We start from the raw sequence: 112,358 nt of genomic DNA on the forward strand, positions 1-112,358 counted from the left end.
GGTTTTACGGAAGTTCTAACGAGATGCATCAGCAATCTGACTGGGTGCCAGGAGGCAGCTATGAATACAACCGAGCAGGAATGCATCCTCGTCGTCGATGCCAACCCGCTATTTCTGGAAAGACTCGCCCGGGAACTCCGGGCCAGAAACTTTGATGTCGTGGCGACAGAGTCCGGCACGCAGGCCTTCCACCTCCTAAGGGACTGGCGCCGTCCCATCGACTGGCTCTTCAGCCGGGCAATTCTGCCGGGCCTGATCGATGGCTGGATTTTGGCCGATGAGTATCACGACAGTCATCCCCATCGGGCGGTCGTGATCGCCGCGTCGCAGGCGAAGGTCTCGGCCCAAGGGCATATCATCCTCAAGGATCCGTCACCGACGGCCGTGCTCGCCACCATGCGGGGCATCATGGCCCAGAGCCAGTCGTCGGAGATCTCGAACCACACCCTACGCGACAAGGAGCAGCTTGCCGCGTAACGGGTCACAGCAGGATCCCACTGCCGGAGATAGAAACGATGTCAATCAGAGCTCCACTCCATCGGAAGGCCGAGTGCTGATCGGGCATGCGGCACAGGGCCAGAGGCTGTTGAGGCATGGCAGTTATACCCGACACTAAGCCGAAATTCGCCTTGAGGCTGTTATGGACTGCGATGTCGTTTACCGCCGGCCGGAGCATAATACAGACCCGAGCGACGACATGCAGGTCGGCGAGTGTTTCAGGATCTCCCGTTTCTGGCGCAGGATCTCGTTCTCGCGCCGCAGCCGCTTGAGCTCGGCTGCCATGGCCTCCTGGCACTCCGCGGGCGGATCGTCAATCTCAGGCTTGCGGCGGCGGTCGATCCAGTGGCACCGGGTTGACAGGCCGATGCCGAGATCCACAGCGATCTCACATCAGCTGCGGCCGCTGGTCAGGGCGAGTCGCACAGCCTCATCCCGAAACTCTTTCGTAAAGCGCGTGTGGGGCACGGAGATCCTCGTGCAGGCCCTCCATTTTTCGAAGTAGCCATTCCAGCTGTGTTCCGCTTCGCAATTGGACGCGCGTTGCGGCGGATGGAAGCCAGCGGGATCAACCTCGTCTCAAAAGTAGCGGTGGTTGATAATGCCGCCGTGCGATTAGGCATAGATCTTACGCTGATCCCAGCGCGCGTGGAGAGTGGCCGCGTCTGGAGCGTCACGTCTGCTGGCGCGACGCCGGCAAGCCCGCCCACGGTCCTGCGGCGCGGTGAGGGCAGGGGGCAAGGCGCATCGCTGCCCGTAGCGCTCCAGGGTTACAGCCCTCCCATGCAGAGGTACTTCATCTCGAGATAATCCTCCAAACCATGACGCGATCCCTCGCGACCGATCCCTGACTGCTTGATGCCGCCGAAGGGCGCGGCTTCGGACGACATGCGCCCGGTGTTGATGCCGACCATGCCATATTCGAGGGCTTCAGCGACGTGCCAGACCCGCTTGAGGTTTGATGCATAGAAGTAGGCGGCAAGACCGTAAATGGTGTCGTTCGCCTCGCGGACGACCTGACCGGGATCGTCGAAGCGGATGATCGGGGCCAACGGTCCGAAGGTTTCCTCCTGGGCCAACTGCATCGTGCCCACCACGTCCGTAATCACAGTGGGCTCGAAGAATGTTCCCGCAGTGCCGATCCGGCGGCCCCCGCACCGGACCTTTCCGCCTTTGTGCACAGCATCGGCCACATGGCCCTCAATCTTCGCCAGTGCCCGGGCATCAATCAGCGGACCGATCGCGACATCCGGCTGGAACCCATCGCCGACCACGAACGCGCGCACCCGTCGCGTGAATTTCTCGGCAAACTCATCATGCACGCTGGCCTGCACGTAAATCCGGTTGGCGGATACGCAGGTCTGGCCGGCGTTGCGGAACTTCGCCTGGAGCGCGCCATCGACGGCGGCGTCGATATCGGCATCGTCGAACACGATGAAAGGAGCGTTGCCGCCAAGTTCGAAACTAATCCGCTTGATCTGGTCTGAACACTGTCGCATGAGCAGCCGTCCGACCTCGGTCGATCCGGTAAAGCTGATCTTGCGCACCTTGGGATTGCCGCAGAGCTCGCGGCCAACCGCATCGCCGTCCGACGCGTAAATGAGATTGAGAACGCCCGCAGGCAACCCTGCCATACCCGCGAGCCTGACCATGGCGCCGGCCACAAGAGGCGTTTGCTCCGCAGGCTTCAGCACGACGGTGCAGCCGGCGGCGAGCGCCGGTGCAATCTTGCGCGCGACCATCGAGGCGGGAAAATTCCACGGCGTGATCGCCCCGACGACGCCGACGGGCTGTTTGATCACCAGCATCCGCCTGTCGTTGGCCGGCGCCGCAATCGTCTCGCCATAGATGCGATTGGCCTCCTCGGCGTACCATTGGATATAGGCCGCCGCATGGGTGATTTCTGATTGCGCTTCCGCGACGGGTTTACCCATTTCCGCCGTCAGGATGGCCGCAAGATCCCCGCGGTATTCAAGGATCAGCCGGTGCCATTCCCACAGGATGTCAGAGCGCTCGCGGGCCGTCAGTCCGGCCCAATGTCCCTGCACAGCATGAGCCTTGTTGATGGCCCTCGAGACATCCTCGACATCCATGTCCGGCAGTTCGGCCAGCCGTTCACCGGTGGAGGGGTTGGACACCGAAAACCGGTTCACCGGTTCCACCCCGTTCATATCGGGTACGGCGGCCAGATCGACAAACAGTTCGGGATTTTTGAGGTGCTTGGCCAACGCCTGCGTCACGGTCATCCCGATCCCTCCCTTGCAGCTTTGAAGTTCGAGCGGTGCAGTGAATAACGGATCAGCGCATCAAACGACAGTGCCGGAGTGGGCAAAAGCCATCACTCCGGCCTTTGTTTGCCCGATACCGCTCTCAGGCGATTAGTCGAGCGGACGATTAGTCGAGAGCGATGACAGCCTCGATTTCGACCTTCGCGCCCTTCGGCAGCGCCTTCACCTCATAGCAGGCACGGGCGGGATAAGGGGGCGTGAAGAACCCGGCATAGACGCGATTGACTTCCGCGAAATCGGCAAGGTCGGTCAGGAGCACCGTCGTCTTCACGGTTCTGGACAACTCGGTGCCGGCAGCCCTGGCGATCGCGGCGAGGTTCTTCAGGCATTGTTCGGTCTGCTCCACAGCGTTGGCCGCGTTGAACTCGCCTGTGGCGGGATCAAGCGGCAGCTGTCCGGACACGAACAACAGGGTGCCGACCTTGATGGCCTGCGAGTAAGGGCCGACAGCGCCGGGGGCGTCAGCGGTAGAAACTTCAGCGATCATGGACAATCCTCCGTGAATGAGACTGGGATGAGGTGCGGTCAGGCGTAACGGGCCATCGCCAGGTCGGTCGCATCGATCTCCGGCTGGCGGCCCGAAACGAGATCGGCGATCACACGGGCCGAGCCGGAGCTCATCGTCCAGCCGAGCGTGCCATGGCCGGTGTTGAGGAACAGGCCGGCGATTGTCGTCGGGCCGATCACCGGCGTGCCGTCCGGCGTCATCGGCCTTAAGCCCGACCAGAACGAAGCCTGGCTGACATCGCCGCCGGGGAAGAGATCCATGACGGAATGCTCCAGCGTGCGGCGGCGCGCCGGGCCGAGATCGTTGGTATAGCCGGAAATCTCCGCCATGCCGCCGACGCGGATGCGGTCGCCGAGCCGGGTGATGGCGATCTTGTAGGTCTCGTCCATCACGGTCGATTCCGGCGCGCGTGCGGCATCGGTGATGGGAATGGTCAACGAATATCCCTTCACCGGATAGACAGGCAAACGAATGCCAAGCGGCTTCAGCATGAGCGGCGAATAGCTGCCGAGCGCGACGACGACGGCATCGGCGGAGAGGTTGTCGCGGCGTGTGACGACGCCGCGCACGCGACCGCCTTCGACCCCCAGCCCCTTGATCTCGGTGCCCCAGAAGAAGCGCACGCCGAGCTCTTCCGCCTTCGCCGCCAGCGCATTGGTGAACTTGAAACAGTCACCGGTCTCGTCGTTGGGCGTCAGAAGGCCGCCAACGATTTTCTCCCGCACATGGCTCAGGGCCGGCTCGACGCGCATGCAGCCATCGCGGTCGAGAACCTCGTACGGAATGCCGTCGGCGGCGAGCGCCTTGACGTCCTTGGCCGAGGCATCGAGCTGCGCCTGGGTGCGGAACAATTGCAGGGTGCCCTGCATGCGCTCGTCATAGGTGATGCCGGTTTCCGCGCGCAACGCGGCAAGCGAGAGGCGACTATAGTCGGCGAGCCGCAGCATGCGGCTCTTGTTGATGGCATAACGCTCGGCGGTGCAGTTGGCGAGCATCCTCACCAGCCAGGACAGCATGGCGGCATCGACCTTCGGGCGCAGGATCAGCGGCGCGTGTTGCATGAACAGCCACTTCACCGCCTTCATCGGAATGCCGGGTGCGGCCCAGGGCGAGCAATAGCCGAAGGAAACTTCGCCGGCATTGGCAAAGCTCGTTTCCAGCGCCGGGCCCGGCTGGCGGTCGATGACCGTCACTTCATGCCCGGCCTTGGCCAGCTGATAGGCGGTGGTCACGCCAATGATACCGGCGCCGAGAACGATGACTTTCATGATGTCCTCACGGGAAAGAAAGGGTCAGCGGTAGCGGCGCTGATAGCGGGACCCGAGACGGGTCAGGATTTCGTAGGCGATGGTGCCGGCGTCCCGTGCCAGGTCCTCCAGGGTCTGGTGCGGGCCCAGGACTTCGACAAAGCTGCCCAACGTCAGAGTGCCCTCCGGTAGGGCGGACACATCGACGGTGATGCTGTCCATCGATACGCGGCCGACGATCGGCAGGCGCACGCCCTCATGGTAGACGGCGCCGCGATCGCCCAGGCTGCGGGGAAGGCCGTCGGCATAGCCTGCGGCAATCGTCGCCAGACGCGCTGCTCCCTGTGTGACATGAGCACCGCCATAGCCGACCTTTGTGCCGGCCGGCACGGTGCGGACCTGCACGACAGCGACAGCGAGGCTGACGACCGGCTCCATCGGGTTCGGTACCCCGGCCGTCGGCGCGCCGCCGTAGAGCGCGATGCCGGGACGGGCGAGGGCGCCCTGATAGGCATCGCCGAGAAACACGCCGCCCGAATTGGCGAAGGACATGTCGAAATCAGGAAACTCGACGGCAATGCGTCTCATTGCGGCCAGCTGCTCGCCGTTCTGGTCACTGTCCGGCTCGTCCGCCGACGCCAGGTGGCTCATGATGAACAGGACCTCGACAGTCCCGTCCGATCTGAGGGCTTCCGCCAGGGCCGGGCGTTCGTCCGGCGGAAAGCCGAGGCGCGACATCCCCGTATCGAACTGCAGCACAGCCGACAGGGTACGGTTCAGGGCGCGGGCCGTCGTCGACCATCGCCGCCACTGCTCCATCGCGTTGAGAACCGGAATGATGCCGCCCTCAGTGCAAGCAATCTCTTGGCCGGGCTGCAGCCCGTTGAGCACAAAGATCTGCGCGTCGCGCGGGAGCACGGGCCGCAGCGCCATGGCCTCATTGAGGTGGGCGACGAAGAACTGCCGGCAGCCTTTGCGGGAGAGGATCGTGGCGACCCGCTCGGCGCCCAAGCCGTAGGCATCGGCCTTGACCACAGCAGCCACGCGGCTCGGCGCGACGATCGACGCCAGCCTGTCGTAATTGCGGCCAAGGGCGGAAAGGTCAATCGTCAAAAAGCCGGTGGCTCCCTGGACCTCGGCGCCCGTGCTCACATCGGAAACTGAAAGCATGCTGCCCATCTTCGCCCTCTTGATCGAGGGGCACTGTATGAAATAAGGAGCGAAATTGTCCGCCTATCTGTGCTTGATTGTTGCAAAATGTGGCGCCAACGCCGCATAGTGTTCTAAATTTTGGAATTTTCTATCATGACGGGTCTCGACACGATCGACCGCAACATCCTGAGGCTCCTGCGTCTCGATGCCCGCATGAGCAACGCCAAGCTGGCCGGTGAGGTCGGCCTGTCGCCATCGGCCTGTCTCCGGCGCATCAAGATCATGGAACAGGCCGGCGTGATCCGCGGCTACACCGCCCTGGTCGACACCGCGACGGGCGAGGCGACGATCGCCGTGATCATCAACATCACCCTGGAGCGGCAGACCGAAGATTACCTGGATCGGTTTGAGGCGGCCGTCCGCAAGCATCCGGAGATTCGGGAATGTTATCTGATGACCGGCGGCTCGGATTACCTGCTGCGTGTGGAAGTGGGCAATGCTGGCGAATTCGAGCGGATTCACAAAGAGGTGCTGTCGACGCTTCCCGGCGTGTCGCGGATCCATTCCAGTTTTTCGATCCGCAATGTCCTGGCGGTGCGGCGGGAGACCAGGCCGTAGCCGGTTCCGATCAGTTGCGGGGAGGGAGGGATATCAGAAGACGTCGTCTTTCAAGCACGCGAAGGTTCAAGCGTTCGGCCAATCGAAAGCAGGCAGGGGCAGGAGATGAACGATTTTGGTCCTGTTTGTCCGGGCGCAATTGTGGCTCGGTTCGCTGGGGATTTCGTTTGGCCTGAGAGCAAGAGGAACTCCTGACATTTGTTGAGCCAATTTTTGAACAACAAAGGTTCGGCCAAATCTAGAGACACTCGGGCAGCAGTCGTGAGGAGTTGTCGGAAGCCGAAACCGACCGGGTGCTCAGTACCGTTGTCGACCTGCAAGCGCATCTGATGAGCGATGAATGGAAAGCCTTCATCTCTCTCGGCCCATGACTCTGTCCATCATCCGGCTCGCGAGGATGCGCGTGGCCCGGTTCACGTCAGTTCAGCGGCGGGCTTCAATGACCGGGTCCGCCGCACCGTCTCAGGTGCGTTCCACCACATCCATTCGCATCGGGCAGATCTCTCCTTCAATGAGATCGGCTTTCGCTGGTCACAGCGGGTCGTCACACGCCAGACACCGCGACGTACGCGCAGGGCCCTAAGGTCACCAAGATCCGATCGGTCCAAGTTCCCTCAGCATTGCAATTCTCAGCCGTGCTCCGCTCAGCCGTTGGGCGGGACATCCGCCCGACCCAAGCGGGTGGGATCGACCCTCTCTCGAATGCCGCTGTCTATGATTGGCGATGCCTCCGCGCCCTAAAGGACGAGGCTTCCTGGTCCCTTCAGACCAAGCGTCTCGCACCCGAGACGGGCAATGGTCAGCGCAGCAGTCCGATCGCGGTCGTGAGCCGACCCGCACTCGCTGCATACCCCTAGCCTGACCGCAAGACCTTCTCGGCCGTGTGGGCCGCTGCGTGCATCGCACCCAGAACAGGCTTGCGTTGTGTAGGACTCATCCACCTCTGCAAAAGCAACTCCTGCGTGATCGCACTTGTACTTCAGGAAGTTGCGCAGCATCGACCAGCTCACATCGTGCGTCGCCTTTGCGGCGCCCGATGCGATCTGCCAAGTGGATGAGATGTTGCCGACAAACACGGCGCCAGATCGGTTCACCACCGCCCGGGAGAACTTGTGGAGCGTGTCCTTTCTCCGGTTGGCAATCTTGGCATGAATCGCCTGGACCTGCCGCTTGCGACCAGCACGCTGCGCCTCGGCCAGCTTGTCCTCCAGGTCGCGGTAGAACCGCGCCTGAAGCAACTCCTGTCCGTCGGAGCACTTCGCTGCTGTCTTATGTCCAAGATCGATGCCGACAATGTGCGTCCGGTTGATGGTCTGGCGCTCAACCTCGCAGACGATGTTGCAATACCAGCGGCCCCGTGCGTCCTGCGAGAAGTTGCCAGACTTGAACCGGCCCTGGATGTCCCGGTGCTTCCACAACCGGATCTTGCGGCCGCGGAAGAAGGCGATCGAACCGTTGATTTTGACGTCCTGATGGGTGAACGGGATCCAGCCCAGCGATCGGCGGGGGCCTCGGCTGACCCGCCATCGAAGCTTTGGCCGGTGGGCCTGCTTCCGCTTGGCGATAAACGCGTCGATGATCTCCTGGATCATCTGGGAGGGCAGACCGAGTTCTTTGCTCGCCCCCTTGGTCAGATCGCGCAGCTGCTTTGTCGTCGCCCATTGCGGGCCCCGGCGCGCCGACCGCTCGCTGATCTCGTTGACGTCGTTCCAGACCGTGTTGGTGGCAGTGCCGAGCGAAACCAGCGGCTTGCCGCTCGTCGCGTCCTTGACGCGAAAGCTGAACGTCAGGTAAGCGCGTTCTCAGTCTGTTGCGGCCATGGCTTCCGATATGTGGTCGCCATGACCAAGGTTCAAGACAATCCTTCATGCGGCTGGCGCCGCATGCGCCTGTCCATCCTCTCCCTGAAGCAAGCGGGCTTTCGGCGCACTTTTGCTAAGATCGCTTTCTTCAAGGATCTGCAGTTTGCGTTCTGTCGTCCAGCGCCGCCCGACAGGGCCAACATCAGTTCGATCTGCCGAGACTTGTGAACCTTCCTGCCGATGCGGATGCCTGGTCGAAGCGGGGCGGCTCACCAAGACGAATTATTGCAATTTAGCTATTAAATTGGCCCGTTTCCTGCACGACAATGCGAAAGTTGGATGATTTTCACCCCACCGGCGGTGTTAATTTGAAGGTTAAGGATGGTTCGGCCTCGGTGGAAAGCGGGATCAAAACCGACATGCGAAGCCATCCTGAGTTTGGTTGAGCAGCCCGCCGTGCTGTGTGTCGCCGCCTGTGTCGGAACGACCCGCCTGATCGACAACCTGGTCCTTGATGTCGCTTGTGACAGCGGAACAGATCTCGTCCTGGCGCAGCATCGCGATATTTTTTGAAGGAATTTGCGCATGCCTCTGTTCTATTTCGATGTCCAATTGGGACCGAGTTGCTTGCCGGATCACACCGGCCTTGACCTGGAGACCGTGGCGGCGGCCGATCACGAAGCCACCCGGAGTGCGTTAGAGATCGCTCGTCATCAGTTGCTCAAAGCCGAGGTGCCTCATGTCAGGGTCACGGTCAGGAACGAGCGCCGACAGCACATGTTAACAGCCTCGGTTTCGATGCGTGTTGACCGAGAGGTCTCTCACCCCGAACTCCGCCCAAGGCGCGGGTCCTCGACAATCCTCGATCCGGTGAGTGGAACCAGGGTCAGCATGGACCTGGCCTGAAGCGAGGGTCCGAATAACAGCAACGCGTGCAATCAAGGTGGGCTATGGGCAACCTGCATCAGCGCAACTGGGTCTCACGACAGAGGCAGACACCCGCCGTCGGAGCATCACGCTCAACGCTAGCCGGGTGTCAGCTAGATGGCATCTCTGACCGAACCAGCACCGGCGCAGGGCATCGCCTTGCCGCTTGCCCCCGGCCTCTCGCGGATGGTTGCGAAGGGGCGGCAGGACCCGGCTGCCGCGAAAGGACCGCGACCGTCCTGACGGCACGATCCCACACTGATGCTCTCGTCCAGGACCTGAGCACCCGCCTGATCGCCGGGGCGACGGCCGCCGAAACCCTCCTGGCGTGGTGCGACGAGCATGGCCTCGCGCAGGGACCGATCAGCGTCACGTGCCATCAGCGGCACGCGCTGTCAGCCGCGCCGGACGACGTGAGAGCCGCTGTAGCCCCCGCCGCTTCTGTAAGCGTCGATTTCCGGCAGGTTCACATCCTGCGGGGCGCACTGGCGCTCGCGGTGGCTCAGAATTGGTTCGTGCCGCAACGCCTGGTGGCGGGCATGGAGAATGTTCTGCAAACGACCGATCTGCCCTTTGGCGCCGTCATTGCTCGGCTCCGTCCGTCCCGCCGCACGCTCGCTGCGCATATTCAACCCCTCACGGCTGATCCGTCTGAGGATCCATCGCAGCTCAGCGCCCCAACGCGCCACGCCCAACCGGCTATCATTCTGGAGCATACCACCGTGATCCTCAGTGAGGCCGGGACGGCACTCGCGCTCGTGACGGAACCGTTTTTCTCCGACCTCGTCTCAATTGCGGCCACGCAGCTCTCATCGAGCCGAGGCCTCGATGAGAGATCGCAAGCAGGACCAGCGATGCAGCCTGTGAGGCTTGAGCGATGACAATCCAGCCTGACCTGACGTCTCAAGCCTTCCATGCTTGCAAGAGCGTGCACGAGAGATAAAGCAGCATTCAAGTCGAGCGCGGGCTAGCACTTGACCGCTGAACTGCAGATGACACTGGGAGAACATCCGATGAATCCTTACCGTTCAAGAGATGTCATGGTGAACCGCATCGTGAACGATTGGCCACGAATGGTCATTGATCTTTGTCTGATGGCCTCTGCCACTTCATCCGCGTTCACTGTCGTCTACTTGTGTGTGCAACTGCCATAGGGTGAGCTGCAGCATGCCAGCCTCGCATGGCAGACAGAAGGATGACCGGGAGTGGAGCCGCAGCGCTGCCACCATCAACCAGAGGGGCGGCACCGGCATGACCCTGATCGACCTCGCCGACGGCGTCACCGTCGACGAGATCAAGGCCGGAGCCCACGCCGAGTTCAAGGTCGAACTCAATGGCAAACCATCGGACGCGGCTTTATGGAGACTTCAATGACGCAGACCCGACTATCCTCTCGCGCGCGCTCTGATGCGATGGTCCCCGATCCTGACTCGCTCGAACCCAGCATTCTTCGCGCTTATGTTCAGCTCGCCGCGATGCCGGACCAGGCCAGCGGCGTGAAAACCGCCACGTTGGCAAGATTTGGATCGGTCGAGGTGCGCCTGACAGAGTTGACCCAGCCGGAAAACAAGTCGCGGGATATCCCGCCCTTTTGGCTGGAGGTTTACTGCCATGCCACCGGCACCACCCTCGATAGTTGCGGCTGCTTCGATTTCGATGAGCCCGAACTGGCTGCCGCTGTCGACCTCGTTGATGACGCCAGACGGAAAGCCGCCTGAGCGGACGGCCTGATGCGGATCACGATGCTCCTGAAAGGCGAGGGTGCATCATCCGATGAGAGGGGCTTGCTTGGTGTCTGAGTTTGTTGCGTTCCCTGTTTCCGTGCCGCTCAGACGCAGCGAAACGCGTGAGGTATCAAGATGACTGGTCCCATCAAAACGGTTGGCGTGATCGGCGCAGGGCAGATGGGCAGCGGCATCGCCCATGTCTGCTCGCTGGCGGGATTCAACGTCCAGCTCCACGATCTCTCGGAGGATCGGATCAACGCCGGGCTCGCGACCATCAACGAGAACATCACCCGTCAGGTTGCGAAGGGGGTGATCTCCGACGCCGAGCACCAGGCCGCCCTCGAGCGCATCCGCCCCACTCTGGCCTATGACGATCTGTCTGCCTGCGACCTCGTCATCGAAGCCGCGACCGAGAACGAGGAAGTGAAGCGCAAGATCTTCACCAATCTCTGTCCCTCGCTCCACCCGGATGCGCTGCTCGCCACCAATACCTCGTCGATCTCGATCATGCGTCTTGCTGCCGCCACCGACCGGCCGGAGCGCTTCATCGGCATTCACTTCATGAATCCGGTGCCGGTGATGCAGCTCGTCGAGCTGATCCGTGGCATCGCAACGGACGACGCGACCTACGAATCCGCCCAGGAGTTCATCGCCAAGCTCGGCAAGACCTCAACGGTGTCGGAAGACTTCCCGGCCTTCATCGTCAACCGCATTCTGCTGCCGATGATCAACGAGGCGATCTACACCCTCTACGAGGGCGTCGGCTCGGTGGAAGGCATTGACACGGCCATGCGGCTCGGTGCCAACCATCCCATGGGCCCGCTCCAGCTGGCCGATTTCATCGGCCTCGATACCTGCCTGTCGATCATGCAGGGCATTCACGAGGGCTTGGCCGATTCCAAGTACCGTCCCTGCCCGCTCCTCGTGAAATATGTCGAAGCCGGCTGGCTCGGACGCAAGACCAAGCGCGGCTTCTACGATTATCGCGGCGAGCAGCCGGTTCCGACGCGCTAGGGATCGACAATGGTCATGCTCCACGCTCAAGTGCCGGAATAAGAGAACAGTGCCTTGACACGCGGCATGTGCGACGTCCGCTTCAATCAGAAACGTCGGATCTTCTGGTTCTGAACGGACGAGTGCTATTGCCTCCCGCCGCGCGTGTAATGACCGGGCAGGACCTCGTTCGCGGCCCGGTCGGACACCTCTTCCTTCCAGCGCACCGATCCGAACGGGCGCTCCAGCATGCGGCGGACGCGCACGGGCTCAGGGCCGATGTGGAACGCCGTCGCCTGCTGATCCAGTGCGCGCTCCGATGGCGTCGCGCGGTTGCGCTGGCGCAAATAATCGAGCCACGTCGGGCAGCGATAACGCTCAGTCCACAGTTCAGGATCGGCGATGTCGCGCGCCAGCGACCAGCCATAGGCGCCGTTGCGCTGACGGAACAGCTGGACGTCCTGCATCAGCGTGTGGAAGACTCGCGCCTTCTCCGACGCGACGCGATATTCGATCTCCACCACCAGCGGCCCGCTGCGCCCAGTCAGCGGTAGCCGCACCTCGGGATCAGCCAGCCCCTCGGCCTCGTCGCCGCGCGCGCTGATGCGCGGCATGGGCAGCCAGGACCCAAGCAGCGGCGAGAGCAGCATGAGCGCGGCCGACACCAGCAGTGCGGTCTCGACGCCAGCGGCATCGGTAAGCCGGCCCCAGCCCCAGCTGCCGAGGGCAATGCCGCCGGAGATCGCAGCCTGGTAGGCCGCCAGCGCGCGGCCCGCGACCCAGCGCGGCGCCGAAAGCTGGACCCCAATATTGAACAGCGCAACTGCCATCATCCACATCGCGCCCGCCACGACCAGCGCCGCCGCGGTCACGACGAGCTCGTGGCTCAGCGCCACTGCCGCCATCGCGCCGCCCATCGCCAGCGTGCAGGCGCGCACCGCGGCCTCGCCACTCATGCGCTTGCGCATCTCGCCCATGCCGAGCGCCCCGATAACAGCACCAAGGCCAAAGGCGCCGAGGATGATGCCGTACGTCTGCGCACCGCCCTGCAAGAGATCGCGCGCCACCAGCGGCATCAGCGCCGAGAGCGAGCCCCCGATCATGCCCGTGGCCACGGTGCGGGTCAGCACGATCTTGATCGACGGTGAATGGGTGATGTAGCGCACGCCGGACACGATGGCGCGGCGCAGCTGTTCGCGGGGCAGCCGCGAGGGCGCGGCGACGCGTTTCCAGAGGACAAGCGCGAGCATCAGCGGCAGATAGAGCAGCGCATTCAATGCAAAGGCCGCGACGGCGCCCGCGGTCGCCACCACAACGCCGCCGATCGCCGGCCCAAAGCTGCGCGCGATGTTGTAGCTGATCCCGTTGAGCGCGATGGCTGCTGGCAGCGTGTCTGCCGGGACCTGCTCGCTCACAGAGGCTTGCCAGGCCGGGCCCATCAACGCCATGCCGCTGCCAACCACAAAGCACAGGCCCAGCAACAGATCCGGCGTGGTGAGCCCCAGCCACTCGAGTCCGGTCAGCGCGGTTGCGCCGCAAATCTCAATCGCCAGCGCCACCAGCGCCACGATGCGGCGGTCATGCATGTCGGCAATGGCGCCGGCGGGGAGCGCAATCAGCATCACCGGCAGCAGCAAGGCCGTCTGCACCAGCGCGACCTTGTCGGCCGACGATGTGAGCTGCGTCATCGCCCACGCCGCACCGACGCCCTGAATCAGGATGCCGAGATTGGACAACAGGCTCGCCAGCCAGATGCGCCGAAAGGCGGGATAGCGCAGCGGCGCGGTGACGCCGTCGGGGCTGATCGTCTGGGGCTTGAGCGGATCGGTCAATTCGGCTCCTGCCTTGCCGGCGATGGCTTGATTCTGGACCAGATCAGGGATAGTCCGGGATACTTGGCCGTTAGCCAGGGGGCAAGCGCTTTTTCCACCCTCGTCGACTTTCCGCCCTTTGCGTTCGAAGCCTCATGAGGCCCGCTCACGTCCCGAGGCCTGCATGGGACGGCTGAGTTGCTCGAGGATCTTGCCATGGAGCAGAGGCTGGCGCCGTTCATCACGATCGAACGTCGGGTCAACACGGGGGCAGATCTGTGTTTGGGGCGACACGCCAGTGGTCAAGCCAAATCGGCGCGACGGTGAGCCTCTCGGAGCGCCGTTTTGTGCCGCAGGGCTCATCTGAAAACCATCTCTTTGTTGCGCGTTCGGTCTGACCCGCCGGCATCACGCGGATGAACGGTGAGGGACACACGCCAACGGGGGCCGACGGCAGTGCCGCGCGGTGACCGAAGGCATGCCGCGCTTACCTCAATCCATGATCGAGCATATTGGGCAGATTCTGCGGAAGCGCTCTCGCCGAGAGCTCTCGTGCCCGGGCCAAACGCGATGCTCAAGATGTTGGAGAGAGCCGATAAAACCAATGCTGAGGCGATGTTGAAATGGAAACGATGAGTACAGGTGAAAGCCTGGTGGGGAGCCCGGGAAGGCACTCCATCCGTGCTTGGCCCACGGCCGTCCATCGCAGCATCCGGCGGAGCGACAGCTTGACTCCCTGGCAAACCGGATCATGCTCGGACATTCCGGCCCCACAGGTCATGCTCAGTAGGCCCAGCTCCTCGCCTTCATGACCAGAAAGTCGCGGAACACCTGCAGGCGCGCCACCGAGCGCATTTCCTCCGGATACACGAGATAGGTGTCTAAATGGGGCCAATCGAGATCGCGAAGGATCCGCACGATCCCCGGTGCTCCCTGCATCGCGTACGCCGACGCCATGCCAACGCCGGCCCCGGTCTGGAGGGCGTGCTTCAATGCCATGCTGTCATTGACCACCAGATGTGGCTCACGGGGGTTATTGGAGTCACGCCCTAATGAGATGAGTTGATGCATCTCCAGGATGTAATCCGGTTGATGACCGCCCAGGCAAACGATCCGGTGACGGTCGAGATCCTCGATGCCCTTTGGTTCTCCCACCTGCTCGAGATAGGAGCGTGCGGCGTAGGGATAGTATTGAACCGTGAAGAGCCGCCGCTGGATCAGATCGGCCTGGATCGGCTGCCGGAGCCGGATGGCGATGTCGGCTTCCCGCATGGCAAGGTCAAGTTCATCATTGGTCAGGATGAGCTCGATCTGAATCTCGGGATAGAGATCCAGAAACTCGGAGATCCGTCGGGCAAGCCAGGTCCCACCCAGGCCTACCGTCGCTGTCACCTTGAGATACCCGCTTGGCCTCTCTTTGGTGTCCGTCAGGTGCGCGTGTGTTGCCTCCAGGCGCTGCCAGACGTCACGGGCGCTGCGAAACAGAACGTCCCCGTGCTCGGTCAGGATCAGGCCGCGGGCGTGACGATGAAACAGCTTCACCTTCAGATCGCGTTCGAGGGCCGCTATCATCCGGCTGATCGAGGATTGGTTCAATCCGAGTTTCGCGCCGGCACGGGTAAAGTTGCCAGCCTGAGCCACCTCATAGAACAGCCGAACTTTCTCCCAATCCACAGCCAATCCCCCTCGGCACTCTCCTAGCGTCTAGCCGAGGCGGCGCCAAGCTGTCATTCCGATGCTGAGCGCCAGATCGAAGTGGGCCATCCCCAGATCCATCTTGATGTGGGAAGCACAGGGGCGGGTCCTCGCGCGGACTTGGATTCTAACAGCCGGAGTTCGCATTCGTATGACAGACTTCACCGACATTCTGGGCGCTGCTGCAGTGACAGCGCGGAATGCACACTGGTGTTGCGGCGACAGCTCATGCTGCCATCTGTCCCACTGACCTTCAGGCCCTTTCGCCCACAGGTGCCGTCCGCAAGGGCTTGGGCATAGCGGCCGTGCTCAGCCTAAGCGAGCCAGCTGATGGCGAAGGTCACCGCGGTGAGTGGCTGCCGCGCCGTGGCGCTTCCCGCACCCCAAACGGTCGCGGCCTTCTTGAGGGAGCGGACCAGAACGCCAAAGTATAGCTCGCCCACCGCTGGCCTTTTTCAAGGTAAGGCGCTGAACGACCGAATGACCCGAAGTCCACTCCCCTCAGCTCCGTCAGGGGCCTGCCCCTCGAAGGTGTCATGCGGCTTCAGATGGCTCATGTCGAAACCCGTCACCCGTTCAATTCGCTGCAAGGAGGCGAGATATTCATCGACTTCCGGGGCGACTTCCTTGTTCTCCCGCAACGTGGTGCGCCGGCGCTTGAGGAGCCTCTCATGACTGGCAAGAAACCCGGTCACGCGGGGCTCGCCGTCAATCACCCGAATGATGACCTTCCAGAATGTCCGCGGAACGAAAACGCCCTGGTCATCGAGATCGTCATAGCCTGGATCGTCCTGGCCGAACACCGGACCCTGGAGGACCGTCATGCGCGATCGGTCCATGGTGGCGCCAAACTCAAGATAGTGGCGTTCAATCCCCTGCCAGAACTTGAGGGATTGGTTGAACAGCCAGTGCTGAGGCGTACAATTGGTTCGGTGAAACGTGTCCGCGTTGGCGCGAACCGCCTTGGCCGGGGTCCCCCAAGTCGGATCGGTCCGGCGGGTCAGATGACCCCGGTCAAAATAGGTGCTGTTCGCCGAGTAAAAGCTTTGCCCGACATAATAGGACGGGTCCATGCGTGGATCGTCGTACCAGGTCTCTCCCTCCGCTCCGATCTCGCTCGGCAGTCCGGTTTCGCGATCAATGTCGATGTAAGTGGACCCGTCGATGTTGGTTGCCGTGAGGAAGGCAAATCGGCGATCGGCGTTCATGATGACGCTGAAATGTTGATATTTCAGTTCACCGGCCTCGTGGTTTGGCTCATCCGGCTTGAGTGGCGCAATGGAGCCTTGGACGGGCGCGACGATGGAGCTGAGAGGGAATTTGTAACCCGGCAGAAATCCTGGATCGTAACCACGCCGGTTAGGATAATTCCGATCAAGGACAACCTTCTCGGGGCCTCTCGCGGTGTCGACCCGTACTGAGGAGGCCGCGCTGGACACATGGTCTGGAGGTGGCAGAGGGGGCGTCTCGGAGCGCAAGACAGGAGCGAGCGCAGGAGAGTCAACGGCATATCCTGGTAGCCGGATGGAGACCTCGAGCGGGATCATTAGGGTAGCCTCGGATGCAGACGCCTTCGTCTTTGAGTTCTCCATTGTGCGCTCTCCTCCAGAACCAATGCTCGTTTCTCCCTCCGGTGAACGGATCTCTTGCGGATGCGACGGCGGCGTAACGTCTAGGGCTTCCCGAAGGAGATGACGTTTGTCACCATCGGCCATCTCTGGCAGAGAGGCTCGCAGGTGTTCGACAATCCTGCTAATCCGCACGCCTTCGTTGACTGTGATCGGGATCTCTTGCCCATCGACACTGCGCGTGTCCAGGAACGGCTTGCCCCAGTGATGCAGAGCGACAACTTCCCATGCATCGTTAAAGACCGGCGATCCTGACGATCCGCCTTCTGTATCGGCCTCATAGTGAAGGACGCGGTCGAGCCGACCCATGATTCGGTTTTCGCGCAGCACGATTTTCTTGTGCCAACCATTGGGGTGCTGGACGATGTTAACGGCCGCACCCTTAGCGTGCTTATCGGGCCGATCGCTGAGAGGACAGAAGCCCTGGTCGGCGAGACTCCCACGACCATGCACGCGATCGCCCACAGCGACCACCGTGAAATCGAGATCCTTCCAGCCGACCGTGTAGAAGAAGAGGTCAGGTCGCAATTTGAATACAGACGGTTCGACGGCTGCCAGTCGCTCGCCGCGCTCAAAGTTGAACATGATCCATGCCGTCGCAGCCGTTTCCTCATCAAGCAGCACGTGATTGTTGGTGATGAACAGGCTGGGACTGATCATGAACCCGGAGCCCAGCGAGGTACGACCCTCGTCGCCGACGATGTGGGCCACGGAACGGGCCGCCCGGGCTCCCAACGTGAGGAACACAGCGTCGACGAAATCAGCGGTGTCACCCTGGGTGGTCTCCGCACCTTCGGGCACTGGCTGGTCCCGCGCCGCCATTCGGCGGGCGAAGCCTTCACGACGGGCATCGTCCTCTTCCGCATAGCGCGCCTGTCCTTTGGCGATCAGGCGCCGCGATCGACTCCGTTGCTCCTGGGTTCTCGCAATGCGTTCGGCCACGAGTTGATCCAGCTCTGCTCGGTTCATCCCACCCCCCTGCCGCTAAAGCCAAAACTACCTCTTGATCTGATAATTGATAGGATTCGTGCTTGCTGGACAAGTTGAAGTGGCGTATCTGCCCGGCGACGAGGACAGATCACAGCCACAAAATGCTTTCGGCTTCATTCGCCCCAGCCCTCCGGATCAATGCGATTGAATCCGTCAATACTTGTCATTTCGTCCTTAATCTGAAAATAAGTATGGTCGAAAAGATCAACCATGCAAAGATCGATGGGTTTAACGTCCGATGCGTTGAGGGGAGGGGTTGCTTTGCTCGCCTCCACCCCCGCGGCAACAGGCTCAGAGCAGAAGAATCGCTCAAAGTCCGCTCTGGTTTTCGAGAGTGAGCCTGTCGTTTTGCCCGTGCCAGCCATCCGCATTGCCTCAGCGCCATGGCGATCGGGAGAACCGTGGCGGGCGTCGCCGCTTGATCCGTAAGGTAATGGGAGTTGCCTCAATGCGCCCAACGCCAGGGAACACGACACCGCCGCCGACCCGATCACTGCGACGCGCTATGGCATGCCCTGGGATGTATCCTGTCGGCTGGTGCGAAATGCTCTGAGCACGCATGTCTTCGAACACGTCTTGGGCTGGACGAATGTTATGAGTTGGCTGATGCCCTGCGTCCATGATGCCGCGATGAAACCTGTCGGGGGACGAGCGCCTCAGCTGGCAGCCCATGAGGCCGGCGAGAGGCAACCGCCTCGCATTCGATTTGGGGCCTGTTCGTCGACGGCTCCTGGCTCGTGCGCCAGGAGCCTATCAGGGTGATCGCTGTGGCGGCCCTTAGGCTACACGGCTGAAGCGCTGGGCCGTTTGCTCGGCTCGCATGGTGACAGTCCGGGTCGCCTCATCGGCCACTTGGATCGTCAGTTCCGCCATGCGGCGGCTGGTCTCGAGGGTCTGTTCCAGGTTGTCGCGGATGAGGGAGCTTTGGGTCGCAATCAGATCGGTGACGGACCGGCAGCGCGCGAGTTGGTCAAAGCCATCGAGATTCCGCTGCAGGCGCTTCGCGCTGCGTTCGAGCCATTCGTGGGAGATACCCTGGACCCCGCGGGCCAGGGCGGTCCCGGATTGGGCCACCGCGCGGAGGTTCTCCGAGGTCTGCCCGGTCAGGTCATGCGCATCCCCATTCGGAAGACCGAAAAGCCGCAAGGTTTGGTTGGTCGAGCGGCGTGCCACCTCCGAAACGGTGCCAAAGCTGTTCTCCACCACCTCCTGCATGGTGCGGACCAGGGTCTGGGCTCCTTCGATACCAGCCCTCATGGTCTCTGCCACGTCGTCCGTCACCTGCCGGACAGCTTCACCCTGCTCGCGCGAACTCCGAGCCTCGGCTCGCTTGGTCTCGTCACTGCCTGCCATGTCATCCTCCACTTGTTCAACGACCGCCTTAGCTTCCTCGTCACTCAAGACCTTGAGCACGGCGGGAAGCAGTTCCTTCTTGTCATCCCGGATATGCTGTTGGAACACTCTTTTCAGCTCGGCAAGGTGGCCGAGGAATTCGCTGCTGTTCTTGGGCATGCGCTCCAAGTCTGCCAGGAGCGCACTCGTTTCGGCGTTGTCACTGGTGGCGTCGCGCAGGAGGTCATCCATCCCATGCCGTCTCAAGACTGGAAAGAGATGCTGCTCATGCAGAATGGCCAGAAGCTCCAACTCCTCCTTCAGATCTCCGAATAGCCGCTCCCGGGTTTTGACCGCGTTATCGGACGTGGCGAGCAGCTTGTCGAAGAACTCGTTCACCTTGTCCGGTGGTGTCTGACTGAAGCGTCCGCTGGTTGCCATCATCCCTCGCAAATTGTCAAAGGGTTGCCTTGCGCTTGGCGCCTGGGTCGTGGGACTTGGAAACTGGTGCCGTCGAATACGGGCTTATCAGGCATTTCTGAGATGTGTTCGCAACAGCAGTATGACAAGGATGTCGGATTTCTTTGTAGGGATGTGCCGCCATGTCATCAGATCGAGGCGGGGCTGGGGGAACGGATATGGTCTCCTCGGCCGGTGCGATGGCATTTGCAGCTGTCGCCAACATTCGCCATTGGCTTGTGCGGTCGAGATCACAACGGAACGCTGCTGAAAAGGGCGGACCTGAGACGAATGAACCAAGGCCTGCAGGGCACCTCGACACACTCTAATTTCGGCGGCTGCGGCGATGTTACCTTGCACAGGCAACGGGGAAGACCGTCGTACCTGCCATTGGCGGTCACCAAGAATACCTCATGCTGGAGGACCGTTCTGTCCCAGCTCCCGAGACAGGAAGGACCAGGTGCTCATTTCAGTGCCGCCGCATAGAAATAGCCCCTCGCGCACACGTCATGGGAGGGACCAAGTGAACACAATCGGAGTGTGTGAGCGGTCCGAGCCGCATAGGCGAGATACTTACGCTTGGTGACGGCAGTAAGGCTAAGAAGAAGCAACGGCGTGACAGCGGCTCAGGCCCCCTGCCTTCAGACATGGGGAGGACGTCAGATATGGGAAGCATCTTCAGAACCATTTTAGGACGCCGCCTCCACCCACTCGGTCCCCCGTCCGATAATTTTCGGGAACGGAGATTCAGATTGAAAAGAGACGAGCCCATGCACGTGTTCGGAACCTTTGAGTTGGAGATCAGGCCGGGGACCCCGGACAATCCAGCCTCCGTCAGGATTGCCGTCCTGTGCTACGCCAGGGGCGCAGCGCCTGTTGATGACTCCGGAATGTGCCTCCCGCGAGAAAGTAAAAGGGCAGATCAATTCCCTGCAAGACGAACTGGACGAAATCTGGGAACGAGCTGGCCGAGCCTTCCAGGCCGCCTAATTGTTTGCTTTGCGCCTGACTTGCCCAACCCGGTTCAACAATCCGCAGTGGATGCTGTCATCGATCACCACAACTTCCCCAGTGGTGTCGCGCCTAGGAACGCTACTCAGCGATGCCGTTACTCAACAGGCGGTTGACGGCTTGGACGACCCGCTCGTGCTCCTCCTCCGAGAAGGGGCTGAGATCGTGCATCACCAGGCTGTTCAGGCCCTCAATGGCCAGCCAGCCCACCAGCGCCGCGTCCAGATCATCCGACGTGGCTTTCAGGTTCTCCAGGGTTGCCTTGATGACCGCGCGCACGGGATCAAGCAGGCGCGAGTTCTCGGCCGAGGCGGCCAGCAGGCCATTGGCGACCTCCTTCGTCCTCCCCTTGCGCAGCTTGAGCAGCGCCGCCGTGCACAGGCGCGCTTCCAGGTTGCGCCCGCGCTCGGCCTGAGCGCGGAGCGCCTCCCGCTCCGCCGAGACCTCATCGACGAGACGCTGGATCATGGCCTGAAGCAGCGCTTCCTTGGTGGGAAAGTTGTAGAGAAGCCCGCCCTTGCTGAGACCTGCCCTTTCGGCAACGGCGTCCAGCGTCAGACGTCCCGAACCGATCCCGCTCACAAGCTCCGCAGCCGCGTCGAGAATCCTCTCGCGGGAGCTCTTTCGGCCTCGAACATGTCCCGTCATCGCTACCCTTGCGCCAAACCGCCCGACCGAAATACCCCCGCCATATCAGCGCCCAGCCTTTCAGCGTCAAGACGAGAGCGTTCCCCACAGCTGAGAGTCTCGGCGCGGTCCTGTCATGGAGCCGAGGACTGGCTGAGGCACCTGGCGGAACGCACTCTCATGGGCACGGGTGACCGTGTTGGCCTTTCTCGAGAGCATAAAGAACCGTGGGGCAAGAATGTCGCCTGCGGTCTTGGCTCGACTTTCAGTGCCGTCGAGTGGGCTGAATCGCAGCCTTCCGGAGAGGACCTCTCGATGGCTGCCCCACACAATCTCATGCTTCCCAGGAACATGCGATCACGGGCGCCGATTTGGGCGAAGATCGGCGAAGGCCACACCGGCTACCCCATTGCAAGGCGCGAGCTCGGCAAAGCCCTGCATGGAGGCTCGCTGTAGCTGTTGTCGAGCCTTGCCCCGTCCTTGTAGGGTTTCAGTCGCAAGAGGCATCGCATCGAGACCGGCCGCGATAGTTGTGAGATGCAACTATACCAACTCGGAATTGCGCAGAACCGCCCCTGCACTGGCTGCCGGCGCCAATCCTCCACTCCGTGCGCTCATTGTATTGATAGGAAACGCGCAAAGACCTTCGCGCCGTGCGACCAGAACCACAGCCGACCAGAGAGTAGGATGATGTCCTCGTTGTCCTCGATGGCAATGCTCGTCAGAAGATCTGGCTGGCTGCATGGCCGCTCCAGGAAGTCTCGTGGAGCAGCGCGGGAGTCCCGGAAGGCTGCGAGGCTCGAGAAGGTCCCAGGACTGACTGGCCGAGAGCGTGGAAAACTGAAGGACAGGGGTCGCACGGACATCTCGCGCGCAGCATCCAGCATCGACTTATTGTCTGTTTCCAGACAGTACGTCTGTCTGGAAACAGACAATAAGTAAGAACTATGTAAAAAATCCAATTCCGTAATCGATTACATTGCCGGCAAGGGATTTTAAATATGAATCCGTGATGGTAATCGACGTGCGCGGCTCTCCCATGTCCCAGACGCGCGCGACGTCGTCCTCCCTCCGAGGAGAGTCGTTTCTCTCAAACTTTGGCTGCTGATAGGGGCAGCCTTTTTTACCTGACTGGAGCGTGCTGATGGCAGGAAAACTGTAACTCAAGCCGGACTCCGTCAGGCCGTGGATCACCAAGACGTCGTGACTAAGGAGCACGTGGCACCCCGCGTTGATCAACGCCTTCAGACAATTGGTACCGTACTTAGTGGTGCATCCGGCAGGTAGAGGGGTATAATGGCAGTCCCTTCTGACCTGCTGGCGGAGGCGATCCATGGCACCGGTCTGCTTACGGGACTTAACCGCTGAAGAACTCGCGACCGTCAAGCGCCTGGCTCACTCCCACACGGCTCCGGCCCACCGCGTGCAGCGTGCGCAAATCATCTGGCGCGCCAGTCACGGTGAGAGCGCCTCGGCGATTGCAGCCCGGGCTGGCCTGGATGGAGAGACCGTGCGCAAGCGCATTCGCCGCTTCAACGCGGAAGGCTTGGAAGCGCTCAAGGACCGGCACCGTTCGGGCCGCCGGCCGACCTACACGCCCGAGCAGACGGCCACCGTGATTGCCACCGCGTTGACCAAGCCTCAGACGCTCGGGCTGCCGTTTGCTGCCTGGACGCTCGACCGATTGGCGGCCTACCTGCACGAGCACAAAGGTATCGCCATGCAACGCAGCCGCATCGACGAGATCCTGCTCCACGAGGGCTTGCGCTGGCGCAAGCACGAGACCTGGTTCGGGGAGCGGGTTGATCCAGCCTTCGCCGAAAAAAGGGGAAGATCGAAACGCTCTACACCAAGCCACCTGCGGGCAGTTGTGTAGTCTGTCTGGACGAGATGGGACCGGTGAGCGCCAAGAGTTATGCCGGGCGGGCGCTGGTGCAGACAAAGACGCGACCAGCCGAGCGCGCGAGACAGGAGATTGACTATGGCCGCCGCGCCAAAGGCTACATCTTCGGTGCATTCTGTCCCGCAACGGGTGAAGCCTTCACGCATCCCTATCCTGGACGCGGCAGTGCGCCTTGGGTCGACTTCCTGGACCAGGTTGAGACCTGGATCCCGAGCTCGACCAAGCGGGTGTACGCCATCATGGATAATCTGAGCTCGCATCGCACAACCGACGTGCTGCTGTTTGTGCTGGCGCATCCGCGTTGGGAGATGGTGTTCCAGCCCAAATACGCGGCTTATCTCAATCTAATCGAGCCCTGGTGGAAGATCCTGCGTTCACTGGCGTTAGCGGGCCGGCGCTTCGAGAATTGGGACGAGATCGCCGATGCGATCCACCGCTCGACAGTCTACTGGAATGCGCACCGCCATCCGTTTGTCTGGGGCGGACGCCGTCGGCATCGCCCACGCCGCTCACCCGGCATTGCACTCCTGCCGAGAGCGGCGTGACTTCCCGGATGCACCACTAAGTAGGTCGCCATAAGACTTGCAACGCGGGCGCTGCGGGTGTTCCCTGGGGAGCATGCAACACCATGATCACTCTCCCGAGGCGTGGCTTGACGAGGCGGATCGCAAGCGGCTTGCCGCAGCGCTTGCTGGCGCCCCGGGAGGCCCGTGTGTATCGCCGCCTCGAAGCGCTGCTGCTGGTGGCCGAGGGGCATTCTGTGGCCGAGGCGGCCCGCCGCTGCCGCGTCAACCGCTCCAGCGTGCATCGCTGGCTCGTCCAGTATCGGGCCGAGCATGAGGCCACGGCCCTGATCGACCGGCCGCGCAGCGGGCGTCCCCGCCGTCAGCCGAGGCTCACGCCGCAGCGGCTGGCGGCGGCCCTGGCGCGCGACCCGCGCCGCTGCGGCTATCAGGCCACAAGCTGGACGGTGCCACTGCTGGCGCACGACCTGGCCACAAAAGGCCTCGCCGTCAGCCCGCGGACCCTGCGGCGGCGGCTGCACGAGGCCGGCTATCGCTGGAAGCGGCCGCGCTACGTCTATGTCGCGCGCGCGGCTCACCTGCCGCAGAAAAAAGGGGCTTGATCCGGCGGCTGAAGGCCGGCTGGCACGGGGGCGATCGGCTGCTGTGCCTCGACTGGACGCTGCTGCGGCTGTTTCCACCGCTGCGCGCGACCTGGGCGCTCAAGGGCACCCAGGCCCTCGTGCCGATCACCGGGCGCAACGCCAAGCGGGTGCTGTTTGGGGCGATTGATCTGCGCAGCGCGCGCCGGGTGGTGCTGATCCGGACCCGTGCCGGTCAGGCCGACGCGCAGGCGTTCCTGCGCACGCTGCGGCGCCGCTACCGCCGCGCCGGCTGGCTCTGGCTGCTCACCGACCGGGCGAGCGCCCACACCGCCCCACAGACCCTGGCGCTGGCCACCCGGCTGCGCATCCGCTTCGTGTGGTTGCCCCGGCAGGCGCCCGAACTGAGCCCGATGGATCAGCTCTGGCGCGAGCTCAAGAGGCTGGTCGCGGCCAACCGGCAGGCCGCGTCCATCGAGGTTCTGGCCGCCGATGCTGCTGATTGGGTTCTGACGCTGACGCCGCAGCAGGCGCGTCGCAAGGCCGGCATGGCATCCAAACGCTTCTGGCTCAGGAAGCTGTTGCAGAACTTTTGGCGACCTACTTAGGAGACTGTGAGAACGTTAAGCTCTATTCCTTCAGTGCCGCCACTGAACGCAGCAACGGTCGGCCACACGCCTCATCGACAAGATCGTTCTTGATGCCGCACCGGATGGGCCATTGAAGACGCGGGTGATGGTGTTCAAAGACCCCGTGTGACTTTGGGTGTGAGTGTGGCTGCGGCGCAAACGATAGTGGTCTCCTGTACCAGGGATAACAAGCCATGAAACTGCAACACATTGAAGCCGTCGCGCGCGCTTTCTATGAGAGCCAAGACGATGCGGGTCGATGGGATTTCGAGCCGGAGCTGATTAAGGCCCGATTTCTCGCCTACGCCGAAGAGGCTCTTGTAATGCTTCAAGAGTATGATCGGATGGTGCAGTTGGCGGGCCTGGAGCACGACCTTGTCAGATCGGACATAGCGACGTCTTGCAGGGTGAACCCTCGAGCGAAGCAACACGGTCGAGAAGGTGCAAAAACTGAGTCCGCCGCGGAGGTTGATGAACATCAACTGAATTAGCCATGTCGGCAAGTTGAAGCTTCCTCCTATGTTTCGGCCAGTTTTCGATCAGTCATTGCAGGCGTATCGAGCCGGACGTTGGGAGGAATTGTTGTTAAGAGTTGAACTGTCGCCGTCAACAGCAACGTATGGTGATCGTATGGCTGAGAACAATGAGCAGGATTCTCCTCGTTTCCTAAACAGCCTCAGGCCTGATCAACAGCAGGTGGCCCTCCTCATTGGGCATTCGCTTGTGGACCTTTACAGCGATGTGCTCAATGCCCCCCTCCCACCGCATCTTCTGGCCTTGGTCGGGCAACTTGCACGAGTCGGTCCGCGCGATCGGCACCCGCCGCGCGAGGAGAACGGGGTTCGGCCTTGCTCGAATGGCCGTGACCGCTACTACTTTGACGTCCAGTGCGACGATGAGATGTCCTGCACCGACGCAGAAGGAATCGATCTTCGTGCTCACGAGGACGTGCGCCACAAAGCTTTGCAGGTGGCTGGGGAGCTCACCAAGGAGCGGATCCACACGCACAAGCGGATCACCGTCCGGGTGAGAGATGCCGGTCCCGAGCCAGTCTTGGTCGTGGAAGTTTCCGTGGCCGAGTTCAGTCGTCTTTAGAACGAGCGATCGCTGTCACGTGCAGTCTGGCGGGTGCGAGCAGCTGCCTGCTTAAGGGGGTCAGACAAATACCAATGATTGCGCGAAAGGCCCCGCTGTTCATGGCGGGGATGGACAGCGCAGGCGCCGCGAGGCGCCTTGCTTTCGTTCCCGGTCCGTTCTACAGCTAAGCCATGCAACGGCTCCAGGCCTACACGTTCGCACTGCTGAACCCGACGGGTGCCGATGAGCGGGCCATGCGCCGCTCCTGCGGCTCGCGCCGGTTCGTGTTCAACAAGGGCCTGGCGTTGCAGAAGGAGAGGCACGCCGCGGGGCTGAAGCACCTCTACTACGCTGACCTGTGCAAGCACCTCACGGCCTGGAAGGCCGATCCGGCCACGACCTGGCTGATGGTGGCCGACTCGCAGGTGCTGCAACAGTCCCTCAAGGACCTGTGCCGCGCCTACGACAACTTCTTCAAGGGACGCGCGGAGGTCCCGCGGTTCAAGAGGAAGGGCCACCATGAATCATTCCGCTACCCGCAGCGCTTCAAGCTCGACCAGGCGAACGGCAGGATCTACCTGCCCAAGATCGGCTGGCTGCGCTACCGCGCCTCGCGCCCTGTGGAGGGGGACATCTCGCAGGTCACCGTCTCGCACAGGGTCGACAGGTGGTTTGTCGCGATCCAGACTGAGCGAGCGGCGGAACGGCCCGCCCATCCATCGACCTCCATGGTCGCGATCGACCTGGGCGTGGCCCGCTTCGTCACGCTCTCGGACGGGTCGTTCGTGGAACCCGTGAACGCGTTCCGCAGGTCCGAGGCGCAGCTCGCCAAGGCGCAGAGGCGGATGAGCCGCAAGATCAAGCACAGCAGCAACTGGAAGAAGGCCAAGGTGAAGGTCCAGTCCATTCAGGCCCGCATCGCCCGCATCCGGCAGGATTTCCTGCACCAGACCTCGACGCAGATCAGCAAGAGCCACGCGATCGTGTGCGTCGAGAACCTGAAGGTCAGGAACATGACGGCATCGGCGGCGGGGACCGTGGAGCATCCGGGGACCAACGTGCGGGCCAAGGCGGGGCTGGACAAGGCGATCCTCGATCAGGGCTGGGGCATGTTCGTGCGCCAGCTCGCGTACAAGCTGGAATGGCGCGGCGGGATGCTGGTCGAGGTCGACCCGCGCAACACCAGCCACCGCTGCCCCGAGTGCGACCACGTGGACGCGGAGAACCGCCGGAGCCAGGCGCGCTTTGCCTGCGTGTCGTGCGGGCACGAAGCGCACGCCGACCATGTCGGCGCGATCAACGTTCTAACGGCGGGACACGCCCGGCTAGCCTGCGGAGAGACTTCGCCCGATGGGGCGTCGGCCCAGGAACCCACTGAGGCGAGGTCGCGCCTCGCGGCGTGACACGCGGCAGGAATCCCCTCCGTTCACGGAGGGGAGGATGTCAACAATTGAACCGATATCTTGCACGCTGTTGACATGTCACTGAACTAGGATCAAGCAGGGTCGCACCGTCGGCCAGGGTACCGCCCACGGTCTGGATTGCTGATACGGTGAATCGATCGATAGTGGGGCTGAACTTCATCTTCGGTGGCTCTCAATCTCATGCGCAAGACGGTCCTTTTTGGCGGTGTCAACCGCGAACATCTCGTGTCGGTCGCGAGCGCCCAAGCCTTGGCTGACGCATTGCCGGAAGCAGACTTGTGGTTCTGGAGTCGGGATGGGCTCGTTTATGCCTGCGACCGCTGTGTTCTCATCAGCCACACCCGGCCGTTCGAGGTGGACTTGCCGGTGCAAGGAGAACCGATCGGCAGAATTGAGGCTGCCCTTGATCATGCAAGCAAGGAGCACAGGTTACTGGTCCTCGGGTTACACGGCGGGATGGCGGAGAGCGGGAAGCTGGCCGCTTTATGTGAGGATCGCGGCATCCGATTTACCGGATCCGGATCGGCAGCCAGCCAACTGGCCTTTGATAAGGTCGCTGCCCCTTTGATAAGGTCGCTGCCAAAATGGCTGTCGCGGAGACGGGCGTTGCCACGCCGCCCTCTCTCTCGCTTGCGTCCGCTGCGACCGCTCTCGCCACCTATGGCAAACTTGTCGCCAAGCCTGTCGCTGACGGCTCGAGTTATGGTCTGTTTTTTGTTGAGAGGGAGGAGGATCTGAGCGCCCTGAGCGACGCGGTTCACAACGAAGCCTATCTCATCGAGCCATTCATCGCGGGCATCGAAGCGACGTGTGGGGTCGTGGAGCACAACGGGGCATCGATTGCTCTGCCGCCTGTCGAGATCCGCCCGGCTGAAGGTGTGTTTGACTACGCGGCGAAGTACCTATCGCCCGCCACGAGCGAGATCTGCCCGGCCAGTTTCGGAGAGCAAGTAAATGCAACATTACAAGCGGCAGCGCTCAAGGCTCATTCAGCCATCGGGGCAAGCGGGTACTCAAGGAGCGACTTCATCGTGACTGAAGATCGCGTGGTCTTCCTCGAGATCAACACCTTGCCGGGCCTGACGAAGGCCTCACTCTTTCCAAAAGAGTTGGCGGCTCAAGGGATCGGATTTGCTGGGTTTCTCCACGGCCAAATCGAGCTCGCGGCGGCCCATTCTGGCTAACCAGCATCTCTGATGATTGTGCCCAACACTTGGCTGGGCTTCGTATCTGGCGAAGTGCCTCCAGCCTCAAGGCTCACATGGTCGATGACGGAGAGATCCTCCATCAAATATGACGACCATCCTTAGCCTTTTTAGGCGGCTGCGCGTCTCGAGCAACGCCGTGACGGCGGCCTGATGCCGGCTGCATCATTCTTCCGCTTCGCCGAGAGCCTTATCGTAGCGCCGCTCAAGGACCGTCTTCTCTTTACGAAGCTCCGTCAGTTCCTGTGCGAGGCGCTTGATCGTGTTGCGAAGGGCCAGCTCGATCATAGCCACCTGGCCGGCGGAGCGGCAGGGACGGTTTCGGCTTCCACCTCCACGGCCTGATGCTGCTCGTTCGTGCGGAGCTGCTCGATCGTATCCTTAAAGTGGGTGTAGAGGTATTGGTGGCTCACCCCCGCCTGCTCGGCCACCGTCTTGACGGAGAGCATGAGGAAATGCGGGGCAACAATGGCGCCCGTCGTCTCGGCTCGACTTGCACTGCCGTCGAGTGGGCTGAATCGCGGCCGTCCGCAGGGGACCTCTTAAGGGCTGCCCCACAGAATCGCTTGCTCTCGAGAAAGGCTATCTGCAAAGCCGGGAGAGCTTGATGGAGAGGGCAGCGCAGAGGAAGGAGAAGGAGTGAAAGTGATGATGTTGATTTCAACCGTTGTGGGCGGGCTCTTCCTCTACGTGATTTTCGAGCGGTTCCTGAAGAAGGCTCTTCACCGAAAGCAAGACCAACGCAAAGCCATCGAGATTGGCACGCTGATCGCCGCAATGATTGCTGTGGGGCTTGCGGTTGCCAGTCTGGCCTACACGCTCAGTGTGATCGATGCTCTTGAGGGGCGGATCACAGCACTCGAAAAGGCGGGGCGGAGTTAAAGTCTTGAACCGGGAACGAGCCATCATGGACGACTGGTATCCGGTCAGGCTGGCTCCGCGCGACGGAACGCCCGTGATCCTCTGGATTGAGGACGAGGAGGCGCCGCCGCCCGTTCCAGTGACGGTCGGGATCTGGGAAACCGACGATATCACCGGGCTGAGCCACTGGCGCGTCTTCGGGGGTCACTACGGGCCATCCGAGCGACACACCCGGATTAACGCTCTGAAGCAGTAAGATCGGAGGTGGTGGTGTTGCCGGCAATGTGCGTCCTGTGTCTTCCTAATCACAGGGTTTAGAAGTTTCTGCGACACGAAATTGCGTAAACGATTACATTGCCGACACAGGGTTTCAAGGCCGAAGCCGCCACGGTAAAGGGCTTTGGCGACGGCGCCTGCTTGCGCGTCCCGGCGCGTCAATTCCCAGGACAGTCGCTCCTCCTCAACTCAGGTAATCATATGCGATGCTTCTTTCACTTGGCGAGTACGCACGACCAGATCTTGGACAACTGCGGGCTCGAGGTCGCAGACCTGGACGCATTACATCATCAAGTAGCGCGGACGATCCATGAAGTCCGCCAGGACGATGCTCATTGTGAGGAGAATTGGCGCGACTGGCAGCTCAATGTGGTCGATGAGGCGGGGAGCCTTCTCATCTCAGTCCCGCTTGGCATCCCGCCAGCCTGAGACGGATCTACGCGCGGCGGGACGGCGATTGTCCATCGCTCGGGGGCGTGGAGGAATCGGGATTCAGCCGCGCCAGGATAGCCTTCATATAAGCGGAGACCTGTGCAGCCTGCGTGGTCTGCTGTGAGGATTGGGCGCTCGTTCCACCAGTATTCTTCGTGTCGTCGGTCATTGCCGATTTTCCCTGCATATTGGCGGTAAACAACGTTTGGTACATCCTTGCCCCACTTAAACGAACGTAGTTTGACCCAGAGGTTTCCTCGCTGTCGCTATGCATGGAAATTATGGGTGGTGTGGCAGATGAGCTACAGACAACAAAACAGGTAGCAGTGCTACCTGTTTGAAGTTGCCTTTCACTCAAGCAAAAATTATTTTTGCAGTGCGATACGGCGATTGGCGTCGTCCTATCGCAGCCCTTCTTGGGCGTTTCCTCCCTAAACTTCGGGCCGCTGGCAACAGTGGCCTTTTTTCTTGGCAGGGAGATTATTCATGCTTCGAAAGGCGGGCAACAGGAAAGATGTTGCTCTCACATAGCACAAAAGTAGCACAACCATCCTAGCGGCTGTCGTGCTTCTAGGTCTGCTCAGGCGTTGCGTACAGCGGCGCCGGCTTCCGACCGTTGTTCATGTCTGTCTAGAACCATCATGCGCTCCTGCTACTCGGGCAGGTGAGAGAGCGCTGTCAGAGTATGATGCCTGCATTGAGACAGAGGTAAGCAACGATCACAGTGCCGAAGATGATGAGAAAGGCAGTGACAGCCAGAGTGACCCAGCCGATTCGGGTTTCACGAGCCAAGCGCTCTGCCACCGCGTGTCGCTTCTTATCGAGCGCCATATCCGTCTCGTTGTGTCCGTAAACTATTGCTGCCCCGTTGCGGATGAGGCATCTCCGGCAAGGTCGGACAGGTGCGCTCTTGTTCCTATTGTAGGACAGCTTGGATAGAACAGCCAGTCCCTAAGCGGGTAGGGAACTGCGGCAGGACGTCATGCCGAGGGTATGGCATGACGGGGTGAAGAGAGGGTTGAGCCAGCCCAATTTAAGCCATTCGCCTCTTACAGTTGCAGCTTGACCGAAAGATGATATGTGATTCCATCCAGTCGGTCTGGGCTGGGTTGGGCGATGATAATCGATAAGAAGTCACGTTATTTTCAGAAATATGAACTTGTACTTAGTCGGCCCTGAATAACCCACAACTTGTTGGGGCAGAAGGATTCTTCGTCGTCACGAAGCATTGTAAAATGCCAGCATCTGGGGATGGACCCGCTTAAACCTGGTGTTTTGCCATGGGACCCAAGCCGACGCTGCCGAGTTCCGGCGATCTCTACCGCAGCCGCCTCGACCAGATCCTCGATCCCCGCCACGCGTTGTTCCGCCTGGCTGCTTTGATCGACTGGCACCGCTTCGATGAGGAGTTCGGCGGCTTCTATCGGCCCCTGGGGCGGCCCGCGAAGCCGACGCGCCTGATGGTCGGGCTGTCCTATCTCCAGCATACCTTCAACCTGTCCGATGAGGCGGTGGTGCAGCGCTGGATCGAGAACCCGTATTACCAATGGTTCTGTGGCTGTGAGTACTTCCAGCATGAGTTGCCCTGCGATCCGAGCTCATTGACGCGCTGGCGCAAACGGCTCGGACCCGACGGACTGGAGACACTGCTGGCTGAGACGATCCAGGCCGGGCTGGAGAGCGGCGCCGTGCGCTCGTCGAGCCTGGAGCGGATCAGCGTCGACACCACCGTGCAGCCCAAGGCGATCACCCATCCGACCGACGCCAAGCTCTATCTCAAGGCGTTGCAGGCTCTGGTGCGACAGGCCAAGCGGCACGGCCTCGCGCTGCGGCAGGCCCACACGCGCCTGGCCAAACGCGTGGCCGTGCAGGTCGGTCGCTATGCCCATGCCCGGCAGATGCGGCGCATGCGCCGCGAACTGAAGCGGCTGAAGACCTATTTGGGCCGGGTCTATCGCGATGTCGCCCGCAAAGTCACAGGCGATGAGGTTCTCTTACGCCGGTTTGCTCCTCTGCTCGGCCTCGTAGAACGTCTTCTGTCCCAGGAGCGCACGAGCAAGAACAAGCTCTACAGCCTGCACGCGCCCGAGGTGGTGTGCATCGCCAAAGGCAAGGCGCATCGGCCGTATGAGTTCGGCAGCAAGGTCGCGCTCGCGGTGACCAACCGCGAAGGGTTCGTGCTCGCCTCCAAGGCGCTGGAGGGCAATCCGTATGACGGCCATACGCTCGGCACGACGATCGATCAGGTCGTGGCCATGACAGGCATCGAGCCGGAGCGGACTTATGTCGACCAGGGCTATCGTGGGCATGACTACGCCAAGACAGATCGGGTGTTCATCACCCGGCAGCGGCGGGGTCTGACGCCGACGATCAAGCGCGAGCTGCGACGCCGGTCCGCGATCGAGCCGACGATCGGGCACATGAAGGCGGACGGGCGGCTGGGACGCAATCACCTGCTCGGCGCAGCCGGCGACGCGATCAATGCCTTGCTCGTGGCCGCCGGGCACAACCTGCGGCTGATCCTGAACTGGCTCAGGCTTTTTGTTGCCTGGATCATTGCAGCTCTGATGGATTCATTTGCGCAACCGGATACTTCTCAAGCCGCCTGAAATCCAGCGCTAGCCCCGTGCCGACGCATTATTCAGGGCCGACTAAGTAGAAGAGCCTGAAAAACTGGGCAGCTGACCACGATTGGAATGAGATACGGGTTCAGCTCCGCATGCCCAATGACCGAACTCGTCTAGTAACAATGTCGCGAGAGGACGACGCGGCCGCTATATTATTTGTAGCGGCTGAACAGGTTTCCGTGGCTGAGGACCTTGCCGTTTGCACCGAAAAAGTTAATGATACACTCACACAAGAAGCACTGAAGATGTTCAAGCTTGACTGGGGCGAGGCAGCGAAAGGCTAACAATGTGGAAGCTTTTCTATCCGCTTCGATATTTTCGTCTAAAGAACGATGAGAAGCGTTGGTTAGACTGGATCCCAACCCTCGTCCTGACGCTGATCGTTTGGGCGCCGTTCGCGTTTGTCCCGGGCGCGTCTTTCTTTCGTCCAGATGGCTTCCTCGATAAATTTCTAGGACTTGCAGGTGCCCTGACAGGCTTCTATGTGGCCGCACTTGTTGCAGCGGCGACCTTTGCGCATCCGGACCTCGATAAAACAATCAGATCAGGACCGATTGCTCTGATAGAAAAGGATTCTGACGGTCGGCCGGTTGCGCAAGCACTGACGCGACGGGAATTCGCTTGCACAGTATTCGGGTACCTAGCTTTCGCGGCATTCGCAGTGTCTTTGTTCTCTGCAATAGCAGTGGGAGTTAGCGAGGCGCCTTGGGCAAAGATCTTAGGCGCGACGGTGGCTTATTACGTGAGGGCCATAGTGGCGCTTTGCTTCAGTCTGGGCATTGCCCATATGACAGTCGCTACCTGTTTAGGCCTCTATTACATGATGGATCGCCTCTATCGTAGCGATAGGCAGATCATTTCAAGGAAAATCTCCGCATAGAGAAGCGGCTAAGGATTCTGCCCCCTTTCTACTCCCCTCCCTGTCCGGGAGAGTGGAGTAGGGTTTAAATTTGGCGCGGTATGCCTGAGCGCAGATCTAGGGATTCCACAGTCTCTGTCCGAATAGCTGCCGGATTGACGTCAGCCACTCTCCAGTTGGCAGGCAACCCCTCCAGGACTGCATCGATTGCTGCAGCTTCGGAGGTCGTCCGGATGAGGTAGAAAATGCTCTCCGGCCCACCGACCTCATTGGGAATCTCAACCCTGACCGAGTAACAGAGCACTCTGTTATCCTGCATCGTCGCCCCCATCCTCAATGGACGGGTTCAGTATCACCCCTTGTCCTCCTCCGGAAGATCGCCTGGAGGAGGGATTCAAAAGCATGAGGGCCGAGTTGAGTGAAACCCGCGAGACCCTCATGAAGACCATCAGTGAGGCGGGCAGGGGGCGCTCGTAAGCCCCTTCTCAGCCATTCATTGAACCCAGCATCGGCAGTTCGCGCACAACTAATCCACGGCCACAGGGGAGCTGCGGGATTGGTCGGGTGGGTGTAAACTCGCCTGCTCGGAAGGGAGGGCTGCTCCCATGCTCAAACGCTACCTTGTCGACCTGACCCGCCGCGAGCGTACCGAACTCCTGAGCCTGCTCAACAAAGGCATCACCCCGGCTCGCACACTCACCCGCGCCCGCATCCTGCTCGCCGCCGACGAGCACAAGACCGACGTGCAGATTGCCGAAGCTCTGCATGTCCATCCCGCCACGGTGGAGCGCACCCGCCGTCGCTTTGTCGAAGGCCGATCCGCCCGCGCCCTGCATGAGAAGCCCCGGCCCGGTGGCCGGCCCAAGCTCGATCGCAAGCAGGAGACGTTCCTGGTGGCGCTGGCCTGCAGCAACGCGCCCTCAGGTCGCGGGCACTGGACGATGCAGCTGCTGGCCAACCGTCTGGTCGAACTCGGGGTGGTGGACACCATCAGCGACGAGACGGTGCGCCGCGCGCTCAAAAAACGCATTGAAGCCGTGGCAGCGCAAGCAGTGGTGCATCGCGTCGGTGGGAGCGGACTTTGTCTGGCGCATGGAGGACGTGCTGGATCTGTATGCTAAGCCCTACAGCACGGACCGGCCCGTCGTCTGCTTCGACGAGGTGCCATTTCAGCTGCTCGCCGACACACGCGCGCCCCAACCGGCGGCTCCCGGACGGGCGGCCCGGGTGGACTACGAGTACCGGCGGCAGGGCACGGCCAACCTGTTCGTGTGCTTTGAACCGCTGGCCGGCTGGCGCCACGTGGAGGTGACGTCCCGGCGCACGAACAAAGACTTTGCCGAGCAGATGCGGACGCTCGCGGATGATCATTATCCTGACGCCCCGGTCATTGCGGTGGTGCTGGACAATCTGAGCACCCACTCGCCGGCGGCTCTGTACCAGACCTTCCCACCCGCGGAGGCGCGCCGCCTTGTGAAGCGGCCGGAGTTTCACTACACGCCCAAACACGGCAGCTGGCCGAACTGGAGTTTGCGATCCTCAGCCGCCAATGCTTGGGTCGGCGCCTTCCGGATCGAACGGTGCTCCAACGCGAGATCGCCGCGTGGGAGGCTGAGCGCAACAGGGCCAGAGCCACAGCCCATTGGCGCTTCACGACCGCCCAGGCCCGCACCAAACTGCAGCGCCTCTATCCCGCATGATCCCTGTGGCCAAGGACTAATGCGGGGAGAGGGCATCAAGCGGAATAATATGTACCGTTTGACCTAAGGCATCGACAATCTCGACCCGCCATCCCAGCCACTGACCCAAGTTCGGGGGACTTTGGGCGCGAAGCTCCTCGACGGCTTCCATAGCGGAGACCACGGCGGCTCGGATGCTAGACGCCTCAATGCCATTCTCGTCCTGAATGAACGCGTCCCCATTGGTGAGGTTGAAGTAGTAGCGCGTGGTCATGAGTGGGCTCGACGGGATCTTGGAGAAGAACTCGCCGGCGGGCTGACCTAAATCGCTTCTGAGAGCGACGCAAGGAACGCGCGGCTTGTGGTTCCCTAATCGCGCGGGATGGGAAGCTCAACAGTAAAATATTTCGTAATCGATTACATTGACGAATTTTGATTTCAGTTCACAGAATACAACGGCAATTTTCTTGCGAGGGCCCAAGTTTTTCTCGGCTCTTGTACCGGCCCGAGCCTGATGGTTCCCTCGAATGAGCTCGGATAAGGTTGAACAAATGGCTCCGCCGAGAGTCTTTAGTGGGCGGCTCCGCGCCGCCGTTGCTGATTATCGTTGAGTCAAATGCCCAAAGCGCCATCGAAGATCTCAAAGGACCCTTTCAAGGGGCTGCTTCTACCCGCGGCTGCATGGAGAGCTTTGGAAAAGGCCAATATCACAAGCTTAGCACAGCTTAAGGCCCTGGCCCCTCAGATACACCAGCGCAGAGGCATCGACCCAGAAACCGTCGCCCTGATCAAGGATCGGCTCGAGCGAAGAGCCGCAAAGAGAATTGTCCGGGTGAGATTAGTATTTCCCAAACTGCCTCTCCGCAAAGTCAGTAAGCCAGGCACCAAGAGCCGCGGTGATGTGGTGTCACGGGAGTAGGTCATGCTGAGGGCACGGCACGAAGGGGAAAAGAGATTGCTGGCGGGATCGGACTCCCATTCTCGTCGTGAGCTCGGAAGGGGCGCTGTCAGCGAACGACGCCCGCATTGAGGAAGAGGGAAACAACTATTACGGCGCCGACGACAAGGATAACGGCAGTGGTAATCATAGTTGGCCAGCCAATTCGAGCTTCCCGAGCCAAGCGCTCTGCCACGTCGTGACGCTTCTGATTGAGCGCCGCATTCGTCTCATTGTGTTCGTAAACCATTGCTGCCCCACCGGGATGAGGCATCTCCAGCGAGGTTCGCCAGGTGCGCTCCTATATCTCCAGTCTACGGCAGGCTCAGACCAAGGAAGCAGCCCCTAGGACTTAAGACCTGGGCTTTAGAGAGGTACGTCATGCGGCTGACCTTGGGGCCGCATGGTTGTTGGGCGCCTCAGGCCGTTGAATGCCGGCAAGAATGCGCCGGAAGACTGCGTTGATGGGCGGAAGTACGTCATGCCGAGGGTATGGCGTGAGGGGTGAAGACTCTGCCGCCTTTTACACCCACATGCACTCAGACGGATCAATGTATATGAGCTAACTTCGTGATAAAACGACGTTGTTCGGGCGGCTCAGCATCAGCGTCGAGGCACGTTGCTCTAGAAGAATAATTCGACCTCGCTTGCGCGGCAGCGCTTACCTTGGCAAGGCGAGCGCTGCCATTATCGGACAGCGAAGATCAGAGGATGAAATCGGCCTTGGCGAGGATTCCGACATCCCTGACCAGGACCTCGAAGTCGCTCCTGCCGTCGCCATCGACATCACCTTGAACGATCACATGGTTGCCCAGATCGCGGATGCGAAGCTCGCCGGCCCTGTCCGAGAAAGCATTGGTTCCGATGAACTTGAACCGATTGTTCCCGCTCCGGTCGGTGTTAGCATCGATGGTGCGCAGATCGATGTCGTCCTGTCCCCGATGGAAGTCGAGGACCCGATCCCGCGAGGCGTTTGACCGGCCCGTCTCGTTCACGGCATTGAAATCGAACAGATCGCGACCCGAGTCGCCGGACAGGAAATCGCGCCCCAGGCCGCCGGTGAGAACATCGCGGCCTTCGCCTCCCGCGAGATTATCGGAGCCAGCGCCGCCATCGAGACGGTCGTCGCCGGCATTGCCAAAGAGGAAATCATTGTCGTCGCCGCCAGTCAGAATGTCGTTGCCGAAGCCGCCGCTGATGATGTCGAGACCCGCGCTGCCATTGAGGAGATCGTCACCGGCGCCGCCATCAATGGAGTCGTCCCCGGCGCCACCATCGACGGTGTCATTGCCGTCATTGCCATACAGAGTGTCATTGCCGTCGCCGCCGCTGAGACTGTCAACGCCTGCGCCGCCATCAAGGGAGTCATTGCCAGTGCCACCATCGGCGGTGTCATTGCCGAAGCCGCTGAGCAGACTGTCGTTGCCGTCCCCGCCGGTGAGACTGTCATTGCCGTCCCCGCTCTCGAGGAAGTCGTCTCCGGCGCCGCCACTGGCGGTGTCGTCGCCGAAGCCGCCGAGGAGCCTGTCGTTGCCGTTGCCACCGTCCAGGCTGTCGTTGCCGTTCCCGCCATCAAGGACGTCGTTGCCGTCGCCGCCGAAGAGGCCGGCGACTTGGACTTGACCGCTAAAGCCGGCCACGGCGCCCGACTCATTGCCGCCGCCGCCAGAGAGCACGTCGTCACCGTCCGCGCCGTAAATCGCGTCGGCGCCCCCACCGCCTTCGATAGAATCGTTGCCTGACGGGCCGAACGACGTGAGCACGAACGGATCGATGAGGGTGCCTGCGCCCGAGAAGGTCAGAAAGCCACTGCCGTTCAGAACGTCGTTGCCCTCGCCGCCATAGAGCGCGTTGGCGGTGGCATCGCCTTGGAGAAAATCATTGCCGTCGCCGCCGTAGTAGTTAACGAAACCGCCTGTTTGACTGTTGTCCGCATCGTTGCCGTAGAAGTTCGCCATGATCTCTCTCCGCGCGAATGGAGTGGGTCTGCCCCCCAGGATTCAGGTCAAAGCCGCCATTGAGGCGTGCCGCACGAGTATTATCCTAATGAACCTTTTTTCCTACTGAATTTTTACCATTGTGGGGAGATCATTCCCGGTATGCAGCCATTCGGAATGAGCCGCGACAATCAAGGCGGTACTCCTGCTCAGGCGTCGCATACAATGGCGCCGGCTTCTGACCGTTGTTCATGTCGACCCAGAACCGGGCAAGCCCTGAGGTCTCAACCTCTCTCATCCTTGGGCTTGGTCGGGTTCTGGTTTTTGGCCCGGCGGACCCGTCGCAAGATCGACTTGATATGCTCCTTCACCGCAATCTCGTCGATACCCGGCCTATCGGGAATGCCGCCGTTCTGCTTTCCTGCCAGGATGGAGAGAAGAACCTGTGCTTTTGACGGCAGCAACGTGGACGGGGCGGTGGCCGGCGTGTCAGGCGAGAGGGCATCGCAGATCCGCAGCTTGGCACGCTCACCTTGATTTGGATTGGCGGCGCATATCGGTGCCGCGGCATCGGGAGACCCGATGACTGCCTTACCCTTTGCCATTGCTCCCCCGAGCCCTGTCAATCCAGGATCAATACCTAAGCGCAGGCATCCTCTCCTAGAACAGCCTCGAGTGCTATTGCGATTCAGAGGTCGCGATACCGATTCAGAGGTAACAATGGCTTGGCTGCGTTTCTAGGAATTCGCGGTCCCTTTTTATGGTAAGCGGCCGCGCAACTTAGAGTCCCGGGCTGGCCGTGGCAGAAAATTTTCTTGGGTTCCACAAGAAGTTGTATTTTCACCGGAATTAACATCTGCTCGGTGAGGCCCGCTGGCCCCAAGGCTGGCGAGGCCTTTGCCTATTCGAGGCTGATCCCGAGGCGCTCCTTGATCTCGGCCCGGACATATTCCTTCGCCAAGCCCCACAGCAGATCCACTCCGACACTACCGACCTTGGAAGCTCCCGCTTTGGTCTTGCGCCAGATCTCCGGATCGCGAACGGTGTCTAAGAACTCGTGACCTTGCCAAGTCATTCGGATGCTCGATCCTGCTTGCTGGATCGCACGACCGCTCACCACAGAACCTGGGGTGATGGTAACCTCCGGCCTGCGAACAAATCCTGCATCCTCAAGAATGGCCAAGTGATATGAGACTTCATACCCGGATCGGCCTGCTACTTTGAGCTTGGCGGGATAGATATGTCCGCTGTGGCGTTCCTCGAGGGCAAGCAGCAGATCGCGCACGAGGTCCAGATCCCGTTTCATCTCTGCCCCTGAATAAAACCTGTCCCGGGCATCCAATCCTCAGCAGCGGGTGAGTTTTCGCCCCTCTGTGTGCTCGGCTTCTTGGGGTTAGGGTCCGTCTCGTCCGATATGGAGTTGACCAACTCCCCAAAGGCAACAAGATTCATCCCGACTGCCTCGAGCATCTTGGCCAGGGTCTCCGTGGAGGGCCAACGCTCCCGACCAGCAGCGCTCATGCGCTTTGATTTGTTGAAGGTGGTCGGATCCAAGGCTGCCTTTCTTGCGAGGCCTGAGATGGACAGCACGGATTGCTCTGCCACGAGATCAATGGCTTGCCAAAGCTTCTTATGCGTGAGCATTGCCCTCGTCCAAACGCAGCGACCTATGAATAGCGAAAATGGCCAATGGCAGAGTTCAGGAATCTGTTCAAGGCCGAGGCAGGGCTTGTGTCACAACTGTTCGGGTATTGCCTCGACCGTCACTCCACCGCACGGCTATGGGAAGGAATGACGAACCGACGCTGACGAACGAAGGCCGCAACGAAGGTGGCAGCCATGAGCAGGACGATCGTCGGGGCGGGGGCGCTGTCGATGAAGAAGCTGACATAGACACCGGTGAAGGATGCCACAACGGCAATCAAAACCGACACGATCAGCATCGTCCCGAACCGCTTCGTCAGAAGAAACGCCACCGCGCCCGGCGTGATCAGCAGGGCAATGGTCAGAATGATGCCGGTCGCGGTCAGGGCGCCTACGATTGTCAGGGAGAGCAGGGAAAGGAAGCCGTAGTGCAGAAGCCGCACCGGCAGGCCCATGGCCTGCGCCTGCTGCGGATCGAAGGCATGCAGCAGCAGATCCCGCCACTTCATAGCAATGGTGGCCAGCACAACCGCGGCAATGATCCCGCTCTGCAACAGGTCCGGCCAATCCACGCCGAGCATGTCGCCGAAGAGGATGTGGTCGAGATGCAACTCCGTCTCGACCTTGGTGTAGAGGACGATGCCAAGGCCGAACATGCCGGAGAACACGATGCCCATGACTGTGTCCTCCTTGATGCGGCTGTTCTCCTTCAGATAGCCGGTGGCGAGGGCGCAGACCATGCCCGACCCGAAGGCTCCCACCGCCAGCGGCAGGCCCGCAATGTAGGACAGAACAACGCCAGGCAGCACCGCATGCGAGATCGCGTCTCCCATCAGCGACCAGCCCTTGAGCACCAGGAAGCACGACAGCAGGGCCGCCGGCACCGCGACCAGCATGGCGATCACGAGGGCTTCCCGCATGAAAGAGAAGACGAAGGGCCGAGCAAGCGTGTCGAACAGGCCAATCACGGGCTCGCCTCCGGTGCGGCTCGCATGCGGCGACGGGCGGTGAGCAGCCCATGCTTGGGCGCCAGGACGAAGGCGGTCAGGAAGACCAGCGTCTGCAGGACGATGATGATGCCGCCGGTCGCGCCATCGAGAAAGTAGCTGAGATAGGCTCCGAGGCCGCTTGAAAGCGCGCCGACCGCCACGCTGATCAGGACCAGCCGCGGGAAGCGGTCGGTCAGAAGGTAGGCCGTGGCGCCGGGCGTCACCACCATGGCGATCACCAGGAACGCCCCGACCGTCTGCAGCGCCGCGACCGTGCAGGCGCTGAGCAGAGTGAAGAACAGGATTTTCATAGCAGAGGGATTGATACCGACCGAGCGGGCGTGGTTCTCGTCGAAAAAGGTGACGAGGAGGTCCTTCCACTTCACCAGCAGAATGGCGAGAGACACGCCTGCGATGATGACGAGTTGCAGTGTATCCTCGGGTGTGACCGCCAGAATGTTGCCGAGGACGATGGTCTGGATGTTCACCGAGGTAGGCGACAGCGACACCATGAACAGCCCGAGGCCGAAGAAGGAGGTGAAGATCAGCCCGATGATGGCGTCCTCCTTGAGCTTCGTGCGCTGGTTCAGGAACAGCATGGCGCCGGCCGCCAGTCCGCCCGAGAGGAACGCTCCGACGGAGAAGGGCAGGCCGAGCATGTAGGCGCCAGCCACACCTGGGACGATGGCGTGTGAGAGCGCATCGCCGATCAGCGACCAACCTTTGAGCATCAGATAGGCGGAGAGGAAGGCGCAGACCGCCCCGACGAGGGCGCTCACCCACATGGCGTTGACCATGTAGTCGTAGGAAAACGGCTCAAGGAGCTGGGCCATCAGGTGCGCTCGCTTCCTGCGGCCGGTGGGTTAGCCGTGCTATCCTTGGTCGCATCCGAAGCTTTGTCTGCATAGATGACCAGCGGCCGCTCGTCGTCGGAGATGACATCGACCGAAGCGGCGCCCGCGTGACGGCTGGCGTCGAACACGAAGTGCCGAAGCACGCCGCCAAAAGCCTTTTCCAGGTTGGCCCGCGTGAATACTTCTTCCGTCAGCCCGGCAGCGAGCACGGTCCGGTTCAGCAGCACGGCGCGATCACAGAACTCGGGAACGCTACCGAGATTGTGGGTCGAAACCAGGATCACGCGGCCTTCGTCGCGAAGCCCACGCAGGAGCACGATGATGGCCTCCTCCGTCGTCACATCGACGCCGGTGAAGGGCTCATCCAGGAGAATGACACGGGCATGCTGCGCCAGGGCCCGCGCCAGGAAGACCCGCTTCTTCTGGCCACCCGAGAGCTCGCCGATCTGGCGCTTCCGGAAGGTTGCCATGCCGACGCGCTCCAGCGCCGCGTCCACCGCCTCACGATCCTGGCGCCGGGGCAGGCGCAGCAGGTTCATATGGCCATAGCGGCCCATCATCACCACATCGTCGACCAGAACGGGGAAGTTCCAATCGACATCCTCACTCTGGGGCACATAGGCGACGATATTGCTCTTGAGCGCTTGGGCCACGGAGCCCCCGAGGATCGCGATCGATCCAGTCGTGACGGGGACAAAGCCCATGATAGCCTTGAACAGGGTCGACTTGCCGCTGCCGTTGACTCCCACCAGAGCTGTGATGGTGCCGCGCGGGATCGCAAAGCTCACGTCACGAACAGCTGCATGCCCATTGCGATAGGTGACCGTTGCATCGCTCACGGCAAGACCGGTGCCCAAGGCGCCTGAACGAGGATCTACTCTTTGCATGCAAGCATTCATTCGGTGAGCCCTTTGGCGATGGTCTCCGAGGTAACGCGCAGGAGATCGAGATAAGTCGGCACCGGGCCAGTGGCGTCGCTCAGGGAGTCGACGTAGAGGACACCGCCGTACTTGGCGCCGGTTTCGCGGGCGACCTGCTTGGCCGGATCAGGCGAGATCGTGCTCTCGGAAAACACAACCAGGATGGTGTTGGCACGAACGGCATCGATGACCTTGCGCACCTGCCGTGGCGTGCCCTGCTGATCGGCGTTGATCGGCCAGAGATAGAGCTCTTTCAGGCCGAAGTCGCGGGCGAGATAGCTAAACGCACCCTCGCTTGTCACGAGCCAGCGCCGCGGCTCCGGGATCGTCGCCAGGGTCGACCGGATGGGCGCGACGGTGGCCTGGATTCTGGCCTTGTAGGCCTCCGCATTGGCCCGGTAGGTCTCAGCATTCTTGGGGTCGTGCTGGACGAGCGCATCACGAATGTTGTCGACATAAATCACAGCATCGCTGGGCGACATCCAGGCGTGGGGGTTGGGCTTGCCGGTGTAGGGACCCTCCTGGATTCCCATCGGCTTCACGCCCTCGGACACGACGACACTGGGGACTTCCCTCAGATTGCGGAGGAATTTCTCGAACCAGAGTTCGAGGTTGAGGCCGTTCCACAGGATGAGCTTGGCATCCTGTGCTCTTAGGATGTCGCCTGGCGTTGGCTGGTAGTTGTGGATCTCCGCTCCAGGCTTGGTGATCGACTCCACGATGGCGGCATCGCCGGCCACATTCTGCGCCATGTCGGCGATAACTGTGAATGTCGTGACGACCTTGAACTTGCCCTCTGCTCCTTGAGGGGACGATGGAACGAAGAACACTGTTGCGAGGGCCAGCAGCAAGGAAGCAAGCTTCATTATTGTCTCCATGGTTGGCCCGACGAATAATGCAATTGCAAATTATTTGCAATAAGGCGGCTGAAGCGACCCGCCAACGGGCGGGCAAGAGGATCTTGTTCCGACACGAGACGCCGGCAAACGTTCGAAGCCGCAGAGCAAAAATAAAGCCTGGCAATTGATCGAGAACGCCATCGGCCGGCGGAAACGGACCGAACCAAAGGACACGTTATGCCGGTGACCCAGACGCCTGAAAGGAGTCACTGACATGAGCCACCTCACAGCGCTGATCGGCTTCCTGATCCTGGGCGGTGTTTCGGTTGGCGCTGCGTCAGACGAAGGGGCTGATTGGCTCGCTCCTCCACCTCCGCGGTATGGTTTCCGCACCGACGATGCGGGACGCTGTGATTCTGCAGCACGCCAGTGACGTTTTCATCTCTGCCACAGCAGCTGCCAGCGTACGGCCGTCATATGGATTGCCGTGCTTCGCGTGCGGCCTTCCGACCGCACATGACCCAGAGCCAATGCGGATCGCTACTCGTCCATTGCGATGGACTTGCACCATCTACTCCTTGCCGGTCTCCCGGCGCACTCTTGCGCCGACCCCATTGATGTCTGCGCCAGTGAGCTGAGCCTTCATGCTGCGGGATCATTGCTGCGGTCGACAGTGACCGTGTCATGGCGAGCCTGCAGAGGATAAACTCATGCAGGGCGACTCACTCGCGAGCCGCAGTCTTCTTTGCAGAAGGAGCACGCTGTGCCTTTATCAGCCAGCGCACCAGTCCCAAGGCGGCGAGGGCTCCGAGAACCTGCGCGACGATGAACATCGGCACGTTGCTGGGCGCGATCCCGGCAAAGGTATTCGTCAGGGCACGGGCGATCGTCACGGCCGGATTGGCGAAGGAGATTGAGGCGGTGAACCAATAAGCGGCCGTGATGTAGAGCCCGACCGCATAGGGGATCGCCTCGATCCGGAAGCGGACGACGGTGAGGATCGTCATGAGCAATCCGAAGGTGGCGACGGCTTCGGCGAACCACTGTGCCGGGCCGGTCCGGGCCTTCGCGGCGAGTTGGAGCAGCGGCAGGTCGAACATGCCATGGGCCACCAGCGTGCCGAGGCAGCCACCGACGATCTGGGCCACGGTATAGGAGCCGACCTCGGGCCAGGGCAGGGCGCGGGTGAGGCACATGACGAGCGAAACAGCGGGGTTGAAGTGGGCGCCGGAGATCGGCCCGAGGCCAAGGATCAGCACGACCAGGATCGCTCCGGTCGGGATCGTGTTGCCGAGCAGCGCCAGGGCCATGTTCCCGCCGGCGAGCCTGTCGGCCATGATCCCGGAGCCGACGACGGTGGCGACCAGCAGGCCGGTCCCGAGCGCCTCGGCGGCGAGGCGCTGCGTGGGCGGAAAGGTGGCGGTCATGCGCTCGCCACCCGCCGCCCGTGCTCGTCGACCACGCGCTCGCCATCCTCCTTGACGAACTCGGCCTGCTGCGGCGACAGGAGGTCTAGGACCTCTTCGGACGGGCGGCACAGGCGCACGCCCTTCGGCGTGACGACGATCGGGCGGTTGATCAGGATCGGGTGCGCCGTCATGGCGTCGAGGAGCTGGTCGTCCGTCAGGGACGGATCGTCGAGGCCGAGGTCCTTGTAAGGGGTGCCCTTCTCGCGGATGACGTCACGGACCGGGACGCCCATCCGGTCGATGAGCTGGCGCAGCAGGAGCCGGGTCGGCGGGGTCTTCAGGTACTCGATGACGTGCGGCTCGATGCCGGCATTGCGGATCATGGCCAGCGTGTTGCGGGACGTGCCGCAGTCCGGGTTGTGGTAGATGATGACGTCCATGAAAAAGCCTCAGGCCTGGCGGCGGTCGAAGGGGAGGACGGAAGCGGGAGTTGCGCCCTCGAGGCGGCCGATGTCGCGCAGGTGATGGGTGAGGGCGATCTGGTCGAGGCTGGCCATCGGCAGGGCCAGGAACACGGAGAGCCGGTTCTTCAGGAACTTGAAGGCCTGGACGAAGGCGCGCTCCTTCTCGATGTCGGGACCTTCGACGGCGGCGGGATCCTCGATGCCCCAGTGGGCAGAGGCCGGGTGGCCGGACCAGACCGGACAGGCCGCGCCCGCGGCGTTGTCGCAGACGGTGAACACCAAATCCATGGCGGGGCGTCCGGCTTCACGAACTCCTCCCAGCTCTTCGATCGGTAGCCCTGCGAGGGGTAGTCGAAGCTGTCGACGACCTTGAGCACGAACGGGTTGACCCGGCCCTTGGGCGTGCTTCCCGCCGAGAAGGCGTTGAAGCGTCCGGCGCCGTCCTTGCGCAGGATGCCCTCGGCCATGATCGAGCGGGCGGTGTTGCCCGTGCACAGGAACAGCACGTTGTAGGGGCGATGGTCAGCCATCGGCTTTCTCCTTCGGAGGGCAGCAGGGGGTCAGCGCGTCGACGAGCGGGGCGCACACATCCGGGTGCCGCCGCAGCAGTCCCGGAGCAGGAAGGTCACGACCTCCCGCAGGCGGTCGAGGTCGGCCCGGTAGATGATCGAGCGGCTGCGGCGCTCCGAGCGGACGAGCCCCGCCCGGGAGAGGATCCCAAGATGGGAAGACATCGTGTTGTGCGGGACCGTCAGCTCCCGGGCAATGTCGCCGGCCGGAAGCCCATCCGGCTCATCCTTCACCAGCAGCCGAAACACGTCCAGGCGGGTCGGTTGGGCGAGGGCTGCGAGGGCGAGGATTACGAACCCCGATTCCATGCGTCGAGACCTATAGACGTATTTTCGCCCAGTCAAGAGGCGCGATGTCCCAGAACCCGGATCATCGCCCCTGCTTGAAGCCAAGCTCTTGAAGGGGAATTCCCAAGGCAGCCAACCTGATGCTGGCCCAGCGGACGAGGATTCGACCGCGGGCGTTTACCGACCAATCCTGCTATGCACCGCAGGCGTCGCCTGGACCACGGGGTGAATGAAGTCTGTGCCGCGGCGCAACTGCTTTGGGCCAACCGTCGATGATATGCTAGGTTATATTCCTGTCATGCGAGTGGCGTACACGATCCCGCATCCCCAGCGGTGGAGAAAGCCGTGGAAGGCCTCACCGAACCAAACCTGAGCGAATTGCTCAGAGAGCCCATCGTGCGGCAGCTGATGGCCCGCGACGGAACGTCCGAGCGTCAGGTGCGGGCCATCGCCCTTCGTGCTCGACGCCGCTTGGAGCACCAGCGCAGACAGGTTGCGGCCGATTGCTCTCTAGCACTCTCGCAAATGCCGGCCACGCTCAAGAATCGAGAATGTCAGATTTGACGGTGTCGCCAGTCTGGGACTCACCCAAAATCGCTCCCCCGGATTCACCCTTCCGGTGTCCCACGACGATCGCAGTCGCAGAGGGTTGCAGGAACTGTGCCTCAGGAGCAGTTCACCCAATGGAAGCTGGGCTGCTCCCTTGGCCTTTCGTTTGGCGGCGGCGTCTCTTCGTCACGAGCCCTGCGGATTAAGGGAGGCGAGAAAGGTCTCGACCGCCGGCAGCCCGCCGGGCGCCAGCAGCGTGGTATGGCCTGCACCCTCGACTCTGACGAAGCGTTTCGGCGTGGGGGCTGCCTGGTAGAGCGCTTCACCATATCGGATCGGGATATCCTGGTCCTCGCTGCCATGCAGCACGAGGAGCGGCACCTTGATCCGGCCGACGAGGTCGATCGAACGGGTACCGGTCCGCGGCAATCGCAGCCGCCGTCGTGTAGGGGGCATCGAGGATGAGACCGGCGGCCCGGATCTCGGTCGCCAGCCGCACCGCGACCCCGCTGCCGAGGGACACACCGAAGAGCACGACGCGGGCGGGCGGAATTCGGCTCGTGAGCCAAGCATAGGCCGTGCGGGCATCCGTGTGCAGGCCCGCCTCATGGGGCCGGCCGGTCGAGCCCCAGAAGCCCCGGTACGCCACCATCAGGATCCCGTGCCCTGTCGCGCCCAGGCGCTTTGCCCGCTCGCGACGGGTGTTGGCGGGATCGTCGTTGCCAGGAAGGTAGAGGATTGCCATCTTGCCCGCTTCGGGCGCCTTCCACCAGACGACCAGGCGCTCCCCGTCCGGAGTGTCGAGGCGCAGCGTCTCGAAGCCAGTCACATCCGCCGTGATGCTCGCGACCGGCCGGCCGGCCGCGGGATAGAGCAGCCGGTCCTGCGCGAGGTAGAGGGTGCCGACGAGACCGGCATAGAGCGCCGCCAGCGCGAGAGCGCCCCGGACAAGGCCCCGGCCAGGCCGCATCGCGCCTAGCGGGCGGGCTCAGGCGTGCGCAGGTCGGCGAGCCTGACGCTCGTGCGCCGCACCACCTCGCCGGCCTCGTTGCGCAGCGACAGCGCCACCTCGCCCTCCCACCAATCGACATCCACGGTGCCGAAGTTCGCCGCGCCGTAGACGGCGCCGAGGCGGTTCGGGCCTGCCTCGCGGTTGCCGGGGAAGACCTGGTTGAGACCGCTCGCGGTGATCTCGACGAGCGGGTAGGGGGTGCTGTTCGTCTCGCGGTAGAGGCCGCCGACATGCCGGTCGCCCGAGATGAACACCACGCCGTTCGCGCCGGTCTCACGCACGAGATCGTAGAGGTGCTGGCGCTCGCGCGGGAAGTTGCCCCAGCGCTCCCAGCCGTGGCCCTCCGCCACAACCTGAACCGAGGACACGATGAGGCGCAACTCCGCGGGCTCCCGCAGGCGATCGGCGAGCCATTGCCACTGCTCGGCGCCGAGCATGGTCTTGGTGGGATCGTCATCCGGCAGGTAGCGCTCCTTGCCGGGCGCGTTGCGCGCGTCGGTAGGCTTCAGAGGCGAGCGGAAGAAGCGGGTGTCGAGCAGGATCACCTGCACCCGCTGCCCCTCCGGGCCGAAGGTCTGGGCATGATAGACGCCATCGCGGGTGTGGCGCGGATCCGACCGGGGCACATCCCAGAACTGGAGGAAGAGCCGTTGCGCCGCGTGCCGGCCGGCGAAATCCGCGCCTGCGTCGTTTTTGCCGTAGTCGTGATCGTCCCAGGTCGCCAGAGTGGGGATGGTCGTCCGCAGGCGCATGAGGCCGGGTAGCTTCGAGGCTTGGAGGTAGGACTCCTGCAGGCTGGCGATGAGGTCTTCGTCCGGCACATTCCGGCCATTGCGCACATCGCCGTACACGTTGTCGCCGGCAAACAGAAACAGCTCTGGCCGATAGGCCATGACCGCGTCCCAGATCGGTTGCGGCTTCTCCTCATCGGCACAGGAGCCAAAGGCAATCCGGGTCAAGGGAGCTGGCGCGCCCTGCGCCCAGAGTTGCCCCGGCAGCAGCCATGCCAGCAGGATTGTCAGGAGGAGACGGGGCATCAAAGCTCTCTCATGTTCGGATGCGCGCGTCCCAATCTACCCATCAGCTGTGACAACCAGAAGAATGATCTGCGGGCTAGGAGCTCTTCAGAGGCAGCCTGTCACAAGCTGCCGCAGGATCCCGCGAAGGCGATCGAAGCTGATCCTCAGTCGGGTGTCCCAGCCTCGGGTATAGGCGCCAGTCGGAAGAGCTGCCGTGACCAGCAGAGCGGAGGCACTCAGAAGCAAGATCCCAATGCTCATGGCGGGTGTCCGATGATGGAGCCGCAACAAGCCTTGGCTGACCCAGCTGGACTTTAGCAGATTTTGCGCCGAAAGCCCTCTCCGTTGAGGGAGAGGATGTAGAGGCGCACGCGGCGTCAGCCGCGTCCCTGGTTTTCGATGTATGCCTTGAGGACTTCCAGAGGTGCTCCACCGACCGATCCGGCGAAGTAGCTCGGCGACCACAGCACGCCCCGGCTCTTCCGGACGGACCAGAAGGCATTGATATCAGGGCACTCCTGCTTCAGCCTGCGGCTCGACACGCCCTTGAGGCTGTTGACCAGCTCCGACAGCCGGACCTTCGGCGGGTAGACGACCAGCAGGTGCACATGGCCCGCCTCGCCGTTGAATTCCCGCAGTTCTACCTCGAAGTCCGCACACACCGACGCAAAGATCTCACGCAGGCGCACGAGATGTTCCGCCAGCAGCACCTTGCCGCGCCGCTTGGTCGTGAAGACCAGGTGCGCATGGAGTGCCGCAACCACGTGGCGGCCAGTCCTGATGTCCATAGACCGACGGTATGCCCGACATCCCTTACGAGCAAAGGTGCATGTGCACCGAAGACCAACCCTGCTACAAGACCTTCAGCTTCCGCGTCAAGGACGCGAAGGGCCTGGTCGTGCTCGGCAACGGCGTCAACACGGTCTGGAACTACGCCAACGAGGTCTCCGGCAAGTCAGCCCAGCGCGGCAGGCGCTGGGTCACCAAGAAGCAGCTCCGCGACCTGACCAAGGGCTCCAGCAAGGAGTTGGGCCTCCCTTCGCAGGTCATCCAAGAGGTCATCGACGAGTTCATCGACAAGCGCGCCCAAGCCGGGAAACCCCGCCTGCGCTGGCGGGCGAGTCGCGGCCCGCGGCGCGCCCTTGGCTGGATTCCCTTCACCAACCAGGACATCGAGATCGAAGGTTCCGTCGTGTCCCTGCGCGGCAGGAAGTTCAGGCTGTGGAAGCACCGCCAGATCGACGGTAGGATCAAGTCCGGGAACTTCTCGCAGGACGCCCGCGGCCGCTGGTACTGCAACATCGTTTGCGAGGTCGCGCGGAGCACCACGAACCGCACGGCCGTGGTCGGTTTCGACCTCGGCCACAAAACCCTGGCCAAGGGGTCCGACGGGACCGAGCTGGAGCAGGCGCGGTTCTACCGCGACATGGAGAAGAAGCTCGCCGATGCCGAACGGCGCGGCAAGACGCGGCTGGTCAAGACGATCAACGCCAAGGTCAAGAACAGACGAAAGGACACCTTCCACAAGTTCACACGTGAAGTCGTCGACCGCTCAGGCGCGGTCTTCGTGGGCAACATCTCATCCGCATGGCAGGTCGCTTCCGGCAACGGAAAGGCGACGCATGACGCGAGCTGGTCCATGCTGCGAAGCTTCTTCGGTTACAAATGCGATCACGCAGGAGTGGCCTTCGCCGAGGTGAACGAGGCCTACACCACCCAGACCTGCTCGTGCTGCAAGGCCCTGACCAGGCCGAAGGGCGAGCAGGACCTGGACATCAGGCAATGGACCTGTTGCGAGTGCGGCGCGGAACACGACCGCGACCGGAACGCCGCGACCAACATTGCCCGCCTCGGGTGCGAGGCGCTGGGCCTGCAATGGCCCAGAAGCCCCAGCGTTCACGCTGGGGAGGCATCACGTTCGGTGCCAGGACATCCACATGACACTGCTGCGAAGTGCATTAGGCGGTACTGACCCGGATTGATCAACCTGGATGCCCGCTCGGTGTTAGATAGTAGGGCTTGAGCCCCTTGCGTCCGGTGCTCCACCCTCCCGGCTCTAGTCACATTTCCCGAGCGCTTTGGGACTGGAGGTCTTGAGGGATTTGCCACGGCCCGACAGACTTGGGTTCGTCATGAAATACTTGTGAGCGTTGAATGGTTCCTCACCCTTGGCCGGCACGACCCGGTGGCTCGTGCCGTCGGGAAGGACATTCCAGCTCTGCTCGTTGTCGAGCAGGTTGGCGAGCATGATCTGGTCCAGCACCTGCTGGTGCACCGTGGTATTGACGATCGGCATCAGCGCCTCGACGCGCCGGTCGAGATTGCGCGACATGAGATCGGCCGACGAGATGTAGACATGCGCCTTCGGATTGGGCAGTGCCTGCCCGTTACCGAAGGCATAAATGCGCGTGTGCTCCAGGAAGCGTCCGACGATGGACTTGACCCGGATGTTCTCCGACAGCCCCTTGATGCCAGGCCTGAGGCAGCAGATGCCGCGCACGATCAGATCGACCTGCACCCCCGCCGCACTCGCATCGTAGAGCGCATCGATGATCTCAGGGTCGGTGAGAGAGTTGCACTTGCCCCAGATCGCTGCCGGACGTCCAGCCTTAACATGGGCTACCTCCTCGTCGATGTGCTCGAGCAGGCGCTGCTTGAGGGTCAGGGGCGAAACCGCCATGCGCTCCAGCTCCGCCGGTTCGGCGTAGCTTGTCACGAAGTTGAAGATGCGCGATACGTCCCGGCCGATCACGGGATCGGCGGTGAAGTAGGACAGGTCGGTATAGATGCGCGCGGTGATCGGGTGGTAGTTGCCCGTGCCCACATGGCAATAGGTGATGAGCTGGCTGCCTTCGCGGCGCACGACCATCGACAGTTTCGCGTGTGTCTTCAGCTCGATGAAGCCGAAGACCACCTGCGCGCCGGCGCGCTCGAGATCGCGCGCCCAGCGGATATTGGCCTCCTCGTCGAAGCGCGCCTTCAGCTCCACGAGGGCCGTGACGGACTTGCCCGCTTCGGCCGCTTCCGCGAGGGCCGCGACGATGGGGGAATCGGATGAGGTGCGGTAGAGCGTCTGCTTGATCGCCACGACGTTCGGATCACGCGCTGCCTGACGCAGGAACTGCACCACCGCGTCGAAGGATTCGTAGGGGTGATGGACGATGATGTCCTTCTCGCGGATCGCCGCGAAGCAATCGCCGCTATGCTCGCGGATACGCTCGGGGAAGCGCGGATTGTAGGGCTTGAACTTGAGGTCCGGACGATCCAGCGCGACGAGTTGACTCAGCTCGTTCAGGGCAAGCAAGCCCTCCACGGCGAACACCTCATGATTAGAGATTTCGAGCTCCTCGGCCACGAAGAGACGCAGGTCCTCGGGCATCGCCGCTTCGACCTCCAGACGGATCACGCTGCCGCGACGGCGCTGCTTGAGCGCGGTCTCGAACAGCCGCACCAAATCCTCGGCCTCTTCCTCCACTTCGATATCGGAATCGCGGATCACGCGGAACGCGCCCTGCCCCTGCACCTCGTAGCCCGGGAACAGGCGGCTCGTGTAAAGCACGATCATCTGTTCCAGCGCGATGAAGCGGGTGGCGCCCGTTTCCGCGAAATCCGGCAGGCGGATGAAGCGCTCCACTTTGCCGGGCAGGCGAACGAGCCCATTGCGGAGTTTGCCATCACTTTGCCGGCTGAGCTGGAGCGCAATCGACAGGCCGAGATTGGGAATGAACGGGAACGGGTGGGCTGGATCAACAGCGAGCGGCGTCAGCACTGGGAAGACGTGGTTGAGGAAGTAATCCTCGAGCCAGGAGGCCTCCGCTTTCGTGAGCCCCGTCCCCTCGGTGAGGACGATGCCCTCTTCAAGCAAGGCATCCCGGAGTTCCTGCCAGCGCCGATGCTGCTCAGAGGCAAGCTTTGACACCTCGGTGCCAATCCGGATGAGTTGCTCCCGGGGCGAAAGACCATCCCGGGACAGCAGGGTCACGCCGGAGCGCACTTGACCGACCAGGCCCGCGACGCGGACCATGAAGAACTCGTCAAGATTATTGGCGGAGATGGACAGAAAGCGCAGCTGCTCGAGGAGCGGGTGGCTCCCATTCGATGCCTCCTCCAGAACCCGGCGGTTGAACTGGAGCCAGGAGATCTCCCGGTTGATGAAGCGCTCAGGAGAGTGACGTAGGGCGATCCCGTTAGGACGCGGTCTGATGGAGATCGAAGCCGCCGGGCTTTGCGCCTCAGGCTCGACCACCTTTATGACGGCGCGTTCTGGGCTGTCTGGCGTGCTGCCGGCTCCACCCAACGCAGCTTCTGTGCGTGCGGAGCGACGCCGTTGCGTGGTTTCGGTGGCAGGCTGATCGCGGCTGGGTGATAGCGGCTTCACAACGAAATCCTCGGTCTCGCCAGAATTGAACACACGATACCACGCCCATAGGACGGTTGCGTGAAACGCCTACTGAAATCCCGCATGCCGCTGCAATGCACCGCTTGCTCAGGTCCCTGCCGAGGTTCAACGACAGCGTGGAACGCGCTCCGCCGAACCCAGTCCTTGGGCTTAGAGGAGGCACAGGTCGAGGAGCGTGGAATCGAACTGTCATACAACCGTCACATCTTCGTTGGGGCATCGTTCTAGTCCTTCGGGCTGACATGGAACGCTACTACTTCAATCTGAGCGATGGACGTCGCTGGTACCGTGATTGCACGGGTGTCGCGTTGGATTGCCCGGCTGCGGCGCGGCAGCATGCGCTTCAGGATGCACGGGCCCTGCTGCAGAGTTGGATGGCTTGGAGCGGGCTCCATTGGCGCCTGGTGGTGCATGACAGCGGTGGGACGGTCGTGTGCAGCCTGAGCCTGGCGGAAGCTGCCGTTCTGGAAATTCAGGCACCCTGTCAGGGCAAGATCGAGCCGACTGGAGCTGCTGAGAGGCCCCGTCGACGCACCTCGCAGATTTTCCAATCTGGCCGCAAGCAATCAGCAGTTCGCCGCCAGGATCAGACAGAATGTGGTCCACTCTGCACTGTTTCGGGTGTCACAGGACTGCGACACGAGCCGCATAATGATGGCTGATCCAATGGCGAGTGACCCACATGGCCGGCGATCACACATCGATATCGTACTCTTGTCATCTCCGACTTGCATCTCGGGACAAAGGGCTGCCAGAGCGAGACCCTTCTTGATCTCCTCCGTCAGGTCGACGTGGGCACGATCTAGCTCGTCGGCGACATCGTTGACGGCTGGCGACTGAAATCGAGTTGGTATTGGCCCCAGGAACACAATGACGTCGTTCAGAAACTCCTCCGCAAGGTGCACAGGGGAGGTCGTCTTGTGTACATCCCAGGCAACCACGACGAGTTTCTGCGCGATTTTCTCAATACTCATCGCGGCGGTATCGAGATCGCCGAGAGTGCGATTCATCAGACCGCCGATGGCCGGCGCTTCTCGAAAACCGATGACGCCCTGACCGGATTTCAAGGACGGCATGCCGCCCCGTCCATGCTCGTCATTACCAAGCAGGGTGGCGACAGGATCGCTTAGCAGACAACTTTGTTGAGTTTGCAAAAGGTGGCAAACTCGCCGCCTTTTCTTGGTGAATCCTTCAGGGTGGGCGCGCCCTGACCCGTAGATCCTGGCGCTGTCCCGGCCCTTGCCATGATCCTCCAAGGCCGACTGCTATTCACGCCGCGTGTCGTTCGGCAGTGGATCCGAAATGGTCGATGTACCGCTTGTTGATCGCTGACACGGGCAAGACGACCAGCACATCAGTGGTGCCGAACTGCCGATCGATCACCGCGCCGTCTCCGAAGGCCGCCCCGACCCGGAGATACCCCTTGATCAGCGGCGGGAGGGCATGAAGGGCAAGCCTCGGGTCGACCACTTCTTTTGCGAGAATATCCATGGCGGTGTCGCGCTCGGGAAGAGCGCGGGCTCTCCAAGGTGCAGGTGCCCGCGCGTAGTGGTGCAGAAAGCTCAAGGGCAGGGCAAGCTTCTGCGGGTCCGTACCCTCGAGGCTGGCGCAGCCGATCATCGCATCGATGCGATGGTGCAGCACATAAGCCCAGATCCCATGCCACAGCAACTCAACGGTACGCCTGCTGCGATAGGGCTTGAGCACGCAGGACCGACCGAGTTCCAGAAAACGCAGACGGGGATGAGCCTGCAGCAGGGGAGCGATGTCGTACTCGTCCTTGGTGTAGAACCCACCATGGCGCTCGGCGATCTCCTGGCGGAGCAGGCGATAGGTGCCCACCACCTTCGGCTTGGCGGGCTGGAGAGGTCCACGTTTCACGTCATGGTCAAGGACGAGAAGGTGGTCACAGACCGCATCGTACTCGTCCATGTCCCGACCTGTGAACCGGGACATTCTGCCCGGGACAGCCGACATCTCCTTGTAGAAGACCTCGAACCGCAATCGCTGGGCAGACCGGATCTCCTCCGCGGTCGTGGCGAGCCGGACTTCAAGCGAGCCCATGCGCCCGAGTACGGGAGGACGGGCCTCATCGTTTGGAACGATCTTGCCGGGCTTGGGCTGGAGCGTGGCATGAGCCCCATCCTCGGATCTCGGAGCCAAGTGCAACGCGTACGCCAACCCGGCGTGCTTCGGGCCGACAGCCATGACTTTACTCAGCATATGAGAGAGCAGCATTGAAACTCCGCTTCGCGGCTCAGATTCCTGCACCAACCGCATGTCCGGCTAGCTCAACCACAGGCCTTCAACGGTTCTGTGACAGATCCTGCCCGTGTTGGGGAAAGAGACAGGCGGGAGCATGAGATTCCGTGGGGCAGCCCTTGCGAGGGTCCCCTCTGGAGGGCTGCGATTCAGCCCAGTCGACGGCAGTGCAAGTCGCGCCGAGACCACAGGCGGCATTGTTGCCCCACAGATCCTCACGCTCTCGTCTCGTGGCGCGATGCCCGAACGGCGTTCCCCCGGTCTCGACCTCTGCCGCGCCGGCAAAACTGCAGGCCCGTTTCGATAAAACTGCAGGCCCGGTTCGATCTTGCTATATGCCGGCAATGCCCGAACAGGAAACGCTGCCCGGTCCGGGCTGACAGCCATGACGGGCAGATCGCCCGCTTTCAGTACACGCCACCACGGGCCGAAAATCAGAAGCGCCGCCTTCTCGAGAGCAGCGATGCATTCCGCGCAACCTATCGTTGGCGCGCCGGAATCGAGGCGACGATGTCACGGCTGAAGCATCAGATAAACCTTGCGCACCTGCGCATTCGTGGCATGCCCGCCATGCGCTACACAGTAAATCTGCGCGCTCTTGGCCTGAATATCCGCAGATGTGCCGCAGTTCAGGCATGTAGCCAGGCCACTTGCCGTGAACTCCGGAGCTGGAGCAAGGTGAAACATCGTTTCCGCAGCGTCTGGGAATCAGCACAATCAACGCTCGGCAATCTACTTTTTACCGCCCCGTCTAAATTCCGTCATAGCTTGCCCTGAGAAGATGGCTTCCTCAGATCCCTTCACATGCCGATGGGTTGACGATGTTGTTACTGCCAAAGCTCCTCAAGCGCGGCCCATAAGGCTGTCGCCGTTGACGATGCGCCGCCCTCAGTGTCGGCGTGATGGGTCGTTTGAGGTCCGCATCGGGGCGCTGTGTTCAACCTCAGTCAACTGAAGACAATACTCTACGTCGATTTAGCCGCAAGGACGCGCAATCGGCCACATCGTGGACTGAAGGCTCGATCCGGCGATACAGGGTCGAGTTGTATGGTTGCCGCTCAATGCGGTCTTGTTTTGGTGCATTCTCGGCATCCCTCCTCCGGTCATCGGCCAGGATGCCCGGAACTCCCAACGAGAATGGTCAGGCGGCAAAGGATTGACGGTGCTGTTGCCGCCGAAGCGTCTCCAGGAGGTCGACGTACGGCTGGCGCCTCTGCTGATGGGCGGTTCTGATCTTATCTTTGATGGATTCTCTCAGGTCCGGGTCGCGGACGCTCTCCTCGACCTTTTCCAGTTCAACCTCGTTTGCAAAGGCAATGTCGCCAAGGGTATGGAGCACCTCGCGCATCATGGCGTCGAGGCTCGGCGAGTACATGCGATAGGGCGGATGAGATTGCTTGGGCACGATTTCCTCTCATTGTTCTTGCTTCTTGGCGCCAGAGATGGGGCATTGCCATAGGTTGGCAAGGGCAAAGCGGCGCGTAGGATGACGATCTATCTCCATCGACGCCCTCCGCGTGACTCGACAGCCGCTGCCGTACTGGAGCATCGTCATCCCCATCGGGGCGGCCAGAGAACGGCATCCGCTCAGGTCTTCATTCAGTCGCGCAATACAGCCAAGTTTGCTGCGGTTGGCTCGATAACCATGACAACACGTCGATCCCCTTGATGGCTTGTGTCGGCTTCCGGACAGACAGCGGTCCATCTCCCTCCGAGCTTTCGTTACCATTCGTTCAGAAGCAAGGGGCGGCAATGACCGCACCTCTGAGTGATCTCGCCACCGCGATCCGGCCCGTGCCTCGCGGTCCGGGAGGGATTAGCAAAAAATGCGCCGAAAGCCCTCTCTGTTCACGGAGAGGATGGAAAGGCGCTGCGACGGATGCGGCATTCAATTCTCTTGAACCTTGGCCATTGTGACCGTATATCGGGAGCACTGGCTGGAACAGACCAAGAACCTGCATACAAGACGTTCAGCTTTCGCGTGAAGGACGCGACGAGCCGAAAGCATCTGGCCGCTTACGGTAAGGCCACCAACACGGTCTGGAACTACATCAATGAGATCAGCGAGCGTTCGGCTCGCCGTGGTGCGAAATGGGCCACGAAGAAGCAGCTGCGCGATCTCACCAAAGGCGCGAGCAAGGAACTCGGCCTGCCGTCCCAGGTGATTCAGGAAATCATCGACGAATTCCTGACCAAGCGCAGGAAAGTCGGACGGCCGAAACTCCGCTGGCGCGTGAGCCGTGGACCTCGACGCTCCCTTGGCTGGATTCCGTTCACGAATCAGGATGTGGAGATCATCGGCTCGCTTGCGATGTTTCGGGGCCGTAAGATCCGGCTGTGGAAGCACCGGGAGGTCCAAGGCCGGTTCAAGTCCGGCAATTTCTCGCAGGATGCACGGGGCCGCTGGTATTGCAACATCGTCTGCGAGGTTGAGCGCCAGACCACCAACCGGACACACATTGTCGGCATCGATCTTGGACATAAGACAGCCACGAAGTGCTCCGACGGACAGGAGTTGCTTCAGGCGCGGTTCTACCGCGACCTGGAGGACAAGCTGGCCGAGGCGCAGCGTGCTGGTCGCAAGCGGCAGGTCCAGGCGATTCATGCCAAGATTGCCAACCGGAGAAAGGACACGCTCCACAAGTTCTCCCGGGCGGTGGTGAACCGATCTGGCGCCGTGTTTGTCGGCAACATCTCATCCACTTGGCAGATCGCATCGGGCGCCGCAAAGGCGACGCACGATGTGAGCTGGTCGATGCTGCGCAACTTCCTGAAGTACAAATGCGATCACGCAGGAGTTGCTTTTGCCGAGGTGGATGAGTCCTACACAACGCAAGCCTGTTCTGGGTGCGATGCACGCAGCGGCCCACAAGGTCGAGAAGGTCTTGCGGTCAGGCTAGGGGTATGCAGCGAGTGCGGGTCGGCTCACGACCGCGATCGGACTGCTGCGCTGACCATTGCCCGTCTCGGGTGCGAGACGCTTGGTCTGAAGGGACCAGGAAGCCTCGTCCTTTAGGGCGCGGAGGCATCACCCTTGACCTCCCGTTATGCAAGCCGTCACGCAAGTAGCGTGCCAAGGGCTGTGAACACGATCACCACGAGCATTGCGTCAGGTGAGAGAGTTCGTGTGGCTCAGTGGCCTGGCATACGATGAGGTTATCGGCCGGAAGCAGTCACACGGAACAGCGCTCCAGGACATGAGCCTTTTGCATGATCCCGATAGTGCTATCATGCCCGCTCCCCTGTGAAGGAGGATCGCCTCATGCCACGTAGTTCTGCCGCGCCACGACCGCTTGCGCCTTCAACACAGGCTCCTTGGTATCCTGACGATCTTCTGGCGGAATTTCAGACCACGCTTGCGGCTCTCGCCGATCTCGAGGTTCGGTCCGCGACTGACCGGGAGTGGCTGGCGGCATGGGACGGTCCTGAACCCATCAAGAAGAAGTTTGCAGCTCAGCTTGAGGAGCGTCATCAGCGGGATCGGGAGCCGTATGTAGAGCAGCTGGCTGATCTCCATTGTGCGATGATGAGGATCATGACCTTGGATATCTGCTCCAATCCGTGAGGCTCTTGGCGACCAGTTCAGGTGTCCCATCGAGCAGATGAGTGCTGCTCCATGCTGGAGATCGGAGCTTGGACCTCTCTGGACTTTCGGGCGATGCGCGTTGGCGATCTCCGGGAACTGAGCGGTCTGTCTGCCGCATGTCTTGCCATAAACGCCTTGATGCGCGGGGCGATCTCCTGCCGAAAGCGCGAACCGTTGAAGACGCCATAGTGCCCCACACCGGCGTGGAGATGAGCCTCTTTTTTGTCCGCCGATAGGTTGGGCGTGAGGTTGAGAGCGGCAAAGGTCTGGCCGCGTCCGGTGATGTCGTCCTTCTCACCCTCGATAGTCATGAGAGCGCAACGGTGAATCGCCTTCAGGTCCACGGGCCTGCCCCGGTGCTGCATCAGCCCTCTGGGCAGCAGATGGTCGATGAACACCGTCTCCAGCGTCTGGAGGTAATACTCGGCACTAAGATCCATGACGGCCAGATACTCGTCATAGAACGTGCGGTGTTTCTCCGCCGAGTCGCCATCTCCTTCGACGAGGTGATTGAACATCTTCCAATGGGCTGAGACGTGGCGATCCGGGTTCATGGCCATGAACCCACCCAACTGCATAAAGCCTGGATAGACCATGCGCCCCCGGCCTTGATACCGTTCCGGCACGGGATGGATGCAGTGGTGCTCGAACCAGCGGATGCCTCGTGCCTGAGCGAAGCTGTTGACGGCGGTCGGAGCCTGGCGGGTGTCAATAGGTCCGCCCAGGAGTGTCACGGAACAGGGCACCTGCGGATGCTCGTCAGCCTCCATGAGGGCAATCGCCGCCAGCACCGGAACGGCCGGCTGGCACACTGCCATCACGTGTAGATCTGGTCCCAGGGCCTCGACCATGGCGATGCAGTCATCCACGTAATCGGAGAGATCGAACTGGCCCTCCAACAAGGGCACTTCTTTGGCATCGGCCCAGTCGGTGATGAACACCTGATGGCTATCCAAGAACGCTGCCACTGTGCCCCGCAGCAGCGTGGCGTAGTGGCCCGACATCGGGGCAACAATCAACAGCTTGGGCTTGTTCGAGGGTGGTCCGAAGGCGATCATCCGGCAGAAGGGCCGCTGCCACACAACTCGTTCTGAAGCAGGAAGGTTGAAGATTGGTTTCGCGTAAGAGCGTGTGGTGCGCTCGAACAACTCGCAGGAGGCCACCAGAGCACGCCCGGTCGGACTATAGGGGAGCGGGCTAAGGGGGCTCTCGGAGACCAGTTTCGTGATGCCTGCCGCCACTCGGGCGGGGGTGAGCATAACCTGTGACGCTTCATGCAACAGGTACCACATGCGAGGGCTCCTTGCGGTCCGTCTGCGCCCCCTGCTATTTTGAGCCGCCGATTACGACTCTGGCACTGACGTGAATGCACAATTGTTCGGCTTAGTCTCCAGCCAATATACCCAAACCACGGTTAAAAATTCGGACCCAAAAGTGGAATGCTCCTTTGGGACACCTCATAGGGCAATGTCCTGCTTCTCAAGCGACTTGCTGGCGCGGCTCTCTGACCCATCGTAGTCACCTGAGTTTGTTGACCGGATTGACGGCCCGGTCGTGCCAATCCGTTGCGTCTGTTTCATCGCGGCGAGGTTTGGAACGGGGAACGCGTTGGCAGGGACGGGATGGAATGATCGGGGCGATGGCAGCCCCGGTGCTCAGGGCGAGCTGCCCGTGGCTGGGGTGCGAGAGCCCTCGCAAGCCGACGGACGAGATCCGCTTCCGGGCAGCACGAGGTTTGGTCGGCGGCGAGTTGGGTCTTGTGGAATTTGATGCAGAACCCATGGAATGGATGACGGCCACCATTGTTGCAGAATGAGAGGTCGTTCAACCAACCACGAATTCTGAGGCTCCGATGTTTAAGACCGAACGCGCGGCAACCGCCATCCACACCAACCTTGCCGCAATCTTCGTCTCCATGGAACTCTTATGTTCAAATGCAAGCGGCATGGCCACGACTGTTCATCCCGCCAGTCATGGCTGGTCCGGCATAGGGTAGCTCATGCGCAATGTCGGAGACAGGACCTCAAGACGACGGTTTGCAAACTCTTATACGCGGGTTGGATTCCGCATTTCCGTGTGTACGCCCGGGGCTGCTTCGATCTCAGCACAGGCGTCGACATCGTCGGCCACTCAGTTCCATCGACGATTCCCCGACCGGGGCCCTGCCTCCAAGATTGAGCATCAGCAGATGATCGATCTTGCCTCCTCTTTCGAATGCGCGCGATCTGCGCTGATCGGCTAAGCGTGGTGAGCGGGTTGCACTTCCTGACCGATAGCCCACAGGAAGGCCGCCATTTCTCGCGCGATCGCGGTGATCGCGATGGCCTTGTGCGTCCCCGCGCGGATCATTGTTCGATAGCGCGAGCAGAGCCGGAGCTGACCTTTCCACGCTATTTCGCGAACGGTTCTCGGGAGGCCTTCCAACTGCGCTTGCTTGGTGCGACTGACCCGCGCAGGGAAGCGGTAAGCCCATGCGACTTCGATCAACATGCGACGGGCCCGAGAATTCCCGGCCTTAGTGATCCCGCCCCGTTTGACATGTTCACCTGTCGAGCTTTCTGACGGAACGAGGCCAAGAAAGGCCATCAGCTGGCGGGGGTTTTCGAAGCGGCGGATGTCGCCAATTTCGGCAACAAAGACGACGGCGGCCATCAACGACACGCCTCGTAACGCCTGATAGGCTTCGACAACAGGAGCCATTGCACGGCCATATGAAGATATTATGACAATGCCAGCGAAATTACTTTCCTGTTGTGTCGGATTGCAGACAGACATGTTCTTTTCGTTGGTGTGAGGTTAGCTGCCCCAAGGTAAGACGAGATCAGGAAGGCTCATGACCTCACGAGACTCTGCGACCCGCACGACGAGACGCTTCATTACCTTGCAGGCGTTTCCCTGTTCCCCCATCACCTAGCCGCATCCGTTCGTCCTGTGTCAGACCCATCATCGGTGGCGTCGCTACTCGGCAGGCGTTGCTTCGATGTGGCATGGACGTCTACCTACTGATCAGGCCCGGGAAACAGCGTTGTCGTCCGCTCATGCTCGCAGTGACGCGGTGACCCGGCATAATCCACCTCGCATCAGGGCAATAACGACTTGCGTTGGATCCGGGCAACATCAGGAGGCTGCCTTTGACCACTGACAGACAATCTGGGGCTGTGGTGAATTCAGGATTTGCGATGACGGATCCCTATCGCTTTGCTGGGAACATGGCTCGGTTGGTCGCCGAGGCCGGCAAGGCCGCAACAGCCTACATCCAGCCGCAGATCGGCACCTTGGGGCCGCTGGCTCAAGTCGACGATATCACGCCAGCTCTGAACACCTTTGCACAGGTGCAGCAGGCCTTGGCGACTCAGCCGGGTACCCTCATCGAATCTCAATCCAAACTCTGGCAGGCCTATGTCGATCTCTGGAATTCGTCCGTGTACCAGATGCTGGGCATAGGCGGTGATGATGTCGCTCCCTCCAGCACCAAGGATGCCCGCTTCAAGGATCCCGCCTGGACCGAGCACCAGTTCTTCGATGCCGTGCGACAGTCCTATCTCATCACGTCGCATTGGGCCGATCGGCTGGTCGAGGGCACAGAGGGCCTTGATCCAGAGGTACAGCATAAGGCCAGCTTTTACACCAAACAGTTGATCAACGCGCTGGCGCCCTCGAACTGGGTGTTCACCAATCCCGAACTCCTGCGCGAGACCTTCGCCTCCGACGGGGCGAACCTCGTGCGCGGCATGCAGCTGTTGGCCGAAGATATCGAGCGCGGGGGAGGGCAGCTCAAGATCCGCCAGACCGATCCGACGCAGTTCGAGGTCGGCACGAACATCGCCGTTACCCCGGGCAAGGTGATCTACCAGAATGCCCTGATGCAGCTGATCCAGTATGCGCCCACGACCGAGAAGGTGCTCAAGCGGCCGCTGCTGATCGTGCCGCCCTGGATCAACAAGTTCTACATCCTCGATCTCAATCCTGAGAAGTCCTTCATCCGCTGGGCTGTCGACCAGGGACACACCGTCTTCATCATCTCTTGGGTCAACCCGGACGAGAGCCTCGCCGCCAAGTCCTTCGAGGACTACATGCGCGAGGGCATCTTCGAGGCTCTGGAGGCTATCGAGAAGGCCACAGGCGAGAGAGCCGTGAACGCCGTCGGCTACTGCGTCGGCGGAACGTTACTGTCCGCAACACTCGCCTACATGGCAGCAACGGGCGATACCCGGATCAAGAGCGCGACGTTCTTCACCACGCAGGTGGACTTCCAGCAGGCTGGCGATCTGAAGGTCTTCTCGGACGAGGACCAGATCCGGGCAATCGAGCGCGACATGGCCCAGCGCGGCTATCTCGACAGCAGCAAGATGGCGACCATCTTCAATCTGCTACGCTCCAACGATCTGATCTGGCCTTACATCGTCAATGTCTACCAGAAAGGGCAGGAGCCGTTGCCCTTCGACCTGCTGTACTGGAACTCGGATTCGACCCGGATGCCGGCTGCCAACCACAGCTTCTATCTGCGGCGCTGCTATCTGCAGAACGATCTGGCGGAAGGCCGGATGGAGTTCAGCGGCACCCGGCTCGACCTCTCAGCGATCTCAATCCCGGTCTTCCACCTCGCGGCTCGCGACGACCATATTGCCCCACCGCATTCGGTATTCGCCGGGGCAGGGCGCCTGGGCGGCCCTGTGACCTTCGTGCTGGCTGGCTCCGGGCACATCGCCGGCGTCATCAACCCGCCATCGCGCGGGCGCTATCAGTACTGGACCGGGGGAGCGCCGGAGGGAGCCCTTGAGGCGTGGCTTGAACAGGCAGAAGAGCATCTCGGATCCTGGTGGCCGCATTGGCAGGCCTGGGTCGAGACCCAGGACAGCAAGCGTGTCAAGGCACGGGTGATCAGCGCGGGCAAGCTCACGCCGATTGAGGATGCACCGGGCAGCTATGTCCGGGCACCGTAGAACACACCATTAGGTTAACACGGAGAAGAAACAGCATGGCGCGCGTTGCATTGGTCACCGGTGGCACCCGCGGCATCGGTGCCGCGATCTCGAAAGGCTTGAAAGACGCAGGCTACACGGTTGCCGCGAATTACGGCGGCAATGACGAAGCCGCCAACCAGTTCAAAGCTGAGACCGGCATTCCGGTCTTCAAGTTCGACGTCTCCGACGCCGCCTCCTGCGAGAGCGGGATCAAGGCGGTGGCAGCCGAACTCGGACCGGTCGACATTCTGGTCAACAACGCCGGCATCACCCGCGACGGCATGTTCCACAAGATGACCTTCGATCAGTGGTCCGCCGTCATCCGCACCAATCTCGATTCCATGTTCACCTGCACGCGCCCGGTGATCGAGGGCATGCGCGAGCGCGGATTTGGGCGCGTCATCATCATCTCATCCATCAACGGCCAGAAGGGCCAGATGGGACAGGCGAACTACTCCGCCGCCAAGGCCGGCGTGATCGGCTTCGCCAAGGCACTGGCGCAGGAGAATGCCAACAAGGGCGTCACCGTCAACGTGATCGCGCCGGGCTACATCGCCACCGAGATGGTGAAGGCGGTGCCCGAAGAGGTGCTCAAGTCGAAGATCCTGCCGCTCATTCCCGTCGGCCGCCTCGGCGAGGCGGAGGAGATCGCCCGCTCCGTGCTGTTCCTGGCCTCCGACGAGGCCGGCTTCGTCACCGGCTCGACCCTGTCCATCAATGGCGGCCAGTACATGGCCTGAGCCGCACGAGCCGGATTGTCTGGTGACAGGTCCTCATGGGCAGATCACTCGGGCGAGGGCGAAGGCCTACCACAAAGCAGAACGCCCAACCTCACGGCTGGGCGTTCAGAGGAGGCTGTCGAACTCTGTCGTTACTTCGCGCGGGTCGCGGGCTTCGCGGCGGCGAAGGTCGCCTGCGCGGCAGAGTAGAGGGCGCCAAACGGCGCAAAGCTGTCCTGCGCCAACTTGGCATAGAGCTCGCGGGTCTTCGCCGACTGGGCAACAAACCCTTCATAGGCGCTCTTCACATAGTCGGTCTGAACCTCGATCACCTTGTCGAGCGACTTGACGCCGACGAGCTTCTCAAAGGTGGACGCGCTCTGCTGAAACGACTTCTTGGCATAGTCGGTGGTTTCAACAACGATGGCGTTGGTGCCGGTGGACGCAACTTCAAACGCCTTCACGGTGGCATCAAAACTGTCTTTGCCGAGCTTCTGAACGGCTTCGAACTGCTGGTTCATAGAGATCTCCAAAGTGGGCGTGGGCCCTCAGACAAGTCTAGCCGCGTCATACATCGGCTACCCGGTTATTGTGCATTGCACAATCAATGTCAACAGAAAATTGTGCGACGCACAATTAGACATTATTCTTACAAACCCTTTAATTTAAGGCTGTTGAAGCTTGGGTGGTTGCCGCGCCATGCTGCATTGCGATATGGCTTGTGAAGCTTCGTGATCACAGCCCATCTCTTTGCTGCCCAGTCTCACGAAGTCTGCCTGCCGAGTCCCGTGTCCCTGTCCAGCGTTCTTTCACCTGCGGAGAAATCCGGTTGTGTCCCAGCTGCCGGATGCCCTCCGCCACTTTTGCGAGGAATGATGACGATTAACCGAAGCATTGGTCAAACCCCGCCCGATAAGGCCAACGAGATCTTCACTCAGCTGCTTGCCACGTCCAATGATGCCGCAGAGACTCGCGAGCAGCTGCTCACGAGCCTGGCCCAGGAACTGGATCTGCTTGCCAACCTGCAGGAGCAGCACCTCTTTCCTGTCTTGGAAAACCACCCGGAGACTGCGGAGCTCGTCCGCGGCGCGCGCGATGACAACCGGCAGACCAGGGCCCTCCTGGACGAACTCGCCGCCGCGCCAAAAGACAGCGATGAATTCCAGGTCAAGGTGGCGGAGCTGAGACGGGTGTTTCAGCAGCATATTCGCAACGACAGGAACGAGCTGCTGCCGGTGGTGCTGAAGGTCCTGAACCAGGATGAGGTCGAAGCTGTCGTCGAGAAGGTCGAGGAGGAGATCGCCGAGGCAGAGGCCATGCGTACTGCCAGCGAACCGCGGCGGACGAGGCGCGGGCGCAAGCAAGCCACAGCGGTGCCTGATGACGATGAGACCTTGCTGACGGTGATTGAGGAGGCACCCGAAACGGCACAAGACGTGGGGCAGGAGGTCCAAGAGACAGTTCAGGCCAATCTGCATGCAGCCTCTCAGGTCGTCGACAGTGCCACTGCGATGTCGAAAGATCAGAATCGAGGGGCCCGGACTTGGCTCGATCAGGCCTCGCAGTACGTTCAAGCCGTTGCCCAGTCCAACCGGATTCTGGCGCGTGGCGCCGGGACCATCACACTGGAATGGTTTGGCCTCCGGCAGGAGCGCCTGCTGAAGAACATTGAGGACGGGATTGATCTTCTGGCCTGCCGGTCGATGCCGGACTTGGTCCGCTTGCAGAGTGCTCTCGTGCGTCACAACGTCGAGCGGATGATCGACAACGGCCAGCGCCTGGCGCAACTCACCGCCCAGGTGGCCCAAGAGGCCACCCGGACCATCACGGGGCAACCCGAACACGATCGGCGCACACGCTAAGGCTTTGACTTGAATACGCTCCCGGCTTACGAGCCGGGAGCGCCCACATCAGGGACCAGGCAGGACTATGAGACTGTCTGTTGCCATAGATGCCACAGGGCTCCCGTATGTTCTCTGCCGTGAGACGCTCCTGATTCGAAAATTCCCTACCGGGTGCGCATGCGACTGAAGCTTCCGATCACCCATCTTCTGAAAGCCCAGCGGCGCTGGGAGAAGACCCTCGTCAGGGCCACGAAGAGCTCGCGCACGCTCATCTTTAAGCCGCGCAAGACCCGGCCCAAGAAGGACAAGCTGACCGAGGTCAGCGACTTCGGGTCCAATCCGGGCAATCTCCGGATGCTGACCTACGTGCCCCCGCAGTTGCCCGACAGTGCACCCCTAGTCGTGGTGCTGCATGGGTGCCTGCAGACGGCGCGCGACTACGACGAGGGCAGCGGCTGGTCACTGCTGGCGAGACGGCATGGCTTTGCCCTTGTCTATGCCGAGCAATCTCACGCGAATAATCCCAACCGCTGTTTCAACTGGTTCCGGCCTCACGATGCCCGACGCGGCTCGGGCGAGGCCTTGTCGATCCGCCAAATGGTGACGCGCATGCGTCGGACCCATAGCATCGACCCGGCCCAGATCTTCATCACGGGGCTCTCGGCAGGCGGTGCTATGGCCTCGGTGATGTTGGCAACCTACCCGGAGGTCTTTGCTGGCGGCGGCATTATCGCCGGTCTTCCCTATGGCGCTGCGTCGGGTATGCGCCAGGTCATGTCCGCCATGAAGAGACCGCGGGCGCGCACCGCCCAGCAATGGGGTGACCTCGTCCGCACGGCTTCGGTCTATTCGGGCCCACGGCCAACAGTGTCGATCTGGCATGGCACAGAGGACCGGACCGTTGTGGCATCCAATGCCGCCGCTTTGCTCAGCCAGTGGGCCAACGTGCACGGTGTAAACGAGGAAGTATTTACGCAAACATCACTTGCAGGTCATCGCCGGCGGGCATGGTCGGACCGAAAGGGGGAAACAGTTATCGAACTGTTCCTGATCGATGGCATGGGCCACGGCACACCGGTGCGCCGGACGAAGGCGCAGGCCACTGCGCGAAGAGCCGAGCCGTTCATGCTTGATGTCGGCATCTCATCGTCGCTGCAGCTCGCCCGATCGTGGGGCCTTATTCAGAAGAGGGTAGCCTCACGCAGAACCTGAGCGACAGCTCAGCCCCACAACTCAACACATAGAGAAGGCACCAACGCCATGAAAACCCAGATTGTTGTTGTTGGAGGCGGAGCCGGAGGGCTCGAGCTCGTGCGGCGGCTTGGTGCCAAGCTGGGTCGAGACGCATACGACGTGATCCTCATCGAACGAAACCAAACCCACATCTGGAAGCCTCTTCTGCATGAGGTCGCAGCCGGGTCGCTTGACGCGAACCTGGACGAAGTCGGCTATCGCAGTCACGGACATCGATGGCGATACCGTTTCTTCTTGGGCAGTCTTGAGACGATTGACCGTGAGGCGCGACAGGTTGTGGTGGCGCCGATCCTGGATGAGGATGGCAGTGAGATTATTGGACGCCATAGGATTCGCTACGATTACTTGATCCTGTGCCTCGGCGCCGTGTCAAACGACTTTGGCACTCCCGGTGCGCGCGAGCATTGTCTCTTTTTGGAAGACCGCGAGCAAGCCGATCGCTTCCGGCAGAAATTGCTAAACCATTGTCTGCGCGTGTCGCGAACAATGAGCCTGGATCCGAGCGCAAACGCCTATGTCAATGTGACCATTGTCGGCGGCGGCGCCACCGGAGTAGAGCTCGCCGCCGAACTCTTCAATGCAGCCTCCGCCCTAAGACACTATGGACTGGAGGTGTTTGATGAGAGCCGTCTGCGCGTCACCTTGGTCGAGGCAGGTCCCCGGATCCTCCCCGCGCTGCCCGTGGACTTGGCTGAGGCGGCCCATAAGGAATTGGAGGCGCTTGGGGTACGGGTCCTCGTCAATACTGCGATCACGGAGGTCACCTCAACCGGCATGGGCACCCGTACTGGAGAGGTGATCGGAGCGGACCTGAAGGTCTGGGCGGCTGGAGTGCGTGCACCGGACGTCCTGAAAGATATCGCTGGCCTCGAAACGCTCCGCAGCAACCAGCTTGTCGTACGCACGACGCTCCAAACCACGCGCGACGATCGCATCTTCGCCATTGGTGATTGCTGCTCCTTTAAGCCTGAAGGGGCCGACCGGCCGGTGCCACCGCGTGCCCAAGCGGCCCATCAGATGGCCCGGACAGCCTATCGCAACGTTCTCTCCCTGATCGCCGAAAAGCCGCTGAAGGCCTTCGTATACCGCGATCACGGGTCTCTTGTGTCCCTCAGTCGGTACTCGACGGTTGGCAGTCTGATGGGCAACTTGGTCGGCGGACGCATGGCCGTCGAGGGGCGGATCGCCCGTATGGTCTACCTGTCACTCTACCGGATGCACCTGATCGGCGTCCACGGATGGTTGAAAGGATTGGCTCTCATTCTGGTCGGGCACGTGAACCGGGTTGTCCGACCCAAGCTCAAGTTCCATTAGCGCCAAGGAGGCGCCTTGTTTGCGCATTACGCGGATCGTGAGCAACCGTTTCACGCGCTCATGAGTGGTCGCGTCGACTGATGAGGTGATGGAGTCAGGAGTTTTGGTCGCCTTCAAGACGACGGGCTCTGGCGTTCTGCTTTCTCATGCTTTCACCGGCGAGTTGCAGACGTGGGCGTTGTGAACAGACGATCCACCTTGGCGGTCCGGCGGCTCGGCGCCGGCAATTTTTGAGCAGATCTTTGAACCGGCTGGCCGCAGAGACGCATAAAATGCAAATGCCCGCTAGCGAGGCGGGCGAGGGCGGTTACTGTAATGCAGCGGATGTCAGGCAGCAGCGCTCTGACGAGCAACGCTGTCGATCTGGAAACGCCCGATGCCAAGATCAGTGAGCTCGCGATCCGAGAGCAGCGACAACTCACGCACGGTCTCACGGTACCGGAAGTAGGCTTGAACCTTGGCGAGGATGTAAGAAATGAACATGGGAAGCTCCTGAATTGACCGGCCTGTCGGTGATGGCCGCGTGTCTGCCTTGCGATGCAATAAATATGCCTGTGCACTGCACAAAAGAAGAGCAAATTCAATAGGGCAACCATGCTCAGAGGGCATGGTAGAGTAAATTATTCTCCAAAGACCTGTTGCGAAAGCATGTCAGTGCTCACAGCAATTGGCGTTTCCATGGCTCAGAAGGTCGCCGGCAGCTTGGACGGTGGAGATCCTGGTCCGTGGGGTAGGTTAAAGCCATCCTGATGCAAGATTGCATCCATCAGCCTGACCGATCGCCTTGGCCTTGATGGGCCTTCGCGCGGCCAGGGGAGCTATGCCCTCCTTTGCGGCCAGCCCCGGACGCCAGGGCCGAGTTCAGCGAAAAGGCCCGCTTATCCGCCGGAACGCTCTTCCCGCCTTTGCTTGCGATTTCCCGTCGCCTTTCCGCACGCATCAAGACAAAGCCACGCTTCGGCAAATTCTCATCAGCGCCCATGCTCGTTCTCCAGGCAAGCCCTACACCCTAGGCTCAGAACGGATGACCTGAGGAGACGTTCGCGGCCTCTGATCCTTGGCTTGGACGTGGCCGACATGGTGTAACTGCACAGGCTTTGGCTTGCACTATTCCTTCTGTGTGATGCCAGGCTCATCAAACAGGATCTTGATGAGGCGCCACAGCTCGCGGTGCCCGGCGGTTTGCCCGCCTTGGAGCAGGTACTCAGCGATGTCGAGTTGCTGGGTCCCATTGTCTGAGGCATCGCCGCGGCGCACGTCGACGTGCTGCCATGCGTGCTCGACGAAGAGGCGCTTGGTATCGGTGTCGAAGACCAAGGTCCAGGTATCCTCGGCGTTGGCACCCGGGCCCTTCGCTGTCCTGTGCAGTTCTCGTCTCAGCAGTGCCATTTCCATCCTCCGCGATACGCCAATTGTGCAGGCGTTCGATTTCCTTTCAATGAGGGGCGCCGAACCCGTCCCTCCTAGACAAACACCGTCAGATTAACCGACGGGTGACCGGATAGGAGGGGGCAGTTCTGAACATGGCTCAGTTTCGGCGTGCATCGGGGCCAGCCGCTGGAGCCCAAGATGCCCATGTTGTCGGCGGCTCCGCTGGACGGGTATACCGTCGCTGTCGACCTGAGGCGAGAGGAGGCAGTTGGTGGCGCTCACAACCAAGGTCATCGATGGCGACTTTCTCATGCTCCGGATCATCTTTCCTGATGGCAGGACCGTGACGATGACAGCCGGCCGGGACGGCAAGAGCGTCAGCGTCGATCCCGATGACAGAGAAATCGCCGAGAGGCTGTCATCCATCTTCCATTGGAGCACCGACAGGGTGGGCGAACCGGGCTATCCGTTCACCAGCCTCAACCAGATGATCTACGGAATCGAGACGCTGGCCCGGTCCGCGATGAGTGTGGAACAGTTCATGGAGGGGCTGCGGGACGTGCTGGAGGTGTCCGGTCAGCATCCTGTGCCCGAGGGCAGCGTCAGAACTCCATCGCTCACCGTCGTCGACCTGAGCCCGAGCGGAAACGGGTGGTTTGTCGATGCCCGCTTCCAGAGCGGGGAACGCTTCAAACTCGCCATTAACAAGGCCAGCATCGGCTGGGCTGCGGACCCTCCGGAACCCACGCGCGATAAAGAGGTTATGAAGCTTCTCTCAGGCATGAAAGGTGCCCGGGTCTCATCGGATGAAGACCTTGCGCTGCTTGCAATGGAGGTGGCGCATTATTCATCCGACATCGCCGGGTGGCTCCAGGTCCTGCACTCCGCCATCTCTGAGAAGTTGAGGCCCTAGAGGGAAGCTCCCTTTTGCTGCATGCCGGGAGAAGACCGTTCATTTGTCCTAATCCTCGAACTCCCCGCGGAGGGTAGCTCAGCCAGTCCACCGCAAAATTCCAGAAGACACTCGTGCGAACGAGCAGCGTGCCTTCAGTGATGCGCTTGTACTCGTTCGCCATGGCGTTCTGAGCGGCGTCTGCGATCAGGACGATTACCAATCAAAATTCGACTGGAGCGGGAATCCCTCGGATCACCTGAAGGTCCACAGGCCTTAACGCGTGGCGTGAAACATCATAGGCAATCCTGTCTTGTTTCGACGCTTGGCCGAATGTGCGACAGATCCTGACAAATTGGCGGTTCCAAGATCGTTCGGTGGCTTGAGGCCGGAAACGGACTTGTTGCAGACTGCGCCAGAGGTTTCAGATACGGACAATCTCTGGCGCGGTTTTCTAAAAATCCCGGGGCGCGGGCAGGAGGAAGGATCCCATCGCCTGGGACGGCCGCAGGACGGGCCTTTCAGGTCCCTTGACCATGAACCGGGTGGCGGCTGGATCGAAGTCGAGTTCCAGGTCCATCGCGGCCTTGAGCGCTTCAGCGTTGGCCGGGCCATAGAGGCGGTCAAGAGATGCCTCATCGTCAGCGGAAACGAGGATTGAAAGGTCGGTCTTCTTGGCAGCTGCGGTCAACGCTGTCATTCCCGAGATCGGCTCGGCCTGGTCGGTGTTTGTGAAGATGAACGCGGCAGGCCGCTGAGGCTTGTCGGCCGCCTGTTCGCTGCGGCCGTGGATCGCTTCATCAATGATCTGCTGCCACAGGAGGCGTGTCAGGAGATTGTAGGCCGCGGCATGCGGGCCGTGTCGGGTCGGGCAGCACACATAAACGGTTGCCGGGCCGCTGGTCTCGACCCCCTCAGAAGTACTGATGTTCCGATGGGCCGCCCACTGGCCGCGCGGATCGCCGGAGGCCCAGGACGTCTCGGGGGTATGAAAGGGCACCAGCCGTTGCACGATCGCGTCGTGGATCACCCGCCGGCGCTCATCGGACAGAGCCGCGTAGGCGCGCAATTCGAACAATGCCCTCGGGCTCCCGGAGCTGTCGGCGGCGGCCACATAATCAGCAGCTTTATCGTCAAGGCGATGCTCGATGAGGACCGTGCACAGCCCCATCAAGGTCGGCTCGGCCAGGCGCAGTCCGCCGGCGTTCGCGACCTGAGCGGTCGCAAGCTCCAGAAGGCCCCAGAGAGCGGAGATCGCTTCCTGCTCGATGGTGTCGTGGCCATCCTTCGTTTTGATCTCTGGGATCCTGTCATATCCGTCTGTCCATTGGGTGATGAAGGTTTCCGCGACGTTGTGCAGCCGCCGGGAACGGGTTTCCGGATCGGTGCCCAGATTGATGTCAGCAAGTGGATTATAGGAACTCCCGGTTTGCCACCGAATGCGCGAGACGGGTCCCAGTTTGGCCCGGGTCGCAGCGGTGAGGTCGTAAACCTCCCCGGTCGGGTCGTCGACAATGTAGCTGGCCGACGTGCCCCGCAGAAGGGTCGGGACGATCACCCTCTCCACCCGCTGGCGCGAGCTGGCTCCGAGGAGGAGGGTATTGGCGTTCCGTGTCGTGCCGTGAGGAACGCCCCGGCGGTCCTCACCGAGCGTGAGGATCGCCCCGTGGGGAGCAATGATGGCGTCTTTCGAGAGCCCAAGTCCAAAGAGTTTTTTGAGAAGGTCTTTCACGTGGTCTGATCCGTTCGGGTGGTCAGGAAGGGGGAGGTGACTGGGAACACTAGTAGTTCTGTTACGCAGCAGAGGAACGCACAGGTCCACGTTTTGCAGAACTTTGCGGCAGGTTTTCGCAGCCAAGCGAGAACAACGACAGGCTCGGCGTCAATCGTCGGGGTAACCCATCCCGCTGCGAACTTGCGGTTGGATCACGCGGATCAGAGCAAGCAGTATGCCGAAGCTGCCCACCGGACCGACGTGATTGTGCCAGCAGGCGGGAATCCGACCCTTTTTGGTCGTCAGTGGCTGCGACGATGACCCGAAGCGCGTCCAAGTGCGGATCGAGGACGTTCTCACCATAGCCTCCTTCAGCTTCATTCAGGAGGCGCAGATCAGTGTTACCGGACTGGTTCCCCTTGAAGGAGCATCCGGGCCCCGACATTTTGATGGCGAGCACGCCGATTCATTCATGTCGTGCATCGTACCAAGAGCCGCATCGAGGTCGTTCTTAGATGCCTTGCCTTTGATGAGCGAGGGCTCGGCGGGGTTGAGGTTCCGTTCGTCGTCGTTTGAGGGAAGGGCCGTTGCCGGACGCAGGGCGTCAGGAGCATCAAACGGAAAGCGGCGGAGTGTCCAGTCTGCGATGCTCGCAGCCGCTTAACCAGTCCGCAATCCAAGTGGGTCAACCTTCCAACAGATGAGACCTCCGATTCGAATTCTGGAGACGATATCCATGACGGAAGCGACCTTTGAGAATGCCGTCGACGAGATGCTCGGCAGGCTTGACCCGATCGTGCTGGTAATCCAGCAGGGCGGCGGAGAAGCGGCATTGTACAGCCTGCAACGGCAGCTGATAGAGCTGATGGCTCTGATTGAACGGAATCCCGGCATTGAGGCGGCAACCGGAGATCTCTACGCTGCGGCGGAGGCGTTGGTTGTCGATCGGACCGCAAGCTTGCAGCCAATGGCTCGAAAGCTGCGGTTGCTGGTTGATGCCCATCGGCGTTTCCGTGACCAACTGTCCGCCGCTCAGCCGCTCAAACCGGGTCACAAGGGCATCTGGTTACATGGGAATCTCCGGTTTGCCGCGTGATGCCATGCGATGAACTCCCGCGCTCATGCAATCTTGCGGCTATCCAGCCGTCCTGGCGTGGTCGGCTTCATTCATCATTCCAAGACGCATGGAGATCACAGGCCTGTCGCGGCACCATGATAGCCCTAAACTGGACCATTTCTAGTTCGACAGAGGCCTGCCGCCTGGGTCTGTCCCCGCATGCAGCCCAAACGTCATTTCACGGACGCTAGTGGAACCGGTCGGTTCATCCGGCGAGATCTTGGGTGACTGATTGGCGCGTGTCGCCTTGCTTGCAGAGCCAACAGAACGGGGCGCCGGATCAAGCGTCGACAGAACGCTCGGGTCGAAGAGTTCCTCATGGATCGATCCATCCACTCGGATGACCGTTTTGATGCCAGTCTCGGCATCAAGGGAGATCGATCTGATCGCGGCCCTCGGGGGGCTATCCGGTCTGGCAGGCTCACGAAAGTCCGGAGCCATTGGACGGACTGCTGCTGGTTGAGTTGCTGCGATGGCCACTGCGGCCGCCGGCTCGCGCTCATTGACCCTCGCGGTTTCTCCAGCCTGCCCGTTGGCGGGTTTTGCGAGACTTTCGCCTGTGGTGGCCTGCACAGTTCGTTGGCGCTTGCCAGCCGCCGCCTCCTGCTCCGCAATGATCTGCTGTAAGTGCGCCTGAGCCGCTTCAGCCTCCCGTTGTGTCTGCGACCCGAAGATCGCGACCAAGGGATTGCTCGCACGCTCCGCTGCCGCTTTTGCCGTAGCAGCCTCAGCGGTCTTCGCCGCTTCGATCTGCTTGCGGGCCGCCGCCGTCTGCTGACGGTTGTTGGTATCATACGAATACCGCTGGCCGTTGATCTCGTAGAAGACGGTCTTGGCCTCCACACCGCCGAGGAGGGTTCCGAGAGCAATCGCCGAAGCCCCGAGTGTCGGGAATACCTTGGTCATGTTTTATCCCTTTTCCAGCGGCGGTAAGATTCGGTTAGGGATTGCGGCAACTCTATGGCGGGCCGCTTTCATGTCTACGCGGCGTGCTGGAAGAAACTATGCACGGGATCCGAATGTGACACGTCATGAGGACTGTGCGCCTCACCAAGCAGCCTGCTGCATGAATGGGTGGCAAAGTCCCGGGTATTTTCTTGCCCGCGCAACAACTGCGACAAGGCCCTTGATAACCGCTATCGCGAGTAGTCCAAGGCGGCTCGGGCCGCCTGATGTGAAAGGCGCTCCTGACGCTCGGGTTCGTTTAGGGACGAAAACGCTCACACCTGTCCGGACGCATGGTAGGACTTCCGAACGTCCGGAACTCTTCGCCGCCGAATGCGCGATCACGGATATCTCCGCCAGATGTCATTGGGGAGATCGGCCTGAAATCGTCACATTCCTGCGCGACCTCCGTGGTGACACGTCGTTAACCATCCGTCCGTCCAAGGCCACCAATGCTCAGATCTCTTGTTGCCCTTGCCCTCGTGCTCGCGACCCCGGCCTTCGCTCAGACCTATGACCGTGCAGACATCATCCGCGGGCTCTGCCGCCCTGACGGCTGTGACGAGTTTGCCATCCTGGTGGCCTCGCCTCTGACCAAGACAGGGGAGGGCACGCTCATGCAAACGCGGGTGAAGACCTTCCATGCGAGTTCAGCAGGACGCAGAGGGCTCAGTGAGGAGAACGGGTATGTGTACTGCTCGCGGACCAAGCCGGCGATCGTCGCCGAGAAGAACGGGCGGACCATGGCCTTCTATCTCGCGCCCTTTGCGACCAAGGAGAGCCGGGAGACCATCCGTCAGAACACCAACTTCCATGCGCTGTATTTCGGCATCTGCCACGGCATGGAGGCGGGCCGGGCAGCGGTCCAGAACCTGCCGGGTGTCGCCCACGAATTCGGCTACCGGGTTGCGCTGCCTCAGTCGCAGTCCGTAGCCCTGAGCCAGGTCGAGGACATCCTGCCGCCTGAAAACCGTCGCTCGGTCGAGGCGAGGCATGACAGGCGTCCGCTGCCACCAACGAACATTCCGCCTGCCGCTGCACGGCGGGACTGGGCATTCGACGAGCCGGCTGATGAGTTTGGCGAATACCGTGAGGCGATGCCGCTCCGTCAGCAGCCCTATGCTGCGGAGCGAGAGGAGAGGCTGCTGGCCGGTCCGCGCCGTCTGACCAACCGGGCGTTTGATGCCCTTGATGAGGTGGGAGAGTGGATGCTCGGACGGCGATACTGATCGAAAGCCAGGAGTGCAATTTGTCATCGGGGCAGCGTAAGCTGTCCCGACTGATCTTCGGACAAGAAGTAGCCCATGAGCCCATCGTCACGATGGACTCCCTTCATCGCCCGCCCTGGATTGGCCCTCCAGCGAGTTCCCGATGAGCTATGGACTGCGGGGCTCATACAAAAGAACCCGGCACAAGGCCGGGTTCGTATCTCGGATAAGGTCATGAGCATCAAATAGGCTACCGATCAACGCCTGATGTCATGTTTCGTTCCTATGGGATCAACTCGCTCACATGCTCCTGCGACGCCTCATGAAGTAGACGGCAGCCGCAACGACGATAATGGCGAGGATAATCCACCAATAGCCCGCAATGCCGCCCCCTGAAGCTGTGGTGTCTCCGGCCGGAGGAGAGCCGGGCGTGGCGGGCGGGGTCTGCGCCCATGCAGATGAAATCGCCAGGAAGAGGAAGCCCATTGATGCTGTGAGTTTGCTCATGGATGTGTCTCCGGTTGAGGAGGCCCAACGCATACGGCCTACGGAATTGCTAAGCTGGACCTGTCAGTGAACGCCTGTCCGGATGGCATGTTCCTATGCAAGCCAAGTCCCTGCGCATAAGCTACAGAAGATGTACCCCGAGGCTGGAGCAGCAGAGATGATGAAAAGGCAGATCCTCGCCATCCAGGATGTCTATATCCCTGTGCAGCGCCGGCAAACTCTTGATCCACAGAAGATGGCAGCCCTAGCGGAGAGCATCATCGAAAAGGGGCAGCAAGCTCCCATACTTGTGCGGCCTGACGGCACGCGCTTTGTCTTGGTTGAGGGACTGCATCGTCTGGAGGCGTGCAAGGCCCTCGGAGAGACAACCGTTCCAGCCTATTTTGTGCAGGCTCGTAAGCACTAGGCTGGGACGACTTTCGCGTTGATTCCTCTCTCGCTTCGGGCATGGAGGGCTGTACCATCCCGCCGCAGCTTGCCTTCTCCCGGTAAAGCAGAAGTCAGAACGGCCTCTGGGCCGGGAAGAGCGATGCTTGACGGACTGCCGGCGCGTTCCAAGAGCTCACTGTCTATCGTTGAGCTCACGAGCCATCACCTGGAGTATTTCACCTCATCGCCCGACATTGCCTTGATCACCAACCTCTTTCCCGATCATTAGGATTGGCATGGGTCCTACGAGGCTTACCGCGGCGCGAAGATGAACCTTGTACGCTTTCAGCGCAGCGGAGACTTGGCGGTCCTGAACTTCGACTCTCAAGAAGTGAGGGACCAATTCGGCCCGCTTGGCCAGGGACGCAAATCCTACTTCAGCGTCTTAGATGCGATTTCTGAAGGCATAGTAATTGCGAACGGCAAGGTGACGTTGCGAAGCCGCACCGGACTAGACAAGATCTGTTCCGTTTCCGAACTCACGATGCCTGGTCATCACATCGCGAATGCATTGGCCGCAGCCGCCGTCGCAGTCGAATATGGCGCGAGCCGGCAAAGCATACGGGAGGGGTTGATCGAGTTTCGCGGGCTACCGCAGCGTTGCGAGTTCCTCGGCCGGCTCGACGGTGTCGACATCTACGATGACTCCATCGGCATGAACCCGCGCAAGGCCCTGCTCGGGCTTGAGAGCATGTCAGCGGAGTCGCTGACTGTCGTCTGCGGTGGGGCCGTACAGTCGGCCAGCGGCGAGAAACGAGTCAGCTCCGAGTTGGAGCAGCAGGATTTGCATCACTTCTGCACAGCTCTCGCGAAGATGGCAAAAACGGTTGTCCTTTTCGGAGAGGGCGGCGATGTCATTGTGCGCAACCTTAAGGACGCGGGCGAAGCCGGTCCCACGATTGCGCATGCTGATCGCTTTAGCTCCGCGGTGCAGGAAGCGTTGAGGTGTGCGGACGGAAAAGGAAGCCTGCTCATTTCGCCGGTCTTCTTCAACGCCCCATGGGCCGTACGCCCCGTTCTCGAGCAACTTTTTGCTCCGAAACAGTAAGGCATCAACCGTCCTCCGACAATGCAGCCTCCACTCATGCGGCGAGGGGTCTGGCATCATGTTCGCGATGCGGCCGCGAATCCGACGAAGGGCGGCGAAGCGAACCGCGCTTTCGCCGCCCTCGTATTTCATTCCAGAGCCGAACTGTCTCTCAGGCCTTCGGCAGCATTGCCCGAACTTCCTTGACCATATCGCCGAGAACGGCTTTTGGCTCGCGGCGAAGCGTAACGACCGATTGAATATGATTGCGGATGAGGTCAGTGATCTTAATCGCATTTTCGCCAGGGAAGCCTGGCCAGCCGCCCAGGGTCGGCAGCTGCTGCACGCCGGTCATGGCATTCGGGTTTTCCGCGAAAAACTTGCCGAGCAGTTCCGGTGTGTTGACCGCAATGCTGTTGGCCGGGATGTATCCGGTTGTATTGACCAGCTTTGTCTGAGCCTCAGGTCCCGTCATGAACTTGACAAAATCCCAGGCGGCCTTTTGCCGAACGGGATCCTTGGTCAGGATCATTGCGGCGTTTCCTCCTGTCGGCAGCTTGCCATTTGGCTTCATCGGCAGGCTAGCGGTCCGAACCGAAAAATGCCCTGCGGCAGCCTTCTCGGCTGAACGCAGGTAGCTGTTGGCCGTGCCAAGAATACCGATCGTCCCGCCGGAGAATGCTTGTCTCGTCTGATCAAGCGACATCTCGATCTGCCCGGCCTCGCCAAATTGGCGGAACATCTCGAGCGCCCAGAGGCCCTCCGGACCGTTGAAGGCAACGTCGCGTTCGTCGGCGGTCAGGATGCTGCCGCCCTGGCTCATGATGAGGGCCATCCAGGTCCAAGCTCCCGAATGCCCGATATAGGCGTAATGCAGCCCCATGATGCCATTGCCGAGCACCTTGATTTTCTTGCCAAGCTCGATGATCGCTGGCCAATCGGACGGCAGGCGATCGGGGTTGCCGCCTGCCTTCTCGACCAGATCGAGATTGTAGAAGAGCGTCGGCGACGATATTGCGAAAGGAAGTCCGTAGGATTTGTCGGCGACCTTCGTCATGTCTAGAAGTGACGTCTGGTAACCGAGCGATGCGAGACCTCCGTCAGCATCGATCAACGTATTGAGCGGCACGGCGAGACCCCGTTGCGCCACGAGATTGATACGGTTGAAACCCTGAAATGCAACATCGGGCGCATCTCCGGTGATGGCAGCACGAAAGATCCTGAGAGTAAGATCGTCGTAATCCGGAGACGGTGTATCCACGACAATGCGAATGTCGGGCCGCTTTGCCATAAAGTCGGCGCCGAGGTTGTCATAAAGTTCCTTCGGCGTGCTGGTGAGCACGCGCAAGGTAATGGGTTTCGCTTGAGCGAAAGCCGGGACAGATAAGGCTGCTCCCGCAGCCAGAGCCGCGGTCCCGCCCAGAAAATTGCGTCTTGTTGACTGGAAATTCATCCTTGCTCTCCAAAAGCGGGCTGATCCTATTTTCGCCAGAGTTCAACCGTCACTCGGCGCAGTGATCTCGGGCGACGCATCTCGCCTTGCGGCAGCTCTGACAGCGCGACCATAGTGTAGTCAGCATCTCCTAGGGTGAAGCCGGTGTGACATACCTTGTAAGACCTAGCCAGTCGTCTATGGTCCCGCCCTTCATCACTCAGGGAACAGCATGCGATAGCAACTAAGTTTCAGAAAAGGGAGACGAGCTTGCAGACGGATGACGACCGGCCGGCCACCAGGCGCAAAGGGGCGTTACATCTTTGGCAGGAGGTCAGTCTCTCTCTAGAGAAAGACATTCTCCAGCGACGTCTTTCCCCGGGCGATCGGCTTCCAACTGAAGATGAGCTTGCCGGACGTTTCAGCGTGCATCGCAATACGGTGCGACGCGCGCTGGCAGTTCTGGAGGGGAAAGGCCTCGTCAGGATTGAGCATGGCCATGGAAGTTTTGTTCAAGAGCGGGTGATCTCTCATCCTCTGTCCCAACGCAAAACCTTACCCCTGATCCTAAAGGAACTTGATCGGGCAGGCAGGGAGGAAGTACTGGGAAGCTCGACAGTGCGGCCGTCGAAAGAAATCATTGCGGCTCTGAAGCTTAGCAAAACGCAGTACGTGCGCTGTGTCGATCTCCTGACAGTCGTGGATGATAATCCGACTATGATCAGTTCGGCTTATTTTCCTCTCCCGCGCTTTCACGGAATTGAGCGAGCGATCGCGGATACCCGGTCCGTTCCGGACGGATTCAAAAGCCTCGGGGTGAACGATCTCATACGGTACGAGTCCCGGATCACGACCGGTCTGGCCACTCGCGCCGATGCCAAGCTCCTGCAGCAGTCGCGCTCTCAACCGGTCCTGCAGGTGAAAAACATCATCACTGATACAGCAGGAACGCCAATTTTATTCTCCGTCATCCGAATGTCGGCACGCTGGATCGAATTGGTCATTCGATATGGTGATATGTAAGGATCCCGAGGCAGCGAATTGCGCCAGTTGCAGTGGCGACAATCGGGGGCCCAGTACTCGGTGTGCCCAGCGACTATCCAACAGGTCCCGGCCGATATCGCCCGGTTCAAAATTCCGGATTTGCGGTCATCCGTCTGTATGACTGGCAAGCTTGTCTAGCTTTCGTCATCAAGCCTTTACCACCGGCAGGACGGATTAGGGTAAGAACCCGGCAGCCCGATGCTCCTCACGGGCTCTGTGAAAATGACTTGAGAAATGACGCTTGAAGCCTCTCCTTTTTTGGACCGGAACGTCTGGATGTCGGTCCTCGCGACTGCCCCGGCGACGCTGCTGTCGGATTGCTGGGAAGCCCTGCCGGCGAAACCAGGTTTCAAATGGATCCGTGAACCGCAGTTCGAGACAGTCATGCTGCGTGCCCGTGCCGATGCACAGGGGGAGCCCTTTAACCTCGGCGAAATGACCGTGACCCGCTGCTCCATCCGGTTGGATGGCGGCAACGTCGGTGTGGCGTGTGTCGGCGGCCGCGACAAGCGCCATGCGGCGATCGCAGCCGTCATCGACGCGATGATGCTGACGCCGGCCGGCTCATCATGGCTTGAAGCGGCGCGGCAGATCGTTCAGTCCGTCGAACGTGCCGACAAGCTCCTGCAATCCGTCACCGCTGCAAAGGTGCGCGAAACCGAGGTTTCATTCTCGATGTCGATCGCAGGAGTGCGGGAATGAGTGCGAGCTCCCAGGCGATGGCTGCCCAGGAAACCCAGTCTACATTCAGGGCCGTGCTGCGTGCGTTCAGCTATCCAGGTGAAATCGTCAAGCTCAAACCGGTCGACGCCGCCCCGGCGGGCATGTGCAACAGCCTCTTTGCCGCTGCTCGATGTCTGCTGGACGGCGAGACAAGCGTCTGGCTCGATAGCGCTTTCGACACGCCAGACGTCCGAGATGTCCTTCGATTGCAGAACGGGGTGACAGAGATATCCGATCAGCCGGATGCGGATTTTGCGTTGATCGGCAGCGCGCAGGCGCTACCGAACCTGCAAGCATTTCGTGTCGGTACATTGTTGGATCCGAACCTCTCGACGACCCTGCTCGTGCAGGTGCCATCGCTATCTGGAGGTGAGGCGGTGCTCCTTTCCGGCCCCGGCATCAAAGGGCAGAAGGCCGTTGCTCCCTCGGGGCTACCACAGTGGTTCTGGTCGGCCTGGGCGGACAATGCGTCGAGGTTTCCTGTCGGTCTGGACATGATCTTGTTCGATGACGCAGGTCTCATGGGCTTGCCGCGTTCGAGCCGGGGAGTAGTGTCATGCTCGTAGCCATCCGAGGGGGCGAACAAGCGATCGAGAATGCCGAGCGGCGCTTATCCGAGCAGCGCCGCGGCGATCCATCAATACCGGAATTGTCGAACGAGCAGATCAGCGAGCAGCTTTCGCTGGCCGTCGATCGTGCGATGAACGAGGGCGCCATCTATGACCGGCATGCCGCCAGTCATGCGCTGAAGCAGGCGCAGGGCGATTGTGTCGAGGCCGCGTTCCTGTTGCGGACCTTCCGTGCAACCCTGCCAAGCGCCGGGTATTCGGAGCCCCTCGACACCGGCGCGATGCTAATCGAACGCCGGATCTCGCCGATCATGAAGCAGGCGCCCGGCGGGCAGTTCCTCGGCGCTACGTATGATTACAGTCACAGGCTGCTCGGTGATGAGCCGCCGCATCCGGCCACCGCGGCATCGCGGCCCGGGGACGGCTCACCCGTCTATGCGCCGCATATTGCCGAGCAATTGGCGATCGACGGCATTGCGGAAGAGGTGTCGCCGACCCATGGGGGACAACGGGTCGCGGATATCACGCGAGCGCCCCTCACGCATCCTGCACCGCGGGATGCGAGATTGCAGGCTTTGACAAGGGCAGATGAGGGCTTTCTGACCGGTCTCGCCAACTCGACTTTGCAAGGCTGGGGGCAGAATTTCCCGCTGTGCGTCGAAGTCAGAACCGGCAAGGTGAATGTCGATTACCTCATTCCCGAACTCGGCTTCGCCGTCACGATTGCGCGGGTGACCTTGAGTGAATGCGAGATCATGAACAAGAAGCTGGATCTCCAACAACCCGAGCCCCGCTTTACCAGAGGTTATGGTCTTGCCTTTGGTTACAGCGAACGACGCGCAATGGCGATCGCCGTAACCGACCGCGCTTTGCGGGGACGTGAGCTCGGTGAGGCGGTCCACTCCCCCATCGAGGACGAGCAATTCGTGCTGTCGAACGCGGACGGCGTCGATGCCGCTGGCCTGCTTCAGAGCCTGAAGCTGCCTCACTATGTCAGCTATCAATCCGAGGTCGAGCATCTGCGCGCAGTTCACGCGACCCGTCGCCGCGAGGAGGACGGGCAATGATCCCGATGGGTTCCGGCCGGGAAGAGCCCAGCCAGTATAGTTCTGGATATCTGAATGAGACGACGAAGCGCACGTTGAGGCGCGCTATCCTGAAGGCCGTTTGCATTCCCGGCTTTCAGATCCCAATTGCGGGGTACGAGATGCCGCTGCCTCCGGGCTGGGGGACGGGTGGAATGCAGGTAACCGCGGCCCTGATCGGCCGGGACGACGTCTTGAAAGTCATCGATCAGGGCGCAGACGATTCGATCAACGCCACGAGCATCCGGAAATTCTTCGAGCGGGTTACCGACATCCGCACAACGGTACGAACTGCAGATGCGACGATGATCCAGTCGCGCCATCGGATTCCCGAAGGTCAACTTACTGAAAACCAGATCGTCGTGCTTCAAGTGCCGGTGTCAGAGCCTTTGCGTTACCTTGAGCCGTCCGACGCGGTCACACGCCGGCAACACGCTTCTCAGGACTACGGCATGCTTTATGTCCGGCTTTACGAGGACAGGATCCGTGTCGGCGATGCCAAAAGCGGCACGAACCATCCCGTCCGCGTGAACGACCGGTATTTTGTAGCTCCGTCGCCAATCCCGATCTCTGACAATCCTCGGCTCGACGGCAGTCCCGCTCTTGTGCTCTTTGGCGCCGGACGCAACCGTCGCATCTATGCCATCCCGCCCTATACGAAGGTCGAGAGCCTTTCGTTCGACGATCAGCCATTCTCGATCAAAAGGCCGATGGGCACGTGCATGCTCTGCGGAGCGCACGACACCTATCTGGACATCGTCGCGGGCGACGACGGTGAACGCAGCTATACCTGTTCCGACACCTCTTACTGTGCCGAACGCCGTGAGAAAAGTGAGGGACACCGGACATGAGTGGCATATCCCGGCCTCCGCTCATCTTACAGGTGACTGGTCTACGCAAGAGTTTCACCCATAACCGGCCGGTGTGCCGAGATATTTCGCTCGATGTCGCTGCGGGTGAAATCGTTGTCATCCTTGGCGAGAGCGGTTCTGGAAAAAGTACCCTTCTGCGGTGCCTCGGCGGGCAGCTCGAGCCGGATGCGGGCGACGTCAAAATTCAGGACGAGTGCGGCATTCTCCAGGCGATATGGGCGCTTGAGGAAGAAGAGCGCATTCGCCTGCTTCGTTCTCACGCTGGCTTCATCCAGCAGCGCCCCCAAGACGGCCTTCGGATGAATGTCACAGCGGGGGCAAACATCGTGGAATCGCTGGCGCTTCTCGGCGTCCGTGATTTCGCCACCATGAGGCGTGTGGCAAGGGATGCAATCGAAGGTGTCGAAATCGAAGCTGCACGGGTAGACGATCTGCCAGGGTCATTCTCAGGCGGGATGCAGCAAAGGCTGCAGATTGCGCGCAGCCTGGTGAAGCGGCCGAAATTGCTGCTCATGGATGAGCCGACCGGTGGACTTGACGTTTCGGTCCAGGCCAAGGTTCTCGACCTCCTGAGAAAGCTCGTACGCAGCCTGAAAGTTGCCGTCCTGCTCGTCACCCACGACCTCGGCGTGGCACGGATGCTGGCGGACCGGATCATTGTCCTCAAGTCCGGCGCGATTGTCGAGGACGGCATCGCCGACCAGATCCTCGACGATCCTCATCACCCCTATACACAATTACTCGTGTCATCAGTACTGCGCGCATAGGACGCAGTGTATATCGGAGAAAAGATGTGACGAAGTTGACTTTCGGCAATGCGCAAGTCGTGCTGTCGGACAAGATACTAAGGGGCACGGTCACGGTCGAAGACGGCGTGATTACGGCGATCGGTGCTACAGGGCAAATGCCGGCCGGCGCCATCGACTTTGCCGGCGATGTCTTGATGCCTGGCCTCGTCGACCTTCACAGCGATCATCTGGAAAAGCATGTTATGCCACGGGCTGACGTCTATTGGCATGCCGTTTCCGCCGCCGTGTCGTATGACGCGCAGGTCATCAGCTCCGGTATCACCACTATGTTCGACAGCTTCGGACTGGTGGGAGAGGAGTTCGATAGCGATCGCAATGCCGCTTTACCGCGCATGATCGCGGGAATGAAGGAGGCCGCCGATGAAGGCCTGCTGCGCGCAGACCACTACATGCACCTGCGCTGCGAAATTATCGAACCCGATATTGTCGATCGGTTTTCGGCCCTGCAGGACAACCCTCTCCTGAAGCTCGTCTCGCTGATGGATCATACGCCCGGTCAGCGGACGTTCCCAGACCCAGCCAAATGGAAGGCTCACCAGAGGCGCCGCACAGGCGCTTCAGACGAAGCACTCGACGCGATCTTCGCCGCCCGGCAGAGCGCACGCAAGCGCTTTGCCACTCCCAACCGGCGTGCCATTGCCGATATCTGCCGGCAAAAGGGCATTGCGGTTGCAAGTCATGACGACACGATCCTTGAGGAAGTGCTGGAAGCCGAAGAACTCGGCAACGGCCTGTCCGAATTTCCGACGACCCAGCTTGCTGCCTCAGAGGCCAGAGCACGCGGCATGAAGGTGGTCATGGGCGGCCCGAACCTTGTCCGTGGCGGTTCGCATATCGGCAACCTCTCCGCTGGCGAATGCGCAAAGCTGGGCCTGCTCGACATCCTGGCCTCTGACTATATTCCGGCCAGCCTGCTGCACGCAGCGTTCATCCTGGCGAGCAAAGACATCGGCTGGTCCTTGCCGCGCGCGGTCGCCACTGTGACATCCTCACCCGCAGCCTGCGTCGGGCTTCATGACCGCGGCGAAATTGCTGTCGGAAAGCGTGCCGATATTCTTCGGGTGCGGGTACACAACGGGCTGCCGATCGTCCGGTCGGTTTGGCGCGCCGGCCATGCCGTATACTGATCAAAGTGAGGTTGCAAAGATGACCAATTCTCCGTTCGTTGCGTTCATTTCCGATCCCCATCTGTCGCGGGAGAGACCGTTCTTCCAGTTCAATTGGGAGATTCTCATCGACGAACTTGCCCAACGTTCGCCGGAACTCGTTATCGTTGGTGGCGACGTCACGCTGGACGGCGCGACCAACTGGTCCGATCTTGAGTTTGCGAAGGAACAGCTGGATCGCCTTCCATGCCCATGGCTGGCCGTTCCCGGCAACCACGATATCGGGGATCTCGTATCATGTGCAAAGCCCTCGTCGCGGGTTACTGAGGAGCGCCGCGCCCAGTACATCCAGGCCATGGGACGTGACTTCTGGTCTGTCGATCTCGCCAACTGGCGGATCATCGGTCTCAACAGCATGGTCTTCACCTCGGGCCTTTCAGCGGAGGCTGAGCAGGAAATGTTTCTGGAGCGGGCGCTCGCCGAAGCAGACGGACGCCAGGTTGCAATTCTGTCCCACATCGCCGTTTGCGACAATTCGCTGGCAGAGAAGGATGCGACAGGTTGGTTCATGCCGGAAGCAACGAGGGAGATGTTTGCTTCTTACCTCGCTAGCGGCAAGATTAAGCTCTTTCTTAGTGGTGATATGCATCAGAGCCGCGATCGGGTCATCGACGGTGTACGGCATGTCTGGGCGACGAGCACTGCATTCGTCACGGACATGATGGAGGAGTGGCGCCCAAAGTTCGGCGGCCGCAAACGCGTTGGCTGGACCGAGCTGCAGTTCGGTACGGATGTCGTGGTAAAGATGCACGAGCCGCGCGGAATGGTGGACTTCGATCTCGGCAACTGGGTACATGATGGCGCCGCGCTCTACTACGAATTCGCCCGTGGTGAGCGTTTCAGAGGTTTCGGAAGTGCAAAGGATACGGTTGCGTGATCAACGCCTGTGTTCTGCGAAACCGACGAAGCCGAGAGCAAGCATAGAAGACTGACCGAGTCTTCCACACATCGTCATCATTTCATCACCCGCCTGTCATGCAACTGCGAATGCTTTGCGTCAAAGGCACGGAATCTAAAGTCGACATTTTAGAGAACAAAACGAAATGGCCCACACCAAGACTTACGTCCTTCAAGCGAGGGGGCTGTCCAAGAGTTTTACCCTCCACACACAGGGCGGAGTCGGCATTCCTGTCTTCGATAACGTTTCATTCGATCTCGGTGCGGGTGAGTGTCTCTGTTTGGACGGCCCGTCGGGAGCGGGGAAATCAACTCTGCTTCGTGCTCTGTATGCAAATTACAAAATCGACAAAGGTGAGATCCTGGTCCGACACCAGGACGGGCTGGTCGATATCGCAAACGCGGCGTATTGGGAAATCAATGCACTAAGGCGAGGGACTATTGGGTATGTCAGCCAGTTCTTGCGAGTCATTCCTAGAGTGTCGACATTGGACGTGGTAGCCGAACCACTCTTGAATGCGGGCGCCTCCGAAAGCGAGGCGCATGCGACTGCCGCAATGTTGCTGGAGCGTTTGCGCATTCCGCAGCACCTGTGGCCTTTGGCCCCCGCAACCTTTTCCGGCGGTGAACAGCAGCGCGTCAATATCGCTCGCGGTTTCGTCGTCGGCTACCCCATCCTTCTGTTGGACGAGCCTACCGCTTCGCTGGATGCCCCGAACGCGGCAACGGTGGTCGATCTGATGAACGAAGCCAAAGCACGCGGAACTGCGGTAGTAGGCATATTTCATGACCACGGCGTCCGTGACGCCATTTGTGATAGGCTATTCAAGATCGTCCGTCCGCCCGCCAAATGCGCGGCGGCAGACGTGACGACTGTCGAGACTATTCCATGAGTCAGTCCGAGCTACACCTTTATTCACACCGGAAAGTCGCAAGGGGTCGCTGCGTCTGCACCTGCGATCTGAACTGCTTCATAGGATAGCAGCACATGGCGAGCATCAAGTTTGAGAGTATCAGTAAATCCTTCGGCCCGACATCTGTCTTACGCGATGTGTCGTTGTCGATTGCCGATGGCGAGTTCCTGACGCTGCTCGGACCCTCGGGCTGCGGGAAGTCGACGCTGCTGCGGATCCTGGCCGGGCTCGAGGTGCAGTCGGGCGGCTCAGTGGCCATCGGCGAGCGGGCGGTGGACGGCCTCCGGCCGAAGCAGCGCGACGTGGCCATGGTGTTCCAGTCCTACGCCCTCTACCCGCATCTGACGGTGGCCGCCAACATGGCGCTGCCGCTGACGATGCGCCGGCTCTCGGCCCTCCAGAGGCTGCCGCTGCTCGGCCGCCTCGTGCCCGGAACCGCCCGGATCGCCGCCGAGATCGACCGCGAGGTCACCCGGACGGCCCAGTCGCTCGGCATCGGCCATCTGCTCGCGCGCAAGCCCGGCCAGCTCTCCGGCGGCCAGCGCCAGCGCGTCGCCGTCGGCCGCGCCATGGTGCGCCATCCGGCCGTATTCCTGATGGACGAGCCGCTGTCCAACCTCGACGCCAAGCTGCGGGTGCAGATGCGGGCCGAGATCAAGGAGCTGCACCAGCGCCTCGGCGTCACCTTCGTCTACGTCACCCACGACCAGGCCGAGGCCATGACGCTGTCGGACCGGGTCGCCGTGATGCTCGACGGCGAGTTGCTGCAGGTCGCCCCGCCGCAGCAGATCTACACCGATCCGGAAGACCGGCGCGTGGCCGAGTTCATCGGCTCGCCGAAGATCAACCTGCTGGAAGCGGTGGTGCGGGAGAAGGGCCTGGTCGACGTGGCCGGCACGGTGCTGGCCGTCGACGCCAGCCGCGAACCCGGTTCGCCGCTGACCCTGGGCATCCGGCCGGAAGCCTTCCATCTCGCCGATCACGGCGGGCCGGGGGTGATCACCGGGGCGGTCCGGCTCGTCGAGCATATGGGCTCCGACCTTTACGTGCATCTCGATGTGGCCGGCATGGCCGAGCCGGTGATCGCCCGCCTGCTGGCCGAGCGCGCGCCGCAGATCGCCCCCGGCCAGACGCTGCATATCGGCATCCGGCCGGACCGGATCCTGCTCTTCACCCGCAGCGGCCAGCGCGTGCGCGGCGAGGCAGCATCCAGCGGGGCCTCCGTCATGCCGATCCGGGAGCGCGCCCGATGAGCAAGCCGCTCACCCTGTCCGGCGTTGCCGGCGAGCCCGCCGCCGCCGGCAGTGTTCGAACGCCGGCCCCCGCGCTGGCGCGCCGGCGGGCCGTCCTGGACGCTGGGGCGGCCTGGATGCTGGCCGGCCCGGCGCTGGTGCTGCTGGTCGGCCTGTTCTTCCTGCCGGTCTTCGCCGTCGTGGGCATCGCGCTCACCGACTGGCAGTTCGGCGCCAGGACCTTGTCCTTCGTCGGCTTGGCCAACTTCCACGAGGTCTTTGCCGACGCGGGCTTTCGCGCCTCCTTCCTCAACACGATCCTCTATGTCGCCCTCGTCGTGCCCGGCACCATCGTGCTCGGGCTTGTGATCGCGCTGCTGATCGAAAGCGGCCAGTCCTGCCGCGCCTTCTACCGCGCCATCCACTTCCTGCCCTTCATGGCGACGCTGACCGCCATGGCGATCGCCTGGGAGGCGCTGCTGCATCCCACCATCGGGCTCGTCAACCAGACGCTCGCCGGCCTTGGCATCCCCAGCGCCAACTGGCTGCGCGACGAGGGAACGGTGCTGCCGGTGCTGGCCGTGATCGGCATCTGGCAGAACCTCGGCTATGCCATGGTGCTGTTCCTCGCCGGGCTGAAGGCGATCCCGCAGGACCTCTATGATGCCGCCGACATCGATGGCGCCGATCGCTGGCTCGACCGGCTCACCACCGTCACCCTGCCGATGCTGGGACCCGTGTCGATGTTCGTGTTCATCGTCGTGGCGCTCAGAGCCTTCGAGACCTTCGACACGGTGCAGATCCTCACCCAGGGCGGGCCGGGCCATGCCTCCGAGATGCTGCTGTTCACGCTCTACCGCGAGAGCTTTGAGTATCTGCGCACCGGCTATGGTGCTGCGGTGGCCGTGGTCTTCCTCGTCATTGTCGTCGCCCTGACGCTGATCCAGGCTCGGGTCATGGACAAGAAGGTGCACTACCAATGAGCCGCCTCTCACCGCCCTCGGCCATCCTGCGCCATGCCGTGCTGCTCGTCACCGGTGCGCTGATCCTGATCCCGTTCGTCTGGATGGTGTCGCTCTCGCTCAAGCCGCCGGGCGAGATCTTCCGCGCCTCGTTCAGCGTCTGGCCCGAGCAGTTCTTCGGGCTCGAGAACTACACCAAGGCGCTGACCACGGCGCCGCTGCCGCGCTACATGCTCAACGGGGTGTTTGTCTGTGCCCTGATCGTGGCGCTGCAGGTGCTGGTCTGCGCGCCGGCGGCCTATGCCCTGGCCAAGCTCGACTTTCCCGGCCGGAGCCTGCTGTTTGCCCTGGTGCTGGTGGCCCTCATCCTGCCGCATGAGGTGTTGTCGCTGCCGCTGTTCATCCTCGGCTACCAGATCGGCATCCTCAACACCTATGCGGCATTGATCTTCCCGTATGTGGTGTCGCCGTTTGGCATCTTCCTGTTCCGGCAGTTCTTCAAGACCATTCCCGACGACGTGGTCCATGCCGCCCGCCTCGACGGGCTCTCCGAGCTGGCGATCGTGTGGCGGATCATGGTGCCGATGGCGCTTCCCGCCATCATCGCGTTTGCGATCTTCTCGGTGGTCGGGCACTGGAACAGCCTGTTCTGGCCGCTGATTGCGGTGCGCGACGAGGCGCTGATGCCGCCGCCGCTCGGCATCATGGCGTTCAAGAACGAGGAGGCCGGCAACGATTACGGCCCGCTGATGGCCGCCTCCACCCTGGTCGTCGCCCCCCTCATCGTCGCCTTCCTCTCCGCCCAGCGCTGGTTCGTCGAAGGCCTCACCGGCGGAGCGGTCAAATGAGAAACGCCGAACAATCCGATCCGGGACCGGTCGCAACGGTCTCCCTATGTCAGTCTGGCGAGCCTCGCTACGCGATCTACTACAGCCCACCCGCAGAGCATCCCTTGACGCAAGCGGCTGAAGCTTGGCTGGGACGAGACGCCTTCCGGACTGCTCGCGGCAGCCTTGCTCCGGAGATCCACGACGAGGCACGGTCCGTCACGACGGAACCCCGCCGTTACGGCTTCCACGCGACCCTGAAGGCGCCGTTTCGTCTCGCTGCCGGCCGACACATCGACGAGCTCGAAGAAACCCTGTCCCGCTTTGCCGCGGCCTGTCGGCCGTGCCCGATCGGTCGGTTTCGGATTGATCTGATCAGCGGCTTCTTCGCGCTTGTTCCGGCAAAACCGCTGCCGATGCTGCGCGCGTTTGCCTCGACCATCGTCGAAGCCTTCGATCCGTTCCGGGCGCCCTTGAATGATGCGGAATTGCAGCGACGCCTGAGCCATCGTCTCGACAATATTGAGACCACGTATCTGGTGCGGTGGGGCTATCCTTATGTGTTCGACCGTTTCCGCTTCCACATGACGCTGACCGACAAGCTCTCGCCGGGGACGCAATCTCGGGTGCGGCACCGGCTTGAGGGGCATTTCGGGGCACTGACGACGGAAGACTATGCCATCGATGCCCTGACGCTGTTCGAGCAGGAATGGCCCGGTGCCGATTTCGTCGTCCGCTCCCGGTTCCCGTTTAAGAGGGGAGCGTAGCGTCATGGCGAACCGTAGTTCAAATGGCCAGCTCGTTCTGGTCGTCGGACCGAGCGGCGCCGGCAAGGATACGTTGCTGACGCTGGCGCGCGAGCAGCTTGCCCGTGACGATCGTTTCCGCTTCGTGCGGCGCGTCATCACCCGCCAGGCTGGCGGCGGCGAGGACAGCGCGTTCATGGCGGAGGAGGTCTTCCGCCAGCATGTCGAGGAGGACGCTTTCGCGTTGCATTGGCAGGCGCATGGCCTGTTCTACGGCCTCCCGAACGATTTGGACGATTGGCTGGCCCAAGGACATGTTGCGGTCGCCAACGGCTCGCGCGCCGTCGTGCCGGAGGCCCGGCGCAAATATCCTCGTCTGAGGATCGTGAACGTCACCGCGCCACCTGAGGTGCTTGCCAATCGGCTGAGGAAACGCGGCCGCGAAGCAGGGGACGCGGTGTCAGGCCGATTGATGCGTGGCGTCGAATTCGAGATCAGCGGGCCGGATGTCGAAGAGATCGCCAACGCAGGTCCGCCAGATATCGCCGCAGAATGCTTTGTTCAGGCCCTTCGTCGATGGGCTCAGAACTAATTGGGGAAGAACGACCTTCGGCACAAAGTTCGAAGCGCGCTTCGACTTTCGCAGAACTGACTGCTTTCGGCGCAGGGTATGCCCCGCCGACGGACGGATGGCCGGTATACGACCATTTGTCGGAAGGGAACGGAACAAACCTGGGGGAAACGCTTGCACCTAATCATGAGCACTTTGACGGCGGTACCCAAGGAGCGCGCAATGACAGTGGCGGAGTGGGCGATTTGTGTCGAGGCGAGGCGGCCTGATGGAACTCGCGAGCGCCGGGACATCAGCATCATCCGTCATGATCTGTCAGCACCCGCTCCGGACGACCTTGGTCTTCGACTCTTGGGGCGAAAGATCGGCTGCAGCAGCTTCAGCGCCAGATGATCGAGAACCAGGTCGAGCAGAGCGCCGCCCTGGATCGCAGATGTGGTGCCACGCGCCCGCTTCACGATCATCGGCGGTGGGTCATCCAAACCCTGTTCGGCACGGTGCCTGTTCGGCAACTGCGTATCCCTTCGGGACGATGATGAACCGGCTAAGGTCCTCTCAAATGACCTTCAATCTCACAGGTAATGTTCTCCTCGACAATGGCACGGCCGCGACCGCGAAACTGCTGGCTAACCTTTCGGGAGTGGCGAGCATTGGTGAATCTGTGTGGACGGTCTCTGATGAAGGTCGGACTGTGGAATGTCTGCGCCAGAACACAGACGGCTATCGACTTCACGCTCAGTTTGAGCTCGATGACCTGATCGAGGCCGTTCCCAGAGCCGACCACGCAGATGAACTCGGCCTCGAGTCAGTCGATATTTGCGACGGGCATCTCTGGCTCTGCGGCTCTCATTGCCGTGTCCGGGCGGAGCCAGATGCTGATGACGAGCTTAACGCAGCTCTGCGCAACCGTCCGAGCCGACAATGGCTGGCTCGTATCAGGCTTAAGAACCATGGAGGTGACCTCGCGGACGCTGTCGCACTGCCTTTCAAAGGGGAGAGTAGCCTGCGTCATCAGCTGGCAAGTGATGCCTATCTCAGTCCGTTTCTGGAACTCCCGAGTAAGGAGAATGGCTTTGATGTGGAGGGTCTTGCCGTCAGTCGCGACCACGTGCACTTGGATCTCCGCGGACCACTCGTGCACAGTATCGCAGTGGTTGTCTCTCTCAATCTAACGCCAGACTTCCAGATCAAGAGCACGCGCACGCTCTTTGTCGACTTGTGCGGGCTCGGCATTCGTGAGCTTGTCAAGGAAAAGGATTCGATCTTGATCCTCGCCGGACCCGTGAGTTCCGCGCGGGGACCGTTCAGGCTTTACTGCTGGAAGCCGCAACCCACACGGAAGATTCAACGTCCGTTGGAACTCTTGACATGGCCGGAGAGCTCCGAGAAGCCAGAAGGCCTCTGCATCATAGATCGTGGCGATCGAAGGGAACTCCTCGTGGTTTATGATAGCCAAATCAACAGGGTCGGGTCAACGGCTCGTCCTCCATGGCCGATCTTGTCACCTTACCATAACGAATATCGTGCATATGCTGATCGGTTCGCTTCAGTGAGCTCTGGAAATCGTTCTCAGAGCACTTCGAAATTGGCCCAGGAGGCCACGACGGCAAGTCCACCGCCTCAGCGCTGGCCGCTCTGAGGCTCGTCCTCTCACCACGACCGGATGGAGCACACGATGCCATTGAAGAACTACGCCGTCCTCAAGGGACGGCCCATCAACAACCGTCTGGCAACGGGCGCCAGTCCCCATTACCAAGTGCTCGTGTCCGAGAACGGCACACTCCATCGGATCGCGATCAATGTCAGATCGCAGGACGGCAGCGAAGTCGAGTTCCTCGTACGCTCACGCTTCGAGCATCCGATCAACGACATGCTGACAGAACTGCCGGAGGGGCTTCATCCGATCGAAAGCCGCCCAGGCGGCGTTGCCCTGGACTTTATCCGCGGGAACGTCGCTCAACCCTGGGAGTTCAGACCACTTCCTCTCTCGGCGAGCGGACCGGATAATGACCTGAACGAGAAGATCGATGCCTATGTTCAACGGGCTATGTCCGACGAACTGGCGATGATCTATGCCTTCGGGGAGACGTGGGGCCCCGAAAACGACAAGGCCGATAAGTATTTCGGTTTCAAGCCAGGCCGGGGGGTGCACGACATCCATTACAATCAAGGCAATCCGCCGGGACGCTTTGCCGCGCAAAATGGCCCCTGGCAGGATGGCGGTCTCATCTTTGAGTTTCCTGGGCAACGGCAATGGACCGCGATCTTTCTGAAGTTCCAGACACAGGCTTGGCATTCGGATGACGCAAGTGGCGATGTTATCGTGCAGCCCGATCCGGATCACCCTAACCTGCCCCATATACCAGTTGACCCCAACCGGATCCCACCATTCGATGTGCCTGATGGGTTGGTTCGCATTATCGCAGCCTACGTTAACGACGTGCGGACTCCAGAGCGCGAGACAGTCACCCTTCTGAACACGGCCGACGTTGCGGTCGACCTGGCCGGATGGCAGATCGCCGACAAACACAAGAACCGCTTCTCGCTGTCGGGCTCGATCGAAGCCGGTTCGACGCGGGTGATTGTGATGGAGGATCCCGTCAAGCTGTCAAACAAGGGTGGGATCATCTCCTTGCTCGACGCTCGTGGAATCAAGGTCCATGGCGTTTCCTATACGAAGGAGCAGGCCCGACAACCCGGGCGGACAATCCCGTTCCAGTCATGAGCGAGGCGGCGCGGTAAAGGACATTCGGGAGGCTCGGTTAGGCCTCCTGGCGGCGACCAGCGTCCGCAGCCCTGCCGCCGTGCCCCGCGATTGAATGCCGAGGCTTTGAGATGGGAACAGACGAAGGACGACCTTCCTCGCCGCATTCAAACGTCAAAGGCAGTCGGATCAATCCAAGAATGTCAGTAGCGTTCCTCACACCACCTAAGGGAACGATCGCAGCGATGGATCGCGCCATCATGAGGATTTGCCACGCTCGATTTCCGATCAAGAAGAGGGAGCATCCATGCGCAAGATTGTTGAAGGACCCAGCCCGGAGCAATAGCTCCACACAGAGGCCGAATACATTGATGCAGCTCTCACGTTCGTCAATCTGCCAACATCATCTTGCGACGCACGGCCGGACCATACAAATGGCACTCCCCGGAAGCCGCGGCATGGCCGGGTGTTGCGGTTAAAGCGTATGTTCCCGACAGGCAAAGATATCCTCGTCGGCCGCCCCCTTGCTGTGTACCAGCAACGACCTTGTGGCCGATTCACAGCCTTGACACGCTGAAGCACTGGCCAGACATTCGCTTGATGGTCTCAACCCGGCTCTTATCAATGGCGCTGTTATGACGATCGACATTGACCAACTGACCGAGGCCGAGCCGATCGATCTCAACCACCGCATCGTTGAGCGCGTGCGCTTTCTTGACCAGATGGGCGCTCATGTGGAAATGCTGGAGTTCAAGATCGGGAACCGGGTCAGTTTCCAGCCTCCCGGCCAGGGGCAACTCGAGGGCGTACTGACGCGCTACAACAAGAAAACCGTGACGGTGATCACCGCCACCGGCCAGAGGTGGAACGTCTCGCCCACTCTCCTCAGCAAGGTCAACCCGGCCAAAGACACCAGCACGGCTGGATCCAACGTGGTCCCACTGAAGAAGCGCTGACGCAGCTCGGGGACGTGCGGATTGACAGCGGTGACGGCACGGGATCACCATCCGGCCGGGGGTATGCCAGAAGGTTGGCGGCCATGGACCATTTCGATCACATCCTGAACTGGAGGCTGAAGCAGGGCTCACACACCTTTCCCAGGAAGGATGGTGGCACTTGCATCAACGAGGCGGCTATTGTGGCAGCGGGCTTTCCGTACCAACCCGTGCGCTCGGTCGAGGACATGCCGGCGTGCTTCTCCCGGCCGATCTACCGCTTGACTATGCTGTATCGCTCGACGGACTGCCTCTGTCGTTGTGGCGCTCCCATGGAGAACTTGGCCCATAGCGCATCCCTCCATTCAAGGGACAACGATGCACCATCAAACCCTGAGATCAAACATCTAAACCTCTGATCCAGAGTGCCGCTCGCTTCGGATGGTGGGACGTGCGAACTACCATCCATCCGATACAGACTGAATGGCGAGGCAGGGGAGCTCCATAGGGATTGGGTACGGTGCCTGCGCACCGTGCACCCCATCCGTGCTATCATGGATGATGAAGGCCGCTGTGCCCGCGCGTGGCTCAGCGCGTACCACGCAAGCACTCGCCCGACGCGGTGAGAGACGACAACAACGGCATGGTCGGGGGCACAGCATGAGGAACTCATGAAAATCAATGAGGTCATGACACGCGATGTGCGGCTGATCGAACCCACCCAGACCATTCGGGATGCGGCTCGGCTGATGGCGGAGATGGATGCCGGCATCCTGCCGGTGCGCGAGGGGGATCGTTTGGTCGGCATGATCACCGATCGCGACATTGCCGTCCGGGCAGTGGCCCAGGGCAGAGGGCCGGACACCCCGATCCGCGAGGCGATGACGGACGAGGTCTTGTACTGCTTTGAGGATGACGACACCACCAAGGTCGAGCATAACATGGCCGACATCAAGGTCCGCCGCTTGCCGGTGCTCAACCGCGACAAGCGCCTGGTCGGCATCGTCTCGCTGGGTGATTTGGCGGTGAAAGACAAGGCGGCCAAGGTTGGCGCCGCGATGGCCGGCATCTCACAGCCGGGCGGTCAGCACAGCCAGTCTGGCGGGCTGCATTCCTGAAGCTTAGAGGTGATGGCGGCTCTCGGATCAAGGTTGGCGATCGCAGTCGAAAAACCGAGCAGGAGCGGGACCAAGGCGAGCTGCCTTCCGGACGTTCGACTCCGTCGGAGCCGCATCGAGCGACCGAACGCTGAGCTGATGGCCATTCTCGCTTTGGTCCCCAAGCCCGCGGAGACCTGCGAGGCTCGTATGCTGTCGCGTTTGCACCTCACTGAGTCCATGGGCCTTTAAACAGGATTTGCCGGGCAGATCATAGATGGGATTCCCGGAACATGCCCAGCCTGGACCTGATGACCAAGCCCGAGTTGCTCACGTTTGTTCAACCGCTCGCCGATGCTTGCGCCAGACTTGATCGGCAGATCTCGGCGGTGGTCCAGCGGCAGCGGTTCGCTCAAGACCCGCATGATGCCGTCGCCGATGAACTTCAGCACGTCCCCACCCTCGGCTCGCACGGCCGTGACCACCAGCTCCTGGTATTGGCCAAGGCGCTCCAGCAGCTCATGGGGGAGGCAATTGCTCCGAGAGAGGGGTGTATCCACGCAGATCGGTCAGCAGCACGGCGGCTTCGATGGCCACCTGATCACCCCGGCGAATGGCGCCGGCAGCGATGCGCTCGGCCGGGCCATCGCCCAGATAGGTCCGCAGCAGGCTCTCGGCTGAGCGACGCATCGCGGCCGGTTCCAGCGCCGCCGCTAAAAAGGGACTGAGCTCCTCGATCAATGTCATGGCGGCCGGGCTGAACCCGTCTGCAGCATCGGTGGTGAACGCAGCCCCTTGCACCGAGCCATCGCCATAGATGATCGGCAGGGCCAGGTAATCCGTGCTGCCATCCTCGGCCAGCTCGAAGAGCACCGGATGGTCCCGGGCTGGATCGAGGTCTTGCAGGGAGCGGCGAAAGCGGGTCCGCGTCTTGATGACATGTTCGAAGGGGCTGCCGGTGAAGGCACTGGTTGCCAGGACACTGCGGGGGACAGTGTACTCTTCGGCTCCGGTTTCGCGCATCCAGATCACCCCCCAGGCTCCGATCAGAGGATTGATCAGCCGCTGCCCGACCCGAACCCGCCAAAGCGGAATGCCTGCGGCCAAAAGCCGGTTGCAGGTTTGGGCAACGATCTCGACCGGGGAGAGAGCCACGCGGGCCGTACCTACCAGCCAGATGGCGAAGTCGATGACATTGAAGTCGCGGATCTGCTGAGAGAGCATGGCATATCCTACCTGTGCGTTGCCGGTGACGGACGGATGCAGCAAACGCATTCGGAGCGCTCCTGACGATTATCCAGCCGGACCCGACACGACCCAGCACAACGGCTGCTCTTGGCATTCTCAGACCAAAGAATTCGGTCCGCCCAAGATGCCAAAAACATCTCCCTTGAGACGCCCCAGAGTCGCCACGTCTGATAAGGAAGCAGCTGTGTCATATCCCTGTCAGGTAGCTCCTCTAAACGGTCGAGCCGACATGCAGCGCTATTACTTCAATCTCACGGATGGTTACCGATTGTACCTGGATTCTGTCGGGGTCGTTTTGGTCGGTCCTGCGGCAGTTCGGCAGCATGCCCTTGAGGATGCCCGCGTGCTGCTTGAGAGTTGGATGGCCCGAAGCGCATTGCCCTGGCGGGTTGAGGTGCATGACAGCCTTGGCACCATCGTGTGCAGCATCGCTCTGGCTGATGCTGCTGTTTCGGAAGCCCGTCCTCTTTCCCATTCTGGGGTTGAGTCTTGCGAGTGGACGAGCCAACTCCTCGAATGCGCCAGCTGAGTATCAGACTGGATCTGAACGACTTGAGCCATCCCCATGCGGTAATGATCCGTCGCCACCACCAGTTCCAGCAATATGGTGGAGCGTGAGGGCATAGTAAAACAAGGAGGCTGCCGGTCCGATCAGTTGACCTCTCATCAGCTGATAGAAGCCCAGGCCCGCAAATCCCAGGGCCAGGGTGGGACTCCTGAGTATCCTAGCTGAGCCGTACGAACTCCAAAAATGTTCGAAGGCCGTCCCGCCGACTTGCCCGCGGGCTGCCTGATAGGCGCTCAAGCCGAAAAGACCTAAGGCTGTCATGTCGAGGAGTTCAGGAAGCGGGGCTGTGGTCCGGTCCTTGGAGAGAATCGGATTCACCTGATCGGGACTGCTCGCAATTTCGAATAGACTGGTTTCGGTCGCAAGAAGCTCCAGGAGGTCAGCCGGCTCCTGGTGCCGGATCAGGATGCTGCCGGTTCGCGGATCGGCACTCAGTTCGTCGATCTCCAGATGGCGCGAAAGCGCTTGAATAACCGACGCAAACCACGCCGCGTCCCCCCGCTTCGAGGAGACCCGGAGCCGGGCTCTGCCTGGCAGCTGATGCTCGACGATTGCAATGGGCGCCATCCCTGGATCTCCTTCAGTAACCATCTATGGAGACGCCTAACCAATGCTCGACTTTGACGTTAAGGAGATCAGGATAGCAGCCAATTCAGCCCGCACCATAGCTCAGAGCCTGTTGCAGCCCTATCCGATGCTTGTGCTGAGAAGGCGCCTCATCGGCTTGCAGATGAATGGATGAGACATGCAGCTGGATAAGCCTCCGCGGTCAACGGCGTTGTCGCGCCTCGGCTATGAGCCGGATGACGGCTCGCACGAGGAGAATGCCCGGCAGCGGCTGAGGCGCAACCGCAACCTGGCCACAGGCCTGCTTCTTGGGATGGGAGCAACCTATGTAGCCACCCACCTGGTCCGCGAGCCTGGTTTCGGAACGCTCCTCGTCCGCTCGGGCGCTGAGGCGGGCATCGTTGGCGGCTTGGCCGACTGGTTCGCCGTCACGGCCCTCTTCCGTTATCCCCTGGGCCTGCGCATTCCGCACACGGCCATCATCCCGAACAACAAGGACCGCATCGGGCGGACGCTCGGCCGCTTTGTCGAGCGACACTTCCTGACCGAGGAGATCCTGCTCGCGAAACTGAGGAAGGCGCATGCCGGACAGCGGATTGCCGAATGGCTGGCTGCCCCGCAAACAGCGCCCCTGATCGCGGACACGATCATTGCAGCCATACCGCACCTAATCCGCACACTGGAGAGTCACGACATCCACGATTTTGCTAACCGCACGCTCGGCGAGCAGCTTCGCCAGGCCGATCTCGCTCCGATCATCGGCCGCGCGATCGAGATGACGACCACGAGTGGGGAGGCTGACGTTCTCTTCGAGCGGGCGATTGGCATTGCGGTGGGCTGGCTCGAAGACAACAGGAGCCAAATTGATGACCTGGTGCGGGAACGCAGCAGATGGTGGATCCCGAAGGCGATTGATCGCCGCATTGCCGCAGCCATCGTCTCGGGCATCATGGATCTGTTGCAGGGCCTGGCGCAGCCGGACAGCGACGTGCGGCTGAAGTTCCGCGATGCCTTGGCAGGCCTGATCGACGAGCTTCTTAACTCTCCCGAGCAGCGGGAGCAGCTCAACGCCTCGAAGAACCGGATCCTCAACCATCCCGATGTCCAGGCCTGGATTGCCTCGGTCTGGGGTGAACTCTCGCAAACCATGCTCGACGACTTGGCGCAGCCATCTTCCAAAATGCGCAGCGCGCTTGAGCAGGGGCTTCACCTCGTCGGCCGAACTCTGGCGTCGGACCATGTCATGCAACGCCACATAGATGAGGCCCTGGAGCGGCTGGCCGCCTATCTCACCACTTGGCGTGGCGAGATTGGCGGCTTCATCGCGGAAGTGGTCAGAACCTGGGATACGCGAACGCTCACTGACCGGCTCGAACTCGTGGTCGGGAGTGATCTTCAGTATATCCGGATGAACGGCACCGTCGTCGGCGCCTGCGCAGGGTGCTTGATCTTCCTGTTGACATCCCTCTTTACCTGACACTTCTCGCGCGGGCTCTGTCAACAGCCTGGTGTCCACGCGGGCAGACGCGGGAGCCTGTCATCAAACCTTCGTGGGATCGCCGTATAAGCACGCTCGAAAGCAGCGGGGGTCGCTGCTTGTTGCACATATTTCGCCTATTGAATTGACGAGTTTCATTGTCATGCAGCAGCGACAGCGCGCCTATATCGTCCATCGTACGGTGGGCCGCCTGCGGATCAAAGTCCCCGGTCAGCGGCATAACGCCCAGTTCTTTCAGAACCTCCGCCGGCAGCTGATCGACCATGCCGAAATTGGGGAGATCGAGGTCAATCCGCGCACTGCCAGTGTCCTCATCAAGCACCGCGCGGGCTTTGACCTGGGTGTCCTGCGCAATCCTTTCCTGGAGCTCGATTTCGACGGGGACACGGCCCAGCTGCGTGCACGACCGGCGGCTGAAAGACACGTCGCCCGCCTCGACACCTTCATTCAACGATTGACAGGTGGCGAGGTCGACCTTGCGGCCTTCCTGGTGAAGATTGCCGTTGCGGTCGTGACGAGGCAGCCGCCGTTGCAGCTCCTGGCATGGTTTGCTGAAGCCTTGCTGCGCGCCTTCATCAAGTCGAAGACCGCTTCGATCCCGCGTCTTCCAGTCCCGAAGGAACCAGAGGGCCTCCTGGCCGCAGCCTAAATCGATCAAGGCATTCTTCCGGCATATGGGAGGGCGGGCTTCCCAGTTCGTCTTCAAGGCTTTTACGCTTTCTGGAAAAGTGCAGGATTTCCGATTCAGCGCCCGAGGACTTCCCGGCGGGCTTCATCGTTTCAAGAAGCGCGAACGGCAGCAATCCTCCCGCAAGCGTCACGAGCCTGTCTCCGAGCCCGAGCGGCGCTAGCCCCATGAGGCTCCGCACGCCGGGCAGAAGCATCACAGCCGATTGAGCCACGGCCGATCCGACCAGGATCTTGGACAGCGTCGGGTTGGGCGGGAGTTGGCCGGAGCCGAAGATGCTGCCCGACGAAGACCGACACGTGAGCGCATGAAGCAACTGGGCCATGACGAGGCTGTCGAACGTCATCGCGCGCGCTTGCGGGGAGTCGAGGCCATAGCGGACGACGCCCAGCGCTCCGGCAGCCATCGAGCCGGCCGCGAGAAGTGTCGCCTGCGCCGATAGACGGCCCAAATCCTCGCGGCGCACGATGGACCGGCTCGCCACTTCCGGCGGACGGTCCATGACGTTGGCGTGCGCCGGCTCCAGGGCCAGCCCGATGCCAGGCAGGACGTCCGAGATCAGGTTGATCCAGAGCAGCTGCATTGGTGCCAGGGCTCCGCTCGATCCCAAGGCCGTGGCCATCAGCATCAGGAGGATCTCGCTCGAATTGGTGCTGAGCAGATAGTAGATCGCCTTGCGGATATTGGTGTGAATCGTGCGGCTTCGCTCGATAGCCAGGGCGAGGCTGTTGAGATCATCCGTGTCCAGGAAAATGTCAGCGACGTCCCGGGCCGCCGCGGACCCGTCCTGGCGCAGGGCAATGCCGATGTTGGCGGCCCGCAGAGCCGGGCCGTCATTCACCCCGTCGCCCACCATTGCGATGGCGATCCCGGATGACTGCAGGGCATGCACGATCTGCAGCTTCTGGGCCGGGCTCATCCGGGTAAAGGCGTGCGTCTCCTGGGCCGCCCTTGCGAGACCTGCCGCGTCCAAGCGCTCCAAATCCCCCGCATCCAGAACCTTGATGTCCTCCCGGTCGTTCAGTCCGATCTGCTCCGCCACGGCACGGGCTGTCGCGCCCTGATCCCCGGTGAGCATCACGGTCCGCAGGCCGGCCTGGTGGAGCGTGGCGATGAGCTCGGACACCTTCGGGCGGACCGGGTCCGCCAAGCCCATCAGGCCGAGCCAGGTCAGGTCCTCAATCCCCGCAAAACCCTGATCGGAATACGAAGACCCGGGCTCACCGTGAGCGAACCCAAGCACCCGCAGACCCTGTTGAGCCATGCTCAAATTGAGATGTTCGATGTCGAGGAGGCGGGTGGCCGTCAGCTCCTGTTGCCCACCCGCGGGCCGCGCCTCCCAACGGCAGCGGGCGAGCACCTCCAGGGGACTGCCCTTTACAGCCAGCAGAACCTTGTCGCCGCTGGCATGGGTGGTGGCCATGAAGCGGTAGGCCTCGCTGCGGTGCTGCACCGAGAGGCGCGGGAACTCCTGCCGTAAGGCACGGGCATCCACACCGTGGTCGAGGGCTGCCCGCACGAGGGCATTTTCCGTGCCCGAGCCGTTGAGAACAAGCTGACCGTTACTGTCCTCGATCTCCGTGTCGCTGCACAGGCAGGCGACCCTCAGCATGCTCTTGAGCCGAAGGTCATCACCCGGGCTCACCTCAGCGTTATCCTGGCCAACGAGACCTCCGTTCCGCGTGCGATAGACGTGTTCGCCTAGGGCCATGGCCGTGACGGACATCTGGTTGAGCGTCAGCGTGCCGGTCTTGTCGAAGCAGATCATCTGCACCGAGGCCAAGGTCTCCACGGCGTCCAGCCGGCGGGCCAGAATGCCGTGCTTGCGCATGTCCTCGACCCCGAGCGCCAGGGTGGTGGTGGCCACCATCGGCAGCCCTTCTGGCACGGCAGCAATCGTCAGCGACAAAGCGGAGCGGGCCATCTGAAACAGAGCAAAGCCTCGCAGCCAGCCGATGCCGAAGAGCACGCCGCCTGCCGCCATGGTGGCCCAGACCAGTGTCCGGCCGAGATCATCGAGCTGGCGCTGGATCGGCGTCTCTGGTGAAATCGTCGTGCCGACGAGGCGCTGAATGCGGCCGACCTCTGTTTGGCTGCCGGTTGCGACGACAATGGCCGTTCCACTGCCGCCGGTCACGATGGTGCCACGGTAGACCATGTTGGTGCGCTCGGCGAGCAGAACGCTTGCGCCGGCGATCCCCTCCGCAGATTTGGCCGCCGGCAGGCTCTCGCCGGTCAGTGTCGCCTCGCTGACCATCAGATCACGGGCGCTCACCAGGCGCGCATCGGCTGGCACGACGGAGCCGCGGCTGAGCCGGATGAGATCGCCGGGCACGAGGGTCTCCGCCGGCACCGCGCGGGCTTCCCCGTCGCGAACCACTCGGGCGGTCTGCGCGCCCGGAAGCGAGAGATTTTGGATAGTCCGCTCTGACCGGCTCTCGGTCTGGTAGCCGATGGCTCCGTTCACCGCGACCACACCCAGGATCGCGGCGGCTTCGAGAAGACCGCCAGTCGCGACGGACACGATGGCCGCTCCGGCCAATAGAGCGACCGGCAAGCTCTCGAACTGGGAAACAAAGATGCCGAGATCCGAGCGTCCCGCGAGGCGTGGCAAGGCGTTAGGACCGTTGCTCGCCAGACGATCGTTGACTTCGGTGTCCGTTAGCCCCGCGTCCTGTGAGCTGCCGAGCACCGAGAGGACTTGTTCAAGCGCCCACTCGTGCCACGCGGCGGGCTGAACGCCTTGTGAGACATCGTCTTCGGGAGGGGCAATCTCGCCCCGCAGCAGTCCTGAGGCGAAGTCGATGATGGTCTGGAGTGGGACAGCCGGATCGTATTGAACGATCAGATTCCCGGTCAGGCTGCTGGCGGTCGCGCTCAGAACGTCCGGGGCAACCGTGAACCCGTGCTCGAGAAGGTGCTGCAGCGGCTCGGATCCTTGCAGGCCGCCGATGCGCAGGCGCGCCCGGCCGGGGACTGCGGTGTGAAGCGGTTCGATCACAACAGGAGCAGGTTGCTGGCCAGGCGCTTCATTCCTGTCCGCAGCAACCAAGGCTTCGGGCGCAATTGGAGAGCCGTCCTGCGGCAAGGGCCTCAGAGTCTTGTGCAAAGAATCCCCCTGAAGTCAGCCGGGCCTGAGGCGGCGCAAGACCGCCTATCCTGATGAGAAGCCACTCACGGCTATGCCGGTCGGCACTTTGCGACGATATTCGCGCAGAGGATCCGCTGGTTATGCCGGAGCTGTCCCCTCGCTACGCCGGCCGCGCCGACGGCCTGGCTCGTCCTCGGTTGCCGCTCCGGATTCAGCCAGTTCGGCTCGGGCTTCCCCGACGATGTCGCCGGTTCTCTCATTGAGCTCGGCCACTGCCGTGCGGCCCTGGTCATAGGCGATCAGCCCGGCCTTGATGACGGTCTTGGCGAGGGGCCGCAGGATCGGCACGATCACCGGAGCGACCACGGCCATTCCCAATCCAACGGCGAGCCCAGTGGCAATATTACCACCCTTGAACATGTCTTCAACGAAGGCCATTTGCGCTCTCCTCTGTTGTCCTGCCGGCTCCGCTCATGAGTGTGCTGGCAGAAGGCGTTCGTTCAGTGTCTTCTACGCTGGACTTGGTGTTTCAACTTCTGCTGCTCGTGGAGTTGATGTGCGGCGTTCTGGTGGTGCCTCGCTCTCGCCTCTGCCATTCGCCTCAGCAAGTTCTGCCCGCGCCTCAGCGACGATGTCTCCCGTGCGTTCGTTGAGTTCGGCAAGAGCCACGCGGCCCTGATCGTAGGCCACAAGGCCGGCCTTGATCACCGCCTTCGCCAGCGGGCGCAGTACGGGCACAATTGCCGGGGCCACAATGGCTGCCCCCAGGCCAACCGCCAGGCCCGTGACGATATTGCCACCTTTGAACATATCTTCGAATAGAGCCATGGTGCCTCTCCTCGCCACAAGGGGCTTGGTTACTCCGATACGGACGTACCACTCGAAAACAGGCTGCTCTCGACTCGGCAAGAATTGCTGAATCCATCCGGTTCAGAATTCATGTCACTGTACTGACGGGTACTGAACCAACCGGATTCTGTTGGTCTGATCCGGTTTACGCTTTGCCATCACATGCGGCGTGGTCACTGATGATAACGCGGTGAGCAAAACAAGCGTTTCGTAGCTCGCTAAAGATAACATTCACTGAACTGTCACAGTCAACAGTCATATAAATGTCATGTAACTGTCACAATAACCCGGCCAACATCAGGCGCTCGAACCAGTAGCCAAGACTGGCCTTGCTGGCGAAAGCTGGTTGACTGACCTACGTTAGCGTGGGTTGTTTGGGATGCGTCCCAACAGCCGACGGAAAGAGCCAGTCGGAGGACCGTCAATGGCAGCCACAATCCCAAACACAGCACGCATGACCGATGATGCTTATCCGGACCTTGCCGCCTTCATGATCGCGCGGGCCATGGCGGAGGCCTTCCAGGACGAACCTGACCAGTCTCTGCCGAAGCCGCTCGCGGCTATCCTGCGGCAGATGGAGACTTGGAAGCATTACGGGCAGGATGCAGCCTGAGCCGCGACCGCCTTGAGCATGCCGCATGACCGAGCTGTGCGGGAGGTGATGGCCGCCGTCCTAGAGAAACTCGAATGAACCCGGCAAGCCTATCCTGCTCCTGGCTCCGTTACAGCATGCGACGAGCCGCCAAGGCAAAGTCATACATGCGGCTGGTGAGCCTGCTGTTACGACGCGCCGGGTCAGTTACGGACAAGAAGGCGGCATGCATGATGTCGCCCGCGCTTGCTTGGGGATGACGGCGCTGCACCTCTTGCAAGAGTTCCCCGTTGGCAATTGCGCGGGTCGACAGTTCTTCGAGCGTGCGGGTGATGGCCTCCACATCAGGACTCACTGTGGTGCTTCTCCTCATTGAGCCTGTGGCTGCCTGATGGGCTGACACGGTGTGGCACGCATAAACAGCTTGCCCCTTTGGCGCATCCACAAGACGGGAGTTGCGAAAGCGCGGATCATGGCTGACTTCCTGGCCCAGCCATGCAGGACGTTCGATAGGCTGCTCCGGGTGGTCGAGCCCCACCTCAGCGAGGACCAAGCCGGCGTTGTCGCCCGCGAACTCGTCGACGTGCCAGACAAGACCTGCGTGCGGAACTTCATAGCGGGTCTTCTCGATCAGCGGACGATGGCACAGCTTGAACATCGCCTCAGCTTCCTCAACCGGCACCTCATACTCGAACTCCGAGCGCACAAACCCGTTCGGCTCGCCTTTGACGGTGAGATAGGCCCATGATCCGGCCCGCCGCACGCGGACGGTCACGCCGTCAGCACGGGCGAGATAACCCTGGCAGAAGCGCTGCCCCACGGCATTCTCGCGCCAGCCGTCACTCACCACGAGGAACTTGCGCTCGATCTCGACGGGCATGAGACCTGTCCAAGCTACGATAGATGAAAACTGCTATGGACTGTTACTGAGAGGAACGCTGAACTGGTTCAAGGATCTCATCGTGTTGCCACATCGCGGCAGAAGCAAGGCCACGACTGGTTCAGAACACGGAAGCACAAACAGACGCTTGCCGGCCGAGCATGCCCCCACGCTTTCGGATCGGGCCAAGATCATCAAAGTTGCGGATAAGATCAACAATCTGAAAAGGTCGGCGACCCGCCGCCGGAACGCTCGGTGAGGCGCAGGCTGGCGTAGCTCGCCTGGGCGCGGTAGGTGGTGAAAGCTTGCGACGCGTGAACGTCCGGCTCAAGGAACCCTTCGACCACGCTGCGCAAGCGCGGACGTGACACTGAGGCCGAACTCGATCACCGGGTCGATTAGGCCGCGGCTTGGAGATGGTGCAGGTTCGCCTTCTTTTAGCGTGGGTCGCCCGTGACCTCCCGCCCGATCCATTCAGGCGGGTGAACGCCTGATCCTCATACTCGAGTTCGATCTCGGCCAGGGTCAAGCTCTGAAGGGCCCCTTCGTGCACATCGACTTCCCAGATGAGGCCGTCATGCGGGACCAGGTAGCGTGTCTTTTCGATGAGGGGACCATCGCACAGGGTGTGCAGCATTGCCTCTGCTTCGGCATACGCGATCTCGTACTCGAACTCGCTCCGAGACAGGCCCCTGCGGGGGCCCTTGGCCGTGAGCCACGCCCTGTCATCGGCGATCCGGACCCGAACCTTGCCGTCACCGAAGCGGGCCAGCAGCCCGTCCAGCAGCTTCAGGCTGCCCGTGGCCGCGCTGCGCCAGGTATTGCTCCGCACGAGGAATTTCCGCTCGATCTCAACCGGCATGGTCTGTTCCGCTGAAAACCTTGGTCTCGCGAGGTTGCATAGGCAGCGAGCCTTGCTGGCCTCTTAAAGTGGATGGGTCTGATGGTCATCGAGCGCATCGAGCGGGATGTCGAAATCCCGCTCGCCGCCGAGAGCGCTGGCCAGGTTGGTGGCCGCGCGCAGGAGAAGCTTGCGCAGCCGCTTGATGTCATTGGGATCAAACTCGGCCACCATGTCGGCCTCCACCTCATTCCAGAGTGCGTGGATGCGAGCGGCAGCGGCTTTGCCCTTCCGGGTCAGCTTGACCCGGACCGTGCGCCGATCCTCACAATCAGAAAGCCGTTCAGATTGTCGCTCGACAAAGCCCAGCGCTGCCAAGCGCGTGACAGCCTTGGAAGCGCTTGGCACGCGCACCCTCAGAGCTGCAGCCAGCGCACTCATGGTGATCGCCCCCTGGCTACTGAGCTCCTGGAGGACTTGCTCCTGCCCGGCAAACAGGCCCATCTCGGTCAGCTTCTTGTTCAGATAGAAGCGATGCAGCCGCGCAGCCTGCGCCAGAAGCCAGCCGGTGCTCATGCGCAATGTGTATGGCGCTGTCATAGCGGTGTTGCTTCCGGTAGCTCAGGCATGTCGCCCTGCGACAACCCGTGATGATCAGTGGCTGCCAGCTAGAGAATAACGTTCAGCATGCGGCTGGGAAGGATTCCCATGGTTGGCACTCAACATAAGGCCTCGGCTACTTCCACTCGAATGGCACTATGTCAGAACTTGGCAAACAGCCAAGCTGATGCCGCCGATCCCTTACCAGGAAGAGCGGGAATCATCGCGGGCATGAGATGAGGTGATCGTCCAGTTCCATCGTGTCTGTTCAGGCGCTGATGCTGGAGGAGGATGCGGGCGGCAGGCAACAGTGCATCCGTGCTGCCAACTAGCGCGCCCGCATTGAGGGCCTAGGTCGGTTCTTTGACAGGCCAGTGCTCCCAGGCATTCGCGGATGCGATCCGTTGCAGCGCTCAAACGAGCCTTGGCTTCGGTGCGTGATCCAAGCCATCGAGAGCATCACTGGAAATGCGGTCAGCCGCCAATCAGCGACAACACATAAGCTAGAGCAGCCCCGCCCCGATATTGACGGCGAACGCCAAGATCGTGGTGTTGAACAGGAAGGACACAATAGTCTGGCCGAGCGCCCGGCGACGCATGCGCTTCGACACAACGACGATGTCGGAGGTCTGGCCCGCGGCTCCGAAATTGAACGAGAAATAGAGAAAATCCCAGTAGTCCGGCTTGTTCTCGTGCGGGAAGGTGAGGCCCCGCCGCTCACCGGCATCGCCGTAATATTCGTGTGCATAGTGGATGGCATAGATCGTGTGCATGAAGAACCAGGAGCACAGAATGGCGACGGCTGCGATGGAGAGCCGGAACCCCTGCAGGCCCGTGATGGCGGCGTGGATGCTCTGGAGTTCCATCGCGATAGCCGCGAGACTGGCCAGGGCCGCTGCCAGGGTAAGGATGAGGACCGCGACCGCCCCATCATCTTCATAGGCCGCCCGTTGCTGCATCATATCCGTTGAGGAACGCGCTGCCATGGTCCAGGCCAAGGCTAGATAGCACAGGACGCCGACATCCCAGGTCGTGAGGAGCCGGGAGTTGACCGGCCACTCGGACGGCAGGGCCGCGAACACGAGAGTGGCGAGCACGGCGGAGCCGAGAAGCCGCGGGTGAAGGGTTTGGAGGCGGGGCATGCTCCTGCCTTTCCTGCCGGCGGTTGTCACTGCCGATCCGGAGTTGTTGCCGGAGCGCCAGCCTAGTCCGGGAAGCCGGCTGGCTGAAGGTGACGCTTTGCGATGGTCGCTCTTGGCACTCCTGAGACCTAAGCCCGAAGGCTGCAATCCTCGCCTAACCAGACGTTCCTCAAGGTCGGCGAATTTCACCGCCTGACCCCGAGCAGGTCTTGCTGTCGTCCGAGTCCCTTTTCCATGCCTCAGCGCAGCACCTTGCTCATGACGACGCGCAGAACCGCTGATCCTCGACTGCATCCTTGATGCCGTCACAACTGCTTGGCTGTCGTAGATCCTGCCAGCAGATCAGATGCACCCGAGGTTCAATAAGCTAACCAGGCTGAGCTGATTTTGAACGGCGATGGCGCATGTGACGATCATCGAGGGCAACAACAGCTGCTCGGGCCCCCTCGCAGAGCCGTCGCTTGAGCCGCTCGGGTTCTCGTTTCCAGTCCCGTGTCCCATCTGGATGTCGGCCATAGTCTCCCATGCGGATTCTCCTCATCGACGACCAGTGGGGGTCTGCTATTCGCCCTCTCGTGCTGAGGATTCTCTGACGTTACGCCTTCGGCGTCTTGATTCAAGACAATCTACCGGACCTCCTGCTCCACAATCTCGCCAAGCATCTCTAACTTCTGGGTGGCCTAAAGCAGTTGCCTCATGCGCTGCTCCCTTCAAAAGCCCGCTATCCTAATGCGTTCACCTGACCATCGATGTGGGTCGCTCTCCAGCTTCGACGGCACAATGACAACATTAGACAGCAAAAGCCAACACAAACCCACAAATGTCATCAAATTGTCACGCAAGGCAGCGTAAGAGGGAGCCTGTTCGATCGATGTGAGGGAACGGGCCATGAAGGGACGAGACAGTCAGGCAATCTCTGTCAAACCGGGCGCCAGACTTGGCGCAGGGCGACAGCAGAGTATTCTGTCTCTGATCGACCAAGGGCACATCGTGTCCGTTGGCGAGTTCGCGAAACGTTTCGGCGTCTCGACCGAGACCATCCGGCGCGACATCCGGACCCTGGAAGAAGCCGGACAACTGCGCCGCGTTCACGGTGGCGCCGCGCCGGCACGGACGTTTGATCTCACCGCCCGGCGTCCACTGGCCGAACGCATGGGCGTCGACCGCGAAGGTAAGCTTCTTGCGGCCCGGGCAGCACTCGAGCTGCTCCAGGATGATATGAATGTCTTCTTCGGCGTCAGTTCGACGATGCTTCTGGTCGCAGAAGAGCTTGCTCGGAGCGAAAAGCGGCTGACGATCACGACCAACTCGATCGACATCGCCCTGACCACCGCAGCTTCCGGGCGATGCACGGTCAATCTATTAGGAGGCGTTGTACATCATCAGTCGCGTTCGCTCGACGGCTATGAGGTGCTCACCAATTTTGAAGGCAGGCTGTTCGATCTTGCGCTGATGGGTGCGAGCGCCATCAGCCCAGTCCACGGCGTTCTATCTCCGACCAAACAACATCAGGTCATCGTCAGCGCCGCCGCCGATCGCTCGCATCAGGTCGCGTTTGTCGTCGACCACGCCAAGTTCAACCGCCGCGACGCCCAGGTCGTCCGTCCACTTGAGGAGGTTGACTTTCTCGCGACGGACCGCGAACCGCCGCCGGATCTTGCGGCGGCGCTGGAAAAGGCTGGGGTGACAGTCTTTCTCCCGCCCGGGATCGAAGCCGATGGGCTGTCGATTGCCGCTGAAGAAGGGAAACCTCAATGACTAAGCGCCTAACAAACGCGCAAATCGTGCTTGAAGACCGCGTTGTCGAGGGATCCCTTGATATTGAGGGTGGTGTGATCGCGTCGCTCAAGAAGGGTAACATCGCCGGTGACGCCCTGGATTGCGATGGCGACTTCGTGCTCCCGGGTCTGATCGACATTCACACCGACAATCTTGAGGTCCACGTTCATCCGCGCCCGACAGTTCAATGGCCAGCGATGCTCGCATCAGCGCTTGCACATGATTGGCAGCTCTTGGGAAGCGGCATCACAACAGTCCTCGATTCAGTGGCGATTGGCGACTTCCACAGCAACGGAAAGCGCACAGCGATGCTCGACCGCGCGATCGGCACGCTCGATCAGGCGCGCACCGCCAGCGTTCTCAGGGTCGAGCACTACCTTCATCTGCGATGTGAACTTTGCGATCCGCAGCTGATGGCGATCGTCGAACGGCACATCGGCAATCCGAGTGTTAAGCTCGTCAGTATGATGGATCATACTCCCGGCCAGCGGCAATGGAGCGATACCGCCCGCTTCCGCGAGTACTACCGCAAGAAGGGCATTCGCGTCTGGACGGACGAAGAATTCAAAGCGGACATGATCAATTGGCGGCAGCAGCAAGTGACGCTGGTCCCGGCCAACCGGGCCGCTGTCCGCCGGCTGTGCGAGGCGCACGGCATCGTGATGGCCAGCCACGATGACACCACCATCGCTGACGTCGACGAGGCCCATGCTGACGGCATCACGATCAGCGAATTCCCGACGACGGTGGCCGCCGCACAACATGCCCGCAAGCGCGAAATGAAGACCGTCATGGGATCGCCGAACATTATCCTCGGCGGCTCGCATTCCGGCAATGTCGCTGCCGCGCATCTCGCAGAGCTGGGACTTCTTGACATGCTCACGTCCGACTACGTGCCCGGCAGTCTTCTGCATGCCGCGTTCTCGCTCGCCGCTAGCGGAATCGACGTTCCCGCAGCGATCGCGATGGTGACAAAGACACCTGCTGATCTCCTCAACTTCCATGATCGCGGACGGATCGCGGAGGGCCTACGCGCCGATCTGGTCAGAGTTCGGCTC

At 61.3% G+C, this 112,358-nt stretch carries 114 protein-coding genes and 8 pseudogenes (1 of these 122 cut by a window edge); 64 read left to right on the forward strand and 58 right to left on the reverse strand.

Annotated elements, in window-relative coordinates; translation table 11 throughout:
- Positions 1 to 60: 60 nt before the first annotated feature.
- A complete protein-coding gene (locus tag JO965_RS30600; RefSeq protein WP_203444654.1) occupies positions 61 to 477 on the forward strand; it encodes a response regulator in 417 nt (138 codons plus the stop codon).
- A 231-nt stretch (positions 478 to 708) separates the two neighbouring features.
- On the opposite strand, the pseudogene JO965_RS30605 reads toward JO965_RS30600, so the two are convergent.
- The 5 genes and pseudogenes from JO965_RS30605 to alr all read right to left on the reverse strand — a co-directional run.
- A pseudogene (locus JO965_RS30605) lies at positions 709 to 972 on the reverse strand (transposase); the annotation flags it as partial.
- A gap of 296 nt (positions 973 to 1,268) precedes the next feature.
- Positions 1,269 to 2,744, reverse strand: coding sequence for an NAD-dependent succinate-semialdehyde dehydrogenase (locus JO965_RS30610; protein WP_203444655.1), 1,476 nt, complete (start codon positions 2,742 to 2,744; stop codon positions 1,269 to 1,271).
- Between the two features lie 148 nt (positions 2,745 to 2,892).
- The gene (locus JO965_RS30615) at positions 2,893 to 3,273 is read right to left on the reverse strand and encodes a RidA family protein (RefSeq protein ID WP_203444656.1); all 381 of its coding nucleotides are present in this window, start codon (positions 3,271 to 3,273) and stop codon (positions 2,893 to 2,895) included.
- 38 nt (positions 3,274 to 3,311) lie between these two features.
- Positions 3,312 to 4,562: a D-amino acid dehydrogenase gene (locus tag JO965_RS30620; RefSeq protein WP_203444657.1), complete on the reverse strand. Its 1,251-nt coding sequence runs from the start codon at positions 4,560 to 4,562 to the stop codon at positions 3,312 to 3,314.
- A 24-nt stretch (positions 4,563 to 4,586) separates the two neighbouring features.
- Positions 4,587 to 5,720: an alanine racemase gene (gene alr, locus JO965_RS30625; RefSeq protein ID WP_203444658.1), complete on the reverse strand. Its 1,134-nt coding sequence runs from the start codon at positions 5,718 to 5,720 to the stop codon at positions 4,587 to 4,589.
- Between the two features lie 126 nt (positions 5,721 to 5,846).
- On the opposite strand from alr, the gene JO965_RS30630 reads away from it, so the two are divergent.
- Entirely contained in the window at positions 5,847 to 6,311 is a 465-nt protein-coding gene (locus tag JO965_RS30630; protein ID WP_203444659.1) for an Lrp/AsnC family transcriptional regulator, read from the forward strand.
- A gap of 737 nt (positions 6,312 to 7,048) precedes the next feature.
- On the opposite strand, the gene JO965_RS30640 is transcribed toward JO965_RS30630, so the two are convergent.
- A complete protein-coding gene (locus tag JO965_RS30640) occupies positions 7,049 to 8,101 on the reverse strand; it encodes an RNA-guided endonuclease InsQ/TnpB family protein (RefSeq protein ID WP_371826961.1) in 1,053 nt (350 codons plus the stop codon).
- Between the two features lie 420 nt (positions 8,102 to 8,521).
- A complete protein-coding gene (locus JO965_RS30645) occupies positions 8,522 to 8,791 on the reverse strand; it encodes a hypothetical protein (RefSeq protein ID WP_203444662.1) in 270 nt (89 codons plus the stop codon).
- On the opposite strand from JO965_RS30645, the gene JO965_RS49600 reads away from it, so the two are divergent.
- Positions 8,699 to 9,019, forward strand: a complete 321-nt coding sequence (locus tag JO965_RS49600; protein ID WP_371826909.1) for a hypothetical protein — start codon at positions 8,699 to 8,701, stop codon at positions 9,017 to 9,019. The two genes, JO965_RS30645 and JO965_RS49600, sit on opposite strands and share 93 nt — an antisense overlap.
- A gap of 134 nt (positions 9,020 to 9,153) precedes the next feature.
- Here JO965_RS49600 and JO965_RS30650 read toward each other — a convergent pair whose 3' ends face one another.
- Complete coding sequence (locus tag JO965_RS30650; RefSeq protein WP_203444663.1) at positions 9,154 to 9,420, reverse strand: hypothetical protein; 267 nt, start codon at positions 9,418 to 9,420, stop codon at positions 9,154 to 9,156.
- A 33-nt stretch (positions 9,421 to 9,453) separates the two neighbouring features.
- Between JO965_RS30650 and JO965_RS30655 the strand changes: the two genes are divergently transcribed.
- From JO965_RS30655 to JO965_RS30670, 4 genes are all read left to right on the forward strand, one after another.
- Positions 9,454 to 9,921 (forward strand): hypothetical protein, encoded by a 468-nt coding sequence (locus tag JO965_RS30655; protein WP_203444664.1) that lies wholly within the window; start codon positions 9,454 to 9,456, stop codon positions 9,919 to 9,921.
- A gap of 286 nt (positions 9,922 to 10,207) precedes the next feature.
- Entirely contained in the window at positions 10,208 to 10,414 is a 207-nt protein-coding gene (locus JO965_RS30660; RefSeq protein ID WP_203444665.1) for a hypothetical protein, read from the forward strand.
- Positions 10,411 to 10,758, forward strand: coding sequence for a hypothetical protein (locus tag JO965_RS30665; protein ID WP_203444666.1), 348 nt, complete (start codon positions 10,411 to 10,413; stop codon positions 10,756 to 10,758). Before JO965_RS30660 ends, JO965_RS30665 begins: the two co-directional genes overlap by 4 nt.
- 141 nt (positions 10,759 to 10,899) lie before the next feature.
- Positions 10,900 to 11,781 carry a 3-hydroxybutyryl-CoA dehydrogenase gene (locus JO965_RS30670; RefSeq protein ID WP_203444667.1) on the forward strand — a complete coding sequence of 294 codons (882 nt, stop codon included), beginning with the start codon at positions 10,900 to 10,902 and terminating at the stop codon, positions 11,779 to 11,781.
- A gap of 125 nt (positions 11,782 to 11,906) precedes the next feature.
- Here JO965_RS30670 and JO965_RS30675 read toward each other — a convergent pair whose 3' ends face one another.
- The 7 genes from JO965_RS30675 to JO965_RS30700 all read right to left on the reverse strand — a co-directional run bounded on the left by JO965_RS30675 (position 11,907) and on the right by JO965_RS30700 (position 21,334).
- Positions 11,907 to 13,592, reverse strand: coding sequence for an MFS transporter (locus tag JO965_RS30675; protein WP_203444668.1), 1,686 nt, complete (start codon positions 13,590 to 13,592; stop codon positions 11,907 to 11,909).
- Between the two features lie 762 nt (positions 13,593 to 14,354).
- Positions 14,355 to 15,245 (reverse strand): LysR family transcriptional regulator, encoded by an 891-nt coding sequence (locus JO965_RS30680; RefSeq protein WP_203444669.1) that lies wholly within the window; start codon positions 15,243 to 15,245, stop codon positions 14,355 to 14,357.
- Positions 15,246 to 15,580: 335 nt separating this feature from the next.
- Complete coding sequence (locus JO965_RS48990; protein WP_256451922.1) at positions 15,581 to 15,709, reverse strand: hypothetical protein; 129 nt, start codon at positions 15,707 to 15,709, stop codon at positions 15,581 to 15,583.
- A 12-nt stretch (positions 15,710 to 15,721) separates the two neighbouring features.
- Positions 15,722 to 17,863, reverse strand: coding sequence for a DNA/RNA non-specific endonuclease (locus tag JO965_RS30685; protein WP_203444670.1), 2,142 nt, complete (start codon positions 17,861 to 17,863; stop codon positions 15,722 to 15,724).
- 134 nt (positions 17,864 to 17,997) lie between these two features.
- The gene (locus tag JO965_RS30690; RefSeq protein ID WP_203444671.1) at positions 17,998 to 18,249 is read right to left on the reverse strand and encodes a hypothetical protein; all 252 of its coding nucleotides are present in this window, start codon (positions 18,247 to 18,249) and stop codon (positions 17,998 to 18,000) included.
- A gap of 412 nt (positions 18,250 to 18,661) precedes the next feature.
- Positions 18,662 to 19,660 carry a phasin family protein gene (locus tag JO965_RS30695; RefSeq protein ID WP_203444672.1) on the reverse strand — a complete coding sequence of 333 codons (999 nt, stop codon included), beginning with the start codon at positions 19,658 to 19,660 and terminating at the stop codon, positions 18,662 to 18,664.
- 1,107 nt (positions 19,661 to 20,767) lie between these two features.
- Positions 20,768 to 21,334, reverse strand: a complete 567-nt coding sequence (locus JO965_RS30700) for a TetR/AcrR family transcriptional regulator (RefSeq protein WP_203444673.1) — start codon at positions 21,332 to 21,334, stop codon at positions 20,768 to 20,770.
- 1,312 nt (positions 21,335 to 22,646) lie between these two features.
- On the opposite strand from JO965_RS30700, the gene JO965_RS30705 reads away from it, so the two are divergent.
- The 9 genes and pseudogenes from JO965_RS30705 to JO965_RS49610 all read left to right on the forward strand — a co-directional run bounded on the left by JO965_RS30705 (position 22,647) and on the right by JO965_RS49610 (position 28,635).
- Entirely contained in the window at positions 22,647 to 23,189 is a 543-nt protein-coding gene (locus JO965_RS30705; protein WP_203444674.1) for a helix-turn-helix domain-containing protein, read from the forward strand.
- Between the two features lie 14 nt (positions 23,190 to 23,203).
- A complete protein-coding gene (locus JO965_RS30710) occupies positions 23,204 to 23,761 on the forward strand; it encodes a transposase (protein ID WP_203444675.1) in 558 nt (185 codons plus the stop codon).
- A 167-nt stretch (positions 23,762 to 23,928) separates the two neighbouring features.
- Positions 23,929 to 24,342 carry a helix-turn-helix domain-containing protein gene (locus JO965_RS30715; RefSeq protein ID WP_203444676.1) on the forward strand — a complete coding sequence of 138 codons (414 nt, stop codon included), beginning with the start codon at positions 23,929 to 23,931 and terminating at the stop codon, positions 24,340 to 24,342.
- Positions 24,339 to 24,929, forward strand: coding sequence for a transposase (locus JO965_RS30720; RefSeq protein WP_246776965.1), 591 nt, complete (start codon positions 24,339 to 24,341; stop codon positions 24,927 to 24,929). The genes JO965_RS30715 and JO965_RS30720 overlap by 4 nt, the downstream gene beginning before the upstream one ends.
- Before the next feature lie 215 nt (positions 24,930 to 25,144).
- Positions 25,145 to 25,441 (forward strand): hypothetical protein, encoded by a 297-nt coding sequence (locus JO965_RS30725; protein ID WP_203444677.1) that lies wholly within the window; start codon positions 25,145 to 25,147, stop codon positions 25,439 to 25,441.
- 139 nt (positions 25,442 to 25,580) lie between these two features.
- Positions 25,581 to 26,045: a hypothetical protein gene (locus tag JO965_RS30730; protein ID WP_203444678.1), complete on the forward strand. Its 465-nt coding sequence runs from the start codon at positions 25,581 to 25,583 to the stop codon at positions 26,043 to 26,045.
- A 173-nt stretch (positions 26,046 to 26,218) separates the two neighbouring features.
- Complete coding sequence (locus tag JO965_RS30735; protein ID WP_203444679.1) at positions 26,219 to 27,430, forward strand: RNA-guided endonuclease TnpB family protein; 1,212 nt, start codon at positions 26,219 to 26,221, stop codon at positions 27,428 to 27,430.
- Between the two features lie 201 nt (positions 27,431 to 27,631).
- Positions 27,632 to 27,910, forward strand: a pseudogene (locus JO965_RS49605) (D-alanine--D-alanine ligase); the annotation flags it as partial.
- 125 nt (positions 27,911 to 28,035) lie between these two features.
- Positions 28,036 to 28,635, forward strand: a complete 600-nt coding sequence (locus JO965_RS49610; RefSeq protein WP_371826910.1) for a hypothetical protein — start codon at positions 28,036 to 28,038, stop codon at positions 28,633 to 28,635.
- A 186-nt stretch (positions 28,636 to 28,821) separates the two neighbouring features.
- Here the strand turns inward: JO965_RS49610 and JO965_RS48995 are convergent, their stop codons facing one another.
- Both JO965_RS48995 and JO965_RS30745 read right to left on the reverse strand, forming a co-directional pair.
- A complete protein-coding gene (locus JO965_RS48995) occupies positions 28,822 to 28,944 on the reverse strand; it encodes a hypothetical protein (protein ID WP_256451923.1) in 123 nt (40 codons plus the stop codon).
- Complete coding sequence (locus tag JO965_RS30745; protein ID WP_203444680.1) at positions 28,941 to 29,105, reverse strand: hypothetical protein; 165 nt, start codon at positions 29,103 to 29,105, stop codon at positions 28,941 to 28,943. Before JO965_RS30745 ends, JO965_RS48995 begins: the two co-directional genes overlap by 4 nt.
- A 199-nt stretch (positions 29,106 to 29,304) precedes the next feature.
- Here JO965_RS30745 and JO965_RS30750 point away from each other — a divergent pair, with 199 nt between their 5' ends.
- From JO965_RS30750 to JO965_RS49615, 3 genes are all read left to right on the forward strand, one after another.
- A complete protein-coding gene (locus tag JO965_RS30750) occupies positions 29,305 to 29,538 on the forward strand; it encodes a hypothetical protein (RefSeq protein ID WP_203444681.1) in 234 nt (77 codons plus the stop codon).
- A gap of 4 nt (positions 29,539 to 29,542) precedes the next feature.
- The gene (locus tag JO965_RS30755) at positions 29,543 to 29,773 is read left to right on the forward strand and encodes a hypothetical protein (protein WP_203444682.1); all 231 of its coding nucleotides are present in this window, start codon (positions 29,543 to 29,545) and stop codon (positions 29,771 to 29,773) included.
- Between the two features lie 221 nt (positions 29,774 to 29,994).
- Positions 29,995 to 30,222 carry a hypothetical protein gene (locus JO965_RS49615; RefSeq protein ID WP_371826962.1) on the forward strand — a complete coding sequence of 76 codons (228 nt, stop codon included), beginning with the start codon at positions 29,995 to 29,997 and terminating at the stop codon, positions 30,220 to 30,222.
- 7 nt (positions 30,223 to 30,229) lie between these two features.
- Here JO965_RS49615 and JO965_RS30760 read toward each other — a convergent pair whose 3' ends face one another.
- The gene (locus JO965_RS30760) at positions 30,230 to 30,394 is read right to left on the reverse strand and encodes a hypothetical protein (protein WP_203444683.1); all 165 of its coding nucleotides are present in this window, start codon (positions 30,392 to 30,394) and stop codon (positions 30,230 to 30,232) included.
- Between the two features lie 509 nt (positions 30,395 to 30,903).
- Positions 30,904 to 31,056 (reverse strand): hypothetical protein, encoded by a 153-nt coding sequence (locus tag JO965_RS30765; RefSeq protein WP_246776966.1) that lies wholly within the window; start codon positions 31,054 to 31,056, stop codon positions 30,904 to 30,906.
- A gap of 449 nt (positions 31,057 to 31,505) precedes the next feature.
- Between JO965_RS30765 and JO965_RS30770 the strand changes: the two genes are divergently transcribed.
- The 3 genes and pseudogenes from JO965_RS30770 to JO965_RS30780 all read left to right on the forward strand — a co-directional run bounded on the left by JO965_RS30770 (position 31,506) and on the right by JO965_RS30780 (position 35,411).
- Positions 31,506 to 32,834, forward strand: a complete 1,329-nt coding sequence (locus tag JO965_RS30770; RefSeq protein ID WP_203443374.1) for an IS5 family transposase — start codon at positions 31,506 to 31,508, stop codon at positions 32,832 to 32,834.
- Positions 32,835 to 33,138: 304 nt separating this feature from the next.
- Positions 33,139 to 33,732, forward strand: coding sequence for a hypothetical protein (locus JO965_RS30775; protein ID WP_203444684.1), 594 nt, complete (start codon positions 33,139 to 33,141; stop codon positions 33,730 to 33,732).
- Positions 33,733 to 34,316: 584 nt separating this feature from the next.
- Positions 34,317 to 35,411, forward strand: a pseudogene (locus JO965_RS30780) (IS630 family transposase).
- Positions 35,412 to 35,427: 16 nt separating this feature from the next.
- On the opposite strand, the gene JO965_RS30785 reads toward JO965_RS30780, so the two are convergent.
- The 8 genes from JO965_RS30785 to JO965_RS30820 all read right to left on the reverse strand — a co-directional run bounded on the left by JO965_RS30785 (position 35,428) and on the right by JO965_RS30820 (position 43,537).
- A complete protein-coding gene (locus JO965_RS30785) occupies positions 35,428 to 35,664 on the reverse strand; it encodes a hypothetical protein (protein ID WP_203444685.1) in 237 nt (78 codons plus the stop codon).
- 1,367 nt (positions 35,665 to 37,031) lie between these two features.
- On the reverse strand, positions 37,032 to 38,285 hold the full coding sequence (locus JO965_RS30790) for a calcium-binding protein (protein WP_203444686.1): 1,254 nt from the start codon (positions 38,283 to 38,285) through the stop codon (positions 37,032 to 37,034).
- 263 nt (positions 38,286 to 38,548) lie between these two features.
- Complete coding sequence (locus JO965_RS30795) at positions 38,549 to 38,869, reverse strand: hypothetical protein (protein ID WP_203444687.1); 321 nt, start codon at positions 38,867 to 38,869, stop codon at positions 38,549 to 38,551.
- 296 nt (positions 38,870 to 39,165) lie between these two features.
- Entirely contained in the window at positions 39,166 to 39,570 is a 405-nt protein-coding gene (locus tag JO965_RS30800; protein ID WP_203444688.1) for a DUF2513 domain-containing protein, read from the reverse strand.
- A 457-nt stretch (positions 39,571 to 40,027) separates the two neighbouring features.
- Positions 40,028 to 40,873, reverse strand: coding sequence for a metal ABC transporter permease (locus tag JO965_RS30805; RefSeq protein ID WP_305846608.1), 846 nt, complete (start codon positions 40,871 to 40,873; stop codon positions 40,028 to 40,030).
- Positions 40,873 to 41,733: a metal ABC transporter permease gene (locus JO965_RS30810; protein WP_305846609.1), complete on the reverse strand. Its 861-nt coding sequence runs from the start codon at positions 41,731 to 41,733 to the stop codon at positions 40,873 to 40,875. The genes JO965_RS30805 and JO965_RS30810 overlap by 1 nt, the downstream gene beginning before the upstream one ends.
- On the reverse strand, positions 41,730 to 42,650 hold the full coding sequence (locus tag JO965_RS30815) for a manganese/iron ABC transporter ATP-binding protein (RefSeq protein WP_203444690.1): 921 nt from the start codon (positions 42,648 to 42,650) through the stop codon (positions 41,730 to 41,732). Before JO965_RS30815 ends, JO965_RS30810 begins: the two co-directional genes overlap by 4 nt.
- A complete protein-coding gene (locus JO965_RS30820; protein WP_305846602.1) occupies positions 42,647 to 43,537 on the reverse strand; it encodes a metal ABC transporter substrate-binding protein in 891 nt (296 codons plus the stop codon). The genes JO965_RS30815 and JO965_RS30820 overlap by 4 nt, the downstream gene beginning before the upstream one ends.
- Before the next feature lie 247 nt (positions 43,538 to 43,784).
- Here JO965_RS30820 and JO965_RS30825 point away from each other — a divergent pair, with 247 nt between their 5' ends.
- A complete protein-coding gene (locus tag JO965_RS30825; protein ID WP_203444692.1) occupies positions 43,785 to 43,943 on the forward strand; it encodes a hypothetical protein in 159 nt (52 codons plus the stop codon).
- Between the two features lie 289 nt (positions 43,944 to 44,232).
- Here the strand turns inward: JO965_RS30825 and JO965_RS30830 are convergent, their stop codons facing one another.
- The 8 genes and pseudogenes from JO965_RS30830 to tnpA all read right to left on the reverse strand — a co-directional run bounded on the left by JO965_RS30830 (position 44,233) and on the right by tnpA (position 49,608).
- Complete coding sequence (locus JO965_RS30830) at positions 44,233 to 44,937, reverse strand: MIP/aquaporin family protein (protein ID WP_203444693.1); 705 nt, start codon at positions 44,935 to 44,937, stop codon at positions 44,233 to 44,235.
- On the reverse strand, positions 44,934 to 45,359 hold the full coding sequence (gene arsC / locus JO965_RS30835) for an arsenate reductase (glutaredoxin) (RefSeq protein WP_203444694.1): 426 nt from the start codon (positions 45,357 to 45,359) through the stop codon (positions 44,934 to 44,936). The genes JO965_RS30830 and arsC overlap by 4 nt, the downstream gene beginning before the upstream one ends.
- Before the next feature lie 9 nt (positions 45,360 to 45,368).
- Positions 45,369 to 45,913, reverse strand: a pseudogene (locus tag JO965_RS30840) (arsenate reductase ArsC).
- Positions 45,906 to 46,261 (reverse strand): annotated as a pseudogene (locus JO965_RS30845) (ArsR/SmtB family transcription factor). The pseudogenes JO965_RS30840 and JO965_RS30845 overlap by 8 nt, the downstream one beginning before the upstream one ends.
- Before the next feature lie 850 nt (positions 46,262 to 47,111).
- Entirely contained in the window at positions 47,112 to 47,759 is a 648-nt protein-coding gene (locus JO965_RS30850) for an alpha/beta hydrolase (RefSeq protein ID WP_203444695.1), read from the reverse strand.
- A gap of 5 nt (positions 47,760 to 47,764) precedes the next feature.
- Entirely contained in the window at positions 47,765 to 48,838 is a 1,074-nt protein-coding gene (locus JO965_RS30855) for an alkaline phosphatase D family protein (RefSeq protein WP_203444696.1), read from the reverse strand.
- A gap of 87 nt (positions 48,839 to 48,925) precedes the next feature.
- Positions 48,926 to 49,081 (reverse strand): hypothetical protein, encoded by a 156-nt coding sequence (locus tag JO965_RS30860; protein WP_203444697.1) that lies wholly within the window; start codon positions 49,079 to 49,081, stop codon positions 48,926 to 48,928.
- 116 nt (positions 49,082 to 49,197) lie between these two features.
- Complete coding sequence (gene tnpA, locus JO965_RS30865; protein WP_203444698.1) at positions 49,198 to 49,608, reverse strand: IS200/IS605 family transposase; 411 nt, start codon at positions 49,606 to 49,608, stop codon at positions 49,198 to 49,200.
- A 41-nt stretch (positions 49,609 to 49,649) separates the two neighbouring features.
- Between tnpA and JO965_RS30870 the strand changes: the two genes are divergently transcribed.
- Positions 49,650 to 50,792 (forward strand): RNA-guided endonuclease TnpB family protein, encoded by a 1,143-nt coding sequence (locus JO965_RS30870; RefSeq protein WP_203444699.1) that lies wholly within the window; start codon positions 49,650 to 49,652, stop codon positions 50,790 to 50,792.
- A gap of 84 nt (positions 50,793 to 50,876) precedes the next feature.
- Here JO965_RS30870 and JO965_RS30875 read toward each other — a convergent pair whose 3' ends face one another.
- Positions 50,877 to 53,198, reverse strand: coding sequence for an RNA degradosome polyphosphate kinase (locus JO965_RS30875; RefSeq protein ID WP_371826911.1), 2,322 nt, complete (start codon positions 53,196 to 53,198; stop codon positions 50,877 to 50,879).
- 263 nt (positions 53,199 to 53,461) lie between these two features.
- Here JO965_RS30875 and JO965_RS49620 point away from each other — a divergent pair, with 263 nt between their 5' ends.
- Together JO965_RS49620 and JO965_RS48340 are read left to right on the forward strand one after the other, a co-directional pair.
- The gene (locus tag JO965_RS49620; protein ID WP_371826912.1) at positions 53,462 to 53,881 is read left to right on the forward strand and encodes a hypothetical protein; all 420 of its coding nucleotides are present in this window, start codon (positions 53,462 to 53,464) and stop codon (positions 53,879 to 53,881) included.
- 30 nt (positions 53,882 to 53,911) lie between these two features.
- Positions 53,912 to 54,253: pseudogene (locus JO965_RS48340) on the forward strand (UDP-2,3-diacylglucosamine diphosphatase); the annotation flags it as partial.
- 235 nt (positions 54,254 to 54,488) lie between these two features.
- Here JO965_RS48340 and JO965_RS30885 read toward each other — a convergent pair.
- Positions 54,489 to 55,427, reverse strand: coding sequence for a GNAT family N-acetyltransferase (locus JO965_RS30885; protein ID WP_246776968.1), 939 nt, complete (start codon positions 55,425 to 55,427; stop codon positions 54,489 to 54,491).
- Between the two features lie 108 nt (positions 55,428 to 55,535).
- Here JO965_RS30885 and JO965_RS49625 point away from each other — a divergent pair, with 108 nt between their 5' ends.
- Entirely contained in the window at positions 55,536 to 56,258 is a 723-nt protein-coding gene (locus tag JO965_RS49625; RefSeq protein ID WP_203444701.1) for a transposase, read from the forward strand.
- A gap of 364 nt (positions 56,259 to 56,622) precedes the next feature.
- On the opposite strand, the gene JO965_RS30895 is transcribed toward JO965_RS49625, so the two are convergent.
- Entirely contained in the window at positions 56,623 to 56,886 is a 264-nt protein-coding gene (locus tag JO965_RS30895; RefSeq protein ID WP_203444702.1) for a hypothetical protein, read from the reverse strand.
- A gap of 576 nt (positions 56,887 to 57,462) precedes the next feature.
- Here JO965_RS30895 and JO965_RS30900 point away from each other — a divergent pair.
- Positions 57,463 to 58,497, forward strand: coding sequence for an RNA-guided endonuclease TnpB family protein (locus tag JO965_RS30900; protein WP_203444703.1), 1,035 nt, complete (start codon positions 57,463 to 57,465; stop codon positions 58,495 to 58,497).
- 246 nt (positions 58,498 to 58,743) lie between these two features.
- A complete protein-coding gene (locus JO965_RS30905; protein ID WP_203444704.1) occupies positions 58,744 to 59,046 on the forward strand; it encodes a hypothetical protein in 303 nt (100 codons plus the stop codon).
- 17 nt (positions 59,047 to 59,063) lie between these two features.
- Here JO965_RS30905 and JO965_RS30910 read toward each other — a convergent pair whose 3' ends face one another.
- Both JO965_RS30910 and JO965_RS30915 read right to left on the reverse strand, forming a co-directional pair.
- Positions 59,064 to 60,359 carry a polyhydroxyalkanoate depolymerase gene (locus JO965_RS30910; protein ID WP_203444705.1) on the reverse strand — a complete coding sequence of 432 codons (1,296 nt, stop codon included), beginning with the start codon at positions 60,357 to 60,359 and terminating at the stop codon, positions 59,064 to 59,066.
- A gap of 946 nt (positions 60,360 to 61,305) precedes the next feature.
- A pseudogene (locus JO965_RS30915) lies at positions 61,306 to 61,770 on the reverse strand (transposase); the annotation flags it as partial.
- A gap of 476 nt (positions 61,771 to 62,246) precedes the next feature.
- On the opposite strand from JO965_RS30915, the gene JO965_RS30920 reads away from it, so the two are divergent.
- Positions 62,247 to 64,010, forward strand: a complete 1,764-nt coding sequence (locus JO965_RS30920) for an alpha/beta hydrolase (RefSeq protein WP_305846603.1) — start codon at positions 62,247 to 62,249, stop codon at positions 64,008 to 64,010.
- A 35-nt stretch (positions 64,011 to 64,045) separates the two neighbouring features.
- Complete coding sequence (gene phbB / locus JO965_RS30925) at positions 64,046 to 64,771, forward strand: acetoacetyl-CoA reductase (RefSeq protein WP_203444707.1); 726 nt, start codon at positions 64,046 to 64,048, stop codon at positions 64,769 to 64,771.
- Between the two features lie 131 nt (positions 64,772 to 64,902).
- On the opposite strand, the gene JO965_RS30930 is transcribed toward phbB, so the two are convergent.
- Positions 64,903 to 65,271: a phasin family protein gene (locus tag JO965_RS30930; RefSeq protein WP_203444708.1), complete on the reverse strand. Its 369-nt coding sequence runs from the start codon at positions 65,269 to 65,271 to the stop codon at positions 64,903 to 64,905.
- 351 nt (positions 65,272 to 65,622) lie between these two features.
- Here JO965_RS30930 and JO965_RS30935 point away from each other — a divergent pair, with 351 nt between their 5' ends.
- From JO965_RS30935 to JO965_RS30945, 3 genes are all read left to right on the forward strand, one after another.
- Positions 65,623 to 66,612, forward strand: coding sequence for a phasin family protein (locus JO965_RS30935; RefSeq protein ID WP_203444709.1), 990 nt, complete (start codon positions 65,623 to 65,625; stop codon positions 66,610 to 66,612).
- A 159-nt stretch (positions 66,613 to 66,771) separates the two neighbouring features.
- On the forward strand, positions 66,772 to 67,806 hold the full coding sequence (locus JO965_RS30940; protein WP_246776969.1) for a PHB depolymerase family esterase: 1,035 nt from the start codon (positions 66,772 to 66,774) through the stop codon (positions 67,804 to 67,806).
- Positions 67,807 to 67,854: 48 nt separating this feature from the next.
- Positions 67,855 to 69,162 carry an NAD(P)/FAD-dependent oxidoreductase gene (locus JO965_RS30945; RefSeq protein WP_203444711.1) on the forward strand — a complete coding sequence of 436 codons (1,308 nt, stop codon included), beginning with the start codon at positions 67,855 to 67,857 and terminating at the stop codon, positions 69,160 to 69,162.
- A gap of 327 nt (positions 69,163 to 69,489) precedes the next feature.
- Here JO965_RS30945 and JO965_RS30950 read toward each other — a convergent pair whose 3' ends face one another.
- Both JO965_RS30950 and JO965_RS30955 read right to left on the reverse strand, forming a co-directional pair.
- Entirely contained in the window at positions 69,490 to 69,645 is a 156-nt protein-coding gene (locus tag JO965_RS30950; RefSeq protein ID WP_203444712.1) for a DUF1127 domain-containing protein, read from the reverse strand.
- A gap of 624 nt (positions 69,646 to 70,269) precedes the next feature.
- Entirely contained in the window at positions 70,270 to 70,551 is a 282-nt protein-coding gene (locus JO965_RS30955) for a hypothetical protein (protein ID WP_203444713.1), read from the reverse strand.
- Between the two features lie 253 nt (positions 70,552 to 70,804).
- On the opposite strand from JO965_RS30955, the gene JO965_RS30960 reads away from it, so the two are divergent.
- On the forward strand, positions 70,805 to 71,446 hold the full coding sequence (locus JO965_RS30960) for a hypothetical protein (RefSeq protein WP_203444714.1): 642 nt from the start codon (positions 70,805 to 70,807) through the stop codon (positions 71,444 to 71,446).
- A gap of 433 nt (positions 71,447 to 71,879) precedes the next feature.
- Here JO965_RS30960 and JO965_RS30965 read toward each other — a convergent pair whose 3' ends face one another.
- Positions 71,880 to 73,157, reverse strand: a complete 1,278-nt coding sequence (locus tag JO965_RS30965) for a type IV secretory system conjugative DNA transfer family protein (protein WP_203444715.1) — start codon at positions 73,155 to 73,157, stop codon at positions 71,880 to 71,882.
- Between the two features lie 718 nt (positions 73,158 to 73,875).
- On the opposite strand from JO965_RS30965, the gene JO965_RS30970 reads away from it, so the two are divergent.
- On the forward strand, positions 73,876 to 74,235 hold the full coding sequence (locus JO965_RS30970; protein ID WP_203444716.1) for a hypothetical protein: 360 nt from the start codon (positions 73,876 to 73,878) through the stop codon (positions 74,233 to 74,235).
- Between the two features lie 141 nt (positions 74,236 to 74,376).
- Here JO965_RS30970 and JO965_RS30975 read toward each other — a convergent pair whose 3' ends face one another.
- Positions 74,377 to 75,162 (reverse strand): hypothetical protein, encoded by a 786-nt coding sequence (locus JO965_RS30975; RefSeq protein ID WP_203444717.1) that lies wholly within the window; start codon positions 75,160 to 75,162, stop codon positions 74,377 to 74,379.
- 491 nt (positions 75,163 to 75,653) lie between these two features.
- On the opposite strand from JO965_RS30975, the gene JO965_RS30980 reads away from it, so the two are divergent.
- Complete coding sequence (locus JO965_RS30980) at positions 75,654 to 76,430, forward strand: hypothetical protein (RefSeq protein ID WP_203444718.1); 777 nt, start codon at positions 75,654 to 75,656, stop codon at positions 76,428 to 76,430.
- 279 nt (positions 76,431 to 76,709) lie between these two features.
- Here the strand turns inward: JO965_RS30980 and JO965_RS30985 are convergent, their stop codons facing one another.
- Positions 76,710 to 76,916 (reverse strand): hypothetical protein, encoded by a 207-nt coding sequence (locus JO965_RS30985; RefSeq protein WP_203444719.1) that lies wholly within the window; start codon positions 76,914 to 76,916, stop codon positions 76,710 to 76,712.
- Between the two features lie 157 nt (positions 76,917 to 77,073).
- Between JO965_RS30985 and JO965_RS30990 the strand changes: the two genes are divergently transcribed.
- On the forward strand, positions 77,074 to 77,322 hold the full coding sequence (locus JO965_RS30990) for a ParB N-terminal domain-containing protein (RefSeq protein WP_203444720.1): 249 nt from the start codon (positions 77,074 to 77,076) through the stop codon (positions 77,320 to 77,322).
- A gap of 291 nt (positions 77,323 to 77,613) precedes the next feature.
- Positions 77,614 to 78,393, forward strand: a complete 780-nt coding sequence (locus JO965_RS30995; RefSeq protein WP_203444721.1) for a hypothetical protein — start codon at positions 77,614 to 77,616, stop codon at positions 78,391 to 78,393.
- Positions 78,394 to 78,544: 151 nt separating this feature from the next.
- Here the strand turns inward: JO965_RS30995 and JO965_RS31000 are convergent, their stop codons facing one another.
- The gene (locus JO965_RS31000) at positions 78,545 to 79,825 is read right to left on the reverse strand and encodes an ABC transporter substrate-binding protein (protein WP_203444722.1); all 1,281 of its coding nucleotides are present in this window, start codon (positions 79,823 to 79,825) and stop codon (positions 78,545 to 78,547) included.
- A gap of 249 nt (positions 79,826 to 80,074) precedes the next feature.
- Here JO965_RS31000 and JO965_RS31005 point away from each other — a divergent pair, with 249 nt between their 5' ends.
- From JO965_RS31005 to phnN, 14 genes are all read left to right on the forward strand, one after another.
- Positions 80,075 to 80,827 carry a GntR family transcriptional regulator gene (locus tag JO965_RS31005; RefSeq protein ID WP_203444723.1) on the forward strand — a complete coding sequence of 251 codons (753 nt, stop codon included), beginning with the start codon at positions 80,075 to 80,077 and terminating at the stop codon, positions 80,825 to 80,827.
- Positions 80,828 to 81,082: 255 nt separating this feature from the next.
- Complete coding sequence (phnG, locus tag JO965_RS31010; RefSeq protein ID WP_203444724.1) at positions 81,083 to 81,550, forward strand: phosphonate C-P lyase system protein PhnG; 468 nt, start codon at positions 81,083 to 81,085, stop codon at positions 81,548 to 81,550.
- Positions 81,547 to 82,137, forward strand: a complete 591-nt coding sequence (gene phnH / locus JO965_RS31015) for a phosphonate C-P lyase system protein PhnH (RefSeq protein ID WP_203444725.1) — start codon at positions 81,547 to 81,549, stop codon at positions 82,135 to 82,137. Before phnG ends, phnH begins: the two co-directional genes overlap by 4 nt.
- The gene (locus JO965_RS31020; protein WP_203444726.1) at positions 82,128 to 83,207 is read left to right on the forward strand and encodes a carbon-phosphorus lyase complex subunit PhnI; all 1,080 of its coding nucleotides are present in this window, start codon (positions 82,128 to 82,130) and stop codon (positions 83,205 to 83,207) included. Before phnH ends, JO965_RS31020 begins: the two co-directional genes overlap by 10 nt.
- A complete protein-coding gene (locus tag JO965_RS31025; RefSeq protein ID WP_371826913.1) occupies positions 83,204 to 84,076 on the forward strand; it encodes an alpha-D-ribose 1-methylphosphonate 5-phosphate C-P-lyase PhnJ in 873 nt (290 codons plus the stop codon). The genes JO965_RS31020 and JO965_RS31025 overlap by 4 nt, the downstream gene beginning before the upstream one ends.
- Positions 84,073 to 84,864, forward strand: a complete 792-nt coding sequence (locus JO965_RS31030) for an ATP-binding cassette domain-containing protein (protein WP_203444727.1) — start codon at positions 84,073 to 84,075, stop codon at positions 84,862 to 84,864. The genes JO965_RS31025 and JO965_RS31030 overlap by 4 nt, the downstream gene beginning before the upstream one ends.
- A 26-nt stretch (positions 84,865 to 84,890) precedes the next feature.
- Positions 84,891 to 86,033, forward strand: coding sequence for an alpha-D-ribose 1-methylphosphonate 5-triphosphate diphosphatase (locus tag JO965_RS31035; protein WP_203444728.1), 1,143 nt, complete (start codon positions 84,891 to 84,893; stop codon positions 86,031 to 86,033).
- 19 nt (positions 86,034 to 86,052) lie between these two features.
- Positions 86,053 to 86,949: a metallophosphoesterase gene (locus JO965_RS31040; protein ID WP_203444729.1), complete on the forward strand. Its 897-nt coding sequence runs from the start codon at positions 86,053 to 86,055 to the stop codon at positions 86,947 to 86,949.
- A gap of 166 nt (positions 86,950 to 87,115) precedes the next feature.
- The gene (phnL, locus tag JO965_RS31045; protein ID WP_203444730.1) at positions 87,116 to 87,862 is read left to right on the forward strand and encodes a phosphonate C-P lyase system protein PhnL; all 747 of its coding nucleotides are present in this window, start codon (positions 87,116 to 87,118) and stop codon (positions 87,860 to 87,862) included.
- A gap of 95 nt (positions 87,863 to 87,957) precedes the next feature.
- The gene (locus JO965_RS31050; protein WP_203444731.1) at positions 87,958 to 89,136 is read left to right on the forward strand and encodes an ABC transporter ATP-binding protein; all 1,179 of its coding nucleotides are present in this window, start codon (positions 87,958 to 87,960) and stop codon (positions 89,134 to 89,136) included.
- 116 nt (positions 89,137 to 89,252) lie between these two features.
- Complete coding sequence (locus JO965_RS31055; RefSeq protein WP_246777069.1) at positions 89,253 to 90,098, forward strand: carbohydrate ABC transporter permease; 846 nt, start codon at positions 89,253 to 89,255, stop codon at positions 90,096 to 90,098.
- Entirely contained in the window at positions 90,095 to 90,925 is an 831-nt protein-coding gene (locus JO965_RS31060; protein ID WP_203444733.1) for a carbohydrate ABC transporter permease, read from the forward strand. Before JO965_RS31055 ends, JO965_RS31060 begins: the two co-directional genes overlap by 4 nt.
- On the forward strand, positions 90,922 to 91,671 hold the full coding sequence (locus tag JO965_RS31065) for a DUF1045 domain-containing protein (RefSeq protein ID WP_203444734.1): 750 nt from the start codon (positions 90,922 to 90,924) through the stop codon (positions 91,669 to 91,671). The genes JO965_RS31060 and JO965_RS31065 overlap by 4 nt, the downstream gene beginning before the upstream one ends.
- A 4-nt stretch (positions 91,672 to 91,675) precedes the next feature.
- Positions 91,676 to 92,242 (forward strand): phosphonate metabolism protein/1,5-bisphosphokinase (PRPP-forming) PhnN, encoded by a 567-nt coding sequence (gene phnN, locus JO965_RS31070; RefSeq protein WP_203444735.1) that lies wholly within the window; start codon positions 91,676 to 91,678, stop codon positions 92,240 to 92,242.
- A 284-nt stretch (positions 92,243 to 92,526) separates the two neighbouring features.
- Here phnN and JO965_RS31075 read toward each other — a convergent pair whose 3' ends face one another.
- Positions 92,527 to 92,733 (reverse strand): hypothetical protein, encoded by a 207-nt coding sequence (locus tag JO965_RS31075; protein WP_203444736.1) that lies wholly within the window; start codon positions 92,731 to 92,733, stop codon positions 92,527 to 92,529.
- A gap of 47 nt (positions 92,734 to 92,780) precedes the next feature.
- Between JO965_RS31075 and JO965_RS31080 the strand changes: the two genes are divergently transcribed.
- The 5 genes and pseudogenes from JO965_RS31080 to JO965_RS31095 all read left to right on the forward strand — a co-directional run bounded on the left by JO965_RS31080 (position 92,781) and on the right by JO965_RS31095 (position 96,978).
- Entirely contained in the window at positions 92,781 to 93,860 is a 1,080-nt protein-coding gene (locus tag JO965_RS31080; protein ID WP_203444737.1) for a DUF3616 domain-containing protein, read from the forward strand.
- Positions 93,861 to 93,896: 36 nt separating this feature from the next.
- Positions 93,897 to 94,946, forward strand: a complete 1,050-nt coding sequence (locus JO965_RS31085) for a DUF2278 family protein (RefSeq protein ID WP_203444738.1) — start codon at positions 93,897 to 93,899, stop codon at positions 94,944 to 94,946.
- 614 nt (positions 94,947 to 95,560) lie between these two features.
- A complete protein-coding gene (locus JO965_RS31090; RefSeq protein WP_203444739.1) occupies positions 95,561 to 95,881 on the forward strand; it encodes a hypothetical protein in 321 nt (106 codons plus the stop codon).
- Between the two features lie 83 nt (positions 95,882 to 95,964).
- Positions 95,965 to 96,153 (forward strand): annotated as a pseudogene (locus JO965_RS48350) (hypothetical protein); the annotation flags it as partial.
- A 378-nt stretch (positions 96,154 to 96,531) separates the two neighbouring features.
- Positions 96,532 to 96,978, forward strand: a complete 447-nt coding sequence (locus tag JO965_RS31095; RefSeq protein ID WP_203444740.1) for a CBS domain-containing protein — start codon at positions 96,532 to 96,534, stop codon at positions 96,976 to 96,978.
- Between the two features lie 227 nt (positions 96,979 to 97,205).
- Here JO965_RS31095 and JO965_RS31100 read toward each other — a convergent pair whose 3' ends face one another.
- Both JO965_RS31100 and JO965_RS31105 read right to left on the reverse strand, forming a co-directional pair.
- Positions 97,206 to 97,409, reverse strand: a complete 204-nt coding sequence (locus tag JO965_RS31100) for a hypothetical protein (RefSeq protein WP_203444741.1) — start codon at positions 97,407 to 97,409, stop codon at positions 97,206 to 97,208.
- A gap of 67 nt (positions 97,410 to 97,476) precedes the next feature.
- Positions 97,477 to 98,232 carry a hypothetical protein gene (locus tag JO965_RS31105; RefSeq protein WP_203444742.1) on the reverse strand — a complete coding sequence of 252 codons (756 nt, stop codon included), beginning with the start codon at positions 98,230 to 98,232 and terminating at the stop codon, positions 97,477 to 97,479.
- A gap of 202 nt (positions 98,233 to 98,434) precedes the next feature.
- On the opposite strand from JO965_RS31105, the gene JO965_RS49630 reads away from it, so the two are divergent.
- Complete coding sequence (locus tag JO965_RS49630; protein WP_371826914.1) at positions 98,435 to 98,734, forward strand: hypothetical protein; 300 nt, start codon at positions 98,435 to 98,437, stop codon at positions 98,732 to 98,734.
- A gap of 3 nt (positions 98,735 to 98,737) precedes the next feature.
- Here the strand turns inward: JO965_RS49630 and JO965_RS31110 are convergent, their stop codons facing one another.
- Positions 98,738 to 99,340 (reverse strand): hypothetical protein, encoded by a 603-nt coding sequence (locus tag JO965_RS31110; RefSeq protein ID WP_203444743.1) that lies wholly within the window; start codon positions 99,338 to 99,340, stop codon positions 98,738 to 98,740.
- Between the two features lie 178 nt (positions 99,341 to 99,518).
- On the opposite strand from JO965_RS31110, the gene JO965_RS31115 reads away from it, so the two are divergent.
- A complete protein-coding gene (locus JO965_RS31115) occupies positions 99,519 to 100,817 on the forward strand; it encodes a DUF445 domain-containing protein (RefSeq protein ID WP_203444744.1) in 1,299 nt (432 codons plus the stop codon).
- 163 nt (positions 100,818 to 100,980) lie between these two features.
- Positions 100,981 to 101,487, forward strand: a complete 507-nt coding sequence (locus tag JO965_RS31120; RefSeq protein WP_203444745.1) for a hypothetical protein — start codon at positions 100,981 to 100,983, stop codon at positions 101,485 to 101,487.
- Here the strand turns inward: JO965_RS31120 and JO965_RS31125 are convergent.
- From JO965_RS31125 to JO965_RS31135, 3 genes are all read right to left on the reverse strand, one after another.
- Entirely contained in the window at positions 101,414 to 104,635 is a 3,222-nt protein-coding gene (locus tag JO965_RS31125) for a cation-transporting P-type ATPase (protein WP_203444746.1), read from the reverse strand. The two genes, JO965_RS31120 and JO965_RS31125, sit on opposite strands and share 74 nt — an antisense overlap.
- A 120-nt stretch (positions 104,636 to 104,755) precedes the next feature.
- Complete coding sequence (locus JO965_RS31130; protein ID WP_203444747.1) at positions 104,756 to 105,055, reverse strand: DUF5132 domain-containing protein; 300 nt, start codon at positions 105,053 to 105,055, stop codon at positions 104,756 to 104,758.
- Positions 105,056 to 105,127: 72 nt separating this feature from the next.
- Positions 105,128 to 105,445, reverse strand: coding sequence for a DUF5132 domain-containing protein (locus tag JO965_RS31135; RefSeq protein ID WP_203444748.1), 318 nt, complete (start codon positions 105,443 to 105,445; stop codon positions 105,128 to 105,130).
- 445 nt (positions 105,446 to 105,890) lie between these two features.
- Here JO965_RS31135 and JO965_RS31140 point away from each other — a divergent pair, with 445 nt between their 5' ends.
- Positions 105,891 to 106,079 (forward strand): hypothetical protein, encoded by a 189-nt coding sequence (locus tag JO965_RS31140; RefSeq protein WP_203444749.1) that lies wholly within the window; start codon positions 105,891 to 105,893, stop codon positions 106,077 to 106,079.
- Positions 106,080 to 106,188: 109 nt separating this feature from the next.
- Here the strand turns inward: JO965_RS31140 and JO965_RS49635 are convergent, their stop codons facing one another.
- The 4 genes from JO965_RS49635 to JO965_RS31160 form a co-directional block, all read right to left on the reverse strand.
- A complete protein-coding gene (locus tag JO965_RS49635; RefSeq protein ID WP_203444750.1) occupies positions 106,189 to 106,938 on the reverse strand; it encodes a CYTH domain-containing protein in 750 nt (249 codons plus the stop codon).
- A 121-nt stretch (positions 106,939 to 107,059) separates the two neighbouring features.
- Entirely contained in the window at positions 107,060 to 107,800 is a 741-nt protein-coding gene (locus JO965_RS49640; protein WP_371826915.1) for a CYTH domain-containing protein, read from the reverse strand.
- Positions 107,801 to 107,863: 63 nt separating this feature from the next.
- Entirely contained in the window at positions 107,864 to 108,379 is a 516-nt protein-coding gene (locus JO965_RS31155; protein WP_203444751.1) for a MarR family winged helix-turn-helix transcriptional regulator, read from the reverse strand.
- A gap of 503 nt (positions 108,380 to 108,882) precedes the next feature.
- Positions 108,883 to 109,521, reverse strand: coding sequence for a DUF1345 domain-containing protein (locus tag JO965_RS31160; protein ID WP_203444752.1), 639 nt, complete (start codon positions 109,519 to 109,521; stop codon positions 108,883 to 108,885).
- A gap of 888 nt (positions 109,522 to 110,409) precedes the next feature.
- Between JO965_RS31160 and JO965_RS31165 the strand changes: the two genes are divergently transcribed.
- A complete protein-coding gene (locus JO965_RS31165; protein ID WP_203444753.1) occupies positions 110,410 to 111,279 on the forward strand; it encodes a DeoR/GlpR family DNA-binding transcription regulator in 870 nt (289 codons plus the stop codon).
- Positions 111,276 to 112,358, forward strand: partial view of an alpha-D-ribose 1-methylphosphonate 5-triphosphate diphosphatase gene (locus JO965_RS31170; RefSeq protein ID WP_203444754.1) — the 5' portion only. The gene runs 57 nt beyond the window's last position; the window shows 1,083 of its 1,140 coding nt (coding positions 1–1,083); its start codon is at positions 111,276 to 111,278; its stop codon lies beyond the right edge, outside the window. The genes JO965_RS31165 and JO965_RS31170 overlap by 4 nt, the downstream gene beginning before the upstream one ends.

This window comes from Microvirga sp. VF16 (assembly GCF_016864375.1).
Classification (GTDB): domain Bacteria; phylum Pseudomonadota; class Alphaproteobacteria; order Rhizobiales; family Beijerinckiaceae; genus Microvirga.

Coding starts and splice junctions, on each gene's coding strand:
- tnpA (WP_203444698.1), bottom strand. CDS start 49,608: ATGGACATCAGGACTGGCCGCCACGTGGTTGCGGCACTCCATGCGCAC.
- JO965_RS49600 (WP_371826909.1), top strand. CDS start 8,699: ATGCCTCTGTTCTATTTCGATGTCCAATTGGGACCGAGTTGCTTGCCG.
- JO965_RS30725 (WP_203444677.1), top strand. CDS start 25,145: ATGAAACTGCAACACATTGAAGCCGTCGCGCGCGCTTTCTATGAGAGC.
- JO965_RS30700 (WP_203444673.1), bottom strand. CDS start 21,334: ATGACGGGACATGTTCGAGGCCGAAAGAGCTCCCGCGAGAGGATTCTC.
- JO965_RS30745 (WP_203444680.1), bottom strand. CDS start 29,105: ATGCTCTCCGTCAAGACGGTGGCCGAGCAGGCGGGGGTGAGCCACCAA.
- arsC (WP_203444694.1), bottom strand. CDS start 45,359: ATGGACGTCATCATCTACCACAACCCGGACTGCGGCACGTCCCGCAAC.
- JO965_RS31110 (WP_203444743.1), bottom strand. CDS start 99,340: ATGGCGCCCATTGCAATCGTCGAGCATCAGCTGCCAGGCAGAGCCCGG.
- JO965_RS30695 (WP_203444672.1), bottom strand. CDS start 19,660: ATGATGGCAACCAGCGGACGCTTCAGTCAGACACCACCGGACAAGGTG.
- JO965_RS30905 (WP_203444704.1), top strand. CDS start 58,744: ATGCCACGTAGTTCTGCCGCGCCACGACCGCTTGCGCCTTCAACACAG.
- JO965_RS30610 (WP_203444655.1), bottom strand. CDS start 2,744: ATGACCGTGACGCAGGCGTTGGCCAAGCACCTCAAAAATCCCGAACTG.
- JO965_RS30765 (WP_246776966.1), bottom strand. CDS start 31,056: ATGGCGCTCGATAAGAAGCGACACGCGGTGGCAGAGCGCTTGGCTCGT.
- JO965_RS30985 (WP_203444719.1), bottom strand. CDS start 76,916: ATGAGCAAACTCACAGCATCAATGGGCTTCCTCTTCCTGGCGATTTCA.
- JO965_RS31090 (WP_203444739.1), top strand. CDS start 95,561: ATGACGATCGACATTGACCAACTGACCGAGGCCGAGCCGATCGATCTC.
- JO965_RS31160 (WP_203444752.1), bottom strand. CDS start 109,521: ATGCCCCGCCTCCAAACCCTTCACCCGCGGCTTCTCGGCTCCGCCGTG.
- JO965_RS31030 (WP_203444727.1), top strand. CDS start 84,073: ATGAGTGGCATATCCCGGCCTCCGCTCATCTTACAGGTGACTGGTCTA.
- JO965_RS49630 (WP_371826914.1), top strand. CDS start 98,435: ATGCAGCGCTATTACTTCAATCTCACGGATGGTTACCGATTGTACCTG.
- JO965_RS30770 (WP_203443374.1), top strand. CDS start 31,506: ATGGGACCCAAGCCGACGCTGCCGAGTTCCGGCGATCTCTACCGCAGC.
- JO965_RS30690 (WP_203444671.1), bottom strand. CDS start 18,249: ATGGCTGGCACGGGCAAAACGACAGGCTCACTCTCGAAAACCAGAGCG.
- JO965_RS49610 (WP_371826910.1), top strand. CDS start 28,036: ATGGCTGTCGCGGAGACGGGCGTTGCCACGCCGCCCTCTCTCTCGCTT.
- JO965_RS48995 (WP_256451923.1), bottom strand. CDS start 28,944: ATGATCGAGCTGGCCCTTCGCAACACGATCAAGCGCCTCGCACAGGAA.
- JO965_RS31120 (WP_203444745.1), top strand. CDS start 100,981: ATGCAGCAGCGACAGCGCGCCTATATCGTCCATCGTACGGTGGGCCGC.
- JO965_RS30815 (WP_203444690.1), bottom strand. CDS start 42,650: ATGAATGCTTGCATGCAAAGAGTAGATCCTCGTTCAGGCGCCTTGGGC.
- JO965_RS30885 (WP_246776968.1), bottom strand. CDS start 55,427: ATGGCTGTCGGCCCGAAGCACGCCGGGTTGGCGTACGCGTTGCACTTG.
- JO965_RS30970 (WP_203444716.1), top strand. CDS start 73,876: ATGACGGAAGCGACCTTTGAGAATGCCGTCGACGAGATGCTCGGCAGG.
- JO965_RS30800 (WP_203444688.1), bottom strand. CDS start 39,570: ATGAAACGGGATCTGGACCTCGTGCGCGATCTGCTGCTTGCCCTCGAG.
- JO965_RS31040 (WP_203444729.1), top strand. CDS start 86,053: ATGACCAATTCTCCGTTCGTTGCGTTCATTTCCGATCCCCATCTGTCG.
- JO965_RS30600 (WP_203444654.1), top strand. CDS start 61: ATGAATACAACCGAGCAGGAATGCATCCTCGTCGTCGATGCCAACCCG.
- JO965_RS31065 (WP_203444734.1), top strand. CDS start 90,922: ATGAGAAACGCCGAACAATCCGATCCGGGACCGGTCGCAACGGTCTCC.
- JO965_RS30685 (WP_203444670.1), bottom strand. CDS start 17,863: ATGAACCGAGCAGAGCTGGATCAACTCGTGGCCGAACGCATTGCGAGA.
- JO965_RS31025 (WP_371826913.1), top strand. CDS start 83,204: ATGATCCCGATGGGTTCCGGCCGGGAAGAGCCCAGCCAGTATAGTTCT.
- JO965_RS31165 (WP_203444753.1), top strand. CDS start 110,410: ATGAAGGGACGAGACAGTCAGGCAATCTCTGTCAAACCGGGCGCCAGA.
- JO965_RS30855 (WP_203444696.1), bottom strand. CDS start 48,838: ATGCCCCGTCTCCTCCTGACAATCCTGCTGGCATGGCTGCTGCCGGGG.
- JO965_RS30910 (WP_203444705.1), bottom strand. CDS start 60,359: ATGTGGTACCTGTTGCATGAAGCGTCACAGGTTATGCTCACCCCCGCC.
- JO965_RS30930 (WP_203444708.1), bottom strand. CDS start 65,271: ATGAACCAGCAGTTCGAAGCCGTTCAGAAGCTCGGCAAAGACAGTTTT.
- JO965_RS30830 (WP_203444693.1), bottom strand. CDS start 44,937: ATGACCGCCACCTTTCCGCCCACGCAGCGCCTCGCCGCCGAGGCGCTC.
- JO965_RS30940 (WP_246776969.1), top strand. CDS start 66,772: ATGCGACTGAAGCTTCCGATCACCCATCTTCTGAAAGCCCAGCGGCGC.
- phnH (WP_203444725.1), top strand. CDS start 81,547: ATGAGTGCGAGCTCCCAGGCGATGGCTGCCCAGGAAACCCAGTCTACA.
- JO965_RS49635 (WP_203444750.1), bottom strand. CDS start 106,938: ATGCCCGTCGAGATCGAGCGCAAGTTCCTCGTGGTGAGTGACGGCTGG.
- phnN (WP_203444735.1), top strand. CDS start 91,676: ATGGCGAACCGTAGTTCAAATGGCCAGCTCGTTCTGGTCGTCGGACCG.
- JO965_RS31130 (WP_203444747.1), bottom strand. CDS start 105,055: ATGGCCTTCGTTGAAGACATGTTCAAGGGTGGTAATATTGCCACTGGG.
- JO965_RS30790 (WP_203444686.1), bottom strand. CDS start 38,285: ATGGCGAACTTCTACGGCAACGATGCGGACAACAGTCAAACAGGCGGT.
- JO965_RS30615 (WP_203444656.1), bottom strand. CDS start 3,273: ATGATCGCTGAAGTTTCTACCGCTGACGCCCCCGGCGCTGTCGGCCCT.
- JO965_RS30980 (WP_203444718.1), top strand. CDS start 75,654: ATGCTCAGATCTCTTGTTGCCCTTGCCCTCGTGCTCGCGACCCCGGCC.
- JO965_RS30850 (WP_203444695.1), bottom strand. CDS start 47,759: ATGCGGCCTGGCCGGGGCCTTGTCCGGGGCGCTCTCGCGCTGGCGGCG.
- JO965_RS49620 (WP_371826912.1), top strand. CDS start 53,462: ATGGAACGCTACTACTTCAATCTGAGCGATGGACGTCGCTGGTACCGT.
- JO965_RS31105 (WP_203444742.1), bottom strand. CDS start 98,232: ATGCGTTTGCTGCATCCGTCCGTCACCGGCAACGCACAGGTAGGATAT.
- JO965_RS49615 (WP_371826962.1), top strand. CDS start 29,995: ATGCGATGCTTCTTTCACTTGGCGAGTACGCACGACCAGATCTTGGAC.
- JO965_RS30660 (WP_203444665.1), top strand. CDS start 10,208: ATGCCAGCCTCGCATGGCAGACAGAAGGATGACCGGGAGTGGAGCCGC.
- JO965_RS31050 (WP_203444731.1), top strand. CDS start 87,958: ATGGCGAGCATCAAGTTTGAGAGTATCAGTAAATCCTTCGGCCCGACA.
- phnG (WP_203444724.1), top strand. CDS start 81,083: ATGACGCTTGAAGCCTCTCCTTTTTTGGACCGGAACGTCTGGATGTCG.
- JO965_RS30920 (WP_305846603.1), top strand. CDS start 62,247: ATGACGGATCCCTATCGCTTTGCTGGGAACATGGCTCGGTTGGTCGCC.
- JO965_RS31020 (WP_203444726.1), top strand. CDS start 82,128: ATGCTCGTAGCCATCCGAGGGGGCGAACAAGCGATCGAGAATGCCGAG.
- JO965_RS30730 (WP_203444678.1), top strand. CDS start 25,581: ATGGCTGAGAACAATGAGCAGGATTCTCCTCGTTTCCTAAACAGCCTC.
- JO965_RS30820 (WP_305846602.1), bottom strand. CDS start 43,537: ATGAAGCTTGCTTCCTTGCTGCTGGCCCTCGCAACAGTGTTCTTCGTT.
- JO965_RS30735 (WP_203444679.1), top strand. CDS start 26,219: ATGCAACGGCTCCAGGCCTACACGTTCGCACTGCTGAACCCGACGGGT.
- phbB (WP_203444707.1), top strand. CDS start 64,046: ATGGCGCGCGTTGCATTGGTCACCGGTGGCACCCGCGGCATCGGTGCC.
- JO965_RS30955 (WP_203444713.1), bottom strand. CDS start 70,551: ATGGCACTGCTGAGACGAGAACTGCACAGGACAGCGAAGGGCCCGGGT.
- JO965_RS30750 (WP_203444681.1), top strand. CDS start 29,305: ATGATGTTGATTTCAACCGTTGTGGGCGGGCTCTTCCTCTACGTGATT.
- JO965_RS31055 (WP_246777069.1), top strand. CDS start 89,253: ATGCTGGCCGGCCCGGCGCTGGTGCTGCTGGTCGGCCTGTTCTTCCTG.
- JO965_RS30775 (WP_203444684.1), top strand. CDS start 33,139: ATGTGGAAGCTTTTCTATCCGCTTCGATATTTTCGTCTAAAGAACGAT.
- JO965_RS30935 (WP_203444709.1), top strand. CDS start 65,623: ATGATGACGATTAACCGAAGCATTGGTCAAACCCCGCCCGATAAGGCC.
- JO965_RS30860 (WP_203444697.1), bottom strand. CDS start 49,081: ATGAGCATTGGGATCTTGCTTCTGAGTGCCTCCGCTCTGCTGGTCACG.
- JO965_RS30795 (WP_203444687.1), bottom strand. CDS start 38,869: ATGGCAAAGGGTAAGGCAGTCATCGGGTCTCCCGATGCCGCGGCACCG.
- JO965_RS31135 (WP_203444748.1), bottom strand. CDS start 105,445: ATGGCTCTATTCGAAGATATGTTCAAAGGTGGCAATATCGTCACGGGC.
- JO965_RS31155 (WP_203444751.1), bottom strand. CDS start 108,379: ATGACAGCGCCATACACATTGCGCATGAGCACCGGCTGGCTTCTGGCG.
- JO965_RS31095 (WP_203444740.1), top strand. CDS start 96,532: ATGAAAATCAATGAGGTCATGACACGCGATGTGCGGCTGATCGAACCC.
- JO965_RS30620 (WP_203444657.1), bottom strand. CDS start 4,562: ATGAAAGTCATCGTTCTCGGCGCCGGTATCATTGGCGTGACCACCGCC.
- JO965_RS30945 (WP_203444711.1), top strand. CDS start 67,855: ATGAAAACCCAGATTGTTGTTGTTGGAGGCGGAGCCGGAGGGCTCGAG.
- JO965_RS30760 (WP_203444683.1), bottom strand. CDS start 30,394: ATGACCGACGACACGAAGAATACTGGTGGAACGAGCGCCCAATCCTCA.
- JO965_RS30825 (WP_203444692.1), top strand. CDS start 43,785: ATGAGCCACCTCACAGCGCTGATCGGCTTCCTGATCCTGGGCGGTGTT.
- JO965_RS30670 (WP_203444667.1), top strand. CDS start 10,900: ATGACTGGTCCCATCAAAACGGTTGGCGTGATCGGCGCAGGGCAGATG.
- JO965_RS31080 (WP_203444737.1), top strand. CDS start 92,781: ATGACCTTCAATCTCACAGGTAATGTTCTCCTCGACAATGGCACGGCC.
- JO965_RS31140 (WP_203444749.1), top strand. CDS start 105,891: ATGGCAGCCACAATCCCAAACACAGCACGCATGACCGATGATGCTTAT.
- JO965_RS30710 (WP_203444675.1), top strand. CDS start 23,204: ATGGGACCGGTGAGCGCCAAGAGTTATGCCGGGCGGGCGCTGGTGCAG.
- alr (WP_203444658.1), bottom strand. CDS start 5,720: ATGGGCAGCATGCTTTCAGTTTCCGATGTGAGCACGGGCGCCGAGGTC.
- JO965_RS30630 (WP_203444659.1), top strand. CDS start 5,847: ATGACGGGTCTCGACACGATCGACCGCAACATCCTGAGGCTCCTGCGT.
- phnL (WP_203444730.1), top strand. CDS start 87,116: ATGGCCCACACCAAGACTTACGTCCTTCAAGCGAGGGGGCTGTCCAAG.
- JO965_RS30870 (WP_203444699.1), top strand. CDS start 49,650: ATGTGCACCGAAGACCAACCCTGCTACAAGACCTTCAGCTTCCGCGTC.
- JO965_RS31000 (WP_203444722.1), bottom strand. CDS start 79,825: ATGAATTTCCAGTCAACAAGACGCAATTTTCTGGGCGGGACCGCGGCT.
- JO965_RS30990 (WP_203444720.1), top strand. CDS start 77,074: ATGATGAAAAGGCAGATCCTCGCCATCCAGGATGTCTATATCCCTGTG.
- JO965_RS30705 (WP_203444674.1), top strand. CDS start 22,647: ATGGCACCGGTCTGCTTACGGGACTTAACCGCTGAAGAACTCGCGACC.
- JO965_RS30785 (WP_203444685.1), bottom strand. CDS start 35,664: ATGACCACGCGCTACTACTTCAACCTCACCAATGGGGACGCGTTCATT.
- JO965_RS31115 (WP_203444744.1), top strand. CDS start 99,519: ATGCAGCTGGATAAGCCTCCGCGGTCAACGGCGTTGTCGCGCCTCGGC.
- JO965_RS31060 (WP_203444733.1), top strand. CDS start 90,095: ATGAGCCGCCTCTCACCGCCCTCGGCCATCCTGCGCCATGCCGTGCTG.
- JO965_RS30995 (WP_203444721.1), top strand. CDS start 77,614: ATGAACCTTGTACGCTTTCAGCGCAGCGGAGACTTGGCGGTCCTGAAC.
- JO965_RS31085 (WP_203444738.1), top strand. CDS start 93,897: ATGCCATTGAAGAACTACGCCGTCCTCAAGGGACGGCCCATCAACAAC.
- JO965_RS49640 (WP_371826915.1), bottom strand. CDS start 107,800: ATGCCGGTTGAGATCGAGCGGAAATTCCTCGTGCGGAGCAATACCTGG.
- JO965_RS30975 (WP_203444717.1), bottom strand. CDS start 75,162: ATGACCAAGGTATTCCCGACACTCGGGGCTTCGGCGATTGCTCTCGGA.
- JO965_RS30650 (WP_203444663.1), bottom strand. CDS start 9,420: ATGGCACGTGACGCTGATCGGTCCCTGCGCGAGGCCATGCTCGTCGCA.
- JO965_RS30950 (WP_203444712.1), bottom strand. CDS start 69,645: ATGTTCATTTCTTACATCCTCGCCAAGGTTCAAGCCTACTTCCGGTAC.
- JO965_RS30665 (WP_203444666.1), top strand. CDS start 10,411: ATGACGCAGACCCGACTATCCTCTCGCGCGCGCTCTGATGCGATGGTC.